At 63.3% G+C, this 112,187-nt stretch carries 107 protein-coding genes (1 of these 107 running past the window's edge); 46 read left to right on the top strand and 61 right to left on the bottom strand.

What is annotated here, in order from left to right; translation table 11 throughout:
* Together ACO1XS_RS22525 and hpnD are read left to right on the top strand one after the other, a co-directional pair.
* Positions 1-564 carry the 3' portion of an alpha/beta hydrolase gene (locus ACO1XS_RS22525; RefSeq protein ID WP_331572232.1) on the top strand. Its footprint begins 291 nt before the window's first position, so only the last 564 of its 855 coding nucleotides appear in the window; its start codon lies beyond the left edge, outside the window; the stop codon is at positions 562-564.
* A 68-nt stretch (positions 565-632) separates the two neighbouring features.
* On the top strand, positions 633-1,493 hold the full coding sequence (gene hpnD, locus ACO1XS_RS22520) for a presqualene diphosphate synthase HpnD (RefSeq protein WP_331572230.1): 861 nt from the start codon (positions 633-635) through the stop codon (positions 1,491-1,493).
* A gap of 42 nt (positions 1,494-1,535) precedes the next feature.
* Here the strand turns inward: hpnD and ACO1XS_RS22515 are convergent, their stop codons facing one another.
* Positions 1,536-1,865 (bottom strand): hypothetical protein, encoded by a 330-nt coding sequence (locus ACO1XS_RS22515; protein ID WP_331572228.1) that lies wholly within the window; start codon positions 1,863-1,865, stop codon positions 1,536-1,538.
* A 230-nt stretch (positions 1,866-2,095) separates the two neighbouring features.
* Between ACO1XS_RS22515 and ompR the strand changes: the two genes are divergently transcribed.
* The 4 genes from ompR (at position 2,096) to ACO1XS_RS22495 (ending at position 5,592) form a co-directional block, all read left to right on the top strand.
* Positions 2,096-2,830 carry an osmolarity response regulator transcription factor OmpR gene (ompR, locus tag ACO1XS_RS22510; RefSeq protein WP_414720301.1) on the top strand — a complete coding sequence of 245 codons (735 nt, stop codon included), beginning with the start codon at positions 2,096-2,098 and terminating at the stop codon, positions 2,828-2,830.
* 49 nt (positions 2,831-2,879) lie between these two features.
* Positions 2,880-4,229, top strand: coding sequence for an ATP-binding protein (locus ACO1XS_RS22505; protein WP_331572226.1), 1,350 nt, complete (start codon positions 2,880-2,882; stop codon positions 4,227-4,229).
* Positions 4,230-4,425: 196 nt separating this feature from the next.
* A complete protein-coding gene (locus ACO1XS_RS22500; RefSeq protein ID WP_331572225.1) occupies positions 4,426-4,974 on the top strand; it encodes a peroxiredoxin in 549 nt (182 codons plus the stop codon).
* A gap of 90 nt (positions 4,975-5,064) precedes the next feature.
* Complete coding sequence (locus tag ACO1XS_RS22495) at positions 5,065-5,592, top strand: carboxymuconolactone decarboxylase family protein (protein ID WP_331572223.1); 528 nt, start codon at positions 5,065-5,067, stop codon at positions 5,590-5,592.
* Positions 5,593-5,614: 22 nt separating this feature from the next.
* Here the strand turns inward: ACO1XS_RS22495 and ispF are convergent, their stop codons facing one another.
* Together ispF and ispD are read right to left on the bottom strand one after the other, a co-directional pair.
* Positions 5,615-6,094, bottom strand: coding sequence for a 2-C-methyl-D-erythritol 2,4-cyclodiphosphate synthase (ispF, locus tag ACO1XS_RS22490; protein WP_331572221.1), 480 nt, complete (start codon positions 6,092-6,094; stop codon positions 5,615-5,617).
* An 85-nt stretch (positions 6,095-6,179) separates the two neighbouring features.
* Positions 6,180-6,890: a 2-C-methyl-D-erythritol 4-phosphate cytidylyltransferase gene (gene ispD / locus ACO1XS_RS22485; protein WP_331572219.1), complete on the bottom strand. Its 711-nt coding sequence runs from the start codon at positions 6,888-6,890 to the stop codon at positions 6,180-6,182.
* 169 nt (positions 6,891-7,059) lie between these two features.
* Between ispD and mfd the strand changes: the two genes are divergently transcribed.
* The 3 genes from mfd (at position 7,060) to ACO1XS_RS22470 (ending at position 12,995) form a co-directional block, all read left to right on the top strand.
* The gene (gene mfd, locus ACO1XS_RS22480) at positions 7,060-10,536 is read left to right on the top strand and encodes a transcription-repair coupling factor (protein WP_486391770.1); all 3,477 of its coding nucleotides are present in this window, start codon (positions 7,060-7,062) and stop codon (positions 10,534-10,536) included.
* 117 nt (positions 10,537-10,653) lie between these two features.
* On the top strand, positions 10,654-11,928 hold the full coding sequence (gene argE, locus ACO1XS_RS22475) for an acetylornithine deacetylase (protein WP_331572217.1): 1,275 nt from the start codon (positions 10,654-10,656) through the stop codon (positions 11,926-11,928).
* A 47-nt stretch (positions 11,929-11,975) separates the two neighbouring features.
* Positions 11,976-12,995 (top strand): threonine/serine dehydratase family protein, encoded by a 1,020-nt coding sequence (locus ACO1XS_RS22470; protein ID WP_331572215.1) that lies wholly within the window; start codon positions 11,976-11,978, stop codon positions 12,993-12,995.
* Between the two features lie 97 nt (positions 12,996-13,092).
* Here ACO1XS_RS22470 and ACO1XS_RS22465 read toward each other — a convergent pair whose 3' ends face one another.
* Entirely contained in the window at positions 13,093-15,576 is a 2,484-nt protein-coding gene (locus ACO1XS_RS22465) for a penicillin-binding protein 1A (RefSeq protein ID WP_486391738.1), read from the bottom strand.
* A 394-nt stretch (positions 15,577-15,970) separates the two neighbouring features.
* Between ACO1XS_RS22465 and ACO1XS_RS22460 the strand changes: the two genes are divergently transcribed.
* From ACO1XS_RS22460 to ACO1XS_RS22445, 4 genes are all read left to right on the top strand, one after another.
* On the top strand, positions 15,971-16,537 hold the full coding sequence (locus tag ACO1XS_RS22460) for a plasmid mobilization protein (protein ID WP_486391737.1): 567 nt from the start codon (positions 15,971-15,973) through the stop codon (positions 16,535-16,537).
* A 265-nt stretch (positions 16,538-16,802) separates the two neighbouring features.
* A complete protein-coding gene (locus ACO1XS_RS22455) occupies positions 16,803-17,483 on the top strand; it encodes a PspA/IM30 family protein (protein ID WP_173258159.1) in 681 nt (226 codons plus the stop codon).
* Positions 17,484-17,625: 142 nt separating this feature from the next.
* Positions 17,626-18,786 (top strand): tetratricopeptide repeat protein, encoded by a 1,161-nt coding sequence (locus ACO1XS_RS22450; protein ID WP_486391736.1) that lies wholly within the window; start codon positions 17,626-17,628, stop codon positions 18,784-18,786.
* Positions 18,787-18,862: 76 nt separating this feature from the next.
* Positions 18,863-20,344 (top strand): flavin-containing monooxygenase, encoded by a 1,482-nt coding sequence (locus ACO1XS_RS22445; protein WP_486391735.1) that lies wholly within the window; start codon positions 18,863-18,865, stop codon positions 20,342-20,344.
* 11 nt (positions 20,345-20,355) lie between these two features.
* Here ACO1XS_RS22445 and ACO1XS_RS22440 read toward each other — a convergent pair whose 3' ends face one another.
* The gene (locus ACO1XS_RS22440) at positions 20,356-22,008 is read right to left on the bottom strand and encodes a methyl-accepting chemotaxis protein (RefSeq protein WP_486391734.1); all 1,653 of its coding nucleotides are present in this window, start codon (positions 22,006-22,008) and stop codon (positions 20,356-20,358) included.
* Between the two features lie 392 nt (positions 22,009-22,400).
* On the opposite strand from ACO1XS_RS22440, the gene ACO1XS_RS22435 reads away from it, so the two are divergent.
* Complete coding sequence (locus ACO1XS_RS22435) at positions 22,401-23,807, top strand: methyl-accepting chemotaxis protein (RefSeq protein ID WP_486391733.1); 1,407 nt, start codon at positions 22,401-22,403, stop codon at positions 23,805-23,807.
* 143 nt (positions 23,808-23,950) lie between these two features.
* On the top strand, positions 23,951-24,397 hold the full coding sequence (gene mscL / locus ACO1XS_RS22430) for a large conductance mechanosensitive channel protein MscL (protein WP_331572201.1): 447 nt from the start codon (positions 23,951-23,953) through the stop codon (positions 24,395-24,397).
* Between the two features lie 68 nt (positions 24,398-24,465).
* On the opposite strand, the gene ACO1XS_RS22425 is transcribed toward mscL, so the two are convergent.
* Together ACO1XS_RS22425 and ACO1XS_RS22420 are read right to left on the bottom strand one after the other, a co-directional pair.
* Entirely contained in the window at positions 24,466-26,457 is a 1,992-nt protein-coding gene (locus ACO1XS_RS22425; protein WP_486391732.1) for a hybrid sensor histidine kinase/response regulator, read from the bottom strand.
* A gap of 44 nt (positions 26,458-26,501) precedes the next feature.
* The gene (locus tag ACO1XS_RS22420) at positions 26,502-28,106 is read right to left on the bottom strand and encodes a sensor histidine kinase (protein WP_440559371.1); all 1,605 of its coding nucleotides are present in this window, start codon (positions 28,104-28,106) and stop codon (positions 26,502-26,504) included.
* Between the two features lie 384 nt (positions 28,107-28,490).
* On the opposite strand from ACO1XS_RS22420, the gene ACO1XS_RS22415 reads away from it, so the two are divergent.
* Entirely contained in the window at positions 28,491-28,973 is a 483-nt protein-coding gene (locus tag ACO1XS_RS22415; protein WP_331572195.1) for a hypothetical protein, read from the top strand.
* 35 nt (positions 28,974-29,008) lie between these two features.
* On the opposite strand, the gene ACO1XS_RS22410 is transcribed toward ACO1XS_RS22415, so the two are convergent.
* Positions 29,009-29,896 (bottom strand): NAD(P)-dependent oxidoreductase, encoded by an 888-nt coding sequence (locus ACO1XS_RS22410; protein WP_331572192.1) that lies wholly within the window; start codon positions 29,894-29,896, stop codon positions 29,009-29,011.
* Between the two features lie 182 nt (positions 29,897-30,078).
* Between ACO1XS_RS22410 and ACO1XS_RS22405 the strand changes: the two genes are divergently transcribed.
* The gene (locus tag ACO1XS_RS22405; protein ID WP_173258142.1) at positions 30,079-30,288 is read left to right on the top strand and encodes a dodecin; all 210 of its coding nucleotides are present in this window, start codon (positions 30,079-30,081) and stop codon (positions 30,286-30,288) included.
* 75 nt (positions 30,289-30,363) lie between these two features.
* On the opposite strand, the gene ACO1XS_RS22400 is transcribed toward ACO1XS_RS22405, so the two are convergent.
* From ACO1XS_RS22400 to ACO1XS_RS22385, 4 genes are all read right to left on the bottom strand, one after another.
* Entirely contained in the window at positions 30,364-31,452 is a 1,089-nt protein-coding gene (locus ACO1XS_RS22400) for a BMP family ABC transporter substrate-binding protein (protein WP_486391731.1), read from the bottom strand.
* Positions 31,453-31,524: 72 nt separating this feature from the next.
* On the bottom strand, positions 31,525-32,454 hold the full coding sequence (locus ACO1XS_RS22395) for an ABC transporter permease (protein ID WP_486391730.1): 930 nt from the start codon (positions 32,452-32,454) through the stop codon (positions 31,525-31,527).
* Between the two features lie 46 nt (positions 32,455-32,500).
* A complete protein-coding gene (locus ACO1XS_RS22390) occupies positions 32,501-33,604 on the bottom strand; it encodes an ABC transporter permease (protein WP_331572186.1) in 1,104 nt (367 codons plus the stop codon).
* 73 nt (positions 33,605-33,677) lie between these two features.
* Complete coding sequence (locus tag ACO1XS_RS22385; protein WP_331572184.1) at positions 33,678-35,273, bottom strand: ABC transporter ATP-binding protein; 1,596 nt, start codon at positions 35,271-35,273, stop codon at positions 33,678-33,680.
* Between the two features lie 200 nt (positions 35,274-35,473).
* Between ACO1XS_RS22385 and ACO1XS_RS22380 the strand changes: the two genes are divergently transcribed.
* Positions 35,474-36,409 carry a LysR substrate-binding domain-containing protein gene (locus ACO1XS_RS22380; RefSeq protein ID WP_331572182.1) on the top strand — a complete coding sequence of 312 codons (936 nt, stop codon included), beginning with the start codon at positions 35,474-35,476 and terminating at the stop codon, positions 36,407-36,409.
* 37 nt (positions 36,410-36,446) lie between these two features.
* Here the strand turns inward: ACO1XS_RS22380 and ACO1XS_RS22375 are convergent, their stop codons facing one another.
* Positions 36,447-37,844: an 8-oxoguanine deaminase gene (locus ACO1XS_RS22375; protein WP_486391729.1), complete on the bottom strand. Its 1,398-nt coding sequence runs from the start codon at positions 37,842-37,844 to the stop codon at positions 36,447-36,449.
* Between the two features lie 229 nt (positions 37,845-38,073).
* Here ACO1XS_RS22375 and uraH point away from each other — a divergent pair, with 229 nt between their 5' ends.
* Both uraH and ACO1XS_RS22365 read left to right on the top strand, forming a co-directional pair.
* The gene (gene uraH / locus ACO1XS_RS22370; protein ID WP_331572178.1) at positions 38,074-38,430 is read left to right on the top strand and encodes a hydroxyisourate hydrolase; all 357 of its coding nucleotides are present in this window, start codon (positions 38,074-38,076) and stop codon (positions 38,428-38,430) included.
* 39 nt (positions 38,431-38,469) lie between these two features.
* On the top strand, positions 38,470-39,663 hold the full coding sequence (locus ACO1XS_RS22365; protein ID WP_486391728.1) for a urate hydroxylase PuuD: 1,194 nt from the start codon (positions 38,470-38,472) through the stop codon (positions 39,661-39,663).
* Between the two features lie 134 nt (positions 39,664-39,797).
* On the opposite strand, the gene ACO1XS_RS22360 is transcribed toward ACO1XS_RS22365, so the two are convergent.
* The 18 genes from ACO1XS_RS22360 to ACO1XS_RS22275 form a co-directional block, all read right to left on the bottom strand.
* Positions 39,798-40,091 carry a flagellar transcriptional regulator FlhD gene (locus ACO1XS_RS22360; protein WP_486391727.1) on the bottom strand — a complete coding sequence of 98 codons (294 nt, stop codon included), beginning with the start codon at positions 40,089-40,091 and terminating at the stop codon, positions 39,798-39,800.
* Positions 40,092-40,239: 148 nt separating this feature from the next.
* Positions 40,240-40,380, bottom strand: coding sequence for a hypothetical protein (locus ACO1XS_RS22355; RefSeq protein WP_331572174.1), 141 nt, complete (start codon positions 40,378-40,380; stop codon positions 40,240-40,242).
* 254 nt (positions 40,381-40,634) lie between these two features.
* Positions 40,635-41,336: an OmpA/MotB family protein gene (locus ACO1XS_RS22350; protein ID WP_331572172.1), complete on the bottom strand. Its 702-nt coding sequence runs from the start codon at positions 41,334-41,336 to the stop codon at positions 40,635-40,637.
* Positions 41,337-41,403: 67 nt separating this feature from the next.
* On the bottom strand, positions 41,404-42,168 hold the full coding sequence (locus ACO1XS_RS22345; RefSeq protein WP_331572170.1) for a flagellar motor protein: 765 nt from the start codon (positions 42,166-42,168) through the stop codon (positions 41,404-41,406).
* Between the two features lie 96 nt (positions 42,169-42,264).
* Complete coding sequence (locus ACO1XS_RS22340; protein ID WP_331572168.1) at positions 42,265-43,509, bottom strand: Crp/Fnr family transcriptional regulator; 1,245 nt, start codon at positions 43,507-43,509, stop codon at positions 42,265-42,267.
* 214 nt (positions 43,510-43,723) lie between these two features.
* Complete coding sequence (locus ACO1XS_RS22335) at positions 43,724-44,236, bottom strand: ureidoglycolate lyase (protein WP_331572166.1); 513 nt, start codon at positions 44,234-44,236, stop codon at positions 43,724-43,726.
* A 7-nt stretch (positions 44,237-44,243) separates the two neighbouring features.
* Positions 44,244-45,257, bottom strand: coding sequence for an allantoicase (alc, locus tag ACO1XS_RS22330; RefSeq protein WP_331572164.1), 1,014 nt, complete (start codon positions 45,255-45,257; stop codon positions 44,244-44,246).
* A gap of 54 nt (positions 45,258-45,311) precedes the next feature.
* On the bottom strand, positions 45,312-45,839 hold the full coding sequence (gene uraD / locus ACO1XS_RS22325) for a 2-oxo-4-hydroxy-4-carboxy-5-ureidoimidazoline decarboxylase (RefSeq protein WP_331572162.1): 528 nt from the start codon (positions 45,837-45,839) through the stop codon (positions 45,312-45,314).
* On the bottom strand, positions 45,836-46,786 hold the full coding sequence (gene puuE / locus ACO1XS_RS22320) for an allantoinase PuuE (protein ID WP_331572160.1): 951 nt from the start codon (positions 46,784-46,786) through the stop codon (positions 45,836-45,838). Before puuE ends, uraD begins: the two co-directional genes overlap by 4 nt.
* A gap of 202 nt (positions 46,787-46,988) precedes the next feature.
* Positions 46,989-47,732 (bottom strand): aspartate/glutamate racemase family protein, encoded by a 744-nt coding sequence (locus tag ACO1XS_RS22315; RefSeq protein ID WP_331572158.1) that lies wholly within the window; start codon positions 47,730-47,732, stop codon positions 46,989-46,991.
* 42 nt (positions 47,733-47,774) lie between these two features.
* A complete protein-coding gene (locus ACO1XS_RS22310) occupies positions 47,775-49,259 on the bottom strand; it encodes an NCS1 family nucleobase:cation symporter-1 (protein ID WP_486391726.1) in 1,485 nt (494 codons plus the stop codon).
* 174 nt (positions 49,260-49,433) lie between these two features.
* Positions 49,434-50,126 carry a GntR family transcriptional regulator gene (locus tag ACO1XS_RS22305; RefSeq protein WP_440560311.1) on the bottom strand — a complete coding sequence of 231 codons (693 nt, stop codon included), beginning with the start codon at positions 50,124-50,126 and terminating at the stop codon, positions 49,434-49,436.
* A 217-nt stretch (positions 50,127-50,343) separates the two neighbouring features.
* The gene (gene ldcA, locus ACO1XS_RS22300; protein WP_486391725.1) at positions 50,344-51,270 is read right to left on the bottom strand and encodes a muramoyltetrapeptide carboxypeptidase; all 927 of its coding nucleotides are present in this window, start codon (positions 51,268-51,270) and stop codon (positions 50,344-50,346) included.
* Positions 51,271-51,314: 44 nt separating this feature from the next.
* Positions 51,315-51,944 (bottom strand): tRNA adenosine(34) deaminase TadA, encoded by a 630-nt coding sequence (gene tadA, locus ACO1XS_RS22295; protein WP_331572150.1) that lies wholly within the window; start codon positions 51,942-51,944, stop codon positions 51,315-51,317.
* A complete protein-coding gene (locus ACO1XS_RS22290; RefSeq protein ID WP_331572148.1) occupies positions 51,941-52,357 on the bottom strand; it encodes a DnaJ family domain-containing protein in 417 nt (138 codons plus the stop codon). The genes tadA and ACO1XS_RS22290 overlap by 4 nt, the downstream gene beginning before the upstream one ends.
* Positions 52,358-52,482: 125 nt before the next feature.
* The gene (locus ACO1XS_RS22285) at positions 52,483-52,749 is read right to left on the bottom strand and encodes a hypothetical protein (protein WP_173258101.1); all 267 of its coding nucleotides are present in this window, start codon (positions 52,747-52,749) and stop codon (positions 52,483-52,485) included.
* A gap of 208 nt (positions 52,750-52,957) precedes the next feature.
* Positions 52,958-53,188 carry a hypothetical protein gene (locus tag ACO1XS_RS22280; RefSeq protein ID WP_486391724.1) on the bottom strand — a complete coding sequence of 77 codons (231 nt, stop codon included), beginning with the start codon at positions 53,186-53,188 and terminating at the stop codon, positions 52,958-52,960.
* Between the two features lie 61 nt (positions 53,189-53,249).
* Positions 53,250-53,393: a hypothetical protein gene (locus tag ACO1XS_RS22275; protein WP_331572144.1), complete on the bottom strand. Its 144-nt coding sequence runs from the start codon at positions 53,391-53,393 to the stop codon at positions 53,250-53,252.
* 157 nt (positions 53,394-53,550) lie between these two features.
* Between ACO1XS_RS22275 and ACO1XS_RS22270 the strand changes: the two genes are divergently transcribed.
* The gene (locus ACO1XS_RS22270; protein ID WP_331572142.1) at positions 53,551-54,420 is read left to right on the top strand and encodes a manganese catalase family protein; all 870 of its coding nucleotides are present in this window, start codon (positions 53,551-53,553) and stop codon (positions 54,418-54,420) included.
* A gap of 12 nt (positions 54,421-54,432) precedes the next feature.
* Here the strand turns inward: ACO1XS_RS22270 and ACO1XS_RS22265 are convergent, their stop codons facing one another.
* On the bottom strand, positions 54,433-55,527 hold the full coding sequence (locus ACO1XS_RS22265) for a glycosyltransferase family 4 protein (protein ID WP_331572140.1): 1,095 nt from the start codon (positions 55,525-55,527) through the stop codon (positions 54,433-54,435).
* A gap of 164 nt (positions 55,528-55,691) precedes the next feature.
* Between ACO1XS_RS22265 and ACO1XS_RS22260 the strand changes: the two genes are divergently transcribed.
* The 3 genes from ACO1XS_RS22260 (at position 55,692) to flhC (ending at position 57,258) form a co-directional block, all read left to right on the top strand.
* On the top strand, positions 55,692-56,210 hold the full coding sequence (locus tag ACO1XS_RS22260) for a metal-dependent hydrolase (RefSeq protein ID WP_331572138.1): 519 nt from the start codon (positions 55,692-55,694) through the stop codon (positions 56,208-56,210).
* Between the two features lie 186 nt (positions 56,211-56,396).
* Positions 56,397-56,714 (top strand): flagellar transcriptional regulator FlhD, encoded by a 318-nt coding sequence (flhD, locus tag ACO1XS_RS22255; RefSeq protein ID WP_173258091.1) that lies wholly within the window; start codon positions 56,397-56,399, stop codon positions 56,712-56,714.
* Positions 56,715-56,733: 19 nt separating this feature from the next.
* Positions 56,734-57,258, top strand: coding sequence for a flagellar transcriptional regulator FlhC (gene flhC, locus ACO1XS_RS22250; RefSeq protein ID WP_173258089.1), 525 nt, complete (start codon positions 56,734-56,736; stop codon positions 57,256-57,258).
* Here flhC and ydiJ read toward each other — a convergent pair.
* Entirely contained in the window at positions 57,206-60,304 is a 3,099-nt protein-coding gene (gene ydiJ / locus ACO1XS_RS22245; RefSeq protein WP_331572136.1) for a D-2-hydroxyglutarate dehydrogenase YdiJ, read from the bottom strand. The genes flhC and ydiJ overlap by 53 nt on opposite strands.
* 143 nt (positions 60,305-60,447) lie before the next feature.
* On the opposite strand from ydiJ, the gene ACO1XS_RS22240 reads away from it, so the two are divergent.
* Positions 60,448-61,335 carry a LysR substrate-binding domain-containing protein gene (locus tag ACO1XS_RS22240; protein ID WP_331572134.1) on the top strand — a complete coding sequence of 296 codons (888 nt, stop codon included), beginning with the start codon at positions 60,448-60,450 and terminating at the stop codon, positions 61,333-61,335.
* A gap of 18 nt (positions 61,336-61,353) precedes the next feature.
* Here the strand turns inward: ACO1XS_RS22240 and ACO1XS_RS22235 are convergent, their stop codons facing one another.
* The 4 genes from ACO1XS_RS22235 to ACO1XS_RS22220 form a co-directional block, all read right to left on the bottom strand.
* Positions 61,354-62,241, bottom strand: coding sequence for an amidohydrolase family protein (locus ACO1XS_RS22235; protein ID WP_331572329.1), 888 nt, complete (start codon positions 62,239-62,241; stop codon positions 61,354-61,356).
* Positions 62,242-62,335: 94 nt separating this feature from the next.
* Positions 62,336-63,364 carry a substrate-binding domain-containing protein gene (locus tag ACO1XS_RS22230; RefSeq protein ID WP_331572132.1) on the bottom strand — a complete coding sequence of 343 codons (1,029 nt, stop codon included), beginning with the start codon at positions 63,362-63,364 and terminating at the stop codon, positions 62,336-62,338.
* 26 nt (positions 63,365-63,390) lie between these two features.
* A complete protein-coding gene (locus ACO1XS_RS22225; RefSeq protein ID WP_331572130.1) occupies positions 63,391-64,320 on the bottom strand; it encodes an ABC transporter permease in 930 nt (309 codons plus the stop codon).
* Between the two features lie 119 nt (positions 64,321-64,439).
* Positions 64,440-65,960: a sugar ABC transporter ATP-binding protein gene (locus ACO1XS_RS22220; protein WP_331572128.1), complete on the bottom strand. Its 1,521-nt coding sequence runs from the start codon at positions 65,958-65,960 to the stop codon at positions 64,440-64,442.
* A gap of 206 nt (positions 65,961-66,166) precedes the next feature.
* On the opposite strand from ACO1XS_RS22220, the gene ACO1XS_RS22215 reads away from it, so the two are divergent.
* The 5 genes from ACO1XS_RS22215 (at position 66,167) to ACO1XS_RS22195 (ending at position 71,220) form a co-directional block, all read left to right on the top strand.
* Positions 66,167-67,051, top strand: a complete 885-nt coding sequence (locus tag ACO1XS_RS22215; RefSeq protein WP_331572127.1) for a LysR substrate-binding domain-containing protein — start codon at positions 66,167-66,169, stop codon at positions 67,049-67,051.
* Positions 67,052-67,203: 152 nt separating this feature from the next.
* Positions 67,204-67,953 (top strand): SDR family NAD(P)-dependent oxidoreductase, encoded by a 750-nt coding sequence (locus ACO1XS_RS22210; protein ID WP_331572125.1) that lies wholly within the window; start codon positions 67,204-67,206, stop codon positions 67,951-67,953.
* A 61-nt stretch (positions 67,954-68,014) separates the two neighbouring features.
* Positions 68,015-69,340 carry an MFS transporter gene (locus tag ACO1XS_RS22205; RefSeq protein ID WP_331572123.1) on the top strand — a complete coding sequence of 442 codons (1,326 nt, stop codon included), beginning with the start codon at positions 68,015-68,017 and terminating at the stop codon, positions 69,338-69,340.
* A gap of 39 nt (positions 69,341-69,379) precedes the next feature.
* Complete coding sequence (locus ACO1XS_RS22200) at positions 69,380-70,225, top strand: transketolase (protein ID WP_331572121.1); 846 nt, start codon at positions 69,380-69,382, stop codon at positions 70,223-70,225.
* On the top strand, positions 70,222-71,220 hold the full coding sequence (locus ACO1XS_RS22195) for a transketolase family protein (RefSeq protein ID WP_331572119.1): 999 nt from the start codon (positions 70,222-70,224) through the stop codon (positions 71,218-71,220). The genes ACO1XS_RS22200 and ACO1XS_RS22195 overlap by 4 nt, the downstream gene beginning before the upstream one ends.
* 73 nt (positions 71,221-71,293) lie before the next feature.
* Here the strand turns inward: ACO1XS_RS22195 and ACO1XS_RS22190 are convergent, their stop codons facing one another.
* Together ACO1XS_RS22190 and ACO1XS_RS22185 are read right to left on the bottom strand one after the other, a co-directional pair.
* Positions 71,294-71,776 carry an NUDIX domain-containing protein gene (locus tag ACO1XS_RS22190; RefSeq protein WP_486391723.1) on the bottom strand — a complete coding sequence of 161 codons (483 nt, stop codon included), beginning with the start codon at positions 71,774-71,776 and terminating at the stop codon, positions 71,294-71,296.
* Between the two features lie 97 nt (positions 71,777-71,873).
* Complete coding sequence (locus ACO1XS_RS22185) at positions 71,874-73,448, bottom strand: alpha-amylase family glycosyl hydrolase (protein ID WP_486391722.1); 1,575 nt, start codon at positions 73,446-73,448, stop codon at positions 71,874-71,876.
* Between the two features lie 39 nt (positions 73,449-73,487).
* Between ACO1XS_RS22185 and ACO1XS_RS22180 the strand changes: the two genes are divergently transcribed.
* The 4 genes from ACO1XS_RS22180 to ACO1XS_RS22165 all read left to right on the top strand — a co-directional run bounded on the left by ACO1XS_RS22180 (position 73,488) and on the right by ACO1XS_RS22165 (position 77,590).
* Positions 73,488-75,152, top strand: a complete 1,665-nt coding sequence (locus ACO1XS_RS22180) for an alpha-amylase family protein (RefSeq protein ID WP_331572113.1) — start codon at positions 73,488-73,490, stop codon at positions 75,150-75,152.
* A 111-nt stretch (positions 75,153-75,263) separates the two neighbouring features.
* Positions 75,264-77,030 carry a fumarate reductase/succinate dehydrogenase flavoprotein subunit gene (locus tag ACO1XS_RS22175; protein WP_486391721.1) on the top strand — a complete coding sequence of 589 codons (1,767 nt, stop codon included), beginning with the start codon at positions 75,264-75,266 and terminating at the stop codon, positions 77,028-77,030.
* 14 nt (positions 77,031-77,044) lie between these two features.
* Positions 77,045-77,290: a 4Fe-4S dicluster domain-containing protein gene (locus ACO1XS_RS22170; RefSeq protein WP_331572109.1), complete on the top strand. Its 246-nt coding sequence runs from the start codon at positions 77,045-77,047 to the stop codon at positions 77,288-77,290.
* 6 nt (positions 77,291-77,296) lie between these two features.
* The gene (locus tag ACO1XS_RS22165; protein WP_331572107.1) at positions 77,297-77,590 is read left to right on the top strand and encodes a DUF971 domain-containing protein; all 294 of its coding nucleotides are present in this window, start codon (positions 77,297-77,299) and stop codon (positions 77,588-77,590) included.
* 44 nt (positions 77,591-77,634) lie between these two features.
* Here the strand turns inward: ACO1XS_RS22165 and ACO1XS_RS22160 are convergent, their stop codons facing one another.
* Both ACO1XS_RS22160 and ACO1XS_RS22155 read right to left on the bottom strand, forming a co-directional pair.
* Positions 77,635-78,360 carry a Rossmann-fold NAD(P)-binding domain-containing protein gene (locus tag ACO1XS_RS22160; protein ID WP_331572105.1) on the bottom strand — a complete coding sequence of 242 codons (726 nt, stop codon included), beginning with the start codon at positions 78,358-78,360 and terminating at the stop codon, positions 77,635-77,637.
* 457 nt (positions 78,361-78,817) lie between these two features.
* The gene (locus ACO1XS_RS22155; RefSeq protein ID WP_486391720.1) at positions 78,818-79,510 is read right to left on the bottom strand and encodes a TetR/AcrR family transcriptional regulator; all 693 of its coding nucleotides are present in this window, start codon (positions 79,508-79,510) and stop codon (positions 78,818-78,820) included.
* Positions 79,511-79,673: 163 nt separating this feature from the next.
* Between ACO1XS_RS22155 and ACO1XS_RS22150 the strand changes: the two genes are divergently transcribed.
* The gene (locus ACO1XS_RS22150) at positions 79,674-80,462 is read left to right on the top strand and encodes an SDR family NAD(P)-dependent oxidoreductase (protein WP_331572101.1); all 789 of its coding nucleotides are present in this window, start codon (positions 79,674-79,676) and stop codon (positions 80,460-80,462) included.
* Between the two features lie 54 nt (positions 80,463-80,516).
* A complete protein-coding gene (locus ACO1XS_RS22145; RefSeq protein WP_486391719.1) occupies positions 80,517-81,518 on the top strand; it encodes an NADP-dependent oxidoreductase in 1,002 nt (333 codons plus the stop codon).
* A gap of 58 nt (positions 81,519-81,576) precedes the next feature.
* On the opposite strand, the gene ACO1XS_RS22140 is transcribed toward ACO1XS_RS22145, so the two are convergent.
* Together ACO1XS_RS22140 and ACO1XS_RS22135 are read right to left on the bottom strand one after the other, a co-directional pair.
* Positions 81,577-82,002: a GlcG/HbpS family heme-binding protein gene (locus ACO1XS_RS22140; RefSeq protein ID WP_440563512.1), complete on the bottom strand. Its 426-nt coding sequence runs from the start codon at positions 82,000-82,002 to the stop codon at positions 81,577-81,579.
* A gap of 28 nt (positions 82,003-82,030) precedes the next feature.
* On the bottom strand, positions 82,031-83,044 hold the full coding sequence (locus ACO1XS_RS22135) for a zinc-binding alcohol dehydrogenase family protein (protein WP_440563509.1): 1,014 nt from the start codon (positions 83,042-83,044) through the stop codon (positions 82,031-82,033).
* A gap of 97 nt (positions 83,045-83,141) precedes the next feature.
* Here ACO1XS_RS22135 and ACO1XS_RS22130 point away from each other — a divergent pair, with 97 nt between their 5' ends.
* Positions 83,142-84,071 (top strand): LysR family transcriptional regulator, encoded by a 930-nt coding sequence (locus ACO1XS_RS22130; protein ID WP_486391769.1) that lies wholly within the window; start codon positions 83,142-83,144, stop codon positions 84,069-84,071.
* 1 nt (position 84,072) lies between these two features.
* Here ACO1XS_RS22130 and ACO1XS_RS22125 read toward each other — a convergent pair whose 3' ends face one another.
* Complete coding sequence (locus tag ACO1XS_RS22125) at positions 84,073-84,951, bottom strand: SDR family oxidoreductase (RefSeq protein WP_486391718.1); 879 nt, start codon at positions 84,949-84,951, stop codon at positions 84,073-84,075.
* Between the two features lie 112 nt (positions 84,952-85,063).
* On the opposite strand from ACO1XS_RS22125, the gene ACO1XS_RS22120 reads away from it, so the two are divergent.
* Positions 85,064-85,945 carry a LysR family transcriptional regulator gene (locus ACO1XS_RS22120; protein WP_486391717.1) on the top strand — a complete coding sequence of 294 codons (882 nt, stop codon included), beginning with the start codon at positions 85,064-85,066 and terminating at the stop codon, positions 85,943-85,945.
* Between the two features lie 144 nt (positions 85,946-86,089).
* Here the strand turns inward: ACO1XS_RS22120 and ACO1XS_RS22115 are convergent, their stop codons facing one another.
* The 3 genes from ACO1XS_RS22115 to ACO1XS_RS22105 all read right to left on the bottom strand — a co-directional run bounded on the left by ACO1XS_RS22115 (position 86,090) and on the right by ACO1XS_RS22105 (position 88,046).
* Entirely contained in the window at positions 86,090-86,629 is a 540-nt protein-coding gene (locus ACO1XS_RS22115) for an SRPBCC domain-containing protein (RefSeq protein WP_331568968.1), read from the bottom strand.
* Positions 86,630-86,671: 42 nt separating this feature from the next.
* A complete protein-coding gene (locus tag ACO1XS_RS22110) occupies positions 86,672-87,466 on the bottom strand; it encodes an SDR family NAD(P)-dependent oxidoreductase (RefSeq protein ID WP_486391768.1) in 795 nt (264 codons plus the stop codon).
* Positions 87,467-87,542: 76 nt separating this feature from the next.
* The gene (locus ACO1XS_RS22105) at positions 87,543-88,046 is read right to left on the bottom strand and encodes an SRPBCC domain-containing protein (protein WP_331568970.1); all 504 of its coding nucleotides are present in this window, start codon (positions 88,044-88,046) and stop codon (positions 87,543-87,545) included.
* A gap of 159 nt (positions 88,047-88,205) precedes the next feature.
* On the opposite strand from ACO1XS_RS22105, the gene ACO1XS_RS22100 reads away from it, so the two are divergent.
* Positions 88,206-89,138 (top strand): LysR family transcriptional regulator, encoded by a 933-nt coding sequence (locus ACO1XS_RS22100; protein ID WP_486391716.1) that lies wholly within the window; start codon positions 88,206-88,208, stop codon positions 89,136-89,138.
* An 85-nt stretch (positions 89,139-89,223) separates the two neighbouring features.
* On the opposite strand, the gene ACO1XS_RS22095 is transcribed toward ACO1XS_RS22100, so the two are convergent.
* Entirely contained in the window at positions 89,224-90,150 is a 927-nt protein-coding gene (locus ACO1XS_RS22095; protein ID WP_486391715.1) for a LysR family transcriptional regulator, read from the bottom strand.
* A 207-nt stretch (positions 90,151-90,357) separates the two neighbouring features.
* Here ACO1XS_RS22095 and ACO1XS_RS22090 point away from each other — a divergent pair, with 207 nt between their 5' ends.
* Entirely contained in the window at positions 90,358-90,957 is a 600-nt protein-coding gene (locus tag ACO1XS_RS22090) for an NADPH-dependent F420 reductase (RefSeq protein ID WP_486391714.1), read from the top strand.
* Between the two features lie 220 nt (positions 90,958-91,177).
* Here the strand turns inward: ACO1XS_RS22090 and ACO1XS_RS22085 are convergent, their stop codons facing one another.
* Positions 91,178-91,912, bottom strand: coding sequence for an SDR family oxidoreductase (locus ACO1XS_RS22085; RefSeq protein WP_486391713.1), 735 nt, complete (start codon positions 91,910-91,912; stop codon positions 91,178-91,180).
* Between the two features lie 109 nt (positions 91,913-92,021).
* On the opposite strand from ACO1XS_RS22085, the gene ACO1XS_RS22080 reads away from it, so the two are divergent.
* A complete protein-coding gene (locus ACO1XS_RS22080; RefSeq protein WP_486391712.1) occupies positions 92,022-92,927 on the top strand; it encodes a LysR family transcriptional regulator in 906 nt (301 codons plus the stop codon).
* 91 nt (positions 92,928-93,018) lie between these two features.
* Here the strand turns inward: ACO1XS_RS22080 and ACO1XS_RS22075 are convergent, their stop codons facing one another.
* Positions 93,019-93,609, bottom strand: coding sequence for a class I SAM-dependent methyltransferase (locus ACO1XS_RS22075; RefSeq protein WP_486391711.1), 591 nt, complete (start codon positions 93,607-93,609; stop codon positions 93,019-93,021).
* A 593-nt stretch (positions 93,610-94,202) separates the two neighbouring features.
* Between ACO1XS_RS22075 and ACO1XS_RS22070 the strand changes: the two genes are divergently transcribed.
* A complete protein-coding gene (locus ACO1XS_RS22070; protein WP_414720218.1) occupies positions 94,203-94,742 on the top strand; it encodes an STM3941 family protein in 540 nt (179 codons plus the stop codon).
* A 236-nt stretch (positions 94,743-94,978) separates the two neighbouring features.
* Here ACO1XS_RS22070 and ACO1XS_RS22065 read toward each other — a convergent pair whose 3' ends face one another.
* The 3 genes from ACO1XS_RS22065 to ACO1XS_RS22055 all read right to left on the bottom strand — a co-directional run bounded on the left by ACO1XS_RS22065 (position 94,979) and on the right by ACO1XS_RS22055 (position 97,497).
* A complete protein-coding gene (locus ACO1XS_RS22065; protein WP_331568981.1) occupies positions 94,979-95,176 on the bottom strand; it encodes an XRE family transcriptional regulator in 198 nt (65 codons plus the stop codon).
* Positions 95,163-96,197, bottom strand: a complete 1,035-nt coding sequence (locus ACO1XS_RS22060) for a hypothetical protein (RefSeq protein ID WP_331568983.1) — start codon at positions 96,195-96,197, stop codon at positions 95,163-95,165. The genes ACO1XS_RS22065 and ACO1XS_RS22060 overlap by 14 nt, the downstream gene beginning before the upstream one ends.
* Positions 96,198-96,534: 337 nt before the next feature.
* A complete protein-coding gene (locus ACO1XS_RS22055) occupies positions 96,535-97,497 on the bottom strand; it encodes a 2-hydroxyacid dehydrogenase (RefSeq protein WP_331568985.1) in 963 nt (320 codons plus the stop codon).
* Positions 97,498-97,929: 432 nt separating this feature from the next.
* On the opposite strand from ACO1XS_RS22055, the gene ACO1XS_RS22050 reads away from it, so the two are divergent.
* Both ACO1XS_RS22050 and ACO1XS_RS22045 read left to right on the top strand, forming a co-directional pair.
* Positions 97,930-99,246: an MFS transporter gene (locus ACO1XS_RS22050; RefSeq protein WP_486391710.1), complete on the top strand. Its 1,317-nt coding sequence runs from the start codon at positions 97,930-97,932 to the stop codon at positions 99,244-99,246.
* Between the two features lie 85 nt (positions 99,247-99,331).
* Positions 99,332-100,579 carry a citrate/2-methylcitrate synthase gene (locus ACO1XS_RS22045; protein ID WP_331568987.1) on the top strand — a complete coding sequence of 416 codons (1,248 nt, stop codon included), beginning with the start codon at positions 99,332-99,334 and terminating at the stop codon, positions 100,577-100,579.
* Between the two features lie 23 nt (positions 100,580-100,602).
* Here the strand turns inward: ACO1XS_RS22045 and ACO1XS_RS22040 are convergent, their stop codons facing one another.
* Genes ACO1XS_RS22040 through ACO1XS_RS22030 form a run of 3 tightly spaced genes read right to left on the bottom strand, consistent with a single transcriptional unit; the run spans position 100,603 to position 103,422 of the window.
* Positions 100,603-101,373, bottom strand: a complete 771-nt coding sequence (locus ACO1XS_RS22040) for a beta/alpha barrel domain-containing protein (RefSeq protein ID WP_486391709.1) — start codon at positions 101,371-101,373, stop codon at positions 100,603-100,605.
* Positions 101,282-102,307, bottom strand: coding sequence for a 4-hydroxythreonine-4-phosphate dehydrogenase PdxA (gene pdxA / locus ACO1XS_RS22035; protein WP_331568991.1), 1,026 nt, complete (start codon positions 102,305-102,307; stop codon positions 101,282-101,284). Before pdxA ends, ACO1XS_RS22040 begins: the two co-directional genes overlap by 92 nt.
* Entirely contained in the window at positions 102,304-103,422 is a 1,119-nt protein-coding gene (locus ACO1XS_RS22030) for a four-carbon acid sugar kinase family protein (protein ID WP_486391708.1), read from the bottom strand. Before ACO1XS_RS22030 ends, pdxA begins: the two co-directional genes overlap by 4 nt.
* An 87-nt stretch (positions 103,423-103,509) precedes the next feature.
* Between ACO1XS_RS22030 and pdxR the strand changes: the two genes are divergently transcribed.
* Positions 103,510-105,021, top strand: a complete 1,512-nt coding sequence (pdxR, locus tag ACO1XS_RS22025) for a MocR-like pyridoxine biosynthesis transcription factor PdxR (protein WP_486391707.1) — start codon at positions 103,510-103,512, stop codon at positions 105,019-105,021.
* Here pdxR and ACO1XS_RS22020 read toward each other — a convergent pair.
* From ACO1XS_RS22020 to ACO1XS_RS22005, 4 genes are all read right to left on the bottom strand, one after another.
* Entirely contained in the window at positions 105,003-106,187 is a 1,185-nt protein-coding gene (locus ACO1XS_RS22020; RefSeq protein ID WP_414720219.1) for a M20 aminoacylase family protein, read from the bottom strand. The two genes, pdxR and ACO1XS_RS22020, sit on opposite strands and share 19 nt — an antisense overlap.
* A gap of 68 nt (positions 106,188-106,255) precedes the next feature.
* Positions 106,256-107,713, bottom strand: a complete 1,458-nt coding sequence (locus ACO1XS_RS22015) for an aldehyde dehydrogenase family protein (RefSeq protein WP_486391706.1) — start codon at positions 107,711-107,713, stop codon at positions 106,256-106,258.
* A complete protein-coding gene (locus tag ACO1XS_RS22010; RefSeq protein WP_486391705.1) occupies positions 107,710-108,984 on the bottom strand; it encodes an NAD(P)/FAD-dependent oxidoreductase in 1,275 nt (424 codons plus the stop codon). Before ACO1XS_RS22010 ends, ACO1XS_RS22015 begins: the two co-directional genes overlap by 4 nt.
* An 83-nt stretch (positions 108,985-109,067) precedes the next feature.
* On the bottom strand, positions 109,068-109,871 hold the full coding sequence (locus ACO1XS_RS22005; RefSeq protein ID WP_414720221.1) for a GNAT family N-acetyltransferase: 804 nt from the start codon (positions 109,869-109,871) through the stop codon (positions 109,068-109,070).
* Between the two features lie 265 nt (positions 109,872-110,136).
* On the opposite strand from ACO1XS_RS22005, the gene ACO1XS_RS22000 reads away from it, so the two are divergent.
* Complete coding sequence (locus ACO1XS_RS22000) at positions 110,137-111,057, top strand: LysR substrate-binding domain-containing protein (RefSeq protein WP_331569004.1); 921 nt, start codon at positions 110,137-110,139, stop codon at positions 111,055-111,057.
* A 55-nt stretch (positions 111,058-111,112) separates the two neighbouring features.
* On the opposite strand, the gene ACO1XS_RS21995 is transcribed toward ACO1XS_RS22000, so the two are convergent.
* Positions 111,113-112,187 (bottom strand): NAD(P)/FAD-dependent oxidoreductase (locus ACO1XS_RS21995; RefSeq protein ID WP_486391704.1); only part of this gene is annotated, 1,075 nt, incomplete at its 5' end.

Here is a 112,187-nt window from a genome sequence, read left to right as displayed (position 1 = left end):
GCACACGATCTGATCGCGGCCGGCTACGGCGTCCTGCTCGCCGAGTATCGCGGCTACGGGGGCAACGGGGGCAAGCCGCGCGAAGCTGGCCTTTATGCCGACGGTCGAGCGGCGATCGAGTTCGCCCTGCGGCAGACCCCGCGCGTCGTGCTGCACGGCTATTCCCTCGGTTCGGGCGTCGCCGTCCAGCTCGCCACCGAGTTCGCGATCGAGGCGCTCGTTCTCGAGGCCCCCTTTACCTGCATCGCCGATGTTGCCGTTACCCGTTTCCCGCGGCTGCCGGTACGCTGGCTCGTGCGCGATCGCTACGACAACCTGCGCAAGATCGGCGCGGTACGCGTGCCGGTGTTGATCTACGGCGGCAACGCGGACGGTGTCATTCCCCCGCGGCAGTTCGCGCAGCTCTACGCGGGAGTGCGTGCGCCGCGCCGGCTCGCCGTGGTCGATGGCGCAGACCATGTCGATGTCTGGACGAAAGGGGGAGCCGGCCATGTGCTCCGCTTTCTCGACGAGACCGATATCCGATCGCCGGCGGCGCGAGCTCGCGCAAGCGAGCCCGCGTGACGAGCGGCGTGTCGGGATGAGGTAGTATCCGCACTCCGCTCCTGCCGCCTCTCATCAGTTTTACGGACGTGTCACAAGAATCCAGTTCCATCCAGGGTCACTTCGACGAGTACTGCGCGCAAAAAGCCGCCCCGCCGGGCTCCAGCGTCTACTACGCGCTGCGCCAGGCACCGCTTGCGAAGCAGCCGCTGCTGACCGCGCTCTTCGCGCTGCGCCGCGAACTCGAACAAGCGGCAAGGGAGACGAGCGATCCCGCCATCGGCAGAACCAAGCTCGCGTGGTGGCAACAAGAGCTCGCCTCGCTAGCGGCCGGACAGCCGACGCACCCGGTATCGGTTGCACTTGCCGCGCACCGCGCGGACATCGGCGGCGAAGCGGCCACGCTGCAGGCGCTCGTCGACGGCTTCGAGATGGATCTGAACCAGGCGCGCTATCTCGACTACCCCAACCTGCGCAGCTATATCGAGCAGGTCGGCGGCGCATTCGCGCTTGCCGTGGCGCGCGTCACCGCCCGCGACACGGCGGCGGCCGCGCAATGGGCGCCGCCGCTCGGCAACGCGTTGATGCTGGCTCAGCTCGTGCAGGAACTCGGCAACGATGCGCGCCACGGCCGCATCTATATTCCGATCGACGAACTGCAGCGGTTCCAGGTCAGCGCGGCTGAGCTCATCAACCGCAAGTACACGCCCGCGTTCGACGAGCTCATGCGCTTTCAGACGCGGCGTGCACGCGAGGCCATCGTGGCCGCGCTTGCCGGCATCCCGCAACCGGAACGCAAGACCCAGCGTACGCTGCGCGCTCAATCGGCCATGGCGCTCGCGCTGCTCGACGAAATCGAACGAGACGGCTATCGCGTGCTTCATCAGCGCATCGCGCTGACACCCATTCGCAAGCTCTGGATCGCCTGGCGCGCGGCCCGCTCGCGTTGAAAGCGTCGCAGCGTGCGCGAGCCGCGCCGTCGCCGCTCGGCCTCAGCGTTTGTACAGTTCGCGCACGGCGTCTTCGATGTGCTGACGCAGCAAGCGGCGCTCTTCCGGTGTCAGGTGTCCGTCCCGTTGCTGAGTGCCGAAGTCGAACGGCGTATTCGTTCGCACGATAGGCGCTGAAGCGGCGCTGGCCGCGCGGGGATGTTGAGAATGGGACGAGTTGCGGCGAAAGGAGGACGAGGGCTGCGCCTCGCCGTCACCTCGGCGCTGCGGCTGGGCGTAGGCCCCGAGCGGAGCCGCAGCGCCGACGATGGCGCCCGCAACGGCGATCGCCAGGATCCGAGCGCGCATACGCGGCCACGCGCTGTCCATCATCTTGTTCCCTTCGTTTTGCGGCAACCGGCGACCTCGAATTACGTGTGCTTGAGCCCGAGCGAGTGGCGGGCATGAAAATGTATCGGATGAAGTATCCACCGAAGAGCCGCTTTCGGTGAAGAAGTTTACGTGTGCGCTGTTTACGCACCCCCTCGAAGCGGGGTAAATTTTGTAACTGACTGTAACGCGAGAATTCGTACTTTCCCGTCCCTGTTTGCAATCGCGCTAAGATGCCGACCATGGAAACGAAAAACCCCTCGAAAATTCTCGTCGTCGACGACGACCCGCGCCTGCGCGATCTCCTGCGCCGCTACCTCGGCGAACAAGGCTTCAATGTCTACGTCGCGGAAAACGCGCCGGCAATGAACAAGCTCTGGGTGCGCGAGCGCTTCGATCTGCTCGTGCTCGATCTGATGTTGCCGGGCGAGGACGGCTTGTCCATTTGCCGCCGCCTGCGCGGCAGCAACGACCGTACGCCCATCATCATGCTGACCGCCAAGGGAGAAGACGTGGACCGTATCGTCGGGCTCGAAATGGGCGCCGACGACTACCTGCCGAAGCCCTTCAATCCGCGCGAACTGGTTGCGCGTATTCACGCCGTGCTGCGGCGACAGTCGCCCTCCGAGTTGCCCGGTGCGCCGTCCGAAACGGCCGAGGTCTTCGAGTTCGGCGACTTCGCGCTCAACCTCGCCACGCGTACGCTGACCAAAGCCGGCCAGGAAATCCCATTGACCACGGGGGAGTTCTCCGTGCTCAAGGTGTTCGCACGCCATCCGCGCCAGCCGCTTTCGCGCGAAAAACTGATGGAGCTGGCGCGGGGCCGCGAATACGAAGTATTCGATCGCAGCCTCGACGTGCAAATTTCACGCTTGCGCAAGCTGATCGAAGTCGATCCGAGCAGCCCGCGCTTCATCCAGACCGTCTGGGGGCTCGGCTACGTCTTCATCCCCGACGGATCGGCGTGATCGGCGGGTTGCCGTCGCCCGTCCCTTTCCTTTTGTGTCAGTAGGCCCCATGCGCATCGACCGGCGTATTCTCACGCACGTCTTCGGGGGCCTGTTCTGGCGCACCTTCTTGCTGATCGCTCTGCTGATCGCGGTGAGTCTCGCCGCGTGGTTCCAGAGCTTTCGCGTGATTGAGCGCGAGCCACGCGCTCAACGGGTGGCGCTGCAGCTCGTGGCGATCGTCAAGCTCACGCGCACGGCGCTGCTCTACTCGGATCCGGACCTGCGGCGGGCGCTCCTGCAAGATCTCGAAAGCAACGAGGGCGTGCGCGTCTATCCGCGCGAGACGACGGACAAATACACGCTGCAGCCCGACGAGTCGCTCAACCGGCTCATCGAACATGACATCCGCGGCCGGCTTGGCGACGATACCGTCATCGCTCAATCGGTCAACGACATTCCCGGTGTATGGATCAGCTTCAAGATCGACGAGGACGACTACTGGGTCGCCCTCGACCGGGAACAGCTCGATAACGTCACGGGTCTGCAATGGGCCGGCTGGGGCATCTTTGCGCTCGCGCTGTCGCTGTTCGGCGCCGCATTCATCACGAGCCTCGTGAACCGGCCGTTTGCGCGGCTTGCCGTCGCCGCGCGCAAGGTCGGCTCCGGTCAAGCCCCCGAACCGCTGCCCGAGCGCGGTCTCGGTGTCGCGGCGGATACGAATCGCAGCTTCAACCAGATGGTGCGGGATCTCGAGCAGCTCGAAGCCGATCGTGCACTGATGCTCGCCGGTATCTCGCACGACTTGCGCACCCCGCTCGCACGGCTGCGGCTCGAGACCGAGATGAGCCCGTCGGATCAGGTAACGAAGGACGCCATGATCGACGACATCGAGCAAATGGACATGATCATCGGCCGCTTTCTCGACTATGCGCGGCCGGTTCAGCGTACGTCCGAGTCGGTCGATCTTTCGCAGGTCGCGGGCGAGATGGCCGCCCGCATGGCCTGTGAGGACGGCGTGCGGCTCATTACGCGGCTCGCACCGTCCGCGATCATCGAAGCCGACGAAACCGACGTCCGACGCGTGGTCGGCAATTTGCTCGAAAACGCAAAGAAGTACGGCCACAGCGAGATGGATGGGATTCCGCACATCATGCTCGAGACGCGAGTCGCGCATTCGCGCGTCGAACTCGCCGTGCTGGACGAGGGCCCCGGCATTCCCGAGGACCAGCTCGCGCTCGTGACGCGTCCCTTTTATCGGGTCGACTCGGCGCGCAGCCAGGCCAACGGCACGGGCCTTGGCATGGCCATCGTCCAGCGGCTCGTGAGCCGCTACCGCGGCTCGTTGCGCTTGCGCAACCGTACGCCGGGCCCCGGTCTCGAAGTCACGATCGAGTTCCCCCTGGGAAAAAGCGCTTGATGCCGCGGACCGGCTGTCGCGCAGCGCTCGACCCCCCTCGCCTCGCATGCCGCAACGCGGCAGGCTATCGGTTTCATTAGATAAAATCTATTGCAACAATTTTCCAATAGCGTTATAGTTGGGGCGTGTAACGCATCCGTTACAGCGGGCGCGTATTTTTGAAGTGCGTTTTTTCAACCCGATGAGGAGTCACTGCATGAAAACCGTGGGCGATAAGCTGGAAGCCTTCACCGTCACTGCCGCGAAACCGGGCTTCAACAACCATGAAGAAAACGGTCAATCGGCGTTCGAAGAGATCACCGAACAATCGTTCCCGGGCAAGTGGAAGATCATCTATTTCTATCCGAAGGACTTCACGTTCGTGTGCCCGACGGAGATCGTCGAGTTCGGGAAGCTGCAAAAGGACTTCGAGGAACGCGATGCCGTGCTGTTGGGCGGTAGCGTCGACAACGAGTTCGTGAAGCTGGCATGGCGTCGCGAGCACAAGGACCTCAATCGCCTGAACCACTACGCGTTCGGCGACGTGAAGGGCGAGCTGATCGATCAGCTCGGCGTGCGCGACAAGGAAGCCGGCGTGGCCCTGCGCGCAACGTTCATCGTCGATCCGGACAACACGATTCAACACGTGTCGGTGAACAACTTGAACGTGGGCCGCAACCCGCAGGAAGTCCTGCGTATTCTCGACGGCTTGCAAACCGACGAACTGTGCCCGTGCAACCGCACGGTCGGCGGCGCAACGCTTTAAGCTGCGGCAACCGCTTCGGTCAAGCACCGAGCCCGCTGTGCTCGACAAGGCCGGCGGGCTTTTTTATCGGTCACTCGATAGGAGTCTTCAATGGAATTCTTGTCTGCGATCAAGGAAAAGATCCCCGATTACGCGAAGGACATCCGCCTGAACCTCGATGGCACGATCGCGCGCTCGTCGCTGGAAGGCGCCGATGCGGCGGGTGTGGCGCTGGCCGCTGCCTTCGCCGCGAAATGCACCACGATCGTGGATGCAATCCGTTCGTCCGGGGTCCTGCCGCCCGAGCAGGTCACAGGCGCGCTGACGGCGGCCGCCATGATGGGCATGAACAATGTCTGGTATCCGTACGTCGAAATGGCGAACGACGAGGACCTCAAAACCCAGCGGCCCGAGCTGCGGATGAGCGCGTACGCCACCCATGGCGGCGTCGACAAGCGCCGCTTCGAAATGTACGCGCTCGCCGCGTCGATCGTCGGCAAGTGCCATTTCTGCGTAAGCTCGCACTACGCGCTGCTGAAAAACGAGCAGGGCATGTCGGCGCAGCAACTGCGCGATGTCGGGCGCATCGCGGCCGTCGTCAGCGCGGCAGCCAATGTGCTCGCGATCGAAGGCAACTAGCCCGCGATCAGCGGGACAGGCGCTAAAGCGCGCGCAGCAAAACGGCCGCCTGCGCCTCTATCCCGTCGCCGCGGCCAAGATAGCCGAGCTTTTCGTTGGTCTTGGCCTTTACGTTCACGCGCGCGAGCGGCAGGCCCAGATCGTCGGCGATATTGGTTCGCATCGCATCGATATGCGGGGCGAGCTTCGGGGCTTGGGCGATGACCGTGCTGTCGACGTTCTGAATCGCAAAGCCGGCTTGCGCGAGCCGTGCGGCGCACTCGCGCAGCAGCACGCGGCTGTTGGCGCCGGCAAAGCGTTCGTCGGTGTCCGGAAAGTGCCGGCCGATATCGCCCAGCGCCGCCGCCCCGAAAAGCGCGTCGGTGATCGCATGCAGCAGCACGTCGGCATCCGAGTGCCCCAACAGCCCGCGCTCGTACGGCACCGTCACGCCGCCAATCACGAGCGGCCGCCCTGGCACGAGCGCGTGTACGTCGTAGCCTTGTCCGATTCTGTAGTCCATCCGTGCTTCCGGTTTCGATTGAATAAATAGGTCCGAGTGCAGCGCCACTGGCTGAGCGGGCCGCCGCCCGCCGCCGGCGAACCGCTCAGCCAGCCGGGGAATGCCTGAGAATCGCGTCGACGAGCTCGAAGTCCTCAGGGTAAGTCACCTTGAAATTGCGCAGGCTGCCCTGAACGAGCCGCGGCGCGTGGCCGAGCCATTCGATCGCGCTTGCCTCGTCGGTCAAATCATGGCCATCATGCTGCGCGCGTTCGATCGCTTCGCGCAGCATGCCGATGCGGAACATCTGCGGTGTTTGCGCCTGCCACAGCCCGTCGCGCGGCTCGGTGCGCGCGATGTGGCCGCCGCGCGCCGCATCCATGCGCTTGAGCGTGTCGGCCACCGGCAACGCCATGATGCCCCCGACGGGGTCGTCCTTGAGCGCTGCGACGAGCGAACGGATCAGCGCGGGGGTGATGCCGGGGCGCGCTGCGTCATGGACGAGCACCCAGTCGTCCGCGGCGGCGCCAAACTCCGCGAGCGCCGCGAGCCCGTTCATCACCGAAGCCTGCCGCGTCGCGCCGCCGCAGCGCCGCACGGCGAAGCGCAGGCCGCTGAAACGACGCGCATCGAAGTGCGTGTCGTCGGGCGCCAGCACGACGAGCGTCTGCGCAAACTCGCTGCAAGCGTCGAAAGCGGCCAGCGTAAAGTGGAGCAACGGCCGGCCGGCGACCGTGCGGTATTGCTTGGGCATCGGTGCGCCGGAGCGGCTGCCGGTGCCGGCGCAGGGGATCAGGGCAAAAAGACGAGAAGTCAAGGAGCGGGCCGCGGGTCAAAATAAAGGACGGATTTTATAATAGGTGCTTCGCGCGAGGCGGGTCCGATTCGGCCGACCCGGGTCCGTGCTCGCGCTCAACCCCTTCCGGCCCGTGCTGCGTCCGTTTTTTGCGCACGTGCCGTTCATTGAAACGGCCTACATTCCCGTCATGCAGACTGCCGCAACACCCTTTTCGCCGCTTTTACCGTTTCCGCTCGTCAAACCGGGCCAGCGCTTCGCGTTCGACGGGGCGCATGGCTCGGCCGACGCGCTGCTGATCGCCCGATATCTGCAGGCGGCGGGCGCGGCGGTGCCGCTGCTCGCCGTGGTCTGCGCGAGCGCCGTCGACGCGCAACGGCTTTCCCAGGAGCTCGCCTGGTTCGCGCCCGGCGCCCGCGTGCGGCGGCTGCCGGACTGGGAGACGCTGCCCTACGACACGTTCTCGCCGCACCAGGATCTCGTTTCCGAGCGCCTGGCGACGCTGCACGACCTCGGCGAGGGTCGTTGCGACGTACTGCTGGTACCCGCCACGACGGCGCTCTACCGGATGCCGCCGGCCTCGTTCCTCGCGGCCTACACGTTCTCGTTCTCGCAAGGGGCCAGGCTCGACGAAGCCAAACTGAAAGCGCAGCTCACGCTCGCGGGCTACGAGCACGTGAGCCAGGTCGTGCGCCCCGGTGAGTACTGCGTGCGGGGCTCGCTGATCGACCTCTATCCGATGGGCTCCGCGTTGCCGTACCGGATCGATCTTTTCGACGACCAGGTCGATTCGATCCGGGCATTCGATCCGGACACGCAACGCAGCCTGTACCCCGTGCGCGACGTGCGCCTGCTGCCGGGCCGCGAGTTTCCGTTCGACGAAGCGGCCCGCACCGCGTTTCGTAGCCGCTGGCGCGAGGTATTCGAAGGCGACCCGAGCCGTTCGTCGATCTACAAGGACATCGGCAACGGCGTGCCCTCCGCCGGCATCGAGTACTACTTGCCGCTCTTTTTCGAGCAGACGGCCACCCTGTTCCACTACCTGCCGGCAAACGCCCACCTTGCGTTCGTCGGCGATCTCGAGAACGCGATCCGGCGCTTCACGGCCGACACGAAGCAACGCCACGCGTTTTTGTCGCACGACCGCGAGCGGCCGATTCTCGAGCCGCAGCGGCTGTTCCTTTCCGATGAGGATTTCTATACGCTGGCCAAGCCGTTCGCGCGTCTGGTGGTGCCCACCGACGGCGGCGGAGGCTGGAGCACGCCGCTGCCGTCGCTGGCCGTCGATCGTCGTGCCGACGATCCGGTCGCCGCGCTGCGCGCCTACCTCGCCACGAGCGGCCGGCGTGTGCTGATCGCCGCGGAGTCGGCCGGCCGCCGCGAAACGATCGCCCAGTTCCTCGCCGAAAACGGCCTCAAGCCGCAAGCAGGCGAGAGCTTCGAGAGCTGGCTGCAAGGCGACGCCGCGTTTGCGCTCGGGGTGGCGCCGCTCTCGACGGGCTTCGCGCTGCCGGCGGAAGGCTGGGCCGTCGTCACCGAGACCGAGCTCTACGGCCCGCTGGCCCGGCGCGCCGGCCGCCGGCGTCAGGAGCAGGCCAGCAACGTCGATTCGATGGTGCGCGACCTCTCGGAGCTCAAGGTGGGCGATCCTGTCGTGCACGCGCAGCATGGTATCGGCCGCTATATGGGACTCGTGACGATGGACCTCGGCGAAGGCGAAACCGAGTTCCTCCATCTCGAGTACGCCGGCGACAGCAAGCTCTACGTCCCCGTCGCGCAACTGCATGTGATTTCCCGCTACAGCGGCGCGGACCCGGACACCGCCCCGTTGCACGCGCTCGGCTCCGGCCAATGGGAACGGGCCAAGCGCCGCGCGGCACAGCAGATTCGCGACACGGCCGCCGAGCTGCTCAACCTCTATGCGCGGCGCGCCGCGCGCGAGGGCCATGCCTTCCGGTTCGATCCGCGCGACTACGGCAAATTCGCCGAGAGTTTCGGTTTCGAGGAAACGCCGGATCAGGCCGCCGCGATCGCCGCCGTTATCGGCGACATGACGACGGGTCGCCCGATGGACCGGCTCGTATGCGGCGACGTGGGCTTCGGCAAGACCGAGGTGGCATTGCGGGCCGCGTTCATCGCGGTGATGGCCGGCAAGCAGGTCGCGCTGCTCGCGCCCACCACGCTGCTCGCCGAGCAGCACACGCAGACCTTCACCGATCGCTTCGCCGAATGGCCCGTGCGCATTGCTGAGCTCTCCCGCTTCAAGTCGACGAAGGAGGTCAACGCGGCCATCGAGCAGATCAACGACGGCTCGATCGACATCGTCATCGGCACGCACAAGCTGCTGTCGTCGGACGTGCGCTTCAAGCGGCTCGGCCTCGTCATCATCGACGAAGAGCATCGCTTCGGCGTACGGCAAAAGGAGGCGCTAAAGGCGTTGCGCGCCGAGGTCGATGTGCTGACGTTGACCGCCACCCCCATTCCGCGAACACTGGGCATGGCGCTCGAAGGCCTGCGCGACTTTTCCGTCATCGCCACCGCGCCGCAAAAACGGCTGGCGATCAAGACATTCGTGCGGCGCGAGGAAGACAGCGTCATTCGCGAAGCGATGTTGCGGGAGCTCAAACGCGGCGGGCAAGTCTACTTCCTGCACAACGAAGTGGAAACGATCGAAAACCGGCGCGCCATGCTCGAAGCGCTCGTGCCCGAGGCGCGGATCGCGGTGGCACACGGGCAGATGCATGAACGTGAGCTCGAGCGCGTCATGCGCGACTTCGTCTCTCAGCGGGCCAACGTCCTGCTGTGCACGACCATCATCGAAACCGGCATCGACGTCCCGAGCTCGAATACGATTCTCATTCATCGCGCCGACAAGTTCGGCCTCGCGCAGCTGCATCAATTGCGCGGACGCGTCGGGCGCTCGCACCACCAGGCTTATGCCTATCTGCTCGTGCACGATCCGCAAGGATTGACGAAGCAGGCGCAGCGCCGACTCGAAGCCATTCAGCAGATGGAGGAACTCGGTTCCGGTTTTTATCTGGCGATGCACGATCTCGAGATTCGCGGCACCGGCGAGGTACTGGGCGACAAGCAATCGGGCGAAATCCACGAGATCGGTTTTCAGCTGTATTCGGAGATGCTCAGCGACGCCGTGAAAGCGCTCAAGAACGGCCAGGAGCCCGATCTGACCGCGCCCCTCGCGGCGACGACCGAGATCAATCTGCATACGCCCGCCATCCTTCCCGCAGACTATTGCGGCGACGTGCAAGAGCGCCTGTCGATCTACAAACGCCTCGCCAATTGCGAGACCAGCGACGCCATCGACGATATCCAGGAAGAACTGATCGACCGCTTCGGCAAGCTGCCGACGCAAGCCCACGCGCTCGTCGAGACGCACCGGCTGCGACTTGCGGCGAAGCCGCTCGGCGTCTCGAAGATCGATGCGGGCGAAGCCGCGATCAGCCTTCAGTTCGTGCCGAATCCGCCCATCGACGGCATGCGCATCATCGAGATGGTCCACAAGAACAAGCACATCAAGCTGGCGGGACAGGACAAGCTGCGCATCGAAACGCGCAGCCCCGATCTGGCCGTGCGTGTCGCGACCGCCAAGGAGACGCTGCGTGCGCTGGGCGCGCCCGCGCGCCAACCGGCCGCCGCCGCGCGATGAAAAAAGCATGCTGCGGCGCTCGATTGCGGCGCCGCAGCATGCCGCTGTCGCTCGCACTATTTGGGTTGCACGCGGTTTTTCGGTATGATCGGAGGCACTCTCGAGCTGGAGCTTGTCATGTCTCAAGACGCTGAAACGGCGCACCGATCCTCCACGTCCTCTCCCCACTCGCTGGCTTCGGCCCCCTCCTCCGCTTCACCGGTTCCGCTCAGTTTGCAATGGGTCGAACGGCTCGTCTCGATCGATACGACTAGCCGTGTACCGAATATCGAACTGATCGAACTCGTGTGCGAATCGTTGGCGGCACGAGGCATTTCTTCGCTGCTGACGCGCGATGCGCGCGGCGAGCGCGGCGAATGGGCCAACCTGTTCGCCACGATCCCCGCGCACGACGGTTCTACGCAAGGCGGCGTCGTGCTGTCCGGCCACACGGACGTCGTGCCCGTCGATGGACAACAGTGGGACAGCGATCCGTTTTCGCCCGAGATTCGCGACGGCCGGTTGTATGGCCGCGGCACCTGCGATATGAAGGGCTTCATCGGCGCGGCGCTCGCGCTCGTGCCCGAAATGCAATCGGCACGGCTCGCGAAGCCGATTCACCTGGCTTTCTCGTTCGACGAGGAAATCGGCTGTGCCGGTGCGCCGCTGATGATCGCAGACCTGCAAAAGCGTGGCATCAAGCCGGACGGCTGCATCGTGGGCGAGCCCACCAGCATGCGTCCGATCGTGGCGCATAAAGGCATCAACGCGTATCGCTGCTGCGTGCGCGGTCATGCGGCCCATTCGTCGCTGACGCCCAAGGGCCTCAACGCGATCGAATATGCGGCCCGCCTCATCTGCCACATTCGCGACGTGGCCGACCAAATGCGGCGCGACGGTCCGTTCGATACGAGCTACGACGTGCCGTTCACCACGGCGCAGACGAGCACGATCGAAGGCGGCAATGCGATCAACACGGTGCCGGCCGAGTGCCGCTTCGCCTTCGAGTTTCGCAACCTGCCGACGCTCGATCCGGCCGTCGTATTCGCGCGCATCGAGCGCTACGCGAACGAAACGCTGCTGCCGCAGATGCGGCGCGAGCATCCGAACGCCGCAATCGAGTTCACGCGGATCGCCGCGGCGCCGGGTCTCGACGCCACCGAGCAGGCGGCCATCACGCAACTCGTGCGCGCCTTGACGGGCGATCGCGATACGCGCAAGGTCGCCTATGGGACGGAAGCGGGGTTGTTCGCGCTGGCCGGCGTGCCGAGCGTCGTCTGCGGGCCGGGCGACATCGAGCAGGCGCACAAGCCGAACGAGTATGTCGAGCTCGCGCAGCTCGACGCCTGTGAAAGCTTCTTGCGCAAATTCATTCGCAGCATGTCGGTCGATACGCAACAGCAGCAACAGTAGCAACAGTAGCGCGGGTCCCTCACTTGTCCTTTACGATGGCTTCGCTCATGTCCACCGCTTCATCGCAGCATACCGACCATACGATCGACGCCGAGCCGGTTCCCACGCTGGACGCCATCGCGTCACAGCATTTCGCGCTCACGCCCTGGGTCGTGCGGACGCCGGTCTTCGAACGGCATGACTTTCCGACGCTCGAAGGCACGAACATCAATTTCAAGTTCGAATTGCTGCAGTCGAGCGGCAGCTTCAAGGTGAGGGGCGCATTCACGAATCTGCTCGCGCTCGACGCATCGCAGCGCAGTGTCGGCGTGACCTGCGTATCGGGCGGCAATCATGCGGCGGCGGTTGCCTATGCGGCCATGCGGCTCGGTACGAGCGCGAAAGTGGTGATGTTCCGCACGGCAAGCCCTGCGCGCATCGCGCTGTGCAAACAGTACCGCGCCGAGGTCGTCATGGCCGACTCGCCGGCCGAAGCATTCGATGTCGTGCGCCGAATCGAAGCCGAGGAAGGCCGCTTTTTCGTTCACCCGTTCAATGGCTATCGCACGGTGCTGGGCACGGCAACGCTCGGCTACGAATGGGCGACGCAGACGCCCGATCTCGATGCGGTGATCGTCCCCATCGGCGGCGGCGGCTTGGCAGCCGGCGTCTCGACCGCATTGCGCCTCGCCAATCCGCGCGTGCATGTGTTCGGTGTCGAACCGGAGGGCGCCGATGCAATGTCGCGCAGTTTCGCCGCCAATCACACCGTGAAGATGGGCGCGATGCACACCATCGCCGATTCCCTGATGGCACCGCACACCGAGCAATATAGCTACGAGCTGTGCCGGCGCCACATCGATCGGATCGTCACCGTTTCGGACGATGAGTTGCGCGCAGCGATGCTCAAGCTGTTCGTCCAGCTCAAGCTCGCCGTCGAGCCGGCGTGCGCCGCGGCAACGGCCGCGCTCTTGGGGCCGCTGCGCGAAACGCTGCAAGGCAAGCGCGTCGGCGTCATCCTGTGCGGAACGAATACCGACCCGGCCACGTTGTCCGCCCATCTCGAACGGGCGCGCGCGTCGACTTAGCGCGCCGGCCTAGCGCGACTCCCAGGCCATTCGGGTAATTGATCGCGCGAAGGTGGATGCGAGGAGCCTCCCATCGCACCTGCGCGATGGCGACCGCTCAGGGCCGGTTGTCATTGAACAGATTGAGAATCTGTTTCTTCTCCTGCGACGACACACTGGGCGGCGGTGCCGCAGGCGCCGCGAGCCCCGCCGGTCCGATGCTGCCGACCGCTTCGCTCGCGCCGGCGCCAGCCAGCGCAGTCCCCGGTTCGCCGCCTGTGCCGATGCTCGCAACGAAGCCATTGCCAGGCGTCATGTCCGCGTAGTAAAGCTCGCCGCCGATCGTCGTCACACCTTCGGGCATCGGCATTTGCACCTGCGGTACGCCACGCAGCGCCTGGCCCATGTAGTCGACCCAGATCGGCAGCGCGAGCTGCGCACCGAATTCGCGGCTGCCGAGACTCTTCGGTTGGTCGTAGCCCATCCAGGCCACCGCGACCAGCGTCGGCTGGTAACCCGCGAACCATCCGTCCTTGGCGTCGTTCGTCGTACCGGTTTTGCCGGAGAGGTCCGAGCGATGCAAGACGTTCGTGCCCGCACCGGTACCTGCCGTTGCCACCGAATGCAGCAGAGAGTTCATGATGAAGGCGTTGGCTGCGCTGATCGTACGCGGCGCGTCCCGCCCTGCCACGATCGGCTGCGCCTTGGAGATCGGCTGACCGTGCGCGTCATCGACTTCCGCGATCAGATAAGGATTGACGCGATAGCCGCCGTTCGCGAACACCGCGTAGGCCGCAGCCGACTGCAGCGGCGTGACGAGCCCAGCGCCCAGCGCCATCGGCAAGTAAGGAGGTGTCTTGTCCGCGTCGAAACCGAAGCGCTGCGTCACATAGTCCTGCGCATACTTGGTACCGATATAGGAAAGAATCCGGATCGAGACGAGGTTCTTCGACTTCTCGAGCGCCACGCGCATCGACATCGGGCCATCGGGCTGATCGTCGTCCTTCGGCTCCCACGCCTCCCCGCCCGGCGTGCTCGGGGGGAAGTAAAGCGGCGCATCGTTGATGATCGTCGCCGGGGCGAGGCCCTTTTCGAGCGACGCCGAATAGATGAACGGCTTGAAGCTCGAACCGGGCTGACGCCAGGCTTGCGTCACGTGATTGAACTTGTTCTTGTTGAAGTCGAACCCGCCGACGAGCGCACGGAGCGCGCCATCTTGCGGCGAGAGCGAAACGAGCGCGCCTTCCACCTGCGGCAACTGGGTGATCTGCCAGTTGCCCTTCGCATCGGGCATCAACCGGACGATCGAACCGGGCTTGATCCGCTGCGCCGCGCTGGCGCGCGCGCTCAGTGCCGTCGCCGCGAACCGCAGCCCTTCGCCGGTCACGTTGGCCGTATTGCCGTCGACGAATTGCACGGTCAGCTGCTTCGGGCTCGCTGCGGTGACGACACCGGCCACCAGTTCGCCGTCGTCCGGATGATCGGCGAGCGCATCGTCGATTGCCTCGTCGCGTTCGTCGCGGCCGGCCGGCAGCTCGACGAAGCCTTCCGGTCCGCGATAGCCGTGCCGGCGCTCGTAGTCCATGACACCCTTGCGCACGGCGCGGTAAGCCGCATCCTGGTACGCCGAGTCGAGGGTCGTCACGACCGACAAGCCCCGCGTATACGTTTCTTCCTTGTATTGCGCGTACATCATCTGTCGCACCATCTCGGCGACATACTCCGCATGCACGCTGTATTCGTTGCCCGACACCTTCGTGTGAATGTCTTCCTTGACGGCCTGATCGTATTGCGCCTGCGTGATATAGCGCAGATCGAGCATCCGCTTGAGGATGTACTCCTGCCGGATCTTCGCGCGCTTCGGATTGACGATCGGATTGTATGCCGAGGGCGCCTTGGGCAGCCCGGCCAGCATCGCCGCCTGAGCCAGCGTGATGTCCTTGAGATCCTTGCCGAAATACACCCGGGCGGCCGCCGCGAAACCATACGCGCGCTCGCCCAGATAGATCTGGTTCATGTAGAGCTCGAGGATCTGATCTTTCGTCAGCGCGCGCTCGATCTTGTACGCGAGCATCATTTCGTAGATCTTCCGCGTGTAGGTCTTCTCGCTCGAGAGGAAGAAGTTGCGCGCCACCTGCATCGTGATCGTGCTCGCGCCTTGCGACGCGCCGCCATGGAGGATGTCCGCCATACCGGCACGCAGGATGCCGAGGAAATCCACGCCGCCATGCTCGTAGAAGCGATAGTCCTCGATCGCGAGCACCGCTTTTTTCATCGAATCGGGAATATCGGCGAAACGCACGAGAGAGCGCCGCTCCTCGCCGAATTCGCCGATCAGTACGTGGTCGGCCGTATAGACGCGCAATGGCACCTTCGGGCGATAGTCGGTCAGCGCATCGAGCGACGGCAATTGCGGCGCCATCACGATCAATGCATAGCCAATAATCAGCGCGAAGACGACGGCAACGGTTGCGACGAGGCCGCCCAATGTCAGCAGCAGGCTGCTGCCGAACGAGCCATGCTGGCGTTCGGGACTCATTCGGGAAGGTTGTCGGCCGTCGGCCGGAGACTCGGAGGATCGGGGTCGTTTAATGATAGGCATGACGCATGGTCAGCGCGGCTTGCCGCGCCGTTGCGCGCTCGCCCGCCGGGCGGCGCTCGAAATCGTAATTATAACGGTGCCGCGACTGGCCAACGCCCGCGGCCCGGCGACGCAACAGCGCATTTTAATGAAATCGCCTGGCCGGCAACGAAGTTTTTTTGTAAGAATTCCCCACGTTGGCTGCCGCACAGCCGCCGCCGGGTTATCAACAGAAAATGTTGAAAGGTCTGTGGACAAGCCGCCTAAAGCGAGTCAAGTCCTTGATCGGACACTCATTATGCGCAACGCGCACATTTTGCGGCAGCGGCCGTCATTCTATGATGGAGGCCGACCGCCGTTCTCGTGCCGACGCAACCGATCGGCCTTACCGTCTCCTTACGCCAGCGAGCCGACCATGAATCACCGCAGCGAACGTATCGCCGTCTTCGTGACACCGGCGCAAAAGCGCGCCCTGGCGACCAAGGCGCACAGCCTTGGTATCAGCATCAGCGAACTCGTGCGCCGCGCCGTGCTCGCTTTCGAGGAAACGGCCGACGACGTGCGTGCGGCACGGATCGTGGACAGTTGGAGAGCGCCGGCCGCCCCCGATTCGCTCAACGAGACGCTGCGGCGCATCGCCGATGCGGCGCCCGCTCGGGAATCGACCACTCAGCATCGAATATCGCCGTGCGAGCCGCCCGCCGAAACGCCAGCCGCGTCCGAGGCCATGGGGGCCGGAGGAGAACGGGACGAGGCCGCCGCCGTACGGCCTGGGGCCATACCCGTGGCGGCGGCCGTCGCGCAAGCGCTTGACTGCGAGCCGGTCGAGGAGGCCCGTATGCAAGACAGCGAACCGCCTCCCGCGCTCGATCTCGAAACGGTCACGCGTCTGACGTCGCGCTGGTCCGAAACATCCGCCGACGACCCGGCCGACAGCCCCTCGCGCCCCCCACGCAAGCGCTTCACGCCGCGTCTTGCCTGAGTCGCGCGCGCCCCGCCGCGGCCCGCTGCAAGCCGTATTTTCGCGCCGCATTTAAGCGGGAGTTAACGATCCCTTGTTGTAATATCCGCCAGCGGACGAGGGTTCGGACGGCACGCGGCACCTGCGCGCTCTTGCAAAGCCGCCGCGCGCCCCGATATCCGCTGCGTACGCTTGCCGCCGCGGCCCGGCAACGCGGCGTAAAGTAGAGGATGAACCGGACACCCGCAATCTTTCGTTCGGCGCCGAGTCAACTGAGGAGAACTACATGTCGCTATTCGACACTATTTCGCGCACCGTCAAGGGGCTCTTGAATGACGCGGCTGAATCCGTACAGGATCCGTCGCGCGATGCGCGTCAAATCGTGCGCGAGCTCGACGACAGCATCGCCAAAGCCGAGAATTCGCTGATCGAAATCGAAGCGCAGGTCGCCACGCAGCAAAGCAAGCGCGATGCGGCCGCCGAAAAGGCCCGCAAGTACGAAGACGGCGCAAAACGCGCGCTGCAATCGGGCAACGAAGACCTTGCGCGCGAAGCGCTGGCGGCGCAGGCCACCGCGGAAGCCGAGCGCGATGCGCTCGCACGCGAGCTCGCCACGCTGGAGCCCTCGGTCGAGCAATTGAAGAGCCAGATTGCCGACATGCGCGGGCGCCGCAACGATCTGAACTCGCGTTCGAACATCCTGCAGGCGAAGCAGCAGATCGCCCAGGCCAAGGACACCGCCGCGACGGCATTGGGCGGCATTGGCGGCAAGAACCTGTCCGAGGACTTCAACAAGCTCGAAGAGAAAGTCGCGCTCTCTAATGCGCGCTCGGATGCGCGCCTCAATTCGGCGGACGTCTCGAGCGGCAAGGCTCTCGAGGACAAACTCGCGGCGCTCGACAAAGGCCCGTCGGTCGACGAGCGGCTGGCCGCGTTGAAGAAGCAGTTGAACGCGCCGGCGCAATAAAAACGCGCGGTGCTCAGGACCGATACGGCAAAACAGCAGTGGCAAACGGGCCGCCGTCGCACGCGCTTCGCTGCAATGGCGCCCGTCGCATCGGTATCGGACCCATGGCATGGAGACGGGCGCAATGCGCCCGGTTGAGCTCATGAAGAAATTTGTCGCAGTCGTGGCAGCGGTACTTGCACTGACCGCGAGTGCCGCATTCGCCGCCGTACCGAGCGCGCAGCAAGTCGAGCGCGCGATGGCGCAAGGCAACTGGCAGCAGGCCGACACCGAGCTCACGCAGGTTCTGCAAGCCCATCCGAACAATGCGCACGCTCACTATCTGTACGGACAAGTGCTCGCCCGCGAGGGCCGCTACGCCGACGGGCTCGCACAGATCGAGCAGGCCAAAACGCTCGATCCGCAACTGAAGTTCACGGACCCGGCACGCTTCGCGCAAGTCGAGGCACGCGTGCGCGCGGCTGCAAACCGTGCCAACGCGACGATTCAGCCATCCGCACCCGCGCAACATGCGGCGGCCAACACGTTCGCACCGGCGCAAGCGGTACCGGGCGCCCTCGCCCACCGCGGACCGTCGATGGGCATGTGGATCGGCATCGTACTGCTCGTCGTCGTGATCGCGCTCGTGCTGCGCTGGACGCTGCGCCGCGCGCGCACGACCGAAGACGGCCGCGCCGACGAAGAGCGTCGCGCGCAATTGAAGCGGGCCACCGAACTGCTCAATGCGGCACGCTCGTTGAAGCTCGATACGCGGCTTTCAGCCACGCCGGGGCACGAGGCGCTTGCAAGCGAAGTCGAAGGTGCCGAAACCCAATTGCGCGAGCTCGTCGAGACGCTCTCGAGCGGTAGCAATCCCGTCCCGGGCTATCGGCTCGACGAGCTCGATCGTCAGCTCGAAAGCTTGAAAGCGCGCGCCGAAGGCAGGCCCGATCCGCATGCCACGCCGGCCGCCGGCGCACCGGCGTCCCCGTATGCGCAGGAGGCCGAGCGCCTTCAGCAACAGGCGCCGCAGCAGCCGGTGCAGCAACAGCCGACCGTCGTCGTCCAGCAAGGCGGCGGCTTCGGCGGCGGAATGGGCGGCTTGCTGACGGGCGTGCTGCTTGGCGAAGCACTGTCGCATGGGCGCGACCGTGTGATCGAACGCGATGTCTATGTCGACGATGACGAAGCGCGCCGTCGCGCAGCCGGGGGCGACAACGGCGGTGTCGACTTCGGTCAGGGCTCGAACGACTGGAACGATGGTGGTGGCGGCGTCGATTACGGCAGCAACGATTCGGGCGGCGGCGACTGGAACGACAGTTGAGCGCGCGCATCGCACTCCGCCCGCTGCATCCGACAGAGGCTCCCCGCGCGGGAGCCTCTGTCGTTGGGCACTGACGATGCCGGCCGCACGGCCCGCGAGCACGCCTCGCATCGCAATCGTCGGCAGCGGTTTTGCCGGTATCGGCATGGCCATCCGCTTGCAACGCATGGGCATCGCCTCGTTCGTGATCTACGAGGCAGCCCACGATGTCGGCGGCACCTGGCGGGACAATGTCTATCCCGGCGCTGCGTGCGACATCCCCTCGCATCTCTATTCGTTTTCGTTCGAGCCCAATCCATACTGGACCCGCACGTTTGCTTCGCAGTCCGAAATTCTCGCGTATTTGCAGCGCTGTGCCGACAAGTACGGCCTCGCGCCATCCATCCGCTTCGGCGCGCGCGTGAGCGCGGCCCGCTTCGACACCGCCACGCGCGTCTGGCAGCTCGACATCGTGCGCGGCGGCTCGCGCGAGCGCGTCGAAGCCGATATCGTCATCGCGGCCAACGGTGCACTGTCGCGGCCGGCGCTACCGGCCATCCGGGGCATCGAGCGCTTCGCGGGCAAGCTCTTTCATTCGGCGGCGTGGGACCATGACTATGCGCTCGAAGGAAAAACGGTTGCCGTGATCGGGACGGGTGCGAGCGCGATACAGTTCGTGCCGCGCATCCAGCCGCGCGTTGCGCAGCTTCACCTGTTTCAGCGCACGCCGCCATGGATCATGCCCCGACCGGATCGGCCGATCAGCGAGCGCGCACAGCGGCTCTTTCGGCGTTTACCGTTGTCGCAACGTCTGTTGCGCCATGCACTTTATTGGCAGCATGAAGCCCGGGCCGTCGCGTTCGTCTTCCATCCGCGGTTGATGAAGGGGCCCACGGCATTCAGCCTCGCCTATCTGGCGCGACGGGTGCCCGACGCCCATTTGCGCGAGAAGCTGACACCGGACTACCGGTTCGGCTGCAAGCGCGTACTGCTTTCGAGCGATTACTACCCGGCGCTCGCGCAGCCGAACGTCGAACTCGTGACGAACGCCATCGGCGAGATCGTCACGGACGGCATCGTCACGACGGACGGCAAGCATCGCGCGCTCGACGCGATCGTCTGCGCAACGGGGTTTCAGGTCAACGATGTGGGAGCGCCCTTTACGGTCATCGGCGCGAACGGCGCCGATCTCGATGCGCGTTGGCGCCGAGACGGCCCCGAAGCCTATCTCGGCACGAGCGTGGCCGGCTTTCCGAATTTTTTCATGATCGTCGGCCCCAATACGGGGCTCGGCCACAACTCGATGGTTTATATGATCGAGTCGCAGATCGACTACATCGCCGATTGTCTGCGCACGCTCGCTCGCCGCGGCGCCCGAACGATGACGGTGACGGACGCCGCGCAGCGCGCGTTCAACGAGCGCCTGCAGGACACGCTGCGCCGTTCGGTCTGGCAGACCGGATGCCGCAGCTGGTATCTGAGCGCCAGCGGAAAAAATACCGCGCTGTGGCCAGGCTTCTCGTTCGTTTTCAAACACCGCACGCGCCGCGTGCGGGTCCGCGATTACACGTTCGCCTAACCCGCTGCGCGTCAGACCGGCAATGCGGCAGCCGTGGCAGGCTCGCGCCGTGTGTATGATGCCGGCGCATGAGCGACGACCGCGCGTGCATTCGCGGTGGCGGCAGCGCCCGCGTGCGCGTCGACACGAAACGCCGCAACGGCAGCTTCGAGTTGTGCCGCTTGCTCTTCGAGCGACGCCGCCGCGGCGGCGGCTTCTTCGACGAGTGCCGCGTTTTGCTGCGTCACCGTGTCCATCTGCATGACAGCCTGGCCGATCTGATCGATGCCGTTGGATTGCTCGACCGAAGCCGTGCTGATCTTGCCGATGATATCGGTCACGCGCTGCACGGCGCCCACGACTTCCTGCATCGTCGTCCCGGCGCGCGCAACGAGTGTCGTGCCCGCCTGCACCTTGTCGGCCGACTGCGCGATCAACGCCTTGATCTCCTTGGCGGCGCTCGCGCTGCGCTGCGCGAGCGAGCGCACTTCCCCGGCCACCACGGCGAAGCCCCGGCCCTGCTCGCCCGCGCGTGCCGCCTCGACGGCCGCGTTGAGCGCGAGAATGTTGGTCTGGAAAGCGATGCCCTCGATCACGCCGCTGATGTCGCCGATCTGGTTCGAACTCGATGCGATGTCTTCCATCGTCCGCACGACATCGCTGACGACCTCGCCGCCGCGCGTCGCCGTGAGCGATGCCTCGTCGGCGAGCGCATTGGCTTCGCGCGCATGATCCGCGTTCTGTCTGACCGTCGCGGTCAGCTCTTCCATGTTCGAGGCCGTCTGCTGCAGCGAAGACGCCTGCTCTTCCGTGCGCTGCGAGAGGTCGGCATTGCCTGACGCGATCTCGCGCGCGCCGTGCATGATGGCCTCCGAGCCGCTGCGCACCCGGCCCACGGTCGAGGCCAACGCGGTCTGCATCTGCTTGAGCGCAGTCACGAGACGCCCCATTTCGTTGTTGCGGCTCGTATCGATCGCACCGGTCAGGTCGCCCGAGGCAATCCGCTCGAAGTGACGAATGACGCTGTCGATCGGCCGCACGACCGCCGCGACGAGCGCCGTACGCGCGATGATGCCGATGACGAAGGCAACGAACGCCATTGCGGCGGCGGCAAGCGCCAGCGTGTGGAACGCCTGCTGCGCCCCATCGTAGCGCGCCTGCTGATGCCGGACCTGCAACGCTTCGAGCGCCGTGATCGCGGCATCGTAGCGCGCGTAGAGCTGATTGGCTGTGCGTCCCTGGATATTGCGGAATGCGTTGAAATCGTTGTCCGTCAATGCCTTGAACTCGGGCTCGATGCCCTGGTCGATGAGCGCCTTGCGGGCCTCGCCGACATTGTTTGCCAGCGTGGTTTCTTCGGCGTCGCGCGGTTTGCGCAGATACTCGGTCCACTCCGTGTCGCTCTGCTTGAGCACGTCATGCGCTTTCGGCAGCATGTCGTCCGAGGCCTCGCCCATCGCAAACAGCGTCTCGTAGCTGGCCAGCGCCAGCCGCAGTTGCAGCATGCGCTCGGAACTCGTTTTCAGATGCGTGAGCGCAGCCGTATCGGTCGCATACATCTGGCGAAGCGCATCGTTGCTTTGATTGAGCCCAAGCATCGCCACTACCATCGTTGCAATGAGGGCGAGTGTGTAACCCGCGATGGTGAGCGTCAGCCCGCCGCGTATCGTCAAGCGATTGAACATGATATCGGCATGCGCGCCGCAAAAGGAACGCGCACGGTTTCTCCCGTAATGTGTGACGCACGCACGAATGGGCTCTCTGACGGAGCGTGGGAACTAGCCCGGGGCTGCTGCGAGGGGTCTCATCGGGCGCGTCGTGCGTGCAAAGCCGCCGCTCAATCTAAAGACTTGTTCGCGCACGCGCAATGGCGGAAATTCACTACTCCGCAAACCTCAAGTCGGAACGCTGTCGCGCCGTAAACACATGGGTCGAGCATGCGGCGGCCGTGTCGTTCGCGACGCCCTCGATGCACTCGCGCGTAAGGCCTGCGTAAGACAGATTCGATAGAACTGATTCGCACCGGCGTTGGCCGGGAAGAAAAACGACCGGAGCCGAGCTCCGTCAGGAGACCTTCATGATGCGCTTCGTCAAGCGCCGGCCCCGCTCCGCGCACTCGCTCGTCGGCGATATCGCCGAGCACGCGGGCAAGCTCGGCGTCGAAATCTGCGACGTATCCGGCCACGTCGAAGAGGTCGCCAACCGCGTCGCGACTCAGGCGCACGTGTGCCGGCAGTTGCGCGAATCCGCCGCCGTGACGATGGCCGGCAACCACCGTATCGCCGAAGCGGCGCGCCAGGTGCGTGTCGTCAGCGCCGAAGCCTCGCAAGCCGTCGACGAATCGCGCATCACGCTCGACGCATCGCTCGAGGATATTCATGGGCTCGTGCGAGGTGTGACGGGCATCGCCACGCAGATCGACGCGTTGCGCGAAGCGCTCGCTCATGTCAGCAGCGTATCCGAAGAGATTTCGCTCATCGCCCGGCAAACGCATCTGCTCGCGATCAACGCCGCGATCGAAGCGGCGCGCGCGGGCGAATCGGGCAAGAGCTTCGCCGTCGTAGCCGCCGAGGTCAAAAACCTCTCGAGCAAGACGGCTCAAGCGACATCGCAGATCGAAGCCACACTCGCGCGCCTGACCTCACAGACGGAGCAATTGATTGCCGACGGCACGGAGAACACCGCTCGCGCCAATCGCGTGAAGGACGGTACGCGCGCGATCGGCGAAATCGTCGCGTCCACCGGCAACGCCGTGACGAAACTGCACGGCGAAGCCGAAGAGATCGCGACGCTCACGACCGAAATCGAAACGCAATGCCATACGCTCGAACAGGCGGTGGCCGCCATCGCGAACGACGTCGAGCAATCGGGCGAGAACTTCCTTCAAGCGAAAGACCGCCTTTCCAACCTCGTCAGCGTCTCGGAGACGCTGATCGAACTGACCGCCGCAACGGGCGTCGAGACGCCCGATACGCGTTTCATCGAGGCCGTGCAGCGCACCGCCGCGGCGATCGGCAAGGCGTTCGAGGCCGCCATCGCGCGCGGCGATATCCGGCTCGAGGACCTCTTCGACGCCAACTATGTCCCGATCCCGGGTTCCGATCCGCAGCAGTTCATGACGCGCTTCACGCAATTCACCGACCGGGTGTTGCCGGCGTTCCAGGAGCCGCTGCTCGCGCTCGACGAGCGGGTCGCGTTTTGCGCGGCCGTCGACGTCCGAGGCTACCTGCCGACGCATAACAGGAAGTTTTCCGAGCCGCAGCGTCCCGGCGAGCCCGCCTGGAACGCCGCGCACTGTCGCAATCGCAGGATTTTCAACGACCGAACGGGACTCGCTTGCGCCACGCATACGAAACCGTTCCTGCTGCAGACCTACCGCCGCGACATGGGCGGCGGCCAGTTCGTGACGATGAAAGACGCATCGGCACCGATCTTCGTCGCAGCACGGCATTGGGGCGGACTGCGCCTCGCCTACCGGATCTGAGCAGGCACGGCGAGATCGACGCGACGGCTGAAGACGCGCCGCGCACCGAACGAAAAAACGCGCGCTCGGCGCACCCGTTCGCTATCATGGCCGCGGGCGCCAACATTCATTGCCGCGCGCCCTTCACAAGGAGGGAAGAAAACATGAGCATCGTGAAGGAGTTCAAGGAATTCGCCGTCAAGGGCAACGTGATGGATCTCGCGATCGGCGTCATCATCGGGGGCGCCTTCTCGACGATCGTCAATTCGATCGTCAAGGATCTGATCATGCCGCTCGTGGGCGTGGCAACGGGTGGGCTCGATTTCTCGAACAAGTTCATTCGCCTGGGCGACATCCCTCCCTCGTTCAAGGGCAATCCCGATTCGTTCAAGGATCTGCAGACGGCAGGCGTCGCCGTGTTCGGTTATGGCTCGTTCATCACCGTGGTCATCAACTTCCTGATCCTGGCGGTCATCGTCTTCGGAATGGTGAAGTTCATCAACAAGCTGCGCGAGCTCGAAGCCGCCGAGCCCGCCGCGCCGGCGGAGCCGCCGCCCCCGTCCGAAGACATCATACTGCTGCGCGAGATACGCGATTCGCTCAAGCGCTGAGCGACCGAGCGCTCAGCGGCCGATCTCGGGGGACGCGCGCAGAACGTCTTGCGCAGTCGGGCGTCGCCTCACGCCGCCGCTGCGCGCGCGCCGCCACCGCCGGCTTTTTCCGCCGCGGTGCGCTGGATGAGCTCTTCAAGTTGAGCGAAATTGACGGGCTTCGTGAGGTGCGAAGTGAACCCGGCCGCCAGGCAGCGCCGCACATCCTCGTCCGTGCCAAAGCCCGTCAGCGCGACGGCCGGGACTTGCGAGCGCTGGCGGAATGCGCCGATGAAATCGATCCCCGTGCCATCGGGCAAGCCGATGTCGCTGACGATGAGGTCGAACGAAGCCCCCTGCGATGCGGACAACGCGCTTGCCACTGAGGACGCGACCGTCACCTCATGGCCGAGCCCGCGCATCAGCTGCGCCATGACTTCGGCCGTATCGGCGTGATCCTCGACGAGCAGTATCGCCAACCGCTCGTCGGCGCCGCCCGCGGCGGCGTCGGTCACCTCGGGCGCCGCCGCGGGCGCGGCAACGGTCGGTAGAGCAATCGCGAAGGTCGCACCGCAATGCGGCCCGGGGCTGTGGGCGCTGACAGTGCCGCCATGGGCGTCGGTCAGCGCCTTGGTGATGGCCAGCCCCAGACCCAACCCGCCGAACTGCTGGGTCATCCGTTGACTGCCCTGTTCAAACGCATTGAAAAGCTTGCCGATCTGATCGGGAGCAATGCCGATTCCCGTATCCTCGATCGAGATTTCGATCTGCATGCGCGCGTCGCGCGTGCGCACATAGATATGGCCGCCGTCAGGCGTGAACTTCGCCGCGTTACGCACGAGATTCCAGAGCATTTGCTGCAGCCGGGCACGATCCGCCAACACATAGCGGTTGCTCGCCATTTTCTCGACATTGACGTCGAGTTGCTTGACATGGATCTCGCTGTGAAAGAGTTCGAGCACACTGTCGATCACTTCGTGTACGTCGACCGCTTCGAGCGAGAGGCGCAATTTTCCGTTGGCAACGCGCGTGAGATCCAGAAGGTCGTCGATGAGCCGCGCCTCCAGTTCGATGTTGCGCCGGATCATCTTGACGGTTGCTTGCGCGGCATCGGGCAGGCCCGGCATCACCTCGAGCACGCGCGTTCCCGCGAGCACCGGGGTCAACGGTGTGCGCAGCTCGTGCGAGAGCATGGCGAGGAAACGGTCCTTCGCGCGATTCGCTTCCTCGGCCGTTTGGCGCGCGCTTTGTTCGGCAGCGAGCAAGCGCTCGCGCTCGTCGATCGCCTCGCGCTGCGATTGGATGTCCGTGCAGCTCGCGAACCATTTGGCGATGCCGCCATTCGCGTCGCGCACCGGTGCGATGCGCATGTCGAACCAGCGGTATCTGCCATCGCTGCCCCGAATGCGCAGCTCGTGCCGATGATCGGCCGCATCGCCTCGGACCGCGTCGAGCCAGTTGCGGCGCAGCGCTTCCCGATCGTCTGGATGCACCGCGTCGAGCCAGCCGAGGCCGCGCGACGCCGCCTCGTCGAGCCCGGTATAGGCGTACCACTGTTTGGAGAAGAAATCGCACTCGCCGCGCGAGTTGCTCGTAAAAACGAGGTGCGGCAAGGTCTCCGAAAGACTCCGGTAATGTGCCTCGCGGTCGCGCAGCAGCAGGGCCTCCGCCGACGCACGCTGCAGGCGAACCTGCGCGAGCACGCGTTCGACGGCTTCCGGCAGATAGTCGAGGTAGCCTTCCGACTTCGGCACCACGTCCGATATGCCGGCGCGCAGCGCCTCGATGACTCGCGATTCGTCGGTGAACCCGGTCACGAGGATGGCAGGCAGCGCGATGCCCTCCCGCCGCAGCCGGCGAAAGAAATCAAGCCCTGTTTCAGCGCACCCGAGTTGATAGTCGAGTACGAGCAGATCGGGCCGGTCGCCCTCGATGCTCGCGCGCGCCGCCACGACGTTCGAACTCGAAAATACGCGACAGCCCGCGCGCTCGAGCGATTTTCGCGCGAGGCGCAAGATGCCCTCGTCGTCGTCGACGACGAGCACGCGGGCAGTTGCCGGGCCAGGCGCGGCGTCGTTCATACGGGTGTTCGCCTCTCGATTGGTTTGTCGTTTTCTTTGACAGATTACGAACGAACTGGTTGTTCCGGCAGTGTCACAAAAAACGTGGACCCCACGCCTTCCTCCGATTCGACCCACGTGCGGCCGCCGTGCCGTTCGGTCACGCGCCGCACGAGCGCGAGCCCGATGCCGTCGCCCTTGGTCCGATCGCCATGCAGCCGCTGGAACGCACTGAACATCTTCGACATATAGGCCTTTGGGATACCGAGCCCGTTGTCACGCACATAATAAGTGCGCATGCGTGTCGCACGCTCGCCGGGCTCGGCGGGCGGCTGCTCGAGCGCACCGATTTCAATGCGGCCCGTTCGCGCCGGGTCCAGATAATTGACGGCGTTACCGATGAGGTTGCCGAAAATCTGCTCGATCGCCGTCGGGTCGCCCCACACCGGGGGCAACTCACCGACCGAGATCACGACACCGCGCTCGCTGATCTGCGCATGCAGCGATTCCACCACACGCGCCACGGCCCGAGCCACACTCACCCGCTGCCACTGATACTCGAGGCGCCCCGCTCGCGAAATGCGCAACAGTGCGTCGATGATCGACGCCGAGCGCGAGACGGCGGTCCGCAAAAAGTGCAATGCCTCGCTCAAATTACCATCCAGCACGTGCGAGATGCGCGCCCGCTCGGGTCCGGGCAAACGCGCGTCGTCCAGCATCCCGCGCAATTCATCGCACGATACCTGCAGCTCCCGCGAAAAGCCCTGCAAATTGACGAGCGGCGAGCGCAAATCGTGCGAGACGCTATAGATGAACATATCGTTGTCCTGCTTTTGCTGGCGCAGATTGTCATTCACCTCCGTCAGTTCCCGCGCGCGCGCCTCCAGCGTGCGCTGCAACGCGATCTGTTCCTGGTCCACGGCCGCCAGCCGGGCGCTCGTCCGATGGAGCACGGCGTCGAGCTCCGCCAGTTCGTCGTTACCCGCGAGCGGCGCGCCGAGCGACTGCGCGCGACCCAACCGCTCGGCATTGGCAGTCAGCGTGGCCAGCCGGCGGCCGATATCGCCCGCGAAGCCCAGCGCCGCAACAGCCCAAATCAGCATCGAGCCGGCAATCGCGGCCACGAGCGCATGACGCTGCTCGTCGCGCGTGGCGGAAAGCTCGGCGCTGCGCTGCGCATCCAGCCGCGATTCGGCATCGACGAACGCATCGAGTTCGTCGCGAAAAACCCGGATGGGCTCCGGCAGCGGCGAGTCTTCGACCGACGCCAGCCGGATCCGCTGCCCGCTGCGCAGTGCGGCGTAGACTGCGTCGGACTGCGCGCGATACGCATTGACCGCTTCGCGCATGCGCCGCACGCGCTCCACCTGAAGCGGATCGTCGCCGACGAACCGCTCGAGTTGCGCCAGCCGATCGCCCAGGTCGACCCACACCGTGCGACGGTCGATAAACGCGGGGTCGCCTGCGATGAGCCCCGCGCGCACGCGGGACGCCGCGCGCAAGAGCGGATCGGCGATCACCGACGCCTGATAGAGAACCTGCTTACTGTGCGCTGCCCACTGCGCGGCCTGCGACGTCTGCTCCTGAGTCTTCGACAACATGCCGAGCAATGCCAGTTCGACGACGCTCGGCACCGCGATCAGCAGCAGCCCCTTCGTGAACAGTTTCATGTGTCCTTAGCGGCCCTCTCCTGTCTCCTCTTGCTCCGAACCGCGCGCCGTAGATCGATCGTGGCTGCGCCGCGGCACGACCCTTGCGGCCGAGAGGAACGTGAACCGCCCCATTATCGTCGCAGCCGAACGATATTTCAACGCGCCCGAAGAGGCGCGAGCGTACGCAAAATCGCCATTTTTTCTCAATTCGATGAGCACGCGCACGATACACGGGCCTATTATTGGCATAGATGTCGGGCGAGTGTGGGGACGCGAGTCGCGCACGCTTGCGCCACTGCATACGGGGCACGATTTGCATGAAGCATGCGCCGATCGTGAAGACGCCGTATCCGTATGCTATAAAAGATCGACGTGCGGCGCGCGAGAGCCGGGAGTGGTCGCATGAGGACGCTGTCTTTCTTGCAATTCTTTTTCAGGCGAATGTTTATGTCCTTCCCGAGAAAGCGCCGGCGCGCAAGCGCCCCGAGCGAGGAGTCCTTTCTTGCCGTGTTGCGGCAGTTCAAACCTTTCTGTCAGCTCGACACGAAGATCGCACGCGCACGAGCCCAGGACGAGCCCGTGCTCTATGCTCATGTGCTACCCGGGCTCGATGTCCTGCTTTGCAGCGTCCGCGGCGCGCAACCGCCCTATCCCGCAGTCGACGATTTGCGGCGCCGCTGCATCGAGTCGATCGCAAACGCGCTCGAACAGCCGCTCGACGGTCTCGAGAACGGTGGCTACTGGTATGAAGCCAACGGCTTCGGCTTTCTCGTGTTCGCGAGCCGTGCCCGCGCTCGCATTCTTCCGGAGTTCGGCGCCGCCGTGACGGAGCGCGGCCCGCGCCGCCAGAACGCCGGGGACGCCACCCCGCGATCGCTGCGCTGACAGCGCCGACGCTCGCGGCGCTCGCGCCTCCTGGCTTACGCCCGACGTGGGTGGACCACGTCGATGAACGCCGCGAGATCGGCGTTGGCCAGCCCCATCGCGGCGCCGAGCCGCACGATCTGCTGCACTTCGCTTACCACCGGCATCACGGCACCGGCGTCGCGGGCGGCATCGGCTATCGTGTCGATATCTTTCTGAAAGGTTTTCAACGAACCGAGCGGCGTATGTCCCGTCCCGGTCATGCGCGGCACGAACGTGCGTAGCAGCACCGAATCGGCCCAGCCCCCCGCGAGCGCTTCGGGCAGCCGCGCGGCATCGATGCCGCTGCGCTCGGCCAACCCCACGGCTTCCGCGATCGCCGCGACGGTTGCGCAGACGATGGCCTGATTGCACAGCTTCGTCGTCTGCCCGGCTCCGACCTCGCCCATCCGCGTCACGCGTGCCGCATAGGCAGCGATCACGGGCGTCAGTAAATCGATGTCATCCGCCGCGCCTCCCGCCATGACAGCGAGCGTTCCGGCTTCGGCGCCGGGCACGCCGCCGGAGACCGGTGCGTCGATCCAGGCCACGCCGAGCCGGGCTGCGCGGGCCGCATAGTCGCGCGTGGCGGCCGGTGGGATGCTCGAATGGTCGACGATATGCCGGATCCGGCCCGCCCCGGCGTCGGCACAGTCTTCGCCGAGTATGCCGCCGAGACCGAAGACGACTTCGCCGACAGCGTGCGCGTCCGATACGCACAGGAAAACGGCATCCACGCGATCCGTCAACTCGCGTGGTGTCTCCACACGGTGCGCGCCGGCAGCCAGCAGCGCCTGTGCCTTCCCGGGCGTGCGATTCCAGACCCAGACCCGGTGACCCGCCTGCAACAGGCGACGCACCATCGGGCCACCCATGAGACCCGCGCCGCAAAATCCGATGTCCATCGTTCCCCCTTTTCCCTCCAGAGCCTTGGAACGAACCCTGCGCCTTCGGCCATGGCGGCCGCGTCTTGCGCTCGGCGCATGCCTGCACCATGTGTTCGCTTGCGCGCTGTCGCCGGATTCAGTCGCATGGCGCGCGTCAGCGCTGCCTATACTTTCTTTTCCCGCCAAGAACGGAGTCTCTCATGAACGACCACGTCTACAAGCAGATCGAGCTCACGGGCTCGTCGACGAAATCGAGCGACGATGCCATCCGTTGCGCCCTTGAACGCGCCACGAAGACCCTGCGCAACCTCGACTGGTTTCAGGTGACCGAGATTCGCGGGCATCTGTCGAATGGCGCCATTGCGCACTGGCAAGTCTCGCTCAAGGTCGGCATGCGTCTGGACGATTGACGCTCGGCTTCAGCGCCCAATACCGCCGGGTCACCCGGGGGCCGCGCGGCAACGGCACGCCCCCGGTGAGCCGGCTTATTTCGGCAGCGTACCCTCGACGCCTTCGACATACCAATTGAGCCGCTGCAGTTCGGTATCGGCAAGCGCCTTGCCCGCCGGGACTTTCACCGCCCCGGACTGATCCTTGATCGGCCCGCTGAAGACGTCCCACTTGCCGCCGGCGATTTCGCCGCGCTTGGCCTCGACTCTCTTTTGCGCCTCGGCCGGAATCGCCGCCGTGTTGAGGTCTTCGAGATTGACCGCCTTTTGCGGTATGCCCCACCAGACAGGCTCGTTCTTCCACTTGCCGTCGAGTACCTGCGCAATCGCGGCCGAGTAATAGACACCCCAGTGCGCCACCACCGAACCCAGATGCGCATCGGGTCCGAACTTCTTCATGTCCGAGTCCCAACCGAAGGCATGGACTTTCCGGGCCTCCGCCGTTGCAAGCGTCGCGCTCGAATCCGTGTTTTGCAGCAGCACATCGGCCCCTTGACCGATCAGCGTTTCGGCCGCCTGCTTTTCCTTGCCCGGATCGAACCAGCTGTTGATCCAGATGACCTTCGTATGGATCTTCGGATTCACCGAGCGGGCACCGAGCGTGTAAGCATTGATGTTGCGGACCACTTCCGGAATGGGCACCGAGGCGACGAAGCCGAGCGTATTCGTTTTGGTCACATAGCCGGCGACCACGCCGGCCAGGTAGGCGCCCTGGTACATTCGCACATCATAGGTGCCGAAATTGGGCGCCTTTTTGTAACCGGTGGCGTGGAGAAAGACGGTATCCGGGAAATCTTTCGCGACTTTCAGCTCGAAGTCCTGATAGCCGAAGCTCGTGCCGATGATGATCTTGTTGCCCTTGTTCGCCAGGTCGCGAAAGACGCGTTCGGAATCGGCCGATTCAGGCACGTTCTCGACACGCGTCACTTTGATCTTGCTTCCGAACTTGGCTTCGGCTTCCTTCGAACCTTGATCGTGCGCATAGGTCCATCCCGCGTCGCCCGGATTGCCGAGGTAGACGAATGCCACGCCCGGCGCATCCGCGGCCTGCGCCGGTGTGCCGAAGGCACAGGCCAGCGCGAGCGCGAATGCACCGGCGAGCGTGGTCGACATTTTTCTTCTCATCGAATTTCTCCGTTTGTGTGGATTGAAGCGGTTTTCATGCGATCGGTTCGTGCGCCGAGCGACACGCGGCCTTCAGCCCGCGGCGAAGAACGGCTTGCCGAGCGACGCTGGCGCATTGAGCTTGATTGTGTTCGGATTGTGCGAGATCACGGCGAGCACGACGATCGTCGCCAGGTAGGGCAACATCGCGAGAAACTGTGTCGGCACCGGCACGCCCGCACCTTGCGCGTAAAACTGAAGACCGGTCACGGCACCGAAGAGCAGCGCGCCGACCAGTAGCCGCCAAGGCCGCCACGTGGCGAACACCACGAGCGCCAGCGCGATCCAGCCGCGCCCCGACGTCAATTGCTCCTGCCAGAGCTGCAAATAGACGATCGAGTAATAGCCGCCCGCGAGCCCGGCCATGCCGCCGCCGAAAACCGTCGCGCCGTAGCGCACGCCAACGACCGAAAAGCCGACCGAGTGGGCCACTTGCGGCGATTCGCCGACCGAACGCAATACGAGCCCCGCACGCGTGCGGTAGAGGAACCATGCAACGGCGCCAAACAGGGCGAACGCAAGGTAGCCGAGGGGCGTCAGTGTAAAGACCGACGGCCCCAGCACCGGCACATGCGCGAGGCCGGGAATCGGCCACGCCGCGATCGTCGTGTGCGCCGCCGCCGAAGTGTAGGGCTTGCCCACGTAGGCCGACAGCCCGATACCGAAGATCGTCAGCGAGAGTCCCGTCGCCACTTGATTGGCCAGCATCGTCAGCGTGAGAAAGGCGAACAGCAGTGCCATGGCGGCGCCGGCACCGATCGCGGCGGCCACCCCGAGCCACGCGTTGCCCGTCGTCGCCGTCACGGCATAACCGCTTACCGCGCCCATCAGCATCATGCCTTCGACGCCGAGGTTGAGCACCCCAGACTTTTCGGTCACGAGCTCGCCGAGCCCCGCATACATCAATGGAATCGCGGCCACGACCGCGCTCGCGGCGAGATTACTGATTTGATCGATGTTCATCGTTGAATCGTTGATCGGTTGATGGGCTGACGGGTTGGCGCGGGGCTCAGGTTTGCCCGGCAAGCGCGACGCGCCGCACGCGGTAGTTCACGAACAAATCGGCTCCGAGCAGGCAAAAGAGCAGCAGCCCCTGAAACACGCCGCTGAGCGCCTGCGGCAGTTGCAGCGAGGTCTGGACGGCCTCGCCGCCGAGATAAAGCAACGCCATCAAGAGGCTCGCGAAAACGATGCCGACCGGATGAAGCCGCCCGACGAAGACGACGATGATGGCCGTGAACCCGTAGCCCGGCGACCAGCTCGCCTGCAATTGACCGATCGGTCCGGCGATTTCGCCCATGCCGGCCAGACCGGCAAGCGCGCCGCTCACGAGCAGCGAGGTCCAGATCGTGCGGCCCTCCGAGAACCCCGCATAGCGCGCGGCCAGCGGCGCGAGCCCGCCCACGTTCATGCGGAACCCCGCAAAGCTCTTGCGCATGAAAAGCCAGACGAGCGGAACCGCCGCGGCCGTTATGAAGATCGACGCATTCAGACGCGTGCCGCGCATGAACTTCCAATGCCAATCCCCGCCGAACGTCGGATAGAGCGCATCGCCCGAAAACATCTCCGAGATCGGAAAGTTCATGCCTTGCGGGTCGCGCCAGGGACCGCTCACCAGGAAGATCAGCAACTGGGTGGCGACATAGGTCAGCATGAGGCTCGTGAGAATTTCGCTGGTGTTGAACCGGCTTTTGAGGAAAGCCGGTATCGCCGCCCAAGCCATGCCGCCAAGCACGCCTGCCGCCATCATGAGAGGCAGGATCCACGCGCCGCTCGCCTGATCGAAATGGATCGCCACGCCGCTTGCGGCGATGCCGCCCGCCAGCATTTGTCCTTCCGCGCCGATATTCCAGACGTTGGCTCGGTAGCCGAGCGCGAGTCCCAGGCCGATCAGACAAAGCGGCGACGCTTTGAGGAAGAGTTCGGACCAGCCGTTGACGCTCGAGAGCGGATCGATGAAAAAGGCGCGCATGGCGACGGCCGGATCGCGGCCGACGAGCCCGAAGATGGCGAATCCGATAACGAGCGTCAGCGCCGCCGCGATGAGCGGCACCGCAAGCCGCATCGTATGGGAGGGCGCTGTGCGGGCTTCGAGTCGGTAAGGAAATGGCATGGTCGAACGGTCGTGGTCGGTATCGTTTGTCGTATCGGTTGCGAGCGCTATGCGCCGGCGACGGCTATTGGACTCAGCTATGCGCCGGCTGCGGCTCCGACGGCGCTGCGCCCCGATCGCCGAACAGGCCCGCCATCCAGCGGCCGATCTCTTCGGCGTGCGTCTCGTCGGATTTACGCGCCGGCGACAGCCGCCCGCCCGCCAATACCGCGATGCGATCGCAGATATCGAAGAGCTCGTCGAGCTCCTCCGATACGACGAGCACGGCGACGCCCCTCGCCGACAGATCGAGCAACTGCTGACGGATGAACGCCGACGCGCCGACATCGACGCCCCAGGTCGGCTGCGCCACGACGAGCACCTTCGGCGAAAGCAGAATCTCGCGTCCGACGATGAACTTTTGCAGATTGCCGCCGGAGAGCGATTGCGCGAGCGCATCAGGCCCGCCGCATCGGACGTCGAACATCTCGATGCACCGCTTGGCGAAGGCGCGCATCGTCCGGGCGCCAATCCAGCCATGCCGCACCATGCGCGCGTCGCGATGCGCCGTCAGCAACGCGTTTTCCGCCAACGACATGGCGGGTACCGCGCCGCGCCCGAGCCGCTCTTCCGGGACGAACGCGAAACCGAGCCGCCGGCGCGCGGCGGGCGAAAGCCGCCCCGCGGGTTTGCCGCACAGCATCACCGCGTCGGCAGCGACCGCGCCATTGCCCTCGCCGGACAGCGCCGCCAGCAGCTCGGCCTGCCCGTTGCCCGACACGCCGGCGATGCCGAAAATCTCGCCCTCATGCACGTCGAACGAGACGCCGGCGAGCGACGTGCCGAACGGATCGTTGCTCGCAACCGAGAGGTCCCTGACCGAGAGCAGCACCGCCCCCGGCGTATGGGGCCGGCGCGTGTAGTCCGGCAGCGAATGGCCGACCATCAACTGCGCGAGCGACGCATGTGTTTCGTCGCGCGGCCGGACGCGACCGGTCACGCGGCCGCCGCGCATCACGGTCGCCGTATCGCAGAGCGCCTGGATTTCGTCGAGTTTGTGGCTGATATAGAGAATGCTGCAGCCCTGAGCGGCAAGACGCCGCAGCGTTTCGAACAGTTTCTGGACCGCCTGCGGCGTCAACACGGAAGTCGGCTCGTCCATGATCAGCAGGCGCGGATGCTGTAACAGGCACCGTACGATCTCGACACGTTGCCGCTCGCCGACTGCCAGGCTCGCCACATGCCGCGCGGGATCGATGTCGAGCCCGTACTCGTGCGAGACGTCGCGAATCCGTTTCGCGAGCGCGGCAAGGTCGAACGGTTCGTCGAGCGCGAGCGCGATGTTTTCGGCCACGGTCAGCGTTTCGAACAGCGAGAAGTGCTGGAACACCATCCCGATGCCGAGCTTGCGCGCCGCCGCGGGGCTCGCGATCTCGACCGCCGCCCCCTCCCAGCGGATTTCCCCGGCATCGGGCCGCACCGCGCCATAGATGATCTTCATCAGCGTGCTCTTGCCCGCGCCGTTTTCGCCGAGCACCGCGTGAATCTCGCCCGGCGCGACGACGAGATCGACGCCGTCGTTGGCACGCACGCCCGGATACTGCTTGCTGATACCGTGAAGTGCGAGGCGCGGTGTGCGCGGCGCCGCCGCATCGTCGAATCCGTTCTCTGAAAAGGAAAGATCGCTCATAAGTTAATCGCCTGGCCGCCGCGGCCCGCGTGCATCGCCGTGGTCCGACGATACCCAAATCCCGGCGTACCGTCGAGCCGACAAAATCGAAGGGGAACCCGACGCATTCCTCGCTTGACGCGAATTTATGCACATATTAAAAGCCTGATATCCCCGCCCCCGATCGATCAGCCGCTCAATATACGGAAAACGGAGAGAACATGAGTCAGCAACGCGAGGCGATCGACACTTACCTGCTGCGCGTCCTGCATACCCTCTTGATGGAGCGCAGCGTGACGCGCGCCGCCGTCAAGCTCAATCAGTCCCAGCCCGCGATCAGCGCCGCGCTGCGCCGCTTGCGCGACATCACAGGCGATCCGCTGCTCGTGCGCGGCAAATCCGGCATGGTGCCGACCGAATACGGCCTGAAGCTGCTCGAGCCCGTGCAGAACGCGCTACGCGAAATCGAGCGAATCCGCTTTCAGCAACATAATTTCGATCCGGCCACCTCCATTCGTTGCTACCGCATCGGCTGCCCCGACTACCTGAACGTGCTGTTCGTCCCGACCGTCGTCGAGCGCTTCCGGCAAGCCGCACCGAACGCGCAGCTCGAGTTCCATTCGCTCGGCCCCGCTTTCGATTACGAACTCGCGCTCGAGGAAGGCAAGCTCGACGTCGTCGTCGGCAACTGGCCCGAGCCGCCCGAGCAATTGCATCTCTCGAATCTGTTCATCGACGAGATCGTCTGCGTCATGAGCAAGACCCATCCGTTTGCCAAGCGCGGCGCGCTGACACTCGATCAATACCTGAACGCCCCGCATCTCGCGCCGTCGCCCTATTCGGTCGGACAGCGCGGCGCCATCGACGTGCATCTCGCGCGCGAGCGGCTCAAACGCCACGTCGTCGTCACGCTGCCTTACTTCAATCTCGCGCCCTACGTGCTCGTGAAGTCCGATCTGATCTTCACGACCACGCGGCTCTTCGCCGATCACTACGCGAAGTTTCTGCCGCTCACCGTGCTGCCGGCGCCGCTCGACTTTCCGCCGATGCAGTACTACCAGCTCTGGCACGAACGCTCGCACTACTCCGACGAAGTGCGCTGGTTGCGCAGCGTAGTCGCCGACGCCACGCGCTCGCTCGTCGGCGATGCGGCTTGATACAGCGTAGCGCCCCTTCGCGCAACGCCGCGCGCATTCAGCGCGCCGCTTGCGCGAGGCTGCGCGCGAGCGCGTTGTGCCGCGCGATAAGCGGCGCCAGTTCGAGCGTTTCGAGCCGCCCTTCGCGCACGACCACCTTTCCGTCGATCACGCTCCATGCAGCCGGAGACGGAGCGCAAAAAACCAGTGCCGCCACGGGGTCGTGCAGCCCGCCCGCGAAGCCCGGTTGACGCAGGTCGAAGGCCGCGAAATCGGCCGCCATGCCGGGGGCGAGTGCGCCAATATCGTCTCGCCCGAGCACCGCGGCCCCACCGAGCGTGGCGAGTTCCAGCGCCTCCCGCGCACTCATTGCATTGGGGCCGAAGCCCACGCGCTGGAGCAGCATGGCCTGCCGGGCCTCGGCCACCATCTGTGCGCCGTCGTTCGAGGCCGAACCATCGACGCCCAGTCCCACCGGCACGCCAGCGTCGCGCATGGCCCGGATCGGGGCGATACCCGATGCGAGCCGCATGTTCGAGCATGGGCAATGGGCAACGCCCGTGCGTGTGTGTGCGAAGCACCCGATACCTGCCTCGTCGAGTTGCACGCAGTGCGCATGCCACACGTCCGGGCCGACCCAGCCGAGGTCCTCGGCATACTCGGCGGGCGTCATGCCGAAGCGTTCGCGTGTATAAGCCACGTCGTCGACGTTTTCGGCCAGATGCGTATGCAGCGAGACGCCGTATGCCCGCGCGAGCGCCGCCGATTCGCGCATCAGATCGCGGCTCACCGAAAACGGCGAGCACGGGGCGACCGCGATACGCAGCATCGCGTAGCGGCCGGCGTCGTGATAGGTCTCGATGAGGCGCCGCGTATCCGTCAGAATCGCGCCCTCGTCCTCGACGAGGGCATCCGGTGGCAAGCCGCCGTCCTTCTCGCCCACGCTCATGCTGCCCCGGCACGCGTGAAAGCGCATGCCGATGCGTGTCGCCGCCGCAATGCTGTCGTCGAGCCGGCTGCCGTTCGGGTACAAATAAAGATGATCGCTCGATGTCGTGCATCCTGAGAGCACGAGCTCCGCCATTGCCGTCAGCGCCGAGACTTCGATCATCTCCGGTGTCAGATGCGCCCAGATGCGGTAAAGGCTCTTGAGCCAACCGAACAGTTCCGCGTTTTGCGCCGCGGGGACTGCTCGGGTCAAGCTCTGATACATGTGGTGGTGAGTGTTGACGAGACCGGGCATCACGAGGTGGCCGGCCAAATCGAGCACTTCGTCCGCGCCGCCCGGCAACTCGCTCGTCGGCCCGACGGCGGCGATCCGGTTGCCTTCGATAAAAAGCCCCGCATCGCGCAGTTCGCGGCGCGCCCCGTCCATCGTCACGAGCACGTCGGCATGCTTGACGAGTAGCGTTGCGGGCCGCGGCGCAGCTGCTCCGGCGCCTGACTGATCGGGCATGTACGCTCCCTATGTAGACAGGCCCTAACGATCGAGGGCCAAAATAGCGGTGGCAATAGGTCCACCTGCGATACCCACCTTCACGGCTACGATATAGTCGTCCTCGCCGGCGCGAGTCCGGCTCCATCCCTGCCGCGCGTCATGCGAGCGCCATTATCTTTCCTATCGGTCGCGCACGCAGCGTTTCGACTTTTTAGAATGCCGACATACGAACTCAGGACCGCATGCGATGGGACAACTCACCACCCACGTGCTCGACACCGCGCACGGCCGGCCCGGCGCCGGCATCAGGATCGAACTGTTCGCGCTCGGCGGCGACGATAGCCGCGCGCTCGTCGCCACCGCTGTCACCAATGCGGACGGCCGCTGCGATGCGCCGCTCGTCGAAGGCGGCGCGTTCGCGAGAGGCGAGTACGAGCTCGTCTTTCATGCAGGCGATTACTTCGCCGCGGCCGGCGTTGCCCTACCGCAACCACGCTTCGTCGATCGCGTCGTACTGCGCTTCGGCGTGGCGGATGCGGCGGCTCATTATCACGTGCCGCTCCTCGTTTCGCCGTGGGCGTACAGCACCTATCGCGGCAGTTGACGCGCCGCGACGATCGCATTCGAACGCTGGAGACACTTCATGGCAGGTTTCGTAACCGACTGGCTCAACCTCGCGATCCGCTGGTTTCATGTCGTCGCCGCGATCGCCTGGATCGGCGAGTCGTTTTACTTCGTGGCACTCGACAACAGCCTCAAAAAACCGAAAGACGCGGCCCTCGCCGCACGCGGCGTATCGGGCGAGCTCTGGCACGTACATGGCGGCGGTTTCTACAACATGCAGAAATACATGGTCGCCCCCCCGGCGTTGCCCGACCACCTGCATTGGTCGAAGTGGCCGTCCTACACCACGTGGATGTCAGGCTTCGCGCTTTTTACCGTGCTCTATCTGTTTGCACCGGGCACCTATCTGATCGATCGCAATGTGCTCGACATGGGGCCGGTCGTGGCGATCGCTTCGGCGCTCGGTTTTCTCGCCGCAGGCTGGATCGTCTACGATTCGCTGTGCCGTGTACTCGGCTCGAACGATCGGCTGCTCGGCCTATGCGTAGGCGCGTATGTGCTCGCGGCGATCTGGCTCGCTTGCCACGTCTTCGCCGGCCGCGCAGCCTATCTCATCGTCGGCGCGATGCTCGCGACGATCATGTCGGCCAACGTGATCTTCGTGATCATCCCGGGGCAACGCAAGATGGTCGACGCCATGCTGAAGCGGCAGACCCCCGACCCGATCTACGGCAAGCGCGGCAAACAGCGCTCGGTGCACAACACCTATTTCACGCTGCCCGTCGTTTTCGCGATGCTATCGAACCACTACGCGATGACCTACGCCCATCCTTATAACTGGGCGGTGCTCGCACTCATCATGCTCGCGGGGGCATTGATCCGGCAGTTCTTCGTGATGCGTCATCGCGGCGAGGCACGCTGGTATCTGCCGGCCTCCGGGATTGCGCTCGTATTGATCGCGCTCGTATGGACGATGCCGCGATCGGTCGCGCCGCAAGCCCAGGCGGCTCAGGCGAGCGCGCTGCGCGTCGCGGATATCGCACCCATCTTGCAGGGCCGGTGCGTAGCCTGCCACTCGGCGCATCCAAGTTTGATGGGTAGCGCGCCCGCGGGCGTCATGTTCGATACCCACGAGCAGATCGAGCAAAACGCGCAGCGTATCTACCAACAGGCCGTTCAGTTGAAGTCGATGCCGCTCGGCAATGTCACCCACATGACCGACGACGAGCGAGCGAAGCTAGCGGCGTGGTTCGAGGCCGGCGCGCAACAGTGAGCGGCCGAAAAAAAAAGCCCGCCGACAAGGGCGGGCAGGTAGAGTCCGTCGCGCGGTACCGCGGTTTCCGAGCGAGCGCTGAAATGCTCGGCTACCAACCTCCACGACGGACCAGAGGATTCACACCGGCGCGCTCAGGCAGCGAGCGCTTGCGCCGGCTCCTGAGCGACGGGCTTGGCTGCCGCGGGCGTACCAAGGGCGCCCAGCATGGCATCTCCGTTCAAGCGGAAGAAGCAGACGAGTTGATCGCGCGACGCAAGCTTCAAGGTTTGCTCCGGCGAAAGACCCGACAGCACTTCCGCCAATGAAGCCGTCAAGCCCAGCTTCGCCACCCCTTCGTTACGGTCCTCGCGCAGCAACCGCTGCACGAGCGTCAGATACGACAGATTGATTTCGCGGATCGATTCGTGGTTATTAAACGCGTTCATAGCTTTCCTCTGCTTCTATCCGGGTTTGCTGCTCTGTTGTTAGATTCCCTGATTGCCTGGTTCTTCCCCGCCTGACGCGGGATGTTCCAATGTCCTTTTGCACGACGCGGCGCAACACGCAAACGTTTGCGTCGCCGGGCTGAGCGTGTCAGCCGCCGCTGCGTAGGTCGGCTACCCCAAATGCGATGAGATTCGCAGCCACTTCGCGCAGCAGGTGCTGCGTCAGTGCACCGGCGCCGCCCTGCGTGAGGCGCTTCAGTTCGAGCAGGTCTTGCGCTATGCGGCTCATTTCAATCTCCTCCGGCGGACGCCTTCGAATCGGATCGGCTGCAAGAACAACCGGTTTCCTGTGACCAAAGTATCGGTCAGACGAACGCCGAAGCAAATCAGCCGACGCTGAACCGCACGTAATACGTGGAGGCAGGCTTGTCAGCGGTTTCCTACGCGCGCGGGCCGCTAAAACTACGATGCCCGCAGCAAAAGCGCGGGCATCGACCGGGGCCGGATCGCCGAGGCGGCAAAAACTACCGCGCGCGCCCCGCTTCAGTATTGAACGAGAACCGTCACGCGCCGGTTCGCCGCGCGGGCCGCCTCGTCGCTGCCGAGCACGAGGGGATCGTTGTCGGCCCGGCCGACGGCGGACAATCGATGCGGGGCAACGCCCTTGTCGACGAGAAAGCGCACGACGGCCCCGGCGCGAGCCGATGACAGCTCCCAATTCGACGCGTACTTCGCGTTGGAAATCGGAACGCTGTCGCTGTGCCCCTCGACGAGCACGTTGCGGGTGGAATGATCGGCCAGCACGTGGGCAACCTCGGTCAGCACCGCGAACGAATCGGGCAACAACCGTGCATCGCCCGAATTGAACAGAACCCGGGCGTTGATTGCGATTTCGAGCCCTTGCGGCGTATCGACCATGGCGATCTGACCGCTATCGCCGAAAGGCTTCAGCAATGCCATCAACGTCTTTTTTGCGCCCTCACGCACGCCGTCGCGGGCATTGGCCGCATTGGCCGCGGCCGCCTGCTCGTGTTGTTTCACGATGCGCTGTTCGAACGCCTTGCTCTCGAGCTCGCGGTACCGAGCAAGCTGCAACACGTACAGCGCCAGGAAAAACACCATCAACGTGGTGATGAGATCGGCGTAGGAAATAAGCCAGCGCTCCGAGTGTTCGTCACTGTCTTCCCCGCGCTCGTGCCCGCCGATGTCGGACGCCAGGCGCTTGCCCCCCGCGAAAATGTTCATGGCACGAAAACCTCGTCAAAGCGGTGCGGCTGCCCGACAACCGGGAAAAGCCGGTACGGACGGCCGATCAGGCCAAAAGCTCGGCGGAGCGCTCGCGGACTTCGCCGGCAAGACGCGTTTCGATCGTCTGAGGCGATTCCTTGCGCGAGATTGCGAGCAAGCCATCGAGGTAAAGCCGCCTGAAGCGCAGCTCGCTTTCGACTTGCGCCTTGATCTTGCCGTAAAGCGGCAGGAACACGATATTGGCGATCGCCAGTCCGTAGAGCGTCGCGGTAAAGGCCGCGGCAATGCCGGCCCCGAGCTGAGCCGGTTCGAGCAGATGGCCCGTGACATGCACCAGCCCGAGCACGGCACCGAGGATGCCGAACGTCGGCGCGTAACCGCCGGCCTGCTGCCAGATGCGTGCCGCGGCCATTCGATTACGCTCGTAGGAGGCGAGTTCGCGTTGCAACGCGTCTTCGAGCACCGCGGTCGAGACACCGTTCGCGAGCAGCTCGAGGCCGCGCCGCGCAAACGGGTTGATGCCGCTCGTATCGAGCGACTCGAAAGCCAGCATGCCGTTGAGCTTGGCCTGATCCCCCCATTCGAGCAGGACCGACAGGCTCTCGCGATCGACGGTCCGCGGTTTCATGAACGCGAGATGCAGTTGCTTGATGCCGTCGAAAAAGCGGGCCCAGGTATTCTGGATCATCACCGCGCTCAGCGTACCGCCGAGCACGATGACGAAGGCCTCGAGCTGAAAGAGCGTCGAGAAATGCCCGCCTTCCAGCCAAAAACCCGTACCAATCGCGGCCGTGCCCAGCAGCGCGCCGAATATCGTCAGCAAGTCCATAGTGTGTGTGTTCCTTTGCGCGCCGCGCGGCTCGCTTCACCGCCTCATGCGCGGCATGACCGTCGCGGCCGCCTCGTCATGCCCGCGGGTTACCGTTCAGGCTTCGCGTCTGACCGGCTCGGCCGGCGCACCAGCCGCCGCCAATTTGATCGCCCTGACGGATTCGATGAACCGCTGCTCGATATCGCTCACCTCGAGCGGATCGAGCTTGATCTCGCGACGCATCACCCAGGAGACCTCTTTCTTGCGCGCTTCGGTCATGACCGATTGGAGCCGCTCGGCGACAGCCTCGTCCGTCATCGCGGCAAGCATCTTGGCGAGATCGTATGTGTCGGTCGCGCTGACTGCTTCGAACAGCGTGCGTTGATCGACATACTCGAGATCCTCGAGCGAGGCCACTTCGCCGCCAGGCCGGGCGCTGCGCTTCGTGAAATAGCTGATGCCCTTTTGCTCGACGTAGCTGAGGACGTTCGTCTTGCGAAACGCGAACAGGTCTTCCGCAATCTCCGAGTGCGACAGCTTGTTCATGAGCACCTTGCGCTCGACGCCGATCAACGCTTCGAGATCCGAGAGCTCGATCAGTTCGAGCTCGCTGTTGATCGCGACATCGAGATCGTGGTCGGCAACCTGTTGTGCGCGCTCGATAATCCGAGCCGGATCGAATCGCACGACTTGGCGGGCCGTCGCGCCATCGTTCGTCGAGTGCCGGCCGTTGTTGGCGAGATGCTCGGTCCGGCCCAATTCCATGGCGACGAGATTGAGCTTTTCCATGCGCCGGAGCATCGTCATCACGTGCGGGCGAGAATGGCCGGCGATGGCACGGCATTTCGCGATGACGCTGGGCAACGTGACCGCGACCTCATCGGGCTGCGAACGGCGTCCCCAGCCATCCGAGGCCTCCGTGCCTTCCCCACTCGCCATCAGGGCCAGTACATGGGCGTACGAGACCACGCCCGGCAGGAAATCGGCATGTGTGTAGGTAGCGAGCAGGTCGTCTTTCTTTTTCCCGCGGCGAATGGTCGTTCTGAGCAAATGCTTCAGCAGCGGCGAAGCACGCTCGAGCTCTTCATCGACCATGCTCGACGGCACGACGGTCAATTGGCAAAAACTCAACGCCTTCGCTGTCTGCGCGCGGGGCTCGCTCGGCAGCAGCGCCGCTTCGCCGAAGAATTCGCCCTTGCCAACCGTCGCGAGAACGACCTTCTTTTCGTCGCAGTGTGTGGAAATCTCGACTCGACCTTCCGTAATCACATAGATAACGGGCTCGCCCGCGAAACCTTCCGAATAGATGACTTCTCCCGGCGCGGCCGTGCGCGTCCAGGTCGATCGTTTTTGATTCACGACACACCCCGTTTGTATTCGCTCTTCGACGGATTGCGCTGCTTCTTGTAGGCAGCGCTTCTAGCTTCTAATCCGTTAGCTCTGATAACGACACGAATTTCGTCGTCTTTAGCATGGAAGAGCCGAAACGTGGGCAGGGTATTCGATGATTGCGGCGGTGCAATACTATGCTTGCCCGCCTCGCCATTTTCGGGGCGAGATCAGGCGCGAACGCTCATGCGAGCGCGCGCCGCATGCCGTCCTGGGTGAGCCACACGGACTCGGGCAGCGTCTGCTCGTCGCAGTTGTGGCCTTCGCCGCCGCGGTCGATGACGACGAAATCGCTGACTCGATCGAGCGCAATGAGCGGATGGTGCCAGACGCCCTTGGCGTAGTTGACGCCCTGCCAGCCGCGCGACACGAAAGCGCGCATCGAGGCCGGCACGAGTTCGCCCTTCGGGGCCACCACGATCAAATAGGGCGCGTCCGTCAGCGGGACGAACGCTTGGCTGCCGAGCGGATGCCGCTCGAGCATCCGCACTTCGAACGGCAACGCACGCGGCTCGCCTCGAAAGACATTCAGGAGCGGCCGCCCTCCACCTTCGGCAACATCGATATGGGCGAGGTCGTGGTAGCGCATCGTCGTCCCGAGGTTGATCGGGAGTTGGCGCGCGCCATCGAGCTCGATGACATCGCCGAACGGCGCGAACGCGGCGCGCGTGAGCGGTTCGATAAGAAGCTCTCTCATACCGCGCTCACTCGATGCGGCCCCAGACACGCAAGCGCGAGACGCCGCCGTCCGGGAAGATATTGAAGCGCACGTGGGTCACGGGTCCGAGCGCGGCGAGACCGGTGTCGAACACATGCTGTGCATCCATGCTCAGCTTCTGCTCGTCGAGCAGCACCGGCCAGAACATCGATTGCGTGACGATCGAGCGATCGGTCCCCCCCGAGACGCAAGCCGCTTGCAGCGAACAGCGATCGGGGAAGTTGCCCTTGAAATGCGCGGTATCCACTTCGATTCTCTCGACAGTGCCGGCATGCGCAAGCGCGACGATCGCCCAGTCGTTGCCCGGTTCGCGGCGCCGCCGCGTCTCCCAGCCATCGCCCATATTGATACCGCGGCCCGGCATCAATAGCGTCGAGGCCGCGCCGAAATGTTCGTTGTTCGCCGCGACGATATACGCGCCGTTTTCCATCGCGGCCAGATCGAGCGCGGCGCCGCGGCTCACATTGGCCCAATCGACTTGCGGCTGGCCATACACGCGAAGGCGCGCGACGCCGCCGTCGGGATACAGATTCAGGCGCACGTGCGTGTATGCCTGCGTGTCGTTCGTCTCCAGGTAGTGATGGCTATTGCCCTGCAACGTCGTGGAAGGCACGATCTGCGCCCATTGCGTTGCATCGTCAGGCTGCCCCCCGCCGGGCACGTACGCGGCCTCGATCGAGGCCGCCGGCGGAAAGTTGCCGGTGAAATGGCTCGTGTCGATGTCGACGCCCTTGACGGTACCGGCCCGCGCCAGTTTCACGATGCACCAGTCGTACCCCGTCGTGCGCTTACGGCGCGTCTCCCACCCGTCCATCCATTTGCCGTGCTCGTCGTACTTTCCCGGAATGAATACGGCAGGCTCCGGGCTCAGCATGCGATCCTTGGGCGCGAAAAATTCGTCGCTCGCCACCAGTGCCTGCGCGCCCAGGCGGGGATCGGCCAGATTGACGTAGCGGCGCGTGAACTCGGGCGCGTTCGGGTCGAGAATCGGGAGGGCCATCGTTGTCGTCCTTTGTATCTTTCGAAATGTCGATCTATCAATGCATCGATGCGTTCATGCCGTCACGAGATCGTCGATGCGAAACCGCGCGATGCGATAGATCTGCTCCAGGCTCGTGCGCAGTTCCTCGTCGCGCGCGTTGTTCAAACGCGCTTCGAAATTCGCGATGATGCCCGCCCGGTCGTAGCCGCGCACGGCGAGAACGAACGGAAAACCGAACGTCTCGCGGTAGGCTCGATTCAAACGCTGCAGTTTATCGAACTCTTCCTGCGTGCATTGCGCAAGACCCGCACCGCTTTGCTCGCGTGTCGATTCCGCCGTCAACTCGCCGCGCACCGCAGCTTTGCCGGCGAGTTCCGGATGGGCATTGATGAGCGCGAGTTGCCGCGCCGGGCCCGCGTTGGCCACGATGCCGCACATCGCCGCATGAAGCGCATCGATACTCGAGAACGGCCTTGCCTCGGCCGCCTGCCGCGCCACCCAGGGAGAGTGCTCGAAGATGCCCGATAGCGCGGCCTCGAATGCGTCGCGCGGCATCGTGTTCAGTTGTTCCAGCGTGTATCGGTATTGCATGGGCTTCACGCGCGCGCGCCATCCTTGTTTGGCCGATAGGGATGACGCGTATGCCAATGGCGCGCAATGTCGACGCGGCGCGCCACCCATACGCGATCCCTGCCTTCGATATGGTCCAGGAACCGCTGCAGCGCGCGAAAACGCCCGGGCCGGCCGAGCAGACGGCAATGCATGCCGATCGACAGCATTTTCGGTGCTTCACCGCCTTCCTCGTAAAGCACGTCGAAGGCATCGCGCAAGTAGCTGAAGAAATGATCGGCCGTGTTGAAGCCTTGCGGCGTCGCAAACCGCATGTCATTCGTATCGAGCGTATACGGAACGATCAGTTGCGGCCGCTTTTCGCCGCCTGTCACCTCGACTTCGGTCCAAAACGGCAAATCGTCGCCGTAGTTGTCGGAGTCGTAAAGGAAGCCACCGTACTCGGCCACGAGCCGCCGCGTGTTCGGGCTGTCGCGTCCTGTATACCAGCCGAGCGGGCGCACGCCCGTCACGCGCTCGATCGCCTCCATGCCGAGCCGCATATGCTCGGCTTCACGCTCGGGCGGCATGTCCTGATAGTGGATCCAGCGCCATCCGTGACAGGCGATCTCGTGCCCCGCTTCGACGAACGCGCGTGCCACTTCGGGGTTGCGCTCGATCGCCATGCCGACGCCGAAGATCGTAAGCGGCAGGCCGCGTTTGTCGAACTCGCGCAAGATGCGCCAGACGCCCGCGCGCGAGCCGTACTCGTACATCGACTCCATGCTCATGTGCCGCGCCGGATAAGCGGCAGCGCCGACGATTTCGGACAGAAACTGCTCGGAAGCGGGATCCCCATGCAGTACGCAGTTTTCGCCGCCCTCCTCGTAATTGAGAACGAACTGCACAGCGATGCGCGCCCCACCGGGCCAATCGGCCTGGACGGGTTGCCGGCCATAGCCGATCAGGTCGCGCGGATAGCGAGGCTCGAATGTCATGGCAAAGTTCCTGCCAGAAAGAGGTTGACCGTCCGTGCGGCGCAGCGGCATGCGTGCGAGGCACGGCAAAGGTTCGAATCAGTCGGATCAGTGTATAGAAAACGCCCTCGGGCGCCCATACGGGCGCGCCGATAGCGAAGCTCACCGCGCGCATATGTCCCGCGCCGGCAGCGCGGATGCCGCGGACCGGCTGTGCGGTGCCCTATGGCGTCTCGCGCGGGCTGAACTCGGCCAATGGACCGTCATAGCGCTTCGCGAGCGGACGAGCATACTCGCCGCGTTTGGCCGTGGCGAGCCCGAGCGAGGCGAGCGCCTCCGCCCATTTGAGCGCCGCGGTGACACCTTCGACGACGGGCGCGCCGATCGCGTCCTCGATCGCGCGGCAAAGGTCGACCATGCCGGCGCAGCCGAGCACGATGGCGTCGGCGCCATCGTCCGCCAGCGCGCGGCGGCATTCATCCACGATGACTCGACGCGCCCCGCTGCCGGGCCGGTCAAGATCGAGCACGGCAACCTCGGTCGCGCGCACGTTGCGGCAAAACCGCTTCATGCCATAGCGCTCGGCCAGATGCCATGCCATGCCCGTCGTACGGGCGAGCGTGGTGACGACCGTGAAGCCCGGCGCGATGACGCTCGCCGCATGCATTGCGGCCTCCGCAATGCCAATGACGGGGCCGCGCGCAAGCTCGCGCGCCGCGAACAAGCCCGGATCGCCGAAACAACCGATGACGTAAGCGTCGATTCCGTCGCGCTCGCCGGCCGCCACTTCGGCCAACAACCCCGGCAGCGCGAGCGACTCGTCGTACCAACTCTCGATCGATGGCGGCCCCATGCTCGAGGTGGCGGCAATGACCTCGGTGCCCGGCGCCGCGATGCTGCGCGCGCATGCCGCCATCGTATCGGTCATGCGTGCGGTCGTATTCGGATTGATGAGTTTGATCTTCATGGCCTGGTGGTTCCCGCGAGCGTTGAGTATGTCGTCGGACGATCAGCCGCGCAGCCCGCGTGTGGCGAGCCAATAGAACAAGGCGGCAAGCCCCACGCCGATGAACCACGAAAAGTTCGCAAGCGTTGCGAGCGCGGGCGTCATGACGCAGGCCACGGCAAGCGCCGCAGCCGGCAGCACGGCCGCGACGGCGCGCCAGTTCACACCGCCTCGGTACCAGTAGGTTCCGTGTTCCGACATCGAATAGAGATCGTCGAGCACGACATGCTGCCGCTTCACGATGAAGTAATCGACGATTAAAACGCCATATAACGGGCCGATGAACGAGCCGAGCACATCGAGCGTGTAGTGGATCACGGCCGGGTTGTTGAACAGGTTCCACGGCGTGATGAACACCGACGCCGTCGCAGCCAGCATGCCGCCCGCGCGCCAGCTGATATGCTTCGGCGCCACGTTCGAGAAGTCGAACGCCGGAGAGACGAAATTCGCGACGATGTTGATGCCGATCGTCGCGATCATGAACGTCAGCGCGCCCAGCACGACGGCGAACGGCTGATCGATGCGCCCGACCGTGGAGACCGGATCCGTGATGAGCTCGCCGAATACGGGCAGCGTCGCCGACGTCGTCACGACCGTGACCAGCGAGAACGCCAGGAAGTTGACCGGCAGCCCCCAGAAATTGCCGCGTTTGACGCTCGCATAGCTCTTGCAGTAGCGCGAAAAGTCGCCGAAGTTCAGCATCGGCCCGGAGAAGTACGAGACGACGAGCGAAATCGCCGTGATCGTGACAGGCAATGCCTCCCAGCCGTGGTACTTCACGGTTCCCAGATTCAGATGGATGTTCGATATGCCTGCGCGCGCAACCATGTAGCCGGCCAGGATGAACATGACCACGTAGACCGCGGGGCCCGCGAAATCGATGAACTTCTTGATCGTCTCCATCCCGTTCCAGAACACGAGTGCCTGCAACACCCAGAGCACCATGAAGCCGGCCCAGCCCAGCGTCGACAAGCCGAGCCAGCCATGGTGATGAACGTCGGCATAGGGCATCAGCTGCGGGGCGAACTTGAGCAGGACGATGACGAACGCGCTCGATGCGAGATAGGTCTGAATCCCGTACCAGGCAACGGCGATGAGACCGCGAATCACGGCCGGGATATTGGCGCCGAGCACGCCGAACGTGGCACGGCAAATGACCGGGTACGGCACGCCGTTTTGCTGGCTCGACTTGGCGATCAGGTTTGCGAAGACATTCACGATCCCGATGCCGACCAACAGTGCAATCAGCACTTGCCAACTCGTCAGACCGAGCGCGAACAAGCTGCCCGCGAACACATAGCCCCCCACGCTATGCACGTCCGACATCCAGAACGCGAAGATGTTGTACGCGCCCCAGTGTTGATCGCGCAGCGGCGCGAGATCCGCGTTGCACAGACGTTCGCTATAGCCCGCGGGCACACCCGTATCGACATGGGAGGACGATGGGCCGACAGCGCCGGCATCGGTGGGTACGGTCAGGTCAGGCATAAGCGTCTCCGGTAAAGGAACAACGTTGCTGCGCGGCGTGTCGGATACCCGCGCAAGACCGAGCGCCTGTCGAACGGCAGCCGCGGTCGGCGCGATTCGCGGCTGAAAATTATTTAGTTGTACTAAACAGTTGAAGCGGACCGGCCTTCCGCGGGCCCACGGCGCATCCGGGTGTTAGCCGAATACCTCGCGCAAATCGGCCGCCCCGCGCGCGGGCCGATCGAGCATCTTCAATTCGACCGTCTGCAAGTGACGCACCATCAATTCCGAGGCGCGCGCGGTGTCGCCGGCGCCGATTGCATCGACGATTTGTGCGTGTTCGTCGAACGAGCACGGACTGCGCCCCAGCGATTCGTAGAGCGCAGAGATCAACGTCGAGCGCGCAACGAGCCCCGCAAGACAATTGCAGAGCACGCGATTACCCGTGAGCTCCGCGAGCGCCGTATGAAACTCGCCCGATAGACGGATCCACGAGCGGAAATCGCGATGCTCGAACGCAGCGCGTTCGCGCTCGATCATCTTGGCGATCGCCTTCAAATGCGCCGCCCCCTTCCCGTCTTGATTGCCGCAAACGCGCTCGATCACCGCGGCCTCGACGATGCGGCGCATCTCGAACACCTCGTGCACCTCGCGTAGCGACGGACTGGCCACGAAGGCGCCGCGATTCGGCTCGAGATCGACGAGATGCTCGCCGGCGAGCTGCGAGAGCGCTTGCCGCACCGTTCCGCGCTTGACATCGAACACCTCGCACAGCTGAGCCTCGGTTAGCTTCGCGCCGGGCTTCAACCGGTGTTCGAGGATCGCGTCGCGAATGCGCTCGGCAATCGCCGAGGGTATTGCGGCGTCGGATGATTTCGGCGTCGGCATGATCGGTATAGTAGGTTGGACATAAAGATTGTCAACAATTTTCTCGACCACGAACCGCACCCATCATTGCGGGTTTTCACTTAAAAATCCGCTATTTGGTGCATGGACGCGCCAGCCGCGTGCATTCCCGAGAAAGGTGCGCACCGCATCCGGGCGCGAAATCGAGCGTCAGATTGTCAACAATTTGTCGCGCGCGTTGCGCGACGGGAAGCGCGGTTCAGGCGAGCGTCGGATGCCCGCGGACGGTCAGCGAGAACCCGTCGCCGTCGGCTTGGAGACGCGCCCGGGCACCGAACGGCAGCGTAACGAGTTCGCTGCCATGGCCGAAGCGCAGGCCGGTTACGATCGGTACGCCCGTGACGGTGCGAATGTGCTCGAGCATGGCGGAAAAGTCGTAACCGTTGTCGATGGGCGCCAGCTTCCCGCCGATGAAATCGCCGAATATCAGCGCCCGCTGGCGCGCGAGAATGCCGGCGTGATGAAGCTGATAGAGCATGCGCTCGACGCGGTACGGGTGCTCGTTGACGTCTTCGACGAACAAAATCCCGCCGTCGATATGCGGCATGTAAGGCGTGCCGACGAGCGCGGCGATCATCGCGAGATTGCCGCCCCAGAGCGTGCCGCTCACGTCGATTTCAACGCGTTGCGCGACGATTTCGCGCACGGTGAATTCGCTCGATTCGAGCGCCGTCCAGAAACATTCGTCGGTGAAGGCGCTGATGGCCTCGGCGCCGAAATTGGCCGTGAGCATCGGCGCGCCGAACGTCACGAGACCCGCACGCGCAAAGAGCGCCAATTGAATCGCGGTGAAATCGCTGTGCCCGCAGATCGCGATCGGGACCCCCGCAAGGCGTCCCGCGAGACCCGCATAATCGAGCAAGTCGAGAATGCGCACGGCCCCGTAGCTGCCGCGCAAGGCCAGCACGATGTCGGGCAGCGGATGGGCCGGATCGGCAAGCCGGTTGAGATCGCCCGCACGTTGCGCGTCGGTACCGCCAAAGCGCAGATAACGGCGCTGCGCCACCTCCTCGCCGCTCACGCGGTGACCTTGCGCGCGCAGTCGCGCAACGCCGCGCTCGACGGCGGCCATATCGGGCGGGTAGCCGGAGGGAGCGACGATCTCGATGGTGTGCGAACGGGTCATGGTCGATTTCGAAACGGGTGAACGTGTCGCCTCGCCAATGTTACTCACACGGGCTGACGGGGCATGCAGGCCTGCTCATCGGCGGTATCGGCGGCACCAGCCGCACCAGCGGCATGCGCGGTTGCCGCGGCACGCGCGGCGCGAATCGCCCCGCGCCGATGCGCAAAAAATGACTTCAGCGCGTCGCTGCACTCGGTTTCGAGCACGCCGCCACTAACCTGGGTGTGGTGGTTGAGCTGGGAATTGGCGAAGGCATCGACGACACTGCCGCACGCCCCCGTCTTCGGATCGTGCGCGCCGAACACGACGCGAGCGATCCGCGCATGCATGATGGCGCCCGCGCACATGAGACACGGCTCGAGCGTCACATACAGCTCGCAGCCGGGTAGCCGATAGTTTTGCAGCGTTTGGGCGGCCGCGCGCAACGCAACCATTTCGGCATGAGCCGACGGGTCGTGAGCGCCGATGGGATGATTGAAGCCGGTTGCGAGCACGCGTTCGCCTTGCACCAGCACCGCGCCGACCGGCACTTCACCCGCTGCGCGCGCGGACTCGGCGGCTTGCAGCGCTTGTGCCATGTAACGGCGATCACGCTCCGTTGCGGCCTGCGCATTGGCGCTCGCACCGTTCTGCTCGGAACCGGGCGCAACGGAGCGCGTATCGCGTTCGTTCACGAAAGCCCAACCTGCTGCGGCTGGGCCGCATCTTGCGCGTCGCTCTGAACGCGCTCGGAGAGCCGCTCGGCAATACGGCGGCAGTATTCGCGCGGCACGACCGTTGGCTCGCCGCGCAGCGATTCCAGTGCCATATCGAGGGCGAGCAGCTTGGCCTGTAGGCGGCAACGCGCCGCCTGGTCGCCCGCGGCGTTCAGTTCGTCTTGCAGATGACGCAGCGAGCGCAGTTGCTCCACGGCCGGCGGCACGAAACCCGCGTTCTTCAGTATACGATTGGCGACGCGCACTTCCTCGGGCACGAGCAAGTCGTCGTCGAGTTCCTGCGGCGCTCCGGCGCCGGGCAAATCGTCGAACTCCCCACGCGCTGCTGCGGCGGCGATGCGCTGTTCGACCAAAGCATCAAGCAATTTCATCTGCGATCCACTACATGGCGGCGCGGGCATTTTAGCAGGCCGCAGCCGGGCGTCGCCGATTCGGCGCTAGACGCCGTCCTCGGCGGGTCGGACCGACGGCCGATGCTTGCCAAATCGGCGCCGCGCTACATGCCGATCTTCGCCCGTAGTTCCCGGGCCGTCTCGAGCAATCCTTCGTAGCCTGCCCGGCTATGCTCGGGGAGGTCGGGATCGCCCACGAGCGCGCCAAGCGTCTCGATCAAGCTATATACGATGCCTTTTGCGGCGCTGACGGCGATGTTACCGGTACTGAGCTGCTTGTCGACGTGACTGAGCGCCGATTCGAACTCGCCTAGTTCGAGCGGTTTGGAGGGTCGGTCTTCGCTGGGTTTGTTCGACGGATCGGACATCATGACGGTCATTTCCTCACATTCGGCGGGTCCTGCGCCGGCCGCCGTGCTCCGCAAACGCACCGCCGGTCGAGACCCCGTGCGGTTCTTATATACCCGCTGCGCGCTTACGTCCACCCGGTGTGCTTGCGCCGCCGCACGCAAAATCCGCGAAAGGTCGTGTAACAGGTAGCGAGCACTGGGCAAATCACCCGCCAAGATTCGGCTTCGATCAACGCCTCGAACGCTTCGCCGTCGCAAGATGCGCATTGACGCGGATCGGGGGGCCATCGTCGCGGTACGGCGGCTGCGGCACGGACGTATCGATGACGCCCGGCCGGAATACCGCGCACCCGCGTTTTCGCGCACGATAGTCGACGATGCGAATCAACTCATCGATCGATCCGTAGCCCAGTTCATAGCCGGCGTCGCGCGCATCGTCGATTGCGCGGGTCAGGTTCATCCGAAGCACGGGATCGCCGTGCACGAGATGCGACAGGTCGCGAACCACGCTTGCGTAGTGATCATGCCTGCCCCGCGCGTTCGGCCCTTGCCCGCGCCCGCGCGGCAATCTCGCAGCGAAACGCCGCGGTGCGTTCTTCCCGCGCCGGCATCCAACTGCCGAGACGGCGCCGCTCTTTCAATGGTCCTTGTCGATGGTCGCTCATGGCGCCCTCCTTTGCGCCTGCACCCAGCAATTTGCCTGCCACACCGGCAATGAGCCGACGTGGGCCGGCGGGAATAGCCGTTGCGTATCCGGATAGGCCGAGCGGGCACCGATACCTGGCCGGAGGCATCCATTCTCGTCTTCTCGAAGGAGTTCCCATGTTCATTCACAACAAGCGTCTGCAATACACCGTGCGCGTCGGCGCGACCGACCCCGGTCTCGCCAATCTGCTGCTCGAACAATTCGGCGGGCCGCAGGGCGAGCTCGCCGCCGCCATGCGCTATTTCACGCAAGCCGTTGGCGAAGAGGATTCGGGGCGCAAGGATATGCTTTATGACATCGCGACCGAAGAGCTGAGCCACCTCGAGATCATCGGTTCGATCGTCGCGATGCTGAACCGCGGTGCGAAAGGCGAGCTCGCCGAGAACATCGATGCGCAAGCCGAGAGCTATCGCAAGCTCCACGGCGCCGGCAATGACAGCCACGTGACGCAACTGCTTTACGGCGGGGGTCCGGCGCTCACGAATTCGGGCGGCGTGCCCTGGAGTGCGGCCTACATCGACACGATCGGAGAACCGACCGCCGATCTGCGCTCGAACATTGCCGCCGAGGCGCGCGCAAAAATTATCTATGAACGCCTCATGAACGTGACCGACGACCCGGGCGTGCGCGATGCTCTGGGCTTTCTCATGACGCGCGAAGTCTCGCATCAGAAGTCGTTCGAGAAAGCGCTGTATTCGATCACGGGCAATTTCCCGCCGGGAAAACGTCCGCCCTCGAGCGAGTTCGCGCAGGTCTACTACAAGATGTCGCAAGGCGACGCGCCTATCGAAGGCCCGTGGAATCGGGGCGATGGCCTGCGGCTCGTCGCCAATCCGCCCGCGGCAGCGGATGGGGGCGATGGCAAGGCATCGGTCGTCCTGTCCAATGCGGAGCGTACGGCGCTCGAGGCCATGGCGCAGCGCCAGCAGTCAGACCGCACCGTGGATCCCACCACGGGCGCGGAACTCGGTAGCCAGAAAAAATAACCGGAGGCCCGCCTATCCGGCGGGCCGCCTCATCACCCTGGCTCCGGCGTAATAGGGGCTCGCGGGAGTGTAAGGCTGCCGGGCGAGCAGGCTTTCATAGACGCTCAGATAATCGCCGGTCATCCGCTGTGCCGTGAAACGCTCGTCGAATACGCGACGGCACGTGCGGCGGTCGATGTCGCCTATCGCGTGAACGGCAGCGACGGCGCTTTCGACGTCGTCGACCACGCGGCCGTTCAGGCCGTCTTCGACAATCTCCGGTATGGCACCGCGACGGAACGCGATCGTAGGCGTGCCGCAGGCCATCGCCTCGACGATCACAAGACCGAACGGCTCCTCCCAATCGATCGGCATCAGCAGCGCGCGGGCATTGGAAAGCAGACGGGCCCGCGCTTCGCCACCGACTTCGCCGAGGAATTCGACATGGCGGCGATGTCGTGCGATGAGCGGTTCGATCGTCTCGTGGAAATAGGCTCGCTCGCCTTCGTGAACCACCGCGGCGATTTTGAGCGGGACGTCCGCACGACAGGCGATCTCGATTGCCAGATCGGGACGCTTGCCGGGCGTTATCCGGCCCATGAACAGCAGATACTCACCAGCACGCTCCGCATACGGCAGTTCGTCGGGCGGTATGCCGTGGTGGACCGTGCGCTGCCAGCGAGCCCAGGGCAACGGAGTGCGCTGCGAACGCGAAATGGAGACCAGCGGAACGTCGGCAAAGGTACGCAGCAGCGGGCCATGGTCGTTGGGCAACAGTAAGCCGTGCAGCGTCGTGATATGGCGGCAAGGCAGATAACGCGCGAGCGGAAAGTGCAGCGGCTCGCCATGAAAATGCACGATATCGAAATCGTGCGCGCGCCGGGCCAATTGCCCGAGTTGATGAAGATGGTGAGCCTGCGTATCCCAGACATTGCGATCGCGCCACAACGCGCGCTCGCAGCTCGGCACGAGGTGGGCCGACGTGCGCGAGTCGCCGCTCGCGAAAAGGGTCACATCGTGGCCGCGCGCGACGAGCGCTTCGGTCAGGTAATGGACGATGCGCTCGGTCGCGCCATATGCGTGAGGGGGGACGCTTTCGTACAACGGCGCGATCTGGGCGATACGCATGATAGGGACTCCGGCGGCGGCATGCAGGCGGCCGCGCATCGAGCATGCCTGCGCCGGCGGTTGGCACCTCCGCTTTTGGTGGCATCCCGGCGCGCAGCCGTCGACGGCTGCGCCCCATCCGTGATAGCGTCCCATTCCTTTTGGCTTCCGAGCAGGTCCTCGTTATGGCATCTCGCAGTGCGCACCATCTGACCGGTTGGGCAGCAGGTGTGATCGCAGCGGTGCTCGTCGCGCAAGCGGGCGCGGCGGGCCCCTGGTATATCGGCAGCTTGGCCGCGTGCCTGGCGGGCGTCGCAGGCGGCACCGCGCCCGATTGGCTCGAAATCGCGTGGTGGAGCCGCAGCCGGCGGCTTTGGATCACGCATCGCACCGCCACGCATTGGGGGGTCGGATGGATTGCCGCCCTCCTCCTGGCCTATCGCTCGCTGGGCCATGCACATCCCGTCGCCGCGCCGCTGTTCGGGTTCGCGTGCGGCGGCCTCATGCATCTCGTTGCGGACTGGCCCAATCCGCTCGGCGTGCCTTGGATATTCAGGCGCCATTCGCTGAACTGGTGGAAGAGCGGGCGCTGCGATCTGCTCGTGGTCGCACTGGCGTGGGCGGCAGCCTGTTGGGTCGCCCGGCCGCTCCTGGCCGCGCCCGTGGGACATCTGGCGCATGGACTGCGCGTGCTCGCGCACTGAGCAGCGGCCCACGTAGGAAAACGCCGACAGCGGGCGTAGTCCGGACGACAGAATCTTCCGCCGTGGCTGATTGGTAGCGCGAACGATCTGAACAATACTTCCGTTCACCGCACGCACGGCCCGAAGGTCCCTCGAAGCAGTGCAGGCAAATGTCGTGCGACCCGCCCCCCGCTGAAGAGGCAAACAGTGAACGATCGCGAAACGCTCGAATCGATGCGCGAATTCAACATCTCGTATCTGATGCTCGCGCAGCACATGCTCAACGATGATTTCGCCGAGGGCATGTTTCGGCTGGGCTTGTCGGCGCAGATGGCCAACCTGATCCAGATGCTGTCGCCTTCACAAACGGTCAGGCTTGCCCAGAGCGAAGACCTGGTCTGCGACATCCGGTTCGATGACGCCGCGATGCTCTCGGCTCTGGCAACGACCGATACCGGCCGCGATCTGAGCGCGATGCATGCTGCCATTTTGCTGGCCGCACAGCCTGCCAGGCAATTCAGCTGACCGACCAACGGAGCACGCCATGCCGAAGATGAGCCTGATCGAAGAAGCGCGGGAAGTGTCGCGCGCCGTCGCGTTGATTGAGCTGGGCGCCCGCATGCAGGTGCTCGAATCGGAACTGACGCTCTCGCGCGACCGACTGATTCGCATTTATCGCGAGGTCAAGGACGAGTCGCCGCCGAAGGGCATGCTGCCCTCCTCTGCCGATTGGTATATGACATGGCAGGCCAACATTCATTCGTCGCTCTTCTACCACACGTACACCTTTCTTAGAAACGAAGCGAGCTGTTCGCACGTCGATGCGCTCACCAAGGGTTACCGCCTCTACCGCGAGCATTGCACGCGCGGCGGACTCGATGTGCATCTCGACTTGACGCGCGCCTGGACGCTCGTACGCTTTTTCAAAGGCGGCATCCTCGATATGCATCCCTGCTGCCGGTGCAAAGGCAAGTTCGTCTCCTATAAGCACGATCTGCCCCGCGCCCGCGCGTGCGTCATGTGCCAGCCGCCGTCACGCGCCGGGAAGAAGTCGAAGACGCTGAATTGAGCACGCTCGGTCCGGCGTCGAGCAATCGGAGCAACACTTGCAGCGGATGCGTCAGCTCCGCTGCGTCAACCGCCTTCACCTGGCAGCGGCAGGAATAGCCGGACGCCATCAGTCTGCCGCCTGCCGCGTGCCGCGCCACGGCGGGCCCCCAACTCATGGCGTAAATCGTCTCCGAGGTCGCGCGGTTGCGCGCCTCATGGCCGTAGGTGCCGGACATTCCACAGCAACCCGTCGACAACACATTCAACCGGGCGCCGAAAACCGCGAAAACCCGCTTCCAGTCATCCATCGCATTCGCCGCGTTCGTGCGCTCGGTGCAATGCGCAAGCAGCACGTAGGCCTCGCCATCCTGCGCGACAGCGCGAGTCCCGGATCCGAGCGCTTCGGCTAACCACTCCTGCAGCAGATGGACCCGGGGCACGCTCGCTTCGCCCAGGGCCTCCTTGTACTCCGAGCGATACACCAACGTCATCGCCGGATCGATACCGACCAGCGGCGCTCCCGCCGTTTCGAGGCGCTCGAGCATTTGAACGTTTCGTTGCGCGGTACGGCGGAACCGGTCGAGAAACCCGTGCACATGCAAAGGCTTCCCGTTCGGTAATAGCGGCGCCAACAGCGGATGAAAGCCGAGCTTCGCCATGAGGCGCAATGCGTCGACGACGAGCCCCGTTTCGAAATGACTGGTGAACGTGTCCTGCACGACGACGACAGTCCGCAGCCCACGGGCTTGCGCGGCTGCGATGCGCTCGGGCGTTGCCGTCGCGAAGCCGCCGCGCCTCGCCTCGGCGGCCAGATCGACACCGCTCAGCGTTGGAATGCCGACGAGGCCGATACCACGCAGCGACCATTGGCCCGCGGAGCTGGCCAGGATCGCATTCACGAGCCGAGCAACCTTGGCCATCCAGGGCAACGCCGGTTCTAGACAGGCGAGCACCCAGTCTCTGGCCGGGCGCAGGTAGCGCGTGTGGTAGGCGGCCAGAAATTTGGCGCGAAACGCGGGCACGTCGACCTTGACGGGACATTGGCCCGCGCAGGACTTGCAGGCCAGGCAGGTATCCATCGCCTCTTTGACCTCATGCGAGAAGTCGTACTCGCCCCGGCGGAACGCACGCGTGTTGCGGATTTTTTGCGGCAGCGAGGCGATGCGCCGCAAATTGCCGGGCACGCGCCCATCGAGATGATGTGCCTGTCCGCGCTCGCTGATCAAATAGAGCCATTCACGCAACAGCGATGCGCGGCCCTTCGGGGAAAAACGGCGATCGCGCAGCGCTTTCCAGGAAGGACACATTGCGTCGTCGGGCGAGAAATTGAAACAGGCCCCGTTGCCGTTGCAATGCAGCGCATCCGGGAAAGAGCGGCGCAATACAAGCGGTATGACGCGGTCGCGTTGCCCTCGCGTCGGGACTTCATCGAGACGCGTCAGCGCCTGTCCCGGCGGGGTCGCGATCTTGCCCGGATTGAGCTGGTTGCGCGGATCGAACGCGGCCTTGATCTGCTGCAGCCGCGAATACAGCGGGCCGAAGAACGCCGGCGCATATTCCGAACGCAAGCCCTTGCCATGCTCGCCCCACAGTACGCCGCCATATTTCCGAGTCAACGCCACCACGTCGTCGGTAATCGCACGTATCAGGCCCTCCTGCGCGGGGTCCTTCATATCGATAACCGGACGCACGTGCAGGACGCCCGCATCGGCGTGCCCGAACATCCCGTAGACGAGTCCCCTGCGGTCGAGCAGCGCGCGGAACTCGGCGATGTAGTCGGCGAGGTGCTCGGGAGGCACCGCGGTGTCCTCCACGAACGGAATCGGGCGCGCCTCGCCTCGAAGGCGCCCCAACAGGCCGACCGCGCGCTTGCGCATGGCCCAGATTTTCCCCACTTCAGCATGGCCGTTCGCGACCGCATGGCCCAACACGCCGCGCGCGTCGTCCGAACCGCCCAGTAAAGCAACGCCCGCGCTGAGCGTCGCTTCGAGCGTATCGAGATCGTGGGCGGTGAACTCGACCAGATTCACCGCTTCAAGCGGCGCGGCGGCATCGGGAAAGAACCGTCGGATTGCCGGCCAGGTGTTGTCTTCGCGAGCCAGACGCAGCACGACCGAATCGATGGTCTCGATCGAGGCCGCATCGATCTTCAAGAGCCGCGGCGCATCGCGCAGCGCCGCATCGAAGCTGGCGTAGCCCACCACGATCAGCGCCGTAAACTTCGGAATGGGGAGCAAGTTGACCTTGGCTTCGCAGACGAGGCCGAGACTGCCCTCCGAACCGCAGAGAATGCTGTTCAGATCGAACCGGCCGCGGCTATCGCGAATGTGAGCCAGATCGTATCCGGTCAGGCTGCGATTCAGCGTCGGAAAGTGCTGTTGAATCAGTGCGGCATCGCGCTTCTGGATGTCGTCCACCGTTCGATGCACGCATCCGACCAGATCGTCGCGCGCGCTGATGTCCGCCAGCGTTTCGTCGTCGATCGAAGCGGAAGTCCAGACGGTCCCGTCGGTCAGCACGGTGACCAGTTCGAGCACATGATCGCGCGTCTTGCCGTACCGGCATGAGCCCTGCCCGCTCGCGTCGGTGTTGATCATGCCGCCGAGGGTGGCTCGGTTCGACGTCGAAAGCTCGGGCGCGAAAAAAAGGCCGTGCGGCTCCAGCGCCGCTTCCAACTGGTCTTTGACGACGCCGGCTTCGACTCGCGCCCAGCGCTCTTCGACGTTGATCTCGAGAATGCGATTCATGTGGCGCGACAGGTCGACCACCACACCATCGCCGAGCGATTGCCCGTTCGTCCCCGTGCCGCCGCCCCGCGGGAAAAGACGCAGCGCGTGAAAACGCGGATTCGACGCGAGGCGCGCGATCCTGACCAGATCCTCTCGGGTCGCCGGAAACACGACGAGCGCAGGGAGTATCTGATAGACCGAGTTATCCGTGGCCAGCGCGGCGCGACTGCCGTAGCTGTCGCGGATGTCTCCCTCGAAGCCGTGCATCCGCAGCTCCGTTGCAAAGTCCAGATAGAGGCTGCCGCTCTGGGGCAGGCGATCGAGACGCGGAATCATGGGGCTCCCGAAGACCGTCGGCCGGCATCGCACAGCATCGTCGACGCGTCGAACGACGGCATATAAGTCATGGATCCCAAGTCTAGATTGCTTCCAGCACCGGAAAAAGTGTATTGTCTTGCGGTCTTACATGAGTTTTATGAATGAATCCGCGCACGTTGACTCCATCGATGTCTCTGCTGCTGGCGTTCGAGGCTTCGGCCCGGCACCAAAGCTATACGCGGGCGGCGGAAGAACTCTCGTTGACGCAAAGTGGCGTCAGCCGCCAGGTACAGGCCCTCGAGGCGCTGCTCGATGTCCGGCTTTTTCTACGCAAGGGGCGCCGGATCGTATTGACCGATGCTGGCCGGATGTATATGCGCGAGGTGGGCGCGGCGATTGCGTCGATACGCAACGCGACGTTGCAGGCCATTGCGTATCGGTCGGGCGGCGGGAACCTGAACCTCGCGGTGCTGCCCACCTTCGGCGCGCGCTGGCTGATGCCGCGCCTGCATTCGTTTTATGCAGCCCATCCCAGCGTCGTCGTCAATATGCATTCGAGAATCGGCCAGCTCGATCTGGAAACGGCGGGCATGGATGCCGTGATCGGCGTCAGCGATAACGACCTGCCGGGGCTGACCTCTCACTGCCTGCTCGAAGAAGAGCTCGCGCTTATCGCCAGTCCCGATCTGCTACGGCGGCACCCGATCAAATCGGCCCGGGACGTCGATTCGCTGTTGCTGCTGCGCGTCGCCACCCGGCCGAACATCTGGCGCGAATGGTTCGATGCATGCAAGGTCCGGGGACGCACCCTGCGCCCCGGGCCCATCTTCGAATTGACCTCGCATTTGATTCAGGCAGTCGCAACGGGCATCGGAGTCGGCCTCGTGGCCCGATGCCTCATCGAAGATGAGCTCGAGTCAGGAAAACTCGTTGTGCCGTTCGATTCGCCCTACTCAAGTGGGATGCGCTATTACTTCGCCTATCCCGCCCATAAATCGGAGCTGCCGTCCGTCGCAGCGTTTCGCGATTGGCTGTTGGCCTGCCGGTAAGACCGCTCGACGCCGGGCTCAAAGACGGTACACACGGGCGGCGTTGTCGTGGAAGAGCGCGGCGCGCTCCGCCGCTGAAAAGTCGCGTGTAATCGACTTGAAGGCATCAAAGAGATCATCGTAGCTGCTGAACAGCTTGTCGACCGGGAAGTTCGACGCAAACATGCAACGCTCGACGCCGAATGCGTCCAGCGCGTCGAGCACGAACGGGCGAATGCTCTCCACGGTCCACTTCCAGTCGCCCATACCCAACCCCGAAATTTTGCAAGCAACGTTCGGCGCGCCCGCCAGCGTCCTCATCGCCTTTTTCCACGCCCCGATTTCCTCCGGCGCGCGATCTACCGGCATTCCGGTGTGATTGAGCACGATCTGCGTATCAGGGAAATCGCGCGCGAGCGCGCTCGCCTCTTCCATCTGCGTGTAATAAAGCTGCAAATCGAATGAGAGCCCATATTGCCTCAGCAAACCGTACCCGCGGCGCCACTGGCTGTCGCTCATCAAATGCGGGTGGTCGATAAAGGTCTTGACCGGATCGCGATGAAAATTCAGGCATTGGCGAATGCCCTTGACGTTGGGGAATGCGCAGTGTGCCTCGATGATCGATTCGACATCGCGCGACGCAAGGTCCGCGAATCCAACGATACCGTGCGGGTATCCATGCTTGTCGGCTACGCTTTGCAACCAGCGCGTTTCGGCAACGGGGTCGTTGTGATCGTATTCCACTTGCAGATGAACGGATTTGACGACGTTCTGATTCCGGATATCGTCGAGAAAATCCTCGATCAGGTAGTCTCGGCGAATCGCGGAATAGTCGCCGAAAACACGTTCGAGCATCGGTCCCTGCAACCAAGGATAGCGGCCGGTTTTGAGATCGTAGAGATGGTGATGCGGATCGATGATGGGCAGATTGTCCATGGCGTTTTCCGAGCCGAATGTCGTTTAAGGAAAGCGCGCCCGCCAGGCATCGCGCGGCGGGCACGCCCACTTGCTTCAGTTCGCGTTAGTAGTTCCCCGCGGACGGCGGGTACACGCGCTTCACCGTCGCTCGCGCCTCGGGACTGTCGATCGTCTCGCGCGTCACAAGCGGTTCCTTGAGCGCAAGGTCCTGCGTGGTCGGTTTGTGGTTGAGCGCGTTGAATACCTGACTGGTCGCATCGATACCTTGGCCCACGGCCTCCTGCAGGAATATTCCCTGAATCGCGCCGTCGCGCAGCAGGCGGATCGTGGTCGGGCTGCCGTCGGCCGTCACGACGGCGACCTTACCGGTGAGGCCGCGCGTTTGCAAGGCCTTGGCGGCGCCGGTCGCCGCTTCGTCGTACATGCCGTAGATCGCCTTCACGTCGGGGTGCGCAGTGAGGATATCGTTGGCCTGGGCTACCGCCTCGTTGACGGTCAGGCCATGCGTCTCAAGCACCTGTACCAGTTCGCATCCATCGCTCTTGAACGATTGCTGCGCGCCCTTCATGTATTTCTGCGCGTTCTCGCGATCCTGTGGCAGCGACAGCATGGCCACCTTATTGCCGCCGCGTTCCTTTGCGAGCTTGCATACGTATGCGCCCTCGGCCTTTCCGGTTTCGTAGTTGTTTGCGGTGACCGCCGATGTGTAGTCGGTCTGCCCTGACTGCGGCCCGATGCCGGCAAATGCGACGGGCACCGATTGAGATTTGAGCAAACGCAGCACGGGCGGCGTACTGGTGGAGCTAACCGGGCCCATCACGATCGCGCTCACGCCGCGCGTCAATGCAGTGCGCACATTGTCCATCTGCTTTGCGGGAGAGTTTTCCGAGGTGAACTCGACGTAGTTCATGCCCAGTTCCTGCGCACGCTGCTTCACGCCATAGGCCACCCACTGCCAATATGAAATATCGAGCGACGGCGCGATATACGCTACCGTGGGCTTGCTCTGCGCGAGGGCGAGCTGCGGCGTGGCCGACGAGGCAGCGGCAACGGCTGCAGCCAGCATCAGCCGCATGACGAACTTCGGGCCCCGGCCAAACATGTTCGAATTGCGATCGGGTGTAGACATCATGTCTCCTTTTATCGATGTGATTCGGCTTAGCGCCGCGCTTTGGTCACGCGGTCGACGAGGACCGCAATGAGAATGACGATTCCCGTGACGGTGCCCTGCCAGAAGCTGTTGACGCCGATGAGGTTCGCGCCGTTCTGGATGATCGTGATCATCAGCGCGCCGAGTAACGCGCCGATCGCCGAGCCCGTTCCGCCGAACAGGCTTGCGCCGCCGATCACGACCGCCGCGATCGCCTGCAGCATGAGGCTCGATCCCGCCGTTGCCTCGGCGTTGCTGATATACGAAATGCTGAGGATGCCGGCGCACGACGCCAGCAGGCCCGACAGCAAGTAGGCGCAAAGGCGGATGCGGTTGACGGGAATGCCGATCGCTCGTGCCGACGAACTGCTGCTGCCTACCGCATAAAGCCAGCGGCCCGCGACGAGCTTGTTCAGTCCGAGTTCGATGCTCAGAAGCAGCAACACACACCAAAGCGCATAGTTCGGAATCCCGGGAACGATAGTTCCCGAATTCAGCAGCCAGTAATTCGGGTCGGAGATGGGCAACGAATGGCCGTCCGTGACGATGAACGACAAGCTGCCCGCGATCGCATAAGTACTCAACGTCACAACGAACGGCGCGAGCCCGACGAACGTCACCAGTGCGCCGTTGACGGCGCCGACGATCAGTCCGATACCGAGTCCCGCGAGAGAACTCACGAGGGCGCCGCAACCGTGCGCCATGGCGAGCCCCGTGACCATTCCGGTCAACGAGAACACCGAGCCCACGGACAGATCGATGCCGCCTGTGATGATCACCAGCAGCACGCCGAACGACATGATCGCGAGCGGTGCGGCCGCTTGCGTGACGTTGGCGAGGTTACCGACCGACAGCGCCGCCGGCACGATCATGCCGACCGCGAGTTCGATGACCACGATGGCGATCGCTATCGCGATTTCCGTTCGGTAACTCGACACGATCCGTCGCCTCGTTTTCGAAGGCGGTTCGCGTTCGGCCGAGATCGCTTGTGGCAGCGTCTTCATAATGTCTCCTGAGTGGAAATGATGCGCTCGCGGTTTGCTCGCGGTTCGCTCGCTCAGGCAGCCATGCCTGTTGCGTCGGCGAGCGTCGATTCGTCGATGTCGGCGTGCTCGAGCACCTTGGTCGGCTGTCCGTTCAGATCGAAAGCGAGCACCACGTCGCACAGTTCGACGAGCTCGACATATTCGGTAGACCACCAGACGACAGCGCAGCCGCGTTCCGCCAATCGGCGGACCAGCCCATAGATTTCTCGCTTGGTGCGAATGTCCACGCCGCGCGTGGGCTCGTCGAGCACCAGCAGTGTGGGATTGAGCATCAGCCAGCGGGCGACGAGCAGCTTTTGCTGTGTGCCGCCGCTCAGTGTTGCGGGCAGGTCCCAAAGCGAGCCCGCGCGAATATTCAACGTTTCGAGCAGTTGCGCGCCGTGGGCCGCCTCCGCACGCCGTGCGAAAGACCGGCCGCGAACGACGCGCTCCGCTGCGCTCAGATTGTCGACGATGGGCAGGCTATGCAGGATGCCCCTGTCTGCGCGGTCTCCCGAAATGAAGCCGACGCCGTCCCGCGCGGCCGCGGACGTGCTTGCATAGTGCAGCGGCTTGCCCGCGCGCAACAGCTCCCATTCGCCAGGCGCCGCAAGCCCGGCCAACGCATCGATAAGACGCGCCGGGCCAGCCGGCGCTCCGGCGAGGCCCACGATCGTACCGGGGTAGACATCCAGGCGAACATCCGCCCTTCTCAGACTCAGCAGCGGAACACCGGCACCAGTGCTCGCAACGGTGCGCGATGCACTGGGATGCGAAGCACGCTGGGTCGAGTCTTTTGCTGGCCCGTCCGTTGTCATGAACTGGCCCATCGATTCCACAATGTCGCGATCGCTGATCGATGTGAGCTTCGCGCGGTCGACGGCCGTCTTGCCATCGCGAATGATGGTGCAGACATCGGCAACCTGCCGGATCTCACGCATGCGGTGCGAGACGAACAACACAGCGAGTCCCGTCTCGGCAATGAGGCGACGCACCACCGAAAAAAGCCGCGCCGTCTCCGCGGCCGTCAAGTTCGCCGTGGGTTCGTCGAGCAGCAGCAGTTTCGCGCCCGAGCTCAGTGCCCGCGCGATTTCGACGAGTTGGCGCTCGTGCAGCGTCAGATCGCCGACGAGACGATCGACCGACTCATGAGCGAATTGTGGATCGATGAGCGATAACGCATCGGTGGCCATCGCTCTCGCGATGCGTTCGCTGTATGTGCGCGCGCCGCGCCGAAGCCGCGGCAACGCAATGTTTTCCGCGACGGAAAGATGCGGCAACAAGGCCAGTTCCTGATTGACGACCGCAATGGCGCCCGGATCGACATCCGCCGTGATGGAGGTTCCAATGGGTCTACCCTCGAACTCGATAGCGCCGTTGTCGCGCTGATGTTGCCCGGAGACGATCTTGATGAAAGTCGACTTGCCGGCGCCGTTGCCGCCGAGGAATGCGTGGACCTCGCCGCGCGCGACCGACAGGTCGAATCCGCGCAACACAGTCGTCGGTCCAAAGCGCTTCTCGATCGAACGCGCGGACAACAAGTATTCCGACATGCGTGTCTCCGTAACTTCTCGTGTTTTTACTGCGCCGCATCGTGCAACATCCCGGAGCGCGCTATATTCGTCGTAACTGCCACTTCGGCAACTCATCTTCAGGGATTGCACGCTGCCTGCTTCGCGCAAAGTGTTTCCAGCATGGCAGTGCCCGCGCTTCCCGGACAAGGCGGTTTCGTTCAACTGCGACTGAAAAAAATTTAACTATGCGTATCCCCCCTCTCAAAGCGATCCTCGCGTTCGAAAGCGTCGCGCGCACAGGCAGCGTGAATCGCGCCGCGGAAGAGCTCGGATTGACCGCCTCGGCCGTGAGCCACCAGATAGGCAACCTCGAATCGATGATTGGGCGGGACTTGTTCGTCAGATCGGGACGGGGCTTGGTATTGACCCCTACGGGCAAACGCTATCTGTCCGATGTCACGGGCTCGCTCGCCGATCTGAGCCGCGCAACGGAACGAGCGTCGAACGTCAAGGGGCTGGAAATACTACGGGTGCATTCAAGTCCGAGCTTCGGCCTCATGTGGCTGCTGCCGCGGCTCGCGTCGTTCCAGGAAGCCAACGGCGATATCCAGCTCAATCTCGCCTGCTCGTATGAGAACGTGTCGTTTTCGAATGGCTATTACGACATCGACATCCGGCACGGTTACGGCAATTGGACGAACCTCGAGATCAAGACGCTGCGCGGCGAGTTCATCGCGCCGCTCGCGTCGCCTCGCTATCTCGAACAATACCCGGTCAGCAAGCCTGACGATCTGCTGAACTGCAGGCTGATCTATTCGGAAACGCCGCTCGTGCAATGGAATCAATGGTTCGGCAGAACCGGTGTCTCCGCCGCGCACAAGACCTTCGATTTTTCGTATGACCGTTCATACATGTCGCTCGAGACAGCCGCCATGGGGCTCGGCATCGCACTTGAATCGCTGATGCTCGCCTCCGTGCGCATCAAGGAAGGCGTGCTGGTGCCCGTGTTCGACGAAAGCTTCGCCGTCGAGGTCAGTGCCCATCATCTGGTCTACCCGTCGCAGAACGCGGATTTGCCCCGTGTCGAGCGATTCCTCGCATGGATGGACACTCAGCGCGCCGCCAGCTGATCGCACAGCATGGCGCGGCGATCGCCCGCTGCCGATGATGCGATGCATCATCGCCTCACCTGAATATTTCTCAATCGATGTTGAGCGATACCGCGTTGATGCGTGCGCTCCCAACACCGAAACTCCAGCCATCGTTCAATTGGAGACAAACGATGTTGCTCGAGAACAAGATCGTCATGGTGACCGGCGCCGCATCCCCGCGCGGCATAGGTAAAGCCACCGCCCGTGCGCTCGCGGCGCAAGGCGCGCGAGTCGTCGTGCTCGATTTGCGCGAGGCAGATGCGAAGTCGGCCGCCGCGGAGCTCGGCGAAGGACATCTCGGTTTAGCCTGCAATGTGACCGACAAAGCAGCGTGTGTCGCCGCTGCGCGCGCAACGTTCGAGCACTACGGACGAATCGACGGACTCGTGAACAACGCGGGCATCACCCAGCCGGTGCGCACGTTGGAGATCTCGGCCGAGAATTTCGATGCGATCGTCGACGTGAATCTACGCGGCACGTTGTACATGTCGCAGGCCGTCATCCCCGCGATGAGGGAACAAGGCGGCGGCAGCATCGTCTGCATGTCGTCCGTTTCCGCGCAACGGGGCGGCGGCATCTTTGGCGGCCCCCACTACAGCGCGGCGAAAGCCGGTGTGCTCGGCCTTGCCAAGGCCATGGCACGGGAATTCGGCGCCAACGGCATCCGCGTGAATTCAATCACGCCGGGCCTCATACAAACCGACATAACAGGCGACAAGCTCACGCCCGACATGCGCACGGAAATCATCAAGGGCATTCCGTTGGGCCGGCTCGGCGACGCTGCCGATGTCGCCAATGCCTGCCTTTTTCTGATCAGCGACCTGTCGGGCTACTTGACCGGCATCACGCTCGATGTGAACGGCGGCATGCTGATTCACTGAGCCAAGCCTATATCGAACCGCCGACATCCGGATGAACCGGAGCCATGGCAGGAGACAAAACATGAGAATGAAGTACACCGACGCGTCCGTCACGGACGGCGTAGCGCCGCGTTACGACGCGCGAGATTTCGAAGCGAAGACCTACGCGAAAGTGGGTCGTCGCCTGATACCGTTCCTGATGCTGTGCTATCTCGGTGCGTACCTGGATCGCGTCAATGTAGGGTTCGCCAAACTGCAGATGCTCAACGAGCTCCGCTTCAGCGAAACGATCTACGGCATGGGCGCGGGGATCTTCTTCCTCGGATACTTTCTATTCGAGGTGCCGAGCAATCTGATCCTTCACCGCGTCGGTGCCCGCAAATGGCTCGCGCGCATCATGCTGACCTGGGCGGTCATTTCCGCGAGCTTCGTCTTCGTGAAGTCGCCCGCGGCGTTCTACGGGCTCCGGTTCCTGCTCGGCGTTGCAGAGGCGGGGTTCGCACCGGGCGTCATTCTCTATATGACGTACTGGTTCCCCTCCGAGCGGCGGGCGAAGGCACTGTCGTTGTTCTTCATGGCGATCCCGCTGGCCGGCATTCTCGGCGGCCCGCTTTCGGGCTGGATCCTGCATTCGTTGCAGGGCTCGCTTGCGATGTCCGGCTGGAAATGGCTGTTCCTGCTCGAGGCACTGCCGTCGCTCGTGCTGGGGATCGCGATCCTCTTCTATCTCGACGACGGTATCCAGCAAGCGAAGTGGCTGACCGACACGGAAAAGGCCGTGCTCGCCCGCAACGTATCCAGCGATAACGCGCAAAAAGTCGCCCACCTCTCGATCCGTGCATTCGTGCGCGATCGCCGCTTGTGGCTCATGGCTGCGATCTACTTTTGCGTCGTGCTCGGTCAGTACGGGCTCACGTTCTGGCTGCCGACCATCATTCGTAAAGCCGGCGTGGCCGATCCGCTGTGGGTGGGGCTCTTCACCGCAGTGCCTTACCTCTGCGCGATCGTCGCGTTGCCGTTGATCGGCGCCAGCGCGGACCGTTTCAGAGAACGCCGCTTTCACCTCGCGGTCCCAATGCTGATCGCGGCGGCCGGCTTCGCGTCGCTGCCGCTGCTCGGCAGTGTGGGCGCATCGATCGTCTGCCTGTGCGTTGCATCCGCGGGCATTCTCGCGGCGTCGTCCCAATTCTGGTCGTTGCCCACCGCGATGCTGGGTGGCGTGTCCGCCGCCGCGGGGATTGCCGCGGTCAACTGCTTTGCCAATCTCGCGGGCTTCTTTTCGCCTGCGATCGTAGGCTGGCTCAACGATTTGACAGGCAAGTCCACGGCTGGCCTCGTTTTCATTTCGCTGGCCGTGACGCTCGGCGCCTTGCTGGTTTTCCTCGTGCCCCGATCCGTCAATCGCTGAGCCAGCTTGTCATTTCATCGGCTGATCACAGGAGAGAACATGAGCAGTCAAATTACACCGGAGGCCGTGCCGCTCGCGGAACGCGCCTGGCGGATCCGCAGAAATGCGCTGTTGATGGGCGAGGTCCAAGGTCAAGGCTACATCGGCCAGGCACTGGATATCGCCGATGTCCTCGCAGTCGCCTACTTCGGCGCGATGCGCTATCGCGCGGACGATCCCGATTGGGACGGACGAGACCGCTTCCTGCTCTCCAACGGGCACTACGCGATCGCGCTCTACGCCGCGCTTTTCGAAGCCGGCATCTTGCCCGCTCATGAGCTCGAGAGCTACGGAAGCGACGACAGCCGCCTGCCGATGTCGGGAATGGCGAGCTATACGCCCGGCATGGAAATGTCGGGGGGGTCGCTCGGACAAGGCCTGACGATTGCGGTCGGACGGTGCCTCGGGTTGAAGCGCAAGGGCTCCGATGCCGTCGTCTATACGCTTTTCTCGGATGGCGAACTCGATGAAGGCGCGATCTGGGAAGGCATCATGTCCGCCGCGCATTGGAAGCTCGACAACCTGATCGCGATCGTCGACGTCAACAACCAGCAGGCAGACGGCCCGTCCACGCAGATCATGGCATTCGAGCCGCTCGTCGACAAACTCGCGGCGTTCGGTTGGTTCGTGCAACGAATCGACGGCAACGACATCGACGCCGTGAAGCGCGCATTCGACAATGCCCGCGCGCATGCCGAACCGCAACCGCGCATCATCGTCTGCGATACGCGCATGGGGTGCGGCGTGCCGTTTCTCGAGCAACGGGAGAAGAACCATTTCATTCGCGTCGACGAGCATGAGTGGAAGCTCGCGCTTCAGGCACTCGACGCAGGGAGAAAAGCATGAACACCGTGGCAGACAAGCCGCGTCTGAAGACGTCGGCGATGATTGCGTCCATCGCGGGCGAGGGACAGGTGACCCGCTCCGCGCCGTTCGGGCATGCGCTGGTCGAACTGGCGCGCGACAAGGCGAATGTGATCGGTATGACGGCCGATCTGGGCAAGTACACCGATCTGCACCTCTTCGCCAAGGCGTTTCCCGAGCGCTACTACCAAATGGGAATGGCGGAACAGTTGCTGATGGGCGCGGCCGCGGGGTTCGCGCACGAAGGCGCGCAGCCGTTCGTAACGACGTATGCCGTCTTCGCGACGCGCCGCGCCTACGACTTCATCCATCAGACGATCGCCGAGGACAACCTCGATGTGAAGCTGGTCTGCGCCCTGCCCGGTTTGACCACGGGCTACGGTCCGAGTCATCAGGCGGCCGAAGATCTCGCGCTCATGCGCGCGATGCCCAATATGACGGTCATCGATCCTTGCGACGCGCTGGACATCGAGCAAATGGTGCCCGCCATCGCCGCGCATAAGGGGCCTGTCTATGCGCGTCTGCTACGAGGCAACGTGCCGGCCGTGCTCGACGAATACGATTACCGGTTCGAGCTCGGCAAGGCGAAAATGCTACGCGACGGCAACGATGTGCTGCTGATCGCCTCAGGCATTCTGACGATGCGCTCGCTCGAGGTCGCTCGCGCACTCGAAAAGGACAACATCGGGGCCGCCGTGCTGCATGTGCCGACCATCAAGCCGCTCGACACCGAGACCATCGTGCGGGAAGCCCGGCGCAGTGGACGCATGGTTGTCGTGGCTGAAAACCATACCGTCGTCGGTGGGCTTGGGGAAGCGGTGGCGGCGGAACTGATGCGAGCCGGCGTATCGTGCCCGTTCCGGCAGATCGCGCTTCCGGACGCGTTCCTCGATGCCGGGGCGCTGCCGACGCTGCATGACCGCTACGGGATATCGACGAACGTCATGGTTGAACGCATCAAGGGTTGGTTGAAATGATGTAAGCCCATACCGTGTTCAGACACCGCTCCGGCTTCGCGGCAATGTGGCCTGAACACGGTTCGAAGCATCTTCATCGACTGCTGCCGATAAATGCAGCGACTGCCCCCGTCAGCGCGATGCCAGTCAATTCCTCCGGGGACGCCAGCTGCGCGGCGACGATCTCACGGTTATCGAGCCGCAGCGCGGGTAGGCGATCGAGGTGCAGTTCAAAAAAATGCACGTGGTCTATTCGCCCGTCCCACGTACCGCGGACGATGCCCGCGGGCGACAATGCGTCCACCGAGAGGCCCAGCTCCTCCTGCATTTCGCGCCGCGCCGCCGCGTCGGGCGCCTCGCCTGGGTCGAGACTGCCGCCGGGAAAGCCCCACTCGGCCCGGTACGATGGCTTCACGAGCAGGAGCGCCCCGCCGACGTAGACCGCTACGAGCGCACCCTCGTGATGAGGCCGTCGAACGTGCCACCAGATACGAGCCAGCCGGAATCCGAGGCGAAGTACCATGCGCCAGACAGCATCGACGACCCGGGTCGATCGCGTTCGCTCGAGGCTCGGCATCAAGTTTCTCTTTTTTCCATTGGTCGATCACTCTCACGGGACGGCTGGCGAATGATGAATGATATGTGGAGCCGGATAGCGGTTGCAATTCAAGCGTTCACACAGCCGCGACAAATGCTTCGCCGGCCGAAAGCCGATTGACGCCTTCTTGAAGCGGCTGACCGTCTCGGCCGGCAAGCGTCGATAGCAACACGACGCCACCGTGTGCGGATACCGTGGCATCTTCGCGGCCCATATTCAACGCAATCAAGAGCCGCTCATCGTCGTGGCTCCGTTCGTAAGTCAGCACATCGCCCTGTGCAGCCACGTTCGCTATCGTGCCCCGCACAAGCGCCGCGTGGCTGCGTCGCAACTCGAGCAGGCGACGATAGAGCGACAACAGGCTCGACGCGTCGCCCTCTTGCGCTCGAACACTCGTCGTCGTGCCAACCGGCAACCAAGGCCGACCGGTCGTAAATCCGCCGTTGGGCAGCGAACCGTCCCACTGCATCGGCGTACGCTCCGGATCTCGCCCCTGCCCGATTCCGGGTTGCCGCAGTTCCGCCGGATCGCGAATCGCATCGGGCGGAATACGACCGTCGGTCATACCGATTTCATCACCGTAATACAGTGTCGGGGTGCCGCGCAGTGTCAGCAGCAACACGGCCGCCACGCGCGCCTGCTGCGCACCGATGCGCGATGCGACACGGGGATTGTCGTGGTTGCCGAGCACCCAGTTCGGCCAGGCATGTTCGGGCAACGCGCTGTTGTAATCCCGTATCGAGCGGGCGATATCACCCGCGCGCCAGGCCGCGTTGAGCAACTGAAAGTTGAACGGCATATCGGCACCCTCGCCGTTCGGCCCGTAATACGTCATCAGCTGAGCAATGGGCAGATAGATTTCGCCAATCAACACCTTCTCGCCATATTCGCTGAGCGTGGCACGCATCGAGCGCACGATGTCGTGCACTTCTGGCTGATCCTCAGTGTAAGTCTGCAATAGCCGGTGATGTTCGGGCTCACCGGGCCGGTAGCCGGAGTTAGGCGGATTGTCGCGAAACTGCGCGTCCTTGATCAGCAACCAAAGTACATCGACACGGAATCCGTCCACGCCGCGATCGAGCCAGAAACGCAGCACGTCGTCCATGGCGCGGCGCACTTCCGGATTGCGCCAATTCAGGTCGGGCTGCTCGCGTAAAAACGCGTGATAGTAGTACTGCCCGGTCGATTCGTCCCACTCCCACGCCGAGCCGCCCATTCTGCTCAGCCAATTGTTTGGCGGCCCTCCGTCGGGTGCCGGATCGCGCCAAAGGTACCAGTCGCGCTTCGGATTATCGCGCGACGAGCGGCTCAGCTCGAACCAGGGATGCTGGTTAGACGTGTGATTCGGCACGAAGTCGAGCAGGACCTCGAGGCCGAGACGATGGGCGTGGTCCACCAATTGCTGGAATTCGGCAAGCGTGCCGAACATGGGGTCGATATCGCAGTAATTGGCGACGTCGTAACCGAAGTCGGCCATGGGAGACGGATAGATAGGCGAAATCCAGACAGCATCGGCCCCGAGCGCGGCGATATATCCCAGGCGCGCGGCGATGCCCGGCAGATCGCCTATGCCGTCACCGTTGCTGTCTTGAAACGAGCGCGGATAAATCTGGTAAATGACACCACGTTGCCACCATTTCAGCTCCGACATAGCCGTTCCTCTCAACGATTCATCGTTTCGACGCCCCGCATGTTCAACGACCTCTGGTATAAAAATGCCATCATTTATTGCCTTTCGGTAGGCCGGTTCCTCGACGCCAATGGCGACGGCATCGGCGACTTCCAGGGTCTCATGCGGCGGCTCGATTACCTGCAGGGGCTGGGCGTGACGACGATCTGGCTGATGCCGTTTCAGCCGTCGCCGGGACGCGATAACGGGTACGACATCACGGACTATTACAACGTCGATCCGAAATACGGCACGCTCGGCGACTTCTCCGAATTCACGCATGCATGCGACGAGCGCGGCTTGCGCGTCATCATCGATCTAGTGGTGAACCACACGTCCGACCAGCATCCCTGGTTTCAGTCAGCACGTAGCGATCCCGGTTCGCGCTATCGCGACTGGTACGTGTGGTCCGACAAGAAGCCCCCCAATGCGAAAGGCGGCGTGGTGTTCCCCGGCGTGCAAAAATCGACGTGGAGTTTCGACAAGCAGGCGAAGCGCTGGTATTTCCACCGCTTCTACGATTTTCAACCGGACCTGAATACGTCCAATCCCTGGGTTCACGCCGAGCTGCTGAAAATCATGGGCTTCTGGGTTCAGCTTGGCGTATCGGGGTTTCGAATGGATGCCGTCCCGTTCGTGATTGCCGCGAAGGGTGCCGCGGTGCGCGAACATATCGAGCAATACGGGATGTTGCGCGCCTTTCGAGAATTTTTGCAATGGCGCGAGGGCAACGCAATCATTCTCGCGGAGGCGAATGTCCTGCCCGATACGGATTTCCAGTATTTCGGCGATGCGGGCGAGCGCTTGCCGATGATGTTCAATTTTCAACTGAACCAGAATACGTTTTACACCCTTGCGACGGGCGACACCAAACCGCTCAAGAAGGCGCTTATCGCAACGAAGCCGCGCCCCGCGAGTGCGCAATGGGGCGTATTCCTGCGCAATCACGACGAGCTCGACCTGGGCCGGCTGCCACCTGAAATGCGCGATGCGGTGTTCGCCGCATTCGGCCCGGAACCGAACATGCAGTTGTACCAGCGCGGCATTCGCCGCCGGCTCGCGCCGATGCTGTCGGGCGATAGGCGCCGGCTCGAACTCGCCTACAGTCTGATGCTGACTTTGCCGGGCACCCCGGTGATCCGTTACGGCGACGAGATCGGCATGGGCGACGACCTGAGCCGGCCCGAGCGCGAAAGCATGCGTACGCCGATGCAATGGTCGGTCGAGCCCCAAGGCGGCTTCACGAAACATCCTAAGCCGCCTGTGCCGGTCATTTCGGGCGGACCTTATGGTTTTGAGCGCATCAATGTGGCGCAGCAGCGCCGCGACCCCGAGTCGTTTCTGAACTGGACGGAACGGATGATCCGCATGCGCCGCGAAATGCCCGAAATCGGCTGGGGCGATTTCGAGGTGCTGCGCACATCGCGAAACGATGTGCTTGCGCTGCGCTATGACTGGCGCAACAACTCGGTCCTATGCCTGCATAACTTCACCGCCGAGGCGTGCACCGTGAGATTTCGCTCCGGCTGCAACCGGCCCGACGACGACCGGCTGATCAACCTTCTTTCCGATGACCACAGTCAGGCGGGCGACGACGGCCGACATGCGGTCGTGCTCGAGCCTTACGGGTACCGGTGGTACCGGGTCGGCGGACTCGATTACCTGCTCAGGCGCACCGAGGTCTAGCGGCGCTCGAGTGTCGCTCGCAAGGAAAATGCAAAGCAGAAATTGTTGGTTGGACCTCATGTAGCCGCTCGTTAGACTCGACTCATCTTGTCATAACGAGTCGGAACGCAGATGAACACGCATGTACTCGAATACGACATTGTCGTGGTTGGCGGCGGCACGGCCGGCCCGATGGCTGCCGTCAAGGCGAAGGAGCGCGACCCCAGCCTGAAGGTCCTGCTACTCGAAAAGGCCAACGTCAAACGCAGCGGCGCCATTTCGATGGGGATGGACGGCTTGAACAATGCCGTCATCCCGGGCCACGCGACACCCGAACAATATACGCGCGAGATCACGATCGCAAACGACGGCATCGTCGATCAGTCGGCCGTCTATGCGTACGCCAAACACAGCTTCAAGACGATCGAGGAACTCGACCGTTGGGGCGTCAAATTCGAAAAGGACGGCAACGGGGATTACGCGGTCAAGAAAGTGCATCACATGGGCTCTTACGTGCTGCCGATGCCGGAAGGTCATGACATCAAGAAGATGCTGTATCGGCAGCTAAAACGCGCTCGCATCGCGATCACGAACCGCATCGTCGCCACGCGTCTTTTGACGGACGCGCATGGCAACGTCAGTGGCGTTCTGGGCTTCGATTGCCGGACGGCCGATTTCTACGTCGTTCGCGCGAAGGCCGTAATCCTGTCATGCGGCGCGGCGGGACGACTGGGCCTGCCCGCTTCCGGCTATCTGATGGGCACCTACGAGAACCCGACCAACGCGGGCGACGGCTACGCCATGGCGTATCACGCGGGCGCTGCGCTCGCGAACCTCGAATGTTTTCAGATCAATCCGCTGATCAAGGACTACAACGGCCCCGCTTGCGCCTACGTGACGGGGCCGCTCGGCGGCTATACGGCGAACGGCAAGGGCGAAAGGTTCATCGAATGCGACTACTGGAGCGGACAGATGATGTGGGAGTTCTACCAGGAACTCCAAAGCGGCAATGGTCCCGTGTTCCTCAAACTCGACCATCTCGCCGAAGAAACGATCCAGACCATCGAACAGATTCTGCACACCAACGAACGCCCGAGCCGCGGGCGCTTTCATACGGGGCGCCGAACCGACTATCGGCATCAGATGGTCGAGATGCACATCTCCGAGATCGGCTTTTGCAGCGGACACAGCGCCTCGGGCGTGTATGTCAACGAACGGGCCGAAACCACGGTTGGCGGCCTTTATGCCGCGGGTGACATGGCCGCCGTGCCGCACAACTACATGCTCGGCGCCTTCACGTACGGCTGGTTCGCGGGGCAAAATGCGGCGGCCTTCGTCGCGGGCCGCGAGCACGCCCCGCTCGATCAGCAGCAGATCGATGCCGAGCGCGCACGCGTGTTTGCACCGCTCGAACGCGAACACGGGCTTGCGCCCGCGCAGGTCGAATACAAGCTGCGCCGCATGGTCAACGATTATCTGCAGCCGCCGAAGGTCACACGCAAGATGGAAATCGGCCTGCAACGCTTCGAGGAAATCGCCGCAGACATCGCGTCGATCAAGGCCACGCATCCCCATGAACTGATGCGCGCGGCCGAAGTGCGCGCGATCCGAGATTGCGCGGAAATGGCCGCGCGCGCGTCGCTGTTTCGCACGGAAAGTCGCTGGGGACTCTATCACCATCGTGTCGACTACCCGCTGCGCGACGACGCGCATTGGTTCTGCCATACACATCTGCGCAAGGACACGCAGGGCCGCATGCTCAGCGAGAAGCGCGCCGTCGAACCCTATATCGTCCCGCTCGACGAGCGGGACATGGGTTCATACCGCAACCTTCGCATCCATGCGGATGAGAAGAGCCAACGGACGCATACGGGCGCGTTGGCCGACGCCAGTGCCTGAAGGAGAAAAGTCCCATGTCGTACATCCCGCATGACATTCTTCACCGAAGCACGGCGCCCGTCACGATCGACGAAAGCAAATGCATTGCCGATAAGGGCTGCACAGTCTGCGTCGATGTCTGCCCGCTCGATTTGCTCGCGATAGACGTCAGCAAGGGCAAGGCATACATGCAATTCGACGAATGCTGGTACTGCATGCCGTGCGAACAGGACTGCCCGACCGGCGCGGTCAAGGTCGATATCCCGTACCTGCTGCGCTAGCGAGCCATGAAGAGTCCACGGTCGATCGAGTTCAATGCCGATGCGTTGACACTGCATTGGAACGGCGAACCGGCACAACAGATTTCGGCGCATGCGCTGCGGATGCAGTGCCCATGCGCCGAGTGCCGACGACTTCGCCTACGCGGAGCAACGCCTGTCGTGCCGCGCGATATCGCCGTTCTGGAGATTCGGTCGGCCGGTTACGGCATGCAGCTGGTATTCAGCGACAATCATGCGCGGGGTATCTTTCCATGGGCCTACGTGGCCGCGTTGTCCGGCTTCGCTCTCAGTTCGATGTGACGTGGGCAAGCTGTGATCACACAGCTGCGACCCCGCGCCTGATTTCACTGCCAACCGGATGGAGGAGGCAGGCCATCTTCCAAAACTCTCGTACAAATTGCGTTGGGGTGCAGGCTCCTTAGCTTTTCCCAATCGCTGGCGAGCGTTTCCAGGTTGAGAAGGCCACTCTCCGAATTAACAATTTCGGTCATCATCTCGGGTGTCAATACAACGCGCGTCTGCTGCCCCGTTTCCGAGTTGTAGAAATCGGTCAGTGCATGCAATCCCGCGGCGCCATGGTGGTTCACGATCTCGGAGATCTGATACGGTGTATGGCCCCATCCCTCGAGCGCCTCGGCATGAGTGCGCAGCGCATCCAGCGCCTCGATGCCATGCATGTGAGCAATTACGACGAGCTTTGCGGGCCTGTACGGTAGCGGCCCGTCGTCGTTCGCGCGTCTCGCCAGTTCAGCCATCAATCGCTCTTTGTGTTTATCGGGCCAGCGCTGCAACTCATTGCTGTACACCCCGACTCCCTTAAGTGCCGCCGCGCCGCAGTTTTTAGCGATCGTGAGCCACTGTTCACGCGTGAATGCGTCGAAATCGAGGTCGCCCGACGCCAGCACGGTTAATGTCGCGAATGCGTCGTTTGGACGCATTTTGATAATGTCGGCAATGTCATCCGTGGAAAAGCCATCCGAAAACAAGTCGGACATCATGTCGCTCACGCTTTGCCCAGGGTGGCGGAGTCCGGCTCGCTCCGATTCGAGAGTCGCGATAATCTCGCGCATCTTGCCCTCGCTGACTGACGGCGCCGCGCGATCGGTCGTTCCAAACGATGCGGTCCGATGTCTATCGGATTGTCCCCGCGGCTGCAAGCCGTCTGTCAGCGGAGATTGCGCGCGAACGACGGGATCGATAGGTCGAGGCGCTTTGCCTCCACCGTCCGCGCCGCCCGGATCCGGCAAACCTCCCGAACCGGCCGGCGTGCTGTCACTGACACCTCGCATCACAAGCCCCTTCCATACAAATATGACGATGACGCGACTATAGGAAATGTCGTGACGACGATCGCAATCCTCTGCGAAGCAATCCCCTCCAATGCGCAACCAAGCGATTCGCCGGTTTTATAAGCGCCGAGGTGGTCTGCGTACCGACCTTCATCCAGGCGGGGCTCCCGCCGGAGCGACCTGCTCCTGAGACAGACGTTCACCTCGGTTTGAGATCGACTCAGCGCACCGAGGCGCCCTATTTCGAATTCTTTACCGTCCCAGTGGACAATGTGCGCCTGCTCTCCCTTCTCTTCCGGGGAACGGCCTGTTGTGCAGTTTTAGAGGCAGGCCTGTCACCCGAAGGTGCGCTTGCTGCCTGGGCTTCGCCCAGTGACGCAAGAATCTCGTCGCGGCAAACCGCCAGGATTTCATCGGCCAGCGGCGAGTCGTCCGGACATGCGCGCGACAGGACAATGGCGCCCACCGCCTGCGCGAGTATGGCGAGGCATCGCGCTCGCGCCCGCCCCCGGTCGGCGCCGTCCGACGCAGCGCCCTCGGGACTCAGCAGAGCCAGTTGATTCTCGATGCCTGCCGCAAACGCGGCCCGAACGGCCTCCGGCTGGCGCGCGGCGTCACCGCTCAGCGCGGCCATCGTGCAACCGGTGGCGCGCCCATCGCGATGCTCGCGGGAAAGGTAATACCGCACGAACTCCGGCGCATCCACGCCGGCACTGAGCGCCGCCGACTGCGCCAAGCCGCACGCCGCCGATTCCGCCATCAAGTCGGACTTCGAGCGAAACTGCTTGTAAAAGCCGCCATGGGTGAAGCCGGCGGCGGCCATCAGATCCGCAACGCCAACGCCATCGTAGCCGCGCTCCCGAAACAGCCGGGACGCCGTCTCGACCACGTGCTCCCGGTTGGCCTGTGCCTGTGCCTTGGTGATCTTCATTTCCTGACCACGGTCGGTTCATGTCTGCGAAGGCTCCATCATACATTGATGTCGGTCGTAATCAAAACATTGACAATTTAGATTACGGCCATCATCATTGCATCCATGCCATGAGCGGCATAGCTTCCGCCCCCGTCCGCCCCCCTTGCAAAGGAAATGATCCATGACCACGCTTCCGACCGTTCTCGTCACCGGTGCCTCGTCCGGCATCGGCGCTACCTACGCCGCGCGCTTCGCGGCCCGCGGCCATGACCTTGTGCTGGTTGCTCGCGACAAGGCGCGCCTCGATGCGTTGGCCGCGCGCCTGCGTGAAGAAAACGGCGTGGCCGTCGAGGTGCAGCAGGCCGACCTGACCCAACCCGCGGATCTGGACGCAGTCGAGGCTCGCCTGCGCGACGACGCACGCATAGGCATCCTGATCAACAACGCCGGGATAGCTCAATCGGGCAGCTTCGTACAGCAGAGCGCCGATAGCATCGAGCGTCTGATCGCGCTCAACACGACGGCGCTGACGCGGCTCGCCGCCGCGGTCGCTCCACGCTTTGCGCGCGCAGGTACCGGCGCGATCGTCAACATTGGCTCCGTGGTGGGTTTCGCGCCCGAGTTCGGGATGTCGATTTATGGCGCCACCAAGGCCTTTGTGCTGTTTCTCTCGCAGGGATTGAATCTCGAGTTGTCGCCGAGCGGCATTTATGTGCAGGCGGTGCTGCCGGCGGCGACCCGCACCGAAATCTGGGGGCGCGCCGGCATCGACGTCGATACGTTGAACGAAGTCATGGAGGTCGACGAACTGGTCGATGCGGCATTGGTCGGCTTCGATCGCCGCGAACTCGTCACCATCCCACCGCTGCACGTGGCCGCGCGCTGGGACGCATTGGATGGCGCCCGTCAAGGGCTTTTGTCGGACGTTCGACAAGCGCACGCGGCCGATCGCTACCGGCCGCAAGCCTGATCGCTGCTGATGGCCCGCTGCGCTGCCCACACCCGACATTGGAATTAGAACGACATGAAGGCACTCACATTCAAGCGCTACGGCAAGTCGCCCGAGATAGGGTTCGCCGATGTTCCGCGTCCCACGCCAAAGCCCGATGAGCTGCTAGTCGAAGTGCACGCGGCGGGGTTGAACCCGATCGACAACATGATTCCGGCGGGAACGTTCAAACCCATTCTCAAGTTCGAATTGCCGGCGACACTGGGCAGCGATATTGCCGGCGTCGTGGTTGAAGTCGGCAGCCGCGTGACGCGTTTCAAGCCGGGCGATGCCGTGTTTGCCAGCGTCTTCGACCTTGGCAGGGGCTCGATCGCCGAATTCGTGGCGGTGCCGGAAAGTGTTGCCGCACCGAAGCCGGCCAAGCTCGATTTCGTGCAGGCGGCTTCCATTCCGATGGTCGGCCTCACCTCCTGGCAAGCACTGAAGGAGCGCGCTGGCGTCCGTGCGGATCAAAAAGTCTTCATCCCGGCCGGCTCCGGCGGTATTGGCACGTTCGCGATCCAACTGGCGAAGTATTTTGGCGCGAAGGTGGGAACGACCACCAGCACGGGCAATGTCGAATTGGTCACGGCGTTGGGCGCAAACGAGGTGATCGACTATAAGAAGCAGCACTTCGAGAAAGTGCTCGGCGGCTATGATGTCGTGCTCGGCACGCTGCGGGGCGACGCGATCGAGAAGGCTGTCGGTATTCTCAAACCGGGCAGCAAGATCGTCTCGCTCATTGGCCCGTTGGACGCTGCGTTCGCACGGGCACGGCGTCTGAATTTCGTTTTTGGGTTCCTGTTCGCCTTGATGAGCCGCAAGATCATGCGCATGGCAAGAAGGCAGAACGTCAGTTACTCGTTTCTCTTCGTGCGCCCCGACGGTGCGCAGCTCGCCGAAATTGGCGAATTGCTCGAATCGGAACGCATTCGTCCCATCATCGACAAGGTCTTTCCGTTCGAGCAGGCGAAGGAAGCGCTCGAATACTTGGCCCAGGGACGCGCCAAGGGCAAAGTCGTCGTGAGCGTCAGGTGAGCTGGCAACCGGGTGGCCGTGCAAAAGCGCAGCGGCCCCCCGGTATCGGCAGTTCGACTCACTGTATAAATCCTGCCTGACGCAGTGCCTCCTCGGCGGCCTCATGATCTTGAGCCGACGTTCCCCCAGAAATACCGATGCCACCGACCAGACGCCCTTCGTGGAAGATCGGTACGCCACCGCCGACCGCCATCAGCCGCGGATGGTGCGCCAGCGGGGCAACGGTAGGTTCGGCCATGTACTGATTCCATTGGTGCGTGGCCATGCCGAATGACGCGGCGGTCCATGCCTTGTCGATGGCGACGTCGACAGTCAGGAATGGCGCCGTATCCGCGCGCTCGAAAGCGCGCAGGTGACCGCCTGCATCGGTAATTGCGATCGTCGCGGCGAATCCTCGCGCGGCGCACGCGCGGCGCGCTTCGGCTATCAATGCTTGTGCGGCGTCCAGGCTGATTGCAGTCGTGTTGATGATTTGCGATGTCATGGTGATGTCCGGCCGTTGTCAAAAGGGTTCAGTGGTTGGCAAGGACGACCTTGCCGATCATGTTGCCTGCCTCGACCAGCGCATGCGCTTCGATCAGACTTGCGGCGTTGATGCCGTCGATGCGTCGGGTCAGGGTGTGCTTGAGGCGGCCCTGGTCGACCAGCTGCGCCGCGCGACGCAGCAAGGCGTGCTGCCGTGCGAGGGTGTCCGTGGTGAACATTGCGCGGGTGAACATCAGCTCCCAGTGAATCGAGATGGATTTCCCCTTGAACGGACCGATGTCCAGATCCACCGGGTCGTCGACGAGCGCGAACTGGCCCTCCGGGCGCAGCACCGCGGCAATTTGAGGCACATAGGCGGCGCTGTTGTTCAACCCTGCAACGTGGGTGACGTGCTCGATGCCGAGCGCGGCCAACTGGGGCTCCCAAGCCTGATTGTGATCGAGGACGTGATGCGCGCCATGGGCCAGCACCCACTCGCGGGTTTCCGGCCGCGAGGCCGTGCCGATGACGGTCATGCCAGTCAACTCGCGCGCCAGTTGGGTCAGAATCGAGCCGACGCCGCCCGCCGCGCCAATGACCAGCAACACGTTGTTGTCGGTCGGGTCCGCTGTCTGAACACGCAGGCGGTCGAACAGCAGCTCCCACGCAGTGATCGTCGTCAGCGGCAACGACGCGGCCTCCGCGAAGTCGAGGGATGCCGGCATGGGGCCGACGATGCGTTCGTCCACGGCGTGCAGTTCGCTGTTGCTGCCGGGCCGCGTGATGTCACCGGCGTACCAGACGCGGTCGCCCGGCTTGAAGTGCGTGGCCAGCGGACCGGTTGCACGGACGATGCCCGCCGCGTCCCAGCCAGCGATGCGCACACCGCCCTCGGGAATATCTCCACCGCGACGGATTTTGGTATCGACCGGGTTCACCGACACCGCTTTCACTTCCACCAACAGATCATGGTCGCGCAACTCCGGCGTCGGCAGCTCAATGTCCTGCAGCGCCTGAGGGTGGCTGATGGGATGGTTCTGATAGAAGCCGATGGCTTTCATTGACGTGTCCTCCAAGAGTGAGTGAGAGCATGTTATCTTTCGTCGAAATACGGATAAATGCCCGCGGAGCCCAAACACTTTCGGCATTTCAATGAAAATGATTCGACTCGATGACGTTCAGATCTTCGTGCACACGGTCGACTACGGCAGCTTCTCGGAGGCGGCGCGCCAGCTGAATATTGCGCCCGCACAGGCGAGTGCGTCAGTGCAGCGGCTCGAAAAGGCGCTGGACACGCGCCTGTTCACCCGTTCGACGCGCAGCATGCAGCTATCGGAAGCTGGAGAGCGTTATCTACCGCACGCGCGGGTCATGATTGGTGCACTGGAGCAAGGCGAGCAGGCCCTGGCAAACGGCCGGGAGGCGCTGTCCGGCCCGCTGCGGCTGTCCGCTCCGTCTGACTTTGGTCGAAACCTGCTGTTGCCCTGGCTGGATGACTTTCAGCACTTGCACCCCGGTTTATCGCTGCACGTGAGAATGAGCGATCGTGCGGCCGACCTCGTCCGCCAGCCGCTGGATGCCGTCGTACGCTACGGAGCGCTGCCTGATTCGTCTCTCGTGGCCATGAAGCTGGTCGACAACAACCGACGTGCAGTGTGCGCCGCGCCCTCGTACCTCGAACGGCATGGCGCGCCGTCAAAGGTCGAGGATTTACGGCGACACAACTGCCTGCGGTACGTCTGGAGTGAACAGGTTCATGAACGCTGGCGCTTTACGCCGCCGGGCGGTGAGCGCACCGTGGCGGTCACAGGCAATCGCATCAGCGATGACGCGGACGCCGTTCGCCGATGGGCGGTCGCGGGGGAAGGCATTGTCTACAAGTCGCGACTGGACTTGATCGACGATTTGAAGGCAGGTCGACTGGTGGAGTTATTTCCCTCGGAGTATTGCGAGCCTGCGCCGCTGCACCTGATCTGTGCTCACCGTGCGCAACTATCGCCGGCGATCAACCAGTTGCATGCCTTCCTGCGCGAGCGCTGCGCTGCATTGCTTGGCAGCCATCCTGATGAACCGCCCTGCAGTGCGTGAATCAATCCTTCGCCCACGCAGCGGCCATGGCAACCGCAAAATCGCGATAAGACCTAGGCGGGCGTCCCAGTAGGGTCGACAAGCGCCCGAGCTCTTCCGTCGAAGCCACTGCACCGTCTTGCTGGTATCGCTGCATCATCAAGCGCATGTCATACGCCAGCCACGCCGGCGCGACTGACTTCAAACGCTGCTCGAGAATATCGAGATCGTCACCGCCATAGCGAACCTGGCGTTCGAGTGCATCCGCCCAGATACGGACAATGGATTCCGCCGTCAGCGCGTCCGGGCCGACCAGTTCGTACGTTTCTCGTGGTAGCGGATTGGCAGCGAGCTCGCGCCGCAGCAACTCTTTGGCTGCTGCCTCTCCGATATCGCGAACGTCCACCATGGAAATGCCCTTCTCGCCAATCGGCATCCCATAGATGCCGTGCTCCAGCAGCGCATCTTTCTGCCGCACATCGTTCTGAATGAAGTACGCGGGACGAAGCACAGTCGCCGGCATGTCGCACTGCTCGATCATGCGCTCGACTGCGTGCTTGCCCGTGAAGTGTGGCACGTCGACATACTCTGCGCCCTTGAATACGGACAGATACACCACGCCATTCACATGCGACTCTCGCGCGATGCTCAAGGCCTGCAGCGCCTGAGTCAGTTCCTCTGCGGCGTTTGGCGCCAGCAAGAACAACGTGCTGATGCCCTTCATGGCTTGCCGTACCGAATCCACATCGGACAAGTCGCCTTTGATTGCCCTGATGCCGTCAGCAAATTGGGCTTTCTCGGGCGAACGCGTCAGGGCGTGCACTTGAACCCCGCGGCCTTGCAGGTGTTCAAGAACTTGCTTACCCACTGTGCCCGTACTTCCCGTAACAAGAATTGTCATGACGTCTCTCGAATGAAAGGCCCAAAGCGGCCCGGTGAAGACAGGTTATTCGTTCCGAATTTGATTCGATAGATATAGAATCGAAACACCTCGTCTCAAAAATAGAACTTTCATGAATTTAATGGCGCTTGCTGATTTCAATGCGGTCGCCGTTCACGGCGGCTTCGGCCCAGCTGGCCGCGCGCTGGACCGGCCCAAGGCCACGCTATCGCGGCATGTAGCCGAGTTGGAAGACGAACTCGGAGTGAGGTTGATCGAGCGCGGCTCGAGACGAATGCGCCTGACGGAAGATGGCATCGCTCTCCATGAGCGCACTCGAGGCCTTCTAGCCGAGCTTGAGGAGGCGGGCGACGCGATGGCCTCGCGTGCGCCTGTCGCCCGTGGACGGCTGCGCATCAGTGCTCCCATCGTTTTCGCGCATGTTGTGCTGTGCAGGATCGCTGCGCGCTTCGCGTTGGCCTACCCGCAGGTCGAGGTCGAGATTGTCGCGGAAGATCGTGTCGTGGATCCGGTGGAAGACGGCTATGACCTGGTGATTCGTGTCAATCCGCCGCGAGACGAGCTACTCGTGGGAAGGCGCATTCTTGACGATGAGCGATGGCTTGTGGCAACACCGGCCTTATCGGTTCCTGCGATGCGCAAACAGGATGTGAGTCCGTTTCCGGTCCCGGCGGTCTTGTCGGTGGCTGCGCCATCGGAAGCGATCTGGAGCGTACGGACGAAATCCAAAGGTACGAAGACATTTGAGCCGATGCCGGTCCTCCGGCTATCGTCGCTACTGATGGTGCGCGAGGCCGTTCTCGCCGGCGCGGGATCGGCGATGTTGCCGAGACTGCTAGTCGAAGAAGATGTGATGGCCGGACGACTCGTCTGCTGGGGTAAAGAAGAGGATTCGCCGGTGGAGATATGGGCCCTTTACCATTCTCGCCGGCTGCTGAGCCTCAAGGTCCGAGCATTCCTGGATGCGCTTCAGGATTTACCCGCGCGAGCGTGAGAAAACGTGGCGGTGTGCGACGGTAGAGGGCGGCTTTCAAGGCACAACGGACCTTCGCTTAGTCTCATCCAAAGATGAGAGCTCGGCCATTGCCGACATCGACGTGACGGCGTCGATGAGGTGGATATCGGTCATCTTTTTCAGCTATTGCGCAGCCGACTTGAAACGAGGGCGTCTCTCGTTTGCCTGTGCCTCGAACTCGAGCGCTACCTTCGCAAGGTCTGCCAGAAGCCTTTCATGGGTGCGCCAAAAGATGTCCGGTGCTTCCTTCGCCAACTCGATCCAGAGCGGCCCTTGCATCGTCTCTTCAGTCCAGAGGTGACAACCGTCGGATGTCGGCGTGATGATCCACGCGTGATAGGCCGTGGAGTCTCTCGAAGTCTTCGGACCGCCGCCCCAGGCGATGCGGGAGATGGGATCGAACTCCTGTACCGATGCAGCGACGTCCTGGCCAGCAAGATTCGTTTCGAAACGCGTGCCGGCTCGCAACAGTTCGTGTCCGTCCAGCAGTTCGACGTCCTTGACGCCAGGATAGAAACGAGACCACGCCTTGGGATCAACGAGAAGAGACCAGATGGTTTCGGGCGAAACGGCAACCTCGAGCTCATTCGTGAAATGGATGGGCGAGCGGCTTGGCGTCATGTCCGCTGGCCAACGGATCACTTCGAACAGATTGTTTTTCATGATTGGGGTTCAGGTTTGATTTGAAGTTTCCCGGGCATCGGTTCAGATGATCGCGCGGATGACACCGCCATCGACGCGCAATGCCGCGCCCGTGGTGCCGGAGGCTTGCTCGGAGCAGACATACACCACCATGTTGGCGACTTCTTCCGTCGATGTGAACCGGTTGAGCAGCGTGGTCGGTCGCATCGTTTTCAGGAAGTTCTGCTCCGCCTCATCCTGCGTGATGCCCTGCTCCAGCGCGGTAGCTTTCATCCAGTTGCCGAGAATTTCCGAGCGGGTCGGCCCCGGCAGCACTGCGTTGACGGTCACCCCACTGCCGCTCACCAATTCTGCAAGTCCCCTCGATACCGCGAGTTGCGCCGCCTTGGTCATGCCGTAGTCGATCATCTCTTTGGGAATCATGATCGCGGATTCGCTGCTGATGAACACGACCCGTCCCCAGCCGCGCTGGACCATGCCCGGCAGATAATGCCGTGCAGCGCGCACTCCGCTCATCACATTGAGCTGGAAGAGGTCAAGCCATTCGCTATCGCGCTGCTTGAAGAAATCATTCGGATGAGCCGTGCCGAGGTTATTCACGAGAATGTCGGCGTCCGCCGCTTGCGCGACGAGCACGGCCGATCCTTCCGAGGTCGAAAGATCAGCCGCGATGCCGGTCAATTCGGCATCGGGCACGACGGCCCGGATCTCCTGTAGTGCGGTCGCGACTCGCGCTTCGGTGCGTCCGTTGATCACGACCAACGCACCCGCACGGGCGAGGCCCTCGGCGATCGCGCGGCCGATGCCCGCAGTCGAGCCAGTCACGATGGCCCTGCGGCCTTTGAGTTCGATCTTCATAGATGTTTTTCTCTGGATGAGGACGGCCGAGCAATCGTTCCGCCGATCCGGTTTATCGACACGGGCAGTCGCACGATCACCCGGCGTTCTTCGCGACTTCCGCCTCCGCGCGACGCGCGAGCCGCTCGACCCAATCCTGGTGATAGCGATAGAGCCCACCGGGATGCTGTCTTCCGAGCACATCGAGAAACCACGGCCCTTGCTGCGTCTCTTCCGTCAGCACGTGGCAGCCATCGTCGGTCGGTGTGATTACCCAGCCGTGGTAAGCGCTAGAACCGGTCTCGTCGCCGTCGACGGTGGTCGCCCAGGCGAGCCTTCGGTTCGGCACGCATTCGGTCACCTCGAGGCTCATCGGGAAGCCAACCGTCACGCGGCGGTAATGAGTTCCAAAAGCCAGTTCCGACTCGCCGGACAGGATCTCAACCTGGTCTTCGGATGGGAAATAGCTCGCCCAGTTTTTCGCGTCGATGAGCAGTTTCCACACCACTTCGGGCGGCGCTTTCACGTCGATATCGTTGAGCGCGTAGATGGCCGACGTTTTCGGGTCGTAGCGCTCCGGCCAGATGACATGGTCGTACATGGTTTATTGCTCCTTCTTACAGGTCATAAAAACTCCTGGGCTGATGCGCTTCACAAGAACGTCGCTGCGTTGGGAGAAAATCATCGCAGCACGCCACGCATCTGGGAAGCCGGGATATCGAGATACAATCCATCTACCTCAGAGATGGATGGCGCACCAATGCTGGATGGGATCTCGCTGGATCAACTCAGAACCTTCATCGCCGCCGTGGATGAGGGCAGTTTCTCGGCGGCCGCCCGCAAGCTCAACCGTGTGCAGTCAGCGGTGAGCGGCTGGGTCGGCGGCCTGGAGGATCAACTGGACGTCGTGCTATTCGACCGCACGGGCCGATTCCCGAAGCTCACGCCGGAGGGCGTGCAGTTGCTCGCCGACGCCCGCAACATCGTTGCCGGCGTGGACACGCTGAAGGCACGCGCTAGGCTGATGACTTCGGGCGTGGAGGCGGAACTATCGGTGGTAGTCGATGTTTTCTTCCCGACGGCAGTGGTCAGTGCCGTCGCGAAGGCATTCGCAGAGCGGTTTCCGTTGACGCCGCTCCGGCTTTTCGTCGAAGGCTTGGGAGCGGCGTATCAACCCGTTCTCGATGGGCGATGTAGTTTGGGCATCCTGCCGCCCCTGCCACAGCCCTTTCCATCATTGGTCAGCGAGCGAATTGGCCAACTGCCACTGGTCGCCGTTGCTGCGGCATGCCATCCGCTCGCGAGCGTGGGCCATCGAATCCCGCGGCGCGAGTTGGCTAAACATGTCCAACTAGTGCTGACGGACCGGTCCGATCTCACCGCTGGCCGTGACTTCGGGGTTGCTTCGGCTTCGACTTGGCGTCTCGCGGACCTGTCCACAAAATATGCGTTTCTTAAAGACTGCGTGGGATGGGGAGGGATGCCCTTGCACATGGTCGAGAAGGACATCGCGGCAGGTACGCTTGTGGTGCTGGACGTGGACGACACGCCGCCCAGCGGCTGGATGCTGACCATGTCGGTGTATCACCAGCCGTCGCAGCCGCCGGGACCTGCGGGTAAATGGTTCGTCGACCATCTGAAGACCCTGTGGGAGCGATCTGACGCCGTACCAATGCCCTTTTCAACCAGGTGAACCTGATGACAGTGAGCGAGGCAGTAGAAGCAGCCCCAACGTGAGGAGCGCGGGTCACTCGCCCTTTCGAATCAGCGACCGCGCACTACGCCGGCGTTGGTCTTCCCACCCCGTGCGAAGGATGACGATTGCCAAGGAGCTCGACGAGCCGTGTCTCGCATTTGGAAAACGAATACCCGCGCCGGTGCGAGATCATGAACGTGAGGGCACGCATGTGCCATGCGCGACGTTGGAGTTCGACAAGTGTTCCATTCGCGAGGTCAACCGCCACCATATGATGCGGCATGTGCCCCCAGCACAAGCTTCCCCTGAGCAGATCGTGCTTCGCGCCGAGGTCATTCACCCGCCACTGGCGTTCACTGACGACCCCCTGTTGTGTCTTTTCCGCATCGGGCTGATTGTCGGTGACGACGAGCTGGATGTGCCGGCCAAATTCCTCCCGCGGGATCGGCCCCGCGATTGCGGCCAGCGGATGCGATGGCGCACAGACGGTCACCATTTGCGCTTCACATAGATACTGCCGTTCTATGCTACCGGGGCTCAGCTCCGGCACGTCCGCGATTGTCACAGCCAATGCGCAGGTGGCTTCGAAAACCAAACGCTCGCCGCCCTGCATGGTCGTCATGCGCAGATTGATTGCAACCGTTGGAAAGTCCGCCTGCACGGTGCGCAGGCATTCAATCAGGTGCGCACGCGGAAAATAGGTGTCCACGGCAATCGAGACCTGTGGAACCCCGGCTTCAGCAATCGAAACCGCGCGCATCTTCATTTCGTCGGTGCGCGAGATCACCCCACGAGCATCAGGCAGGAGACTGCGGCCCGCAGCCGTAAGCGTCGCTTTGCGGGTGTTGCGCTCGAACAGCACCACATCAAAGGCACTCTCGAGCGCGTTGATCGCGTGACTGATCGCCGACTGTGCACGTCTCAGCTCCCGAGCAGCCCCGGAAAAGCTTCCTTCGTCACACACGGCGACGAACGCCCGAAGTTGATTGATGGTGACGTTGTCGAGCATATATATCTAGAAAATAGATGGCACTTATAGATATTCGGTCAATTGGATTCATGAATCAAGAGGTCCAGAATCGTGTTGGTCACTTTTCTTTCGAAGGATGCATGACATGAACAGACTGACTGGAAAGGCCATTGGGTGACCGGCCAAACGATTGAAGCGAGCGGCGGCTACAAGCTCTGACCGCGCCGAGAGACGAAGGAGAAACATATGAATTACGCCATCATTGGCTTCGGGAAGATCGGCCACGCACTTGCCAAGGCGTTCGCCCGCAACGGCATCGAAGTGGCCGTTGCAACCACGCGCGACCCGGAAAGCTTTGCAGCCGATGCGGCCGCGATCGGACCCACGATTATTCCCAAAACCCTGGCGGAAGCCGTCAAGGCGGACATCATCTTTTTGGCAGTCCGTTTTGAATCGCACCGGGAGGTGGTAAAAGCACTGCCCGACTGGAAGGGGAAGACAGTCATCGACGCGATGAACACGCAGGCCCCGCTTGAGGAACTGGGCGGTCTCCCGTCCTCTACTTTCATCGCGAAGGCGTTCACCGGAGCCAGGCTGGTGAAAGGCTTCAACCATCTGGTCGCTGCCGTCCTTGACCAGGATCCGGCCGTACACGGTGGCAGGAGGGTCGTGTTTCTGGCGAGCGACGATGACGGCGCCGCAGCGGAGATTGGTGCGCTTGCGCAAGAGCTCGGTTTCGCGCCCATCCAACTCGGCGGGCTTTCTGAAGGCGGACTGCTTGTGCATGCGCGCGGGAAAAGCTGGGGTCACCTGATCTTCAAGGACTTGATCGCGTTCGACCGATGAACGAGCGTCTCCGGATGTTTCGCTGCGTCGAATGGCCGATAGCCGGGCGCAGCCGACGTTCGAATGTCCGAACGGCAAGTCGCCGGAATGACGTCTCATGGCCGAACGCGGTCCATGACGACGGACCGAAGTCGACCCGCTGGCGTCGTTCGACGAAGCGTGACGTCTTCGGCAGCTTTCAGGGTATAGCGGCTATCGCTTTCTTAGAGCCCGTTGCTAATCAGACCAGCACGCCACCGCCGTCCACAATGATGGTCTGCCCCGTAGCATAGCGATTGGACATCAAATAGACGTACGTTTGCGCAAGGTCCTCGGCCTCGCCGACGCGACCGACTGGCAAGGCCGCGCTGCTCGCGGCGTAGAGCGCTTCGCGCTCGAATTCCGGCAAGTTATCCCACAGCGGCGTGCGCACCAAGCCGGGACTCACAAGGTTGACGCGAACAGGCGCCAATTCCACCGCGAGTGCCCGTGTGAGACCTTCCATCGCGCTGCAGACGCTGGCCAGCGCCACCCAACCGTGTTGTGGCCGCAAGCTCGCAATACCGCTGGTCAACACCACTGAGCCGCCGGGACGGAGATACGGCGCCGCATGTTTGACGGCGGCAATTGCGCCGAATACTCGCACTTCGAAAAGCTGACGGACCGTAGCGAGGTCCATGTCGGCGAGCGCCCCGATTTTCAACGAATCCCCCGCGCTGTAGACCAGATGGTCGAACGCGCCGACTTGCCCGAACAACGCGCGCACGGCGGACTCGTTACTCAGATCGACCGTGTATCCCTTGACCCGGTCGCCGAGTCTCGCGACGGCTTCGGCGACTCGCTCACTGCGCGATGAAACAACGCTCACCGAGGAGCCGGCTGCCAGCGCGGCCTGGGCCGTGGCAAGGCCGATTCCCGAGGTGCCGCCCAGCAGGACGACGTGTTGATGCTGAAGGTTCGTGCTTGCAATAGTCATGGTGAGTCCTCGCAGTGGATTGTGAGTGAAGCCATCACCCGAGTATTATTCTTTAGCCTTTCTTGATAAACGCCGTATTTCTTCGAACACTCCTTAATAGAGCTTGCGAATGGATCGATTCTCCAGCATGGCGATATTTGCACGCGTGGTCGAGCGCGGCAGCTTTACCGCCGCGGCCGAAGGCAGCGGTATGACGCCCACGATGGTCGGCAACCATATCCGCGAGTTGGAGCGACGGCTCGCAGGCCGGCTGCTGAATCGCACGACGCGGCGTCAAAGCCTGACCGAACTCGGCAAGCGCTATCACTCGCGATGCCTTGAAATCCTGGCGCTGGTGGACTCCGCCGAGATGGACGCGCGAGAAATGCAGAGCAACCCGCGTGGCCGGTTGCGGGTGAGCGCCCCGGTTATCTATGGCACGCGTGTGCTCGTACCGGCGCTTTCCGCGTACCTCGACCGCTACCCCGAGGTTCAGGTCGAGCTGTCCCTTAGCGATCGTTTCGTCGATCTGGCGGAAGAAGGTTTCGACGCCGCCATCCGCGCCGGGGTACTACCGGACTCGGGCTTGATTGCGCGGCCGTTGAGCCATTCGCCGCGTATCGCCTGCGCATCACCGGCCTATCTGGCGCGCCATGGGCGGCCGCAGGTGCCGGCCGATCTGGCGCAGCACAACTGCCTGGCTTTCATGGTCGCGAGTGGACCCGAACGCGAATGGCGTTTCCTACGTCCGGGTGGCAATGGCGTGGAGCGCGTCGCAGTGCGTGGCCGTCTCGATGTCAATGGCGGACTCGCGCTTCGCGAAGCCGCGCTCGCGGGACTGGGGGTGGTTTTTCAACCTCAGGTAATGCTGCAGGAAGATCTGGATGCGGGTCGGCTCGTTCGTCTTTTTCCCGACTGGCCGGCGCAGACCTGGCCCATCCATGTGGTGCATTTGCCCGATGCGCGCATGCCACCGAAGCTGGCCAGTTTTATCGCCTTCCTCCAGGAAACGTTGGGGCACGACAGCGGAACGTAGACTGGCCATGTTATGCGAAAGCGGCCTTTAGCTACTCAGCAGCGAGTTTCTGTGACGGCCTCGATGGCGCGTCTGATCGCGGCAGCGTCAATCACCGCCGCCGCACAATAAGTCGATGCACCCGCCTGCCCGAAGACTGGTTCACTGTCTCGGCATCAAGCAAGAATTCCGCATCGCCAAGCCCATTCCTGACCAGTGCCGCGTCGAATCCAGCGTAGAGTCGGCCAGCGGCATCGCGCGTTGAAGCCGTTTGTGCCACTCGCCAGCTTAGATACAGCGTCCCCGCGGGCCTGAGAACACTGAATAGGCGTGCGCAGGCTTGGGTAACTTCATCTGGTGGCAAATGCATGATGACGGTTTCGCACAATACGTTGTCGTATGTTTCTCTGCCGATGGTGTCCAGCGTGGGAAGCGCGGCACGCTTGAAAACCAGCGACGGATAATCGGCCGTGGCTTGCGCAAGTAGCCCCTCGGCGGCCTCAAAGCCAACGGCGGGGAAGCCGTGATCGTTTAGCCACGCAACGTCACGGCCAGCGCCACAACCGATGTCGGCAGTTGTGCCGCCCAAGGTGAAGTAGCGATGCAACAGCGCGTACATGTCAGTCGGCGGGGGCTGATCGCGCCACTCACCCGCAAATCGGCTCGCGCCTGCGGAGTAGACTTCGACGGTCTGTTCGTCCATGGCAAAGGCCCCGGATCAAGTTGTGACAATTGAGGCCGGACGAACCGCTGCGGGCTTGCCCAGTCGCGTTGCCGTGACGATGATGGTCTCCACGCTGACCGAATATTTATAGTATCTGCGTACGCTGCCTAGTGGGGAAGGCAAGTCGTTATCCCGGTATAGCTCGTGACAGGCTCGCCGCATCTACGTTCTGGGCGATCTTCGGCCAATGCCGGATGCGATGTGAGCGCAGAGCGAGTCCGCGACGGCCATCGACGAAGTCTAAAGCCATAGGCAAATCTGCCGATATTCAATACATAAAAGCCGACGAGGAGCGGTACGTGAGGCAAGGCGACTGGACGTGGGGTGCGGCAACGCGTGTTTGGTGGGCGTTTACTTGGCGAGCGGTGCTCGTTGGTTTTTTTCTCGCACTCTTTGTCGGCTTTCTCGTCGGCGTCGTGGAAGGCGCGCTGGGTGTTGGACGTCACCCAGCGCACGTCGTACTAGTCGGTATGGCATGCGCGATCCCCGCAAGCGTGTGGGCGATGCGTTCTGCCCTTAAACGAACTTACCCGGGCTTCCGGATCACATTCACGAGCGCACATTAGAAATTGATGGGACCCATCATCGTTTACCAAAGCCGCGGAAAGCTCACCGCCTTGCTATTCGGCTCATTTCTCCTCGCTGTCTTGTGTGTACTATTGCTGGCGCGAAATCCAGCCTCGATGAGTGTCAGTTCGACGATAGCAGTAGCTACCGGCATCCCGTTTTTTAGTGCATGCGGTTTGTTCTACCTATCCCGGCTACTGTGGAGAAAGCCCGCAATTATCATCAACAATGAAGGGCTCGCGGACCAGGCGTCGGCTGCATCAGTAGGATTAATTCGATGGGCAGATATTACAGACGCGAGGATTATTGCTTTGACCTCCCGCAGTTCGCGACAAAAGTATCTGGGTGTCTCGCTGCGCAATCCGGACGACTATTTGGCAAAGTGCGGTCCGTTAACTAGGGCAATCTTGCGGGCAAACGTACGCCTTAGTGGATACGTTGTGAATATTCCACAGGCGGCTTTGTCTGTAGGGCTCGACGTAGTCTTGGCACACATGGAGTTTTATCTTCAGCAGCGCGGCGGCCACGAGAATCATTCTAAATAAGGCGCACCGGGCAATTTAGAATTGCGCGCGCGTGATTTATTTGTGATCTCAACCCTCAGGAATTTTGAGGCCCCGTTCCCTCTCGATTGGCAATCCAGTGCGTGGCCCCCCTTACGGGGACGGCTTCTCGCGGATCACGGTACCTCGATACCGCCAGCGATACCGAATGTCATGCTCCGCAGTTGACGACCGTTGTTGGACTGCACTAGAGGATCAATGCTCGCTTTGCTGTGACATCAGCCATGATCGCCCTTCCCTTTGCCACGCGGCAGCCGGACGCGCTGAGGCAACGCCGCGCTAGCCAACGACTGCCCCACTGTATCGTGGGCAGCGTCGGCAACCTCCTGTAATCCGCCTAGGAGGCCAAGCGCCTGCAGCACGCCTGCATAGATGCCGATGCTCACGCCCGGATCTCCAGCCTCAACGCGCTGCATCGTCATTTCCATCATCTTGCCGGCCTCCTCTCGACCGGACCGCGATCCCGCCCTGGGTGACCGGACCGGGGGTGGAGTCCTCGATGACTTGAGACGGCGCCACATTGCCCCTTGCCCCCGGCGCGAACGCGAGAATGCGCAGGTTCGGCTCGGAAACAAAGAGCCGCCCGTCGGAGGAGATGGCAATCTTGTTTCCTCCCGGTGCGCTAGGGCCACTGATTCCCGTGGCTGGACCGCTGATTGTCCGTACCGGCGGCACGTCGCCGTTCGCCTTGGCGGCGAAAACGCTCACCTGGATCTGCGTCAGGTCGTTGGTCGCGTTGTAGACGAATAATTCGTCCGTACCGGGATCGACAGCGAGCGTCATGTTGCTCCTCGCAAAAACTCCGGCACCCGGCAGCAGGCCAGTTTTGCTACCCGTGAGGCTGCGCAGAAGCGGCGGCGAGGTAATGTTCCGGCTCGTGCCAAACGTGTCGATGATCGCCGCCCCCCGTATGTCATAACCCGCAATCAGCAGATTGTCCTCGTTGTCAACGGCGACGCTCGCGTACTGGATGACATTCGGATCAGTAAGGTGAATCGGATTGGCCAGAGGCCCGGAACTGTTGTTGGGAACGACGTACACACCTGCCTCGGAGGGGCGAACGCTCAGGACGAAGTCGTTGAGGTAGGAGTCCACCGCGATGCTGAGCAGATCGTTCGTCATCGTCAACATGAACGAGCGACTGGGCGCCTCATTGCCCTCGGCCTTCCGCGGAAAGATGTCGACGGTGCTGTTGGTGAGAAACTGCGCGACGTGAAAGAAGTGGTTCTTGCTGATCACCATCGGCCCGGCGGTTTCGAGGGTGGTGAGCGGCCCTTGCAGCACCTGGCAGGGCTCGGTCGCTCCATTGGCGCGCAAGGAGTAGCCGCGAATCTGATCTTGGAGAGCGAGGAAGACGGCGTCGTTGGGGCAGGCAGCCTGCGCCAGTTGGACCCCGAACAGCGTGCTGACGATGGCGACACATAGCGCAAGTTTCATGACACGCCTCCTTGGTCATATTGTGCGAATGCGCCAATCAAGCATAGACGCCGGGCGAAGGCCGAACGAACTTCCGCCAGCTGGAACCTGTGTTTTGGCGGGCAATGCGAGGGAACACCCACCGATATCGAACGGTAGTCCGCGATACGCTTCGCAAGCGACGAGCGAATAGGACATAACACAGGCGACCTCTGCCCGCACCGCGCAGACGACGCACTGGAAATCTGCCGATGTTCGCGAGGTTCGCTCCGGAGCCACTGCCGCATCAGTAATCGCATGCGGCAGCGCTCCGTTTGTCGAGGCCGAAGTCGTTGCAGAGCGCGCTGTTACGCTGCCTTCACAGCGCGTTCGGCGCCGCCCTCCCATCAAGCACCGCAGCGACGTTGTCGAGCGCGGTGAACCCCATCTGGTCGCGCGTCTCGATCGTCGCGCTCGCCATGTGCGGCGACAGAAACACATTGTCGAGCGCGGTAAAGCGCGGATCGATATTGGGCTCGTTCCGATAGACGTCGAGCCCCGCACCGAACAACCGACGCGACGCCAACGCATCGTACAGCGCATCCTCGTCGACGAGACTGCCGCGCGCGGCATTCACGAACACTGCACCGTCGCGCAGCAATCGGAACTCACGGCGCGTCATCAACGGCGTGCCGCCGCCCGGCACGTGCAGCGAGAGGATGTCGCACTGCGGCAGCAGCGTGTCCAGATCCGCACAATAGCGGGCACCCGCCTCGATCTCGGGCGGTGCGGGCCGCCGGTCGGTGTAGACGATCTTCATTCCGAAGCCTCGCGCACGCTGCGCGACCGCCCGACCGATCCGGCCGAAACCGACGATCCCGAGCGTCTTGCCGTTCACGCGCGTACCGAGCAGGTCGGTCATGCCGAACGACTTGCCCCACCCGGCGCGCACGATGCGCTCGTACTCCGACGCACGCCGGCATGCGGCCAAAATCAGCAGCAGCGTGAAATCGGCCGTGCAGTCGGTCAGCGCGTCCGGTGCGTTGCTGACCACGATTCCCCGAGCGTGCGCGGCGGCGACGTCCATGTGGTCGGTACCCGCACTCGCGTTCGCGATGATCTTTACACACGACGGCAACGCCTCGATGTGCTCGGCCTGCAGCCCCGATCTCTTGCCGATCAGCAATGCCGGCGTCTGGTAGCGGTTGCAGAACTCGACGACGGACGCCGCATCCATGTCGGCGTGCGTTACATAGGCGTTGAACTCTGATTGCGCGCGCGTTCCCACCGCGGCGGGAACGCGTCGCGCAACCAGCAGGCGGGGGCGATTCTTGTTAGGCATGGTCTCGTCCTTGGATCGGAAAACGGAACACAGCCTACGAAGCGCAGTCGGCACGGGTCAATATTGATCGGTTCGATCAACATATTCGCGCGGCATTGCGTCGCCGGATTTGCCGAACGGTTCCGAGTCTGTCGTCTGTCATCTGTGACGCCGTACGAGCGCGCGACCGACGCATCCGCGAACTCAGGAAAACCCTCACGCGTCCCAGTCCGGACGGGGACTTTGATATTGATTGAAAGAATCAAGATTGCTTGCGAATCGCCGCCGCGCAATGCTCTTTGCATGTTCAACGAACTGAAGACGAGGTCGGGAAAATGCAGGCAGAGAAAAAAGTCGCGGCGGTGACGGGCGCCGGCAGACGCGGCTGACCCGACGAACGTCCGCGCACACGGCAACCGCGCGGGCCCATCAATCAGGAGATAGGAGACGACATTGAAAACCGCAGAAGAGCAGGTTTCGGTCATGTGCGAGCTCGACGCGCACGCAAGTATCGCAAGAAGATCGAGGGTGCGCTACGGCGTGCTCTCGATGCTGCTGGTGGCCACTATCCTCAACTACGTCGACCGCTCGGCGCTCGGCATCGTCGCGCCCGCGCTGTCGAAGGATCTCGCGCTCACCCGCGTGCAGATGGGCGAGCTGTTCGCCGTGTTCGGCCTCGCCTACTCGCTTGCGCTGCTGCCCGCAGGCGTGCTCGCCGACATGCTCGGATCCCGCATCGCGTATGCGCTGTCGCTCGTCGGCTGGTCGCTGGCGACGCTGACGCAAGGGCTCGCGCACGGCTACCACATGCTGCTTGGATCACGCCTGGCGATGGGGGCGCTCGAGGCGCCCGCGTTTCCGTCGAATGCGCGCGCGGTGACGATGTGGTTCCCGGTCCAGGAACGCGGCTTCGCGACGAGCGTGTACGTGATGGGCCAATACGTGGGCACGCCGCTCTTCACCGGACTGCTGCTATGGATTTCGTCGGCGTTCGGCTGGCGTGCCGTCTTCTTCGCGACGGGCACGTTCGGCATCGTGCTCAGCGTCGTCTGGTATCGGCTTTATCGCGATCCGTCGCGGCATCGCAACGTCAATGCGGCTGAGCTGCAGTACATCACCGAAGGGCGTCCCGTGGTGACCGCGCGCGATCGATTCGACTGGCGCATGGCGCTGCGCCTGCTCGGCTACCGGCAGATCCTCGCGATCTGTCTCGGCAAGTTCTGCAACAACACGCTACTGGTGTTCTTCACGACCTGGTTCATGACCTATCTGGTGGAGGAGCGGCACATGTCGATGATCAAGGTCGGTTTCTTCCAAGCGATGCCTTTCATCGGCGCGACGTTGGGAATCCTGATCGCCGGCTATCTGTCCGATCTTTGCATCCGGCGCGGGGTGTCCATGTCGTCGTCGCGCAAGGCGCCGCTCGTGATCGGCACCTTCCTCGGCGCATCCATCGTGCTCGTCAACTGCGTGCATTCGAATGCGCTGGTGATTGCTATCCTGACCGTCGCGTTCTTTGCACAGGGCATCGGTTCGATGTCTTGGGCGGCCGTGTCAGAGATCGCGCCGAAACGCTATGTCGGGCTCACCAGCAGCATCACGAGCCTCGCCGCGAATATCGCAGCGATCACTACGCCGCTGATGATTGGCTATGTCACGCAGCGTACCGGCAACTTTTTCTGGGCGCTGAACCTGATGGGTGCGATCTGCCTCCTCGGCACACTGTCGTACTCGGTGCTGCTCGGCAAGCTATCGCGTATCGAGCTCTGAGCCGCTCGCCGTGACATTCAACCGAACCCGGTCTATAGTCGGCGCAAGCGGCCGGGCGCCGACCGCATCGCCATCGCAACTCACCATGCAGAACTGGATCACCCTGACGGAGGCGGCGCGGCGGCTCGGCGTGCGGGCGCAGACCATCTATGCGTACGCGAGCCGCGGCAGCATCGCCGTGATGCAGGATCCCGACGATCCGCGCAAGAGCCTGTATCGCGCGGAGGACGTGATCGCGCTGTGCCGCAAGAAACAGGTCGGCCGCAAGCGCGCGGCGCTGGCAGCCAGCACGATCTTCGGCGCCGAGCCGTGTATTTACAGCGGCATCACCACGTTTTCCAAAGGCCGCGCGTGGTATCGCGGCCGCGACAGCATTCAGCTTGCCGATACGGCGACGCTCGAGGAAACGGCTGCCCTGCTCTGGCAGGCCACAACGCCCGTGTCGTTCGACGCGCCCGCGGTCGCGCTGCCGCCCGGCGAGCGCGATCGGCAATGCGCGTTCACGATGCTCGCGATGCTGGCCGCGCACGGCCACTCGACGCTCGGCCGACTCGACCGCGCGTTGCACACCGAGGCCGGACAGCTCGTCGCGATCGTGTCGCGCGCGTTCGGCGCGCATGACGATGCCAGTGCAAGCCCGCTCCGGATCCATCAGCGGCTCGCGGCCGGCTGGGGCCTCGACAGCCGTAGTGCGGACCTGCTGCGCCGCGCGATGGTGCTGGTCACCGATCACGAGATCACGAGTTCAGCATTCGCCGCGCGCATCACCGCATCGACCGGCGCGTCACTCGCGGGCTGTCTGCTGACGGGGCTCACAACGTTGTCGGGCCCGCTGCACGGCGACGCGTCGGGACGCGTGCGCGCGGTATTCGACGACGTGCAACGATTAGGCGCCGCGTGTGTGGTCGATCATCACCTGAAGTCCGCGATCCCGATTCCCGGTTTCGGCCATCATCTTTACCCCGACGGCGATCCGCGCGCGGCCGCGTTGCTCGCGCGGCTCGGTCCACCGGCGGAACTGGCGCACTTCATCGACAAGGTCACGACGCTCACCGGCCAGCGGCCGACCATCGACGTCGCCCTTGCGATGCTGTCGGTGCAACTTCAGTTGCCGCGCGATGCGGCGTTCGGATTGTTCGCGATCGCGCGAAGCGTCGGGCTTCTCGCACACTGCATCGAGCAACTGCGCGTGGGCAAGGTGATCCGACCGCGCAGCCGCTATACGGGGCCGGCGCTCGACGAGCGGCATCTGCGGCCCGACGCGGAGGACGACGGCAAATTGCCGAAAGCCAGTGTGATTGAGAAGAATCGGGTATTCAAGATAGTGGAGTAACACTACCTAGCCCCGCTCGACCGCTACGCGGTCACGCCTTCGATCTGGAAGATCGTGTCGATCTGCGCCGACAGGCGTCGGTCGACGAAGGCTTGCTGAAAAAGCGCGCTGCCGACAGTGAAGCCCCAGGTGTTCGCGTGAATCATCGCTTTCACACGTGTTTCGCGGTCGATGCTGCCTGCGGCAATCACGGGCACGGCGACCGCGTCGACAACACGTCTTGTCAGCTCGGCCGGATCGTCCTTGCCGGCAAACCGGTACGCAAGCAAGTCAAGACCATGCACACCGGGCATCGATGCGATGCGGCGCGCGTCCTCGACAATTTCGTTCATCGTCCCTTCGAGCACGGTCGGATGACCAACAGTGCGGCCGGCGAACGGAAAATACCGGATTGCCGAGCCACGCAGTAGCGGCAGCGCGTCTTCAACGTGGCGGCCGCCAAGCAGGTAGTCGACTCCGATCTCGAGCGACGCGTCGATCGATTCCAGCTCTGCTTCGCGGCTCGTTGCGACGACTTCCAGCATGACTTTGCGGCCATCGGCGCGGATGCGCCGGGCGAGCTCCTTCAAGTCTCTTATGGGCAAGCCGACATCCTTGAAGCCGACATAGCGGACGGGGCTGTCACGCAGGCTGTCGTAGGTTGCAATCGCGTCGCTGACGGTCGCGTCGTTTTCGGTCAACATCAGGATGAAGTGGGACACATCAAGCTCCGGTAGACAATGGGTGCTTCGCCCGCGATTGGACGAACTGGTGAGCGGTCTGGAGGGCAATCTGTAGGCTGGCTGGATCGGCAATGCCCTGTCCTGCAATGTCGAAGGCCGTGCCGTGGTCGGGGCTCGTACGCACGAAAGGCAGGCCAACGGTGATGTTCACGCCGTCCTCCACGCCGGCGAGCTTGACCGGTATGAGGCCCTGGTCGTGATACTGCGCTACCACGATGTCGAACCGGCCGCGGCGGGCGTTCATGAATACAGTGTCGCCGGGCCACGGGCCGCTGGCGTCGATGCCTTCGTTCCGCGCAAGTTCGATCGCGGGCGCGATGATGTCGATATCCTCACGCCCGAAAAGGCCTCCTTCACCCGCGTGCGGGTTGAGGCCGGCGACCGCCACGCGGGGACGCTCGATGCCGAGCTCACGCATCGCGCGATCGGCGAGCCGGATGATGCGCAGTTCGGTTTCCACGGACAGCTTCGCGACAGCATCGAGCATGGAGCAGTGAACCGTCACGAGGATCGTACGCAGCGTCGGGTTGACGAGCATCATCGCGTAGTCACGCGTGCCCGAGAGGTCCGCGAGCATTTCAGTGTGACCTGGATAAGGCACGTTTGCGGCGGCGAGCGCTTCCTTGTGGATCGGCGCCGTGCAGATGCCGGCGATTTCGCCCCGAACTGCGAGATCGATAGCTGTACGGATCGCGCCGAATGCGGCCTGACCGGCAGCGGCATTCACTGCGCCAACGGGCAAATCGGGCGGTAGTGCGTTCGCGCCAGGCACCTGCAAGACATCAAGCGCGCCAGGCTGCGGTTCGATTTCGGCGACCGAGGTGACCTCTCTTATCGCCAGATCCAGGCGGAGTGCCGTGGCTTGGCGCCGTAACACACCCGTATCGCCGATCACGAACGACGGGTGCTCGGCGATGAACGCGGCGTTGGCAAATGTCTTGACGATGATCTCCGGCCCGATGCCTGCGGCGTCCCCCATCGTGACGGCTATTGGTTTCTGCTTCATGGTTTTGCTCCGGTCAGTGTGTGGATGCAAGTCACCAAGGCGTCGTCGTCTCCGAAACCACCGGCTTTCGTGATCAAGGGAAATCGACCCTTCGCGGTTCGAACTTCGGCTAATGGCACGCCCGGCATGATTTCGCGGCACACGCGCAACGACACTACCGGCAGCGCGTCGATGATGCGCCGCGCGGTTTCCCCACCGGTCACAACGAGCCCGTCGCAGGCGCCGCTGCTAATGGCATTCACGGCGTGCGTCACGACATCGCGCAACACCGCTTGCGGCACGCTGCTGATCGGCGAACGCGCTTCCTCGGTGGCCAGTACGTCTATTGCGCATTGCGCTCGAGCGACCGCGAGTTGCCGCCGCGATCGCGGATTGAGGCTGCCCACGACAAGCCACGGCCGACCGGCAGACAGCGCAGGCGCGACTGCGTAATCGGGGCAGCCCGCGCGTACGTCCGGCGCACCACCAGCGCGCGAGAGCACGCGTGCGAGACCGCGCAGCAGCCCTGTCGATCCCGCCAGCAGCAGATCGGGCTGCCTCGCAAATGTCGTCACGATTGCATCGAGGTCCGCTTCGGTGCGCGCATCGACCACCACGGCGTCGTCCACCTCCAGCAGCGCGCGGGCGTGCGCCGCGTCGCGCGCGACCTTCATCTCGATTTGATGCGCGCGAAACAATGCCGGGATCCTGGATTCCCGTACCGGCAGTACGGGATCGTGTCGGAATGCCGTTTCGTGCACGGGCACGCCGTCTACTCGTACGGCGCCCTCCTCGACCGTACGCCCGGCGGACGGAAACGCCGGCGCGACGAGCAGCTTGCGCCGGCCAGAGGCGGCAAGTGCCGTCAAGCAATCGCGCGCGACTCGGCCACGCAATGTCGAATCGAACTGGAGGACAAGTACGTCCGCGTCGTGCCACGCGCGCGCGGCCGTTGCGACAGCGTCGTGGTCGAGCGCCGGGGGGTATTCGCGGGAATCCGTGTCGAAGCTGACGACCGCCGCCGTCGCGGTGCTGTCGGGACGGACGAGCACGGCTGTCTCCCAGCCACGCTCCGCGAAGCAGGCCGTGCCGTCTAGCGCACTTGTGAAGTCGTCGGTGATGATGCGGATGCGCATGGCGATTCCGTGATATTGTTGGTTCGCCAATTTTGTCGATTTACGCGGGATTCTCAAGAACCAAAGTCGAATCAGTTTGGATCATTTATGGTTGCGGACCGTTCATCCAGGCAGGCGCTGCCGGCCCTGATCGCCCTCGAACTGAAGCGGGACTCGGGCGTGCCGATTTTCAGGCAGATTGCACGGCAACTGCGCGAAAAGATCGTCAGCCACGCGCTGCCGGCCCGCGCGCGGTTGCCGCCCAGCCGCGAACTTTCTGCGCAACTGGGGGTGGCGCGCAACTGTGTCGTCGACGCCTATGATGAGTTGATCGCCGAAGGCATTCTTGATGGGCGCGGGCGTCATGGCACATTTGTCGTCGCAAATGTACCCGCAGTCCGCAGGGCCGCGATGGGGGCGAGTCGGGCGCCATCGCTGCTGCGTCGTATCGCCGCCGATGCACAAGCTGCGCCTGAACGAGCGGCGAGTACGCGCCTCGACTGGCGTCCCGGACAGTCGAGCGCCCGCACCCTGCCGCTTGATGTATGGCGCAATGCCTGCCGTGAAGCGGGACGGAAGTTGCCGCCCGAAGGCTATGGCGATCCCGGCGGGGAGCCGGGGCTCAGGCGCGCGATCGGTAAATGGCTATTCGAACACCGATCGGTCAACGTAGACCCCGAGCAGATCGTCATTACGCACGGCACCGGCCACGCGCTTCAGCTGGTCGCACAGGCGCTGCTGCGTCGCGGCGACTTGTGTGCAACAGAAGACCCGGGCTACGCCGGCGCAACATCGGCGTTCCTGCGATCGGGCGCATCGTTGCGCTTCGTGCCCGTGGACGCGGAAGGCATAGTCGTCGACCGGATTGTCGAAGATGACGCAGTCCCTGCCCTTGTTCATCTCACCCCGGCCCATCAGTACCCGATGGGGGGACGTCTGTCGGGGCCAAGGCGCCGGGCGCTGGTCGAACTCGCGCGCAAGCGCGGGATGCTGATGATCGAGAACGAATACGACTGCGAGTTCCACTACGCGGGAACGAATCATCCGCCGATTTTCAGCCATGCGCCGGAAAGCACGCTGCTGGTCAATACTTTCGCGAAGGCGGTCAGCCCTTCCCTTCGGCTCGGGTTCATCGTCGCGCCGCCGTGCGCAGCCGCCGCGCTGGTTGCGCGCGTCGAGCGCGAGCGCACGCATGTATCGTGGCCCGTGCAGAAGATCGTCGAAACGTTGCTCCTATCGGGGGAGCTGGATCGGCATTTGCGCAGGGTGCGGCGGCATTATGGGGCGATGCGCGATGCCATACGCGAACGGCTGACCCCATACGCCGACGTGATCACCCTAGGGGGCGACGAGGGAGGCCTGCATGTGGTCGTGTCAGGAGAGAACGATGCGTTCGACCGTGATTTGCGAGCCGCCCTGCGATCGAAGGGCGTCGTGTTCGACGACGTTCGCGATTTCACGAAGCTCGAACCCAATGCGCGCGGTTTTCTGCTCGGATATGGGCATATGGACTGGGAAGCGCTGACAGCATCGCTGAATCTGCTCGAGATCTGTATCAAGCAAATCGGACGTCGCGGTCATTTGCGAAAGAGTGCCAGGCGCTATACCGCACCGAAATAATGCTGCGCCAAAGCAACCCAATATCGGACGCCGGCAGGAATGATGTCGTCGTTGAAGTCGTACTTCGGGTGATGTAGCGATCGGGCGGCCGCGCCCGGCGTAGCGTTACCGATCAGCACATAAGCGCCCGGCCGTTCTTCGAGCATGAAGCCGAAGTCTTCCGATGTCATGTTCGAAGGAATGTGATTGTCGAGGCGCTCGCTGCCGAACGTCTCGCGAATAACCGTTTCACAGAGCGCAGTTTCGGCCGGCGTGTTGATCGTTGCCGGGTAGTATTGGAAAAACGTCACCTCGACTTGGGCGCCATAGGCCGAGGCCAGTCCTTGGCACATCAGCTCGATGTCGCGCTGTAGCCTTTGTTGCAGAGTCGACGACAGCGTGCGAATCGTGCCGCGCAACTCGGCGCTGTCCGGAATGACGTTGTCTGTATCGCCTGCGTGGAACATGCAGACCGAAATCACAGCGGGATCGACAGGATCCTTGTGCCGCGCCGCGATGGTCTGACATTGGAGCACCATCGAACAGGCGAGCGGTATCGGATCGAGACCCAGGTGCGGTTGAGCCGCATGCGCCCCTTTGCCTGTTACCGTGATTCTGAAGCGGGACCCAGCGGCCATGATCGGGCCGGTGCGCAACCCGAAACGCCCGGCCGGCAAACCCGGCCAGTTGTGCATGCCGAATACCGCTTCCGTCGGACATCGCTCGAACAAGCCGTCATCGATCATCTTCCGTGCGCCCGCGCCCCCTTCCTCTCCAGGCTGAAACACGAAATGAACCGTGCCGGGCAACTGCGGCAATTGCTTCAGGACACGGGCGGCGCCCAGCAGCATGACGGTATGCCCGTCGTGTCCGCAGGCATGCATGACTCCGTTCGCACACGAGGCGTGCGCGAAGTCATTGGCCTCCTGGATCGGCAACGCATCGAGGTCCGCGCGCAGCACGATGCCACGATGCGGGTCGGCGCCGGGCAGGCTCCCGACCACGCCGGTCCCGCCCAGCCCGCGCAACACCGCATAGCCGAGCGATTCGAGCTCACGTGCGACGACGTCTGCCGTCCTGCGTTCCTCGAATCGCAGTTCGGGATGGGCATGCAGGTCGCGGCGCAACTTCGCCCAATGCGCATGATGCGCGTCCAACGAAGTCTCGACCGTTGCGGAGGTATTCAATTTCGGCACCTTTAGAAAGCGAATAGAGTCGACGCTGGCATGTTATCGCGTCGGGTATCGTAGCCGTTTCAATCGTAGAACCCGAGGATCGACTTCACTTCCATGTACTCTTCCATGCCTTCCATCCCGTACTCTCGACCATTGCCGGACTGCTTGTACCCGCCGAATGGCGCTTGCGGGTCCCACGCCGGATAGTTCAGATGCACCTGGCCCGAACGAATGCGCGCTGCGACCGCTTGCAACAGTGCCTTGTCTGCGCCTTGAACATGTGCGCCGAGCCCATAAACCGTGTCGTTCGCGACCGAGATCGCTTCTTCGACCGAGTCGTAGGGAAGGATGGCAATGACCGGGCCGAAGATCTCCTCCTGCGCAATCCTCATCTTTGTACCCACTTCGGAAAAGATCGTTGGCTGTGCGTAGAACCCCCTGCTCAGGCCGGCCGGCCTCCCTGGTCCACCGACGAGCAACAGAGCGCGTTCGTCGATGCCGGCTTCGATCATCTCCTGCACCCTGCCGAACTGCGCACGATTGGCCAACGGACCGTGTGTCGTCGCGTCGGCGAACGGATCGCCAACGATCATCTGTTCCGTTGCTGCGACAGCCAACGCTTCGACCTGTCGCAACACGCCACGCGGCACGATCATCCGCGTCGGCGCGCTGCACGACTGACCCATGTTCCGAAACGCGGCAGCAACGCCCAGCGAGACAGCACGCGGCAGATCCGCATCGGGCAGCACGACGTTCGGCGACTTGCCGCCGAGCTCCTGCGCCACACGTTTGACCGTCGGCGCAGCTGCCTGCGCAACCAGGATGCCCGCACGCGTCGAGCCGGTGATCGACACCATATCGACTTGCGGGTGTGACGCCAGTAACGTACCGACCTCCGGGCCGGTGCCACTCACGAGGTTAAAAACGCCCGCGGGAACACCAGCGTCCGCGATGACTTCAGCAAATAGCAAAGCGCTCAGCGGCGAGAATTCACTAGGTTTAAGTACCACTGTGCAGCCGGCTGCGAGTGCCGGCCCGACCTTCGCCGTAATCTGATAGATCGGCCAGTTCCAGGGCGTGATCAGCGCGCAGACGCCGATCGGCTCGCGTACGACCGCGGTCGTCCCCCTTTGCTTCCTGAACGGATAGCTGGCCAGATTGTCGCGCGCGACGCGAATATGTTCGGCTGCAAGCGGCACATGTGCGGCGCGCGCATAGCTGATGGGCGCGCCCATTTCCGTCGACAACGCAGCGGCGAACAGTTCGGCGCGCTCCAGCATCAGCGCATGAACCCGGTCGAGCAGCGCAGCACGTTCTTGCGGCGAACTTGCCGACCAAGCCGCGAAAGCCTTACGCGCGGCGAGGACTGCCCGCTCGGCGTCGCGCGCGTTGCCAAGTGCGATCTCGCACACTGCGTCCTCGGTGGACGGCGAGATAACGGCGATTCGATCGCTACGATCGGAGGCAGTCCACTCGCCGTCGATGTACAACCGGTCGAGCCGTCCTGCTTGCATCAGATGACGAACAGGTGAAGTCATTGCAGCGTGTCCTTGATTCGATACCATGCCCCAACGAACGGCAAAAACCACGGCTTGCCAAAGTGGCCGGGGATGGCAGGCCAGTCGAAGTCTTTCCACGGATTCAGATCGACGCGTCCGTCCATGATCTCCGCCATCAGCGTGCCCATCAACGTGGCCATGTGCGTGCCATGGCCACTATAGCCCATCGAGTAATAGATACCGTCACGCTGGCCCGCGCGCGGCAGGCGGTTGGCGGTCATGTCGACCATGCCGCCCCAGCAATAGTCGATGCGCGCGTTCGCCAATTCGGGGAACACCGTGGCCATCTGCTGTCGCAAGATCAGCCCGCTCTTTTCGTCGGAGCGCGGGTTCGATGTCGCGAAACGTGCGCGTCCGCCAAAGAGCATCCGGTTATCGGGCGTTACACGAAAGAAATTGACGAAGTTCTTGGTGTCGGTCGCCATCCGGCGCGTGGGCAGCAACCGGTCGATCAGGTCCACCGGCAAAGGCTCGGTGACGATGATGAACGCCCCGACCGGCACGATTCTTCGCCGAATCCACGCGAACGGTCCCACCTGCGAGATGCCGCTCGCCAGGAGCACCTGCGGTGCGCGGATCGATGCGCGCGGCGTCCGCACGATGTAGCCCCGAGGTTCCCGCTGCAACCCCAGTACTGTCGCCCGCTCGAGAACATGGGCGCCACGCGCTTGCGCAGCTCTCGCGAGACCACGAACATAACGACCGACGTGCATCCCGGCGCTCTTCTCGAAGATCAACCCGCCGTGATAACGGTCGGAGCCAATCTCGTCACGAAGCTGCGCCTTTGTCACAAGGCGCGTATCAGGGTCCACGCTCGCGGCAAGCAACGCCTGACTTCTCGCAAGCTTATCGAAGTGCTCCGGCTTCGCCGCGAGCTTCAGCTTTCCTCTGCGAACAAAATCGCAATCGATCGACTCTTCGCTGACCAGCCTCTCGACCATGTCGACACCCGAGTCGAACGCGAGATAGAGCCGGTTGGCCAATTCCGTACCGATCCGCTGCGAGAGTGAAGCGTAATCCTGCGCGAAGCCGTTGTTGCACATGCCGCCGTTGCGGCCCGACGCGGCCTGTCCCACGGTACCTGCTTCGCAGACGATGACGCGCGCGCCTTTTTTGGCGAGCGCCAAGGCCGCCGCCGAGCCGGTGATGCCGCCGCCCACCACGACCACGTCGCAACTTCCGCCGTCCATGTCAGGCGAGTTGCTGACGAATGGCTCGGACGTATCGAGCCAGTAAGAACCGAAATGCATGACAAACTCCAAAGCGGCCGGGCGCGTGCTCATACCCGACACTATGCGTGCAAGCGGCAGATAAGCCGGTCCGTACTGAACGTCTAAAGCATGGCTTGACTGACCAATGCGTACAAGCGGCAAGCGCGATCGGGTGCGCCAACATGTTCGCGGGCAGGCGCATTGAGAACCATCTTCGAGCAGATGTCCACGCGCTGCAGTCCCTGTTCGCTCAGCCAATCGCTCAAACCTGTTTCCGAGGGCACGTCGATACGGACGAATTCGCCCTCTCGTCCGGTCAGCCAGTAGCCGATCAAGGCTTTTGCGCGCGCGTCGTCATGCGAACGAATCGCTACCACAGGGCCGATCACGTGCCCCCGGCCAAAGCGCCGCAACACCGAGAATCCGACGATCTCGCCATCGCGTTCGAGTACGACGCTTTCCCCGCGCTCGAGCACTGCGGACAACAGCGCATGGCGCTCGAGGCCCGAGGCGCGCGAAGCCAGTTCAACGAGGCAGGGAAAGTCGGCAGGGATCCCAGTGCGCAGTCGCTCGCCGTCGAGCAACGCAACGGGGAGAGGTTTACCGACATTCCCTTGATGTTGCTCCAACGATCCACATACGCTGAAGCCGAGCTTTTCGTAGAGCGGCCGACCGGCCAGCGTCGCGTGCAGGAATGTGATACGTGGCCCTAACTCTTCGAGGACGATCTCCATCAGCTTGCGGCCGATACCGCGGCCCTGGTGCGCCGACGACACGATGACGTGACCGAGCGAGGCACGGTCGGCGCCGAACTTCCAGCACATCGCAGTACCAATGACGACACCTCGCTCTTCGGCCACGAACGCTATCGCCGTGTTGGCGGAAAACTGCCAGTCTTCCGGCCTATATGGCCAGCCCAGTGCCATCGAGAGCGCGTGAGCCGCGGGTACGTCGCCCGGAGCGAACTTGCGATACCGAAGATCCGCGGCCGAGGCCGAGCTGTTCGCGAAGGAATCGTGTTTCACTAATCTCCCCTACTGAATGTTTCCGTTTCGCCGGAAGCGCAACTACTCGCGGCGACACTGCAGCAACCATCGAGTGACGCTGTTGGCAAGCCGGTGCCACGTACTATAGAAAAAATTATTTTTATCGTGTTTAATCTCCAATGAATCCATCGTTAACGGGCCCTTAATGCTTCAACTTGAAGACATGCAGCTGCTGCGCGCGCTCGGCGTATCCCACTCACTTGCCGCAGCAGCGAGGTTGTTAGACCTGACGCCGCCCGCGGTCACGGTACGTCTTCAGCGCATCGAGGAGCGGATGGGGGTGAGTCTTGCCACGCGCGCAGCCAGAGGTTTCTCGCTCACTGACGAAGGACAGCGCCTTGTTCAGGAAGCCATCGAGATCCTGGAGCGGATCGAGTCTATTCCGTCACGCGTCTCCGGAGCGTCCGCTGGTGTAAGTGGTCATTTGCGCGTCGTGGCTCCATTCGGATTCGGCAGGGAATATGTCGCGCCGCTCGTCCGCGGCCTGCATCGCTCACACCCCAATCTGGCGATTTCGCTAATTTTGGTCGAAAGTCCGCTCGCGTCTGCGTCGGGCGCCGACGCGGTCGTTTCGATCGGCCACATCAAAGGCTCTTCCTGGGTGGGACATTTCCTGGCGCCAAACGACCGCATTCTTTGCGCAGGCCCCGCCCTTGCGCGTTCGCTGTCAAAGCTCAAGCATCCCTCCGAACTTACCCGGCACCCTTACCTGACCTTGCGAGAAAACGATGAAGACGTGACGCGTCTGCGTTTTGCTCAGCACGATGCTGCAGGCAAACGCATCGGCAAGGGCGTGACGGTCCGCTTGAGCAGCGCGTTGTCTTCGAACGATGGCACCGTCGTCAGGGACTGGGCCGTCGACGGCCTCGGCGTTGTCGCGCGATCCGAATGGGATTGCGCGCGGCTGATCGCGGAGGGGAAACTGAAGCGCATTTTGCCGGCATGGCACCTCGAACCTGCACCGGTCATGGCCCTGACGCCCACGCGCCAAGGCCTGACCATTCGTCAGCGTGTGTTCCTGGAAGCCGCGAAGCGAGCCTTCAACCCCGTGCCCTGGCGCGGTTGAATCAATCAGGCGCCGCCTGGCGCCACGGATGCATTGCTCCGCGTCCCTGTGCCATCTAAAAGTCGGCGACCTTGCCCCATGCAGACGAGGCGAATCGGCTCGGTCGATACGGTGTGGGGTCCACGATGGGCTCCGCACCGGTGGCGAGATCGGCGATCAGGTGGCCTGCGCCAGGGCTTATCCCGAAGCCGTGCCCGGAAAAGCCCGCTGCCAGGATCAATCCCGGTACGCCCGGTACTTCGCCAATTCCCGGAACACCGTCCGGCGTGCTGTCGACGAAGCCGGCCCATGCATGGGTAATCTTCGCGTCGCGTAGTTCGGGCAACAGTTCGATGGCGCGGCGATGCGTTTCGGCGACCGTCGCGCGATCGGGCTTCGGATCGAGGATGCGCACTCGTTCCATAGGCGTCGGCGCATCGAGCCGCCAGCGTTTCAGCGTTTCGTGGCCGCCTCGAACGCCCTCGAGTCCCCCGGGCAGAAGGCTGCGCCAGCGCGCGGCGAACATCGGCAGGAATTGCGGCGCGAAACGCAGAAATTGGCCCGTCACATCGACGCGCGCTCGCCCGCTGATGGCCAGCGCGTAGCGTCCGTCGTTTCGGCGAGTAATCGAAACGCCGGAGGTGAACAGCGCATCGGGCAAACGATGTTCCACAGGGGAGACGCTGAGGATCGATTGGCGAATCGATGCTTGCGGAAAACGGATGCCGAGCTGTCTGCAGAACGACGACGCCCAGGCGCCACCCGCAAGCACCACAGTCCGGGTCTTGATGACGCCGGCTTCGGTGACGACACCGCTGACGCGCCCACCCTCCAGTTCGACGCCACGGGCCGCGCACGCCTGGATGACACTGCCGCCTAACTTAATGAGCGCAGCTGCCACGGCCGGCGCGGCCTTGCCGGGGTCGGCCGTGCCGTCGGTGGGCGAAAAGACGCCGCCTTTCCAGGTCCGCCCGGTCAGTCGCCCACGCTCGGTAGCCTGCCGGCTGTCCAGCATGTAAGTTGTCACGCCCGCGGTCTTCGCAAAGTCGCCCCAACTGGCCCAACGGGACAATTCGGCGTCGTCATTGCTGAGGTACAGCAGCCCACACCGATGAAAGCCCGTGTCTTCGCCCGTTTCGATCGCAAATCGT

This window comes from Trinickia sp. (assembly GCF_057351765.1).
The sequence above is the reverse complement of the archived record's forward strand: the minus strand, read 5'-3'. Positions and strand labels throughout refer to the sequence as shown.

Bases quoted from the DNA above. Each gene is read 5' to 3' on its own strand.
- ACO1XS_RS22515 (WP_331572228.1), bottom strand. From the start codon at position 1,865: ATGATGGACAGCGCGTGGCCGCGTATGCGCGCTCGGATCCTGGCGATC.
- ompR (WP_414720301.1), top strand. From the start codon at position 2,096: ATGCCGACCATGGAAACGAAAAACCCCTCGAAAATTCTCGTCGTCGAC.
- ACO1XS_RS22505 (WP_331572226.1), top strand. From the start codon at position 2,880: ATGCGCATCGACCGGCGTATTCTCACGCACGTCTTCGGGGGCCTGTTC.
- ACO1XS_RS22500 (WP_331572225.1), top strand. From the start codon at position 4,426: ATGAAAACCGTGGGCGATAAGCTGGAAGCCTTCACCGTCACTGCCGCG.
- ACO1XS_RS22495 (WP_331572223.1), top strand. From the start codon at position 5,065: ATGGAATTCTTGTCTGCGATCAAGGAAAAGATCCCCGATTACGCGAAG.
- ispF (WP_331572221.1), bottom strand. From the start codon at position 6,094: ATGGACTACAGAATCGGACAAGGCTACGACGTACACGCGCTCGTGCCA.
- mfd (WP_486391770.1), top strand. From the start codon at position 7,060: ATGCAGACTGCCGCAACACCCTTTTCGCCGCTTTTACCGTTTCCGCTC.
- argE (WP_331572217.1), top strand. From the start codon at position 10,654: ATGTCTCAAGACGCTGAAACGGCGCACCGATCCTCCACGTCCTCTCCC.
- ACO1XS_RS22470 (WP_331572215.1), top strand. From the start codon at position 11,976: ATGTCCACCGCTTCATCGCAGCATACCGACCATACGATCGACGCCGAG.
- ACO1XS_RS22465 (WP_486391738.1), bottom strand. From the start codon at position 15,576: ATGCCTATCATTAAACGACCCCGATCCTCCGAGTCTCCGGCCGACGGC.
- ACO1XS_RS22460 (WP_486391737.1), top strand. From the start codon at position 15,971: ATGAATCACCGCAGCGAACGTATCGCCGTCTTCGTGACACCGGCGCAA.
- ACO1XS_RS22455 (WP_173258159.1), top strand. From the start codon at position 16,803: ATGTCGCTATTCGACACTATTTCGCGCACCGTCAAGGGGCTCTTGAAT.
- ACO1XS_RS22450 (WP_486391736.1), top strand. From the start codon at position 17,626: ATGAAGAAATTTGTCGCAGTCGTGGCAGCGGTACTTGCACTGACCGCG.
- ACO1XS_RS22445 (WP_486391735.1), top strand. From the start codon at position 18,863: ATGCCGGCCGCACGGCCCGCGAGCACGCCTCGCATCGCAATCGTCGGC.
- ACO1XS_RS22440 (WP_486391734.1), bottom strand. From the start codon at position 22,008: ATGTTCAATCGCTTGACGATACGCGGCGGGCTGACGCTCACCATCGCG.
- ACO1XS_RS22435 (WP_486391733.1), top strand. From the start codon at position 22,401: ATGATGCGCTTCGTCAAGCGCCGGCCCCGCTCCGCGCACTCGCTCGTC.
- mscL (WP_331572201.1), top strand. From the start codon at position 23,951: ATGAGCATCGTGAAGGAGTTCAAGGAATTCGCCGTCAAGGGCAACGTG.
- ACO1XS_RS22425 (WP_486391732.1), bottom strand. From the start codon at position 26,457: ATGAACGACGCCGCGCCTGGCCCGGCAACTGCCCGCGTGCTCGTCGTC.
- ACO1XS_RS22420 (WP_440559371.1), bottom strand. From the start codon at position 28,106: ATGAAACTGTTCACGAAGGGGCTGCTGCTGATCGCGGTGCCGAGCGTC.
- ACO1XS_RS22415 (WP_331572195.1), top strand. From the start codon at position 28,491: ATGAGGACGCTGTCTTTCTTGCAATTCTTTTTCAGGCGAATGTTTATG.
- ACO1XS_RS22410 (WP_331572192.1), bottom strand. From the start codon at position 29,896: ATGGACATCGGATTTTGCGGCGCGGGTCTCATGGGTGGCCCGATGGTG.
- ACO1XS_RS22405 (WP_173258142.1), top strand. From the start codon at position 30,079: ATGAACGACCACGTCTACAAGCAGATCGAGCTCACGGGCTCGTCGACG.
- ACO1XS_RS22400 (WP_486391731.1), bottom strand. From the start codon at position 31,452: ATGAGAAGAAAAATGTCGACCACGCTCGCCGGTGCATTCGCGCTCGCG.
- ACO1XS_RS22395 (WP_486391730.1), bottom strand. From the start codon at position 32,454: ATGAACATCGATCAAATCAGTAATCTCGCCGCGAGCGCGGTCGTGGCC.
- ACO1XS_RS22390 (WP_331572186.1), bottom strand. From the start codon at position 33,604: ATGCCATTTCCTTACCGACTCGAAGCCCGCACAGCGCCCTCCCATACG.
- ACO1XS_RS22385 (WP_331572184.1), bottom strand. From the start codon at position 35,273: ATGAGCGATCTTTCCTTTTCAGAGAACGGATTCGACGATGCGGCGGCG.
- ACO1XS_RS22380 (WP_331572182.1), top strand. From the start codon at position 35,474: ATGAGTCAGCAACGCGAGGCGATCGACACTTACCTGCTGCGCGTCCTG.
- ACO1XS_RS22375 (WP_486391729.1), bottom strand. From the start codon at position 37,844: ATGCCCGATCAGTCAGGCGCCGGAGCAGCTGCGCCGCGGCCCGCAACG.
- uraH (WP_331572178.1), top strand. From the start codon at position 38,074: ATGGGACAACTCACCACCCACGTGCTCGACACCGCGCACGGCCGGCCC.
- ACO1XS_RS22365 (WP_486391728.1), top strand. From the start codon at position 38,470: ATGGCAGGTTTCGTAACCGACTGGCTCAACCTCGCGATCCGCTGGTTT.
- ACO1XS_RS22360 (WP_486391727.1), bottom strand. From the start codon at position 40,091: ATGAACGCGTTTAATAACCACGAATCGATCCGCGAAATCAATCTGTCG.
- ACO1XS_RS22355 (WP_331572174.1), bottom strand. From the start codon at position 40,380: ATGAGCCGCATAGCGCAAGACCTGCTCGAACTGAAGCGCCTCACGCAG.
- ACO1XS_RS22350 (WP_331572172.1), bottom strand. From the start codon at position 41,336: ATGAACATTTTCGCGGGGGGCAAGCGCCTGGCGTCCGACATCGGCGGG.
- ACO1XS_RS22345 (WP_331572170.1), bottom strand. From the start codon at position 42,168: ATGGACTTGCTGACGATATTCGGCGCGCTGCTGGGCACGGCCGCGATT.
- ACO1XS_RS22335 (WP_331572166.1), bottom strand. From the start codon at position 44,236: ATGAGAGAGCTTCTTATCGAACCGCTCACGCGCGCCGCGTTCGCGCCG.
- alc (WP_331572164.1), bottom strand. From the start codon at position 45,257: ATGGCCCTCCCGATTCTCGACCCGAACGCGCCCGAGTTCACGCGCCGC.
- puuE (WP_331572160.1), bottom strand. From the start codon at position 46,786: ATGACATTCGAGCCTCGCTATCCGCGCGACCTGATCGGCTATGGCCGG.
- ACO1XS_RS22315 (WP_331572158.1), bottom strand. From the start codon at position 47,732: ATGAAGATCAAACTCATCAATCCGAATACGACCGCACGCATGACCGAT.
- ACO1XS_RS22310 (WP_486391726.1), bottom strand. From the start codon at position 49,259: ATGCCTGACCTGACCGTACCCACCGATGCCGGCGCTGTCGGCCCATCG.
- ACO1XS_RS22305 (WP_440560311.1), bottom strand. From the start codon at position 50,126: ATGCCGACGCCGAAATCATCCGACGCCGCAATACCCTCGGCGATTGCC.
- ldcA (WP_486391725.1), bottom strand. From the start codon at position 51,270: ATGACCCGTTCGCACACCATCGAGATCGTCGCTCCCTCCGGCTACCCG.
- ACO1XS_RS22290 (WP_331572148.1), bottom strand. From the start codon at position 52,357: ATGAAATTGCTTGATGCTTTGGTCGAACAGCGCATCGCCGCCGCAGCA.
- ACO1XS_RS22285 (WP_173258101.1), bottom strand. From the start codon at position 52,749: ATGATGTCCGATCCGTCGAACAAACCCAGCGAAGACCGACCCTCCAAA.
- ACO1XS_RS22280 (WP_486391724.1), bottom strand. From the start codon at position 53,188: ATGAACCTGACCCGCGCAATCGACGATGCGCGCGACGCCGGCTATGAA.
- ACO1XS_RS22275 (WP_331572144.1), bottom strand. From the start codon at position 53,393: ATGAGCGACCATCGACAAGGACCATTGAAAGAGCGGCGCCGTCTCGGC.
- ACO1XS_RS22270 (WP_331572142.1), top strand. From the start codon at position 53,551: ATGTTCATTCACAACAAGCGTCTGCAATACACCGTGCGCGTCGGCGCG.
- ACO1XS_RS22265 (WP_331572140.1), bottom strand. From the start codon at position 55,527: ATGCGTATCGCCCAGATCGCGCCGTTGTACGAAAGCGTCCCCCCTCAC.
- ACO1XS_RS22260 (WP_331572138.1), top strand. From the start codon at position 55,692: ATGGCATCTCGCAGTGCGCACCATCTGACCGGTTGGGCAGCAGGTGTG.
- flhC (WP_173258089.1), top strand. From the start codon at position 56,734: ATGCCGAAGATGAGCCTGATCGAAGAAGCGCGGGAAGTGTCGCGCGCC.
- ydiJ (WP_331572136.1), bottom strand. From the start codon at position 60,304: ATGATTCCGCGTCTCGATCGCCTGCCCCAGAGCGGCAGCCTCTATCTG.
- ACO1XS_RS22240 (WP_331572134.1), top strand. From the start codon at position 60,448: ATGAATCCGCGCACGTTGACTCCATCGATGTCTCTGCTGCTGGCGTTC.
- ACO1XS_RS22230 (WP_331572132.1), bottom strand. From the start codon at position 63,364: ATGATGTCTACACCCGATCGCAATTCGAACATGTTTGGCCGGGGCCCG.
- ACO1XS_RS22220 (WP_331572128.1), bottom strand. From the start codon at position 65,960: ATGTCGGAATACTTGTTGTCCGCGCGTTCGATCGAGAAGCGCTTTGGA.
- ACO1XS_RS22215 (WP_331572127.1), top strand. From the start codon at position 66,167: ATGCGTATCCCCCCTCTCAAAGCGATCCTCGCGTTCGAAAGCGTCGCG.
- ACO1XS_RS22210 (WP_331572125.1), top strand. From the start codon at position 67,204: ATGTTGCTCGAGAACAAGATCGTCATGGTGACCGGCGCCGCATCCCCG.
- ACO1XS_RS22205 (WP_331572123.1), top strand. From the start codon at position 68,015: ATGAGAATGAAGTACACCGACGCGTCCGTCACGGACGGCGTAGCGCCG.
- ACO1XS_RS22200 (WP_331572121.1), top strand. From the start codon at position 69,380: ATGAGCAGTCAAATTACACCGGAGGCCGTGCCGCTCGCGGAACGCGCC.
- ACO1XS_RS22195 (WP_331572119.1), top strand. From the start codon at position 70,222: ATGAACACCGTGGCAGACAAGCCGCGTCTGAAGACGTCGGCGATGATT.
- ACO1XS_RS22190 (WP_486391723.1), bottom strand. From the start codon at position 71,776: ATGCCGAGCCTCGAGCGAACGCGATCGACCCGGGTCGTCGATGCTGTC.
- ACO1XS_RS22185 (WP_486391722.1), bottom strand. From the start codon at position 73,448: ATGTCGGAGCTGAAATGGTGGCAACGTGGTGTCATTTACCAGATTTAT.
- ACO1XS_RS22180 (WP_331572113.1), top strand. From the start codon at position 73,488: ATGTTCAACGACCTCTGGTATAAAAATGCCATCATTTATTGCCTTTCG.
- ACO1XS_RS22175 (WP_486391721.1), top strand. From the start codon at position 75,264: ATGAACACGCATGTACTCGAATACGACATTGTCGTGGTTGGCGGCGGC.
- ACO1XS_RS22170 (WP_331572109.1), top strand. From the start codon at position 77,045: ATGTCGTACATCCCGCATGACATTCTTCACCGAAGCACGGCGCCCGTC.
- ACO1XS_RS22165 (WP_331572107.1), top strand. From the start codon at position 77,297: ATGAAGAGTCCACGGTCGATCGAGTTCAATGCCGATGCGTTGACACTG.
- ACO1XS_RS22160 (WP_331572105.1), bottom strand. From the start codon at position 78,360: ATGCGCGAGATTATCGCGACTCTCGAATCGGAGCGAGCCGGACTCCGC.
- ACO1XS_RS22155 (WP_486391720.1), bottom strand. From the start codon at position 79,510: ATGAAGATCACCAAGGCACAGGCACAGGCCAACCGGGAGCACGTGGTC.
- ACO1XS_RS22150 (WP_331572101.1), top strand. From the start codon at position 79,674: ATGACCACGCTTCCGACCGTTCTCGTCACCGGTGCCTCGTCCGGCATC.
- ACO1XS_RS22145 (WP_486391719.1), top strand. From the start codon at position 80,517: ATGAAGGCACTCACATTCAAGCGCTACGGCAAGTCGCCCGAGATAGGG.
- ACO1XS_RS22140 (WP_440563512.1), bottom strand. From the start codon at position 82,002: ATGACATCGCAAATCATCAACACGACTGCAATCAGCCTGGACGCCGCA.
- ACO1XS_RS22135 (WP_440563509.1), bottom strand. From the start codon at position 83,044: ATGAAAGCCATCGGCTTCTATCAGAACCATCCCATCAGCCACCCTCAG.
- ACO1XS_RS22130 (WP_486391769.1), top strand. From the start codon at position 83,142: ATGATTCGACTCGATGACGTTCAGATCTTCGTGCACACGGTCGACTAC.
- ACO1XS_RS22125 (WP_486391718.1), bottom strand. From the start codon at position 84,951: ATGACAATTCTTGTTACGGGAAGTACGGGCACAGTGGGTAAGCAAGTT.
- ACO1XS_RS22120 (WP_486391717.1), top strand. From the start codon at position 85,064: ATGAATTTAATGGCGCTTGCTGATTTCAATGCGGTCGCCGTTCACGGC.
- ACO1XS_RS22115 (WP_331568968.1), bottom strand. From the start codon at position 86,629: ATGAAAAACAATCTGTTCGAAGTGATCCGTTGGCCAGCGGACATGACG.
- ACO1XS_RS22110 (WP_486391768.1), bottom strand. From the start codon at position 87,466: ATGAAGATCGAACTCAAAGGCCGCAGGGCCATCGTGACTGGCTCGACT.
- ACO1XS_RS22105 (WP_331568970.1), bottom strand. From the start codon at position 88,046: ATGTACGACCATGTCATCTGGCCGGAGCGCTACGACCCGAAAACGTCG.
- ACO1XS_RS22100 (WP_486391716.1), top strand. From the start codon at position 88,206: ATGCTGGATGGGATCTCGCTGGATCAACTCAGAACCTTCATCGCCGCC.
- ACO1XS_RS22095 (WP_486391715.1), bottom strand. From the start codon at position 90,150: ATGCTCGACAACGTCACCATCAATCAACTTCGGGCGTTCGTCGCCGTG.
- ACO1XS_RS22090 (WP_486391714.1), top strand. From the start codon at position 90,358: ATGAATTACGCCATCATTGGCTTCGGGAAGATCGGCCACGCACTTGCC.
- ACO1XS_RS22085 (WP_486391713.1), bottom strand. From the start codon at position 91,912: ATGACTATTGCAAGCACGAACCTTCAGCATCAACACGTCGTCCTGCTG.
- ACO1XS_RS22080 (WP_486391712.1), top strand. From the start codon at position 92,022: ATGGATCGATTCTCCAGCATGGCGATATTTGCACGCGTGGTCGAGCGC.
- ACO1XS_RS22075 (WP_486391711.1), bottom strand. From the start codon at position 93,609: ATGGACGAACAGACCGTCGAAGTCTACTCCGCAGGCGCGAGCCGATTT.
- ACO1XS_RS22070 (WP_414720218.1), top strand. From the start codon at position 94,203: ATGGGACCCATCATCGTTTACCAAAGCCGCGGAAAGCTCACCGCCTTG.
- ACO1XS_RS22065 (WP_331568981.1), bottom strand. From the start codon at position 95,176: ATGCAGCGCGTTGAGGCTGGAGATCCGGGCGTGAGCATCGGCATCTAT.
- ACO1XS_RS22060 (WP_331568983.1), bottom strand. From the start codon at position 96,197: ATGAAACTTGCGCTATGTGTCGCCATCGTCAGCACGCTGTTCGGGGTC.
- ACO1XS_RS22055 (WP_331568985.1), bottom strand. From the start codon at position 97,497: ATGCCTAACAAGAATCGCCCCCGCCTGCTGGTTGCGCGACGCGTTCCC.
- ACO1XS_RS22045 (WP_331568987.1), top strand. From the start codon at position 99,332: ATGCAGAACTGGATCACCCTGACGGAGGCGGCGCGGCGGCTCGGCGTG.
- pdxA (WP_331568991.1), bottom strand. From the start codon at position 102,307: ATGAAGCAGAAACCAATAGCCGTCACGATGGGGGACGCCGCAGGCATC.
- ACO1XS_RS22030 (WP_486391708.1), bottom strand. From the start codon at position 103,422: ATGCGCATCCGCATCATCACCGACGACTTCACAAGTGCGCTAGACGGC.
- pdxR (WP_486391707.1), top strand. From the start codon at position 103,510: ATGGTTGCGGACCGTTCATCCAGGCAGGCGCTGCCGGCCCTGATCGCC.
- ACO1XS_RS22015 (WP_486391706.1), bottom strand. From the start codon at position 107,713: ATGACTTCACCTGTTCGTCATCTGATGCAAGCAGGACGGCTCGACCGG.
- ACO1XS_RS22010 (WP_486391705.1), bottom strand. From the start codon at position 108,984: ATGCATTTCGGTTCTTACTGGCTCGATACGTCCGAGCCATTCGTCAGC.
- ACO1XS_RS22005 (WP_414720221.1), bottom strand. From the start codon at position 109,871: ATGGCACTGGGCTGGCCATATAGGCCGGAAGACTGGCAGTTTTCCGCC.
- ACO1XS_RS22000 (WP_331569004.1), top strand. From the start codon at position 110,137: ATGCTTCAACTTGAAGACATGCAGCTGCTGCGCGCGCTCGGCGTATCC.